The organism is Proteus sp. fly-1089 (genome assembly GCF_040138965.1).
GTDB lineage: Bacteria > Pseudomonadota > Gammaproteobacteria > Enterobacterales > Enterobacteriaceae > Proteus > Proteus vulgaris_B.
In genome coordinates this window covers 1-115,343 of record NZ_JBEETS010000008.1, presented here as the reverse complement: position 1 = coordinate 115,343, position 115,343 = coordinate 1, and the positions used below count along the sequence as shown (strand labels likewise).

Genomic DNA, 115,343 nt, shown 5'->3' with positions numbered 1-115,343 from the left:
TGCCTCTTTTTTCCTCTCTCCTTCTATTATTGCTTTATAATCTCTTATTAATTGAATAGATTACCTGTTAGGTATTATCTGAAATTTCGGCTTTATTTCATGTTAGCTGGTCAGTTGTTTTGTGGCATGAAATAATCTTACAAACTGTTATGAAAGGTACGTTGGTCAGATGGCAGAGAAAATGGATCTTCAAAAAAAAACACATCAGTCTTATCGTGTATTTTCTTTACCGTTAATCACGTTGCTTATTAGTACCACTCTATTTTCAGCCACTCCTGTTTTTGCCAATTCATTAACAGATAATCGCAATCAACTAAAAGATCTACAAACCACGATTGCGGAAAAAGAAAAACAAGTTCAAGAACAACAAAAACAACGAACTGCACTTCTTAATCAATTAAAAACACAAGAGACACAAATCTCTAATGCAGGTCGTTCAGTGCATGAAACTCAAAGTCGCTTACAAACTTTAGGTAAAGAGATCAAAACAATTACCGCGAATATTGCACGCCTACAAAAACAATATCATTCACAACAAGCGTTATTAGCCCGTCAAATGGACGCCGCTTATCGTCAGGGTAAACACCAAGGTATTGAACTCTTATTTCGTGGTGAAGAGGGTCAGCGTGAAGAGCGTATTTTGGCATATTACAGCTATATCAATGATGCACGAAAAGAGACAATGGCCGAACTGGCTCAAACATCAAAAGAACTGGAAGCGGAAAAAACCGCGCAGCAAGCAAAACAAAACGAACAAAAACAAGTCTTAACTAAACAGCAGCAAGAAAAACAAAAGCTTGATAACGCATTAGCGGCTCGACAAAAAACACTAACTCAACTTGAATCCACCTTAAAAGCGGATCAGAAAAACTTAGCCACTATGCGAGCTAACGAAGCCCAATTAAGAAATAAAATCGCACAAGCAGAGCGAGAAGCTAAAGCCCGCGCAGAGCGAGAGGCTCGAGAGGCTGCCCGCATTGCCGCTAAACAACGTGAAGCCCAACAGCGAGGTTCAACCTATAAACCAACGGCTGAAGAGCAATCATTGATGTCACGTACAGGTGGTTTAGGCAAACCCGCAGGACAAGCAATTTGGCCAATTAGAGGCTCTTTATTACACCGTTTTGGTGAATCTATTTCTGGCTCTGGTGAATTGCGTTGGAAAGGAATTGTTATACCTGCAGCCCAAGGCACTGAGGTAAAAGCGATTGCTGATGGTCGTGTATTACTTGCAGATTGGCTTCAAGGTTATGGTTTGGTTGTCGTGGTTGAACACGGAAAAGGTGATATGAGCCTTTACGGTTATAACCAAAGTGCTTTAGTAAATGTCGGTCAGCAAGTAAAAGCAGGCCAATCTATTGCTTTAGTCGGTAATAGTGGTGGACAAGAGCGTTCAGCACTCTATTTTGAAATTAGACGTCAAGGAAAAGCAGTGAACCCTGTCCCTTGGCTTGGGAGGTAGGTTTGAAATTACTTGGCACATTACAACGCAAGAGTGCTTTTTTACTTAGTTTAATGTTGCTAAGTCTGGTTGTGAGTACACCTGCATTTGCGGCCAAATTAGCCATTGTGATTGATGATTTTGGTTATCGTAAAAAAGAAGATAACCAAATTTTACAACTTCCAACTGCGGTTTCTATTGCCATTTTGCCTGACTCACCTCATGGTAAAGAAGTGGCGAATAAAGCCCATGCACAAGGGCGGGAAATTCTCATCCATATGCCCATGGCTCCTATCAGTAAACAGCCTTTAGAGCGTGATACCCTAAAACCGTCAATGGATCAGGCTGAAATTAATCGCATTATTCAACATGCTATTAATAATGTGCCTTACGCCGTCGGTATGAATAACCATATGGGCAGTGCAATGACATCAGATAGACAAGCGATGGATAGAGTCATTAAAGCGCTTAATCACTCAAACCTCTATTTTTTAGATAGCGTAACCATTGGTAATACACAAGCTGCTATTGCAGCTAAAGCCGCGGGTGTTCCCTCTTTGCGTCGTCATGTTTTTCTCGATAACGTGCAAACAGAAGCTGAGACTCGCCAACAACTTGCTCGTGCAATTGCTTTAGCGCGAAAAAATGGCTCAGCCATCGCTATTGGACACCCTCATCCTTCTACCGTCAGAGCATTGCAACAACAACTGCCTTTACTCCCAGCGGATATTCAACTAGTCGCACCAAGTAGTCTATTAAAACCACAAATAGAAAAACCAGCACAGCCCGAACCACCAAAAGTTGTACCACCTACAGAACAACCGCAAGAGCCAAAACCTGCCACATGGTTAAAACCCGCACAAGATGCGATTATTTCGATGAAGAAAAGTACGCTGATTAATACGTTATCCAATGGATTTGGCTCATCAGAAAAAAAGAATTTACCCAACCCACCTAATCCTAATTCAATGGGTGAAATTGAAAAGTAATGCAATAAAAAAGAGCCTTGAAAGGCTCTTTTTTGGCTTAATAAGCACTCATTACTGCCAATCTAAAATCACTTTACCTGATTGACCTGAACGCATGATATCAAAGCCTTTTTGGAATTCATCAATTGGGAATTGGTGGGTAATAATCGGAGAGAGATCAAGACCAGACTGGATAAGCGCGGCCATTTTGTACCACGTCTCAAACATTTCACGACCATAGATACCTTTAATAAACAGCCCCTTAAAGATAACTTGTCCCCAATCAATTGCCATATCCGAAGGTGGAATACCTAAAAGGGCAATACGGCCACCATGATTCATAGTGTTAAGCATAGTACGAAACGCTGGAGGTGCCCCAGACATCTCTAATCCCACATCAAAACCTTCTGTCATGCCTAATTCTTTCATAACATCGATTAGGTTTTCTTTGCTAACATTAACAGCTCGGGTAACACCCATTTTTTTCGCGAGATCAAGACGATATTCATTAACATCAGTGATCACCACATGGCGAGCACCTACATGTTTACAAATTGCAGCAGCCATAATTCCAATGGGGCCAGCGCCAGAAACCAGCACATCTTCACCCACTAAATCAAAAGATAATGCGGTATGTACAGCATTACCAAAAGGATCAAAAATAGCGGCTAATTCATCAGGAATGTTGTCTGGAATTTTAAACGCATTAAAAGCTGGAATAACCAGATATTCAGCGAAGCAGCCTGGACGGTTTACACCAACACCAATAGTATTACGGCATAAATGAGTGCGACCACCACGACAATTACGACAATGCCCACAAGTGATATGCCCTTCACCCGAGACACGATCACCAATATTAAAGCCTTTAACTTCTTGCCCTATCGCAACAATCTCACCGATATATTCATGGCCAACGACCATAGGCACAGGAATTGTTTTTTGTGACCACTCGTCCCAGTTATAAATATGAACATCAGTGCCACAAATCGCTGTTTTACGAATTTTGATCATCACATCGTTATGACCAAGTTCAGGTACTGGAACATCGGTCATCCAAATACCTTCTTGTGCTTTTAATTTTGACAATGCTTTCATATGGGAGCCTTATGCAATCACATTAAGTTGTTTACCAATTTTAATAAATGCTGCCACTGCCCGTTCAATTTGCTCTGGAGTATGTGCAGCCGACATTTGCGTACGTATACGTGCTTGCCCTTGTGGTACAACAGGATAGAAGAACCCTGTGACATAAATTCCTTCATCAAGTAAACGAGTTGCAAATTCTTGCGCTAATTTAGCTTCACCTAACATCACTGGAATAATCGCGTGATCGGCACCTGCCAATGTAAAACCTGCGGCACTCATTTTTTCACGGAAAAGTGAGGCATTGCGCCATAAACGATCACGAATTTCATCACCTGATTTCAACATCTCTAATACGGCAATAGAGGCTGAAACAATGGCAGGTGCTAATGAATTGGAGAATAAATAAGGGCGAGAACGTTGACGTAACCACTCGACCACTTCTTTACGAGCCGCTGTATAACCACCAGAGGCACCACCTAGCGCTTTACCTAAAGTGCCTGTGATAATGTCAACTCTCCCCATTACATCGCAATATTCATGAGTTCCCCGACCTTGCGCTCCCACAAAACCCACGGCATGAGAATCATCAACCATCACTAATGCACCAAATTCATCTGCTAAATCACAAATAGATTTGAGATTGGCGATCACGCCATCCATTGAAAACACACCATCAGTTGCGATCATGATATGGCGAGCATTATCTGCTTTGGCTTTTTCGAGTTGTATGCGCAGTTCTGCCATATCGTTATTGGCATAGCGATAGCGTTTGGCTTTGCATAAACGCACACCATCAATAATAGACGCATGGTTTAAGGCATCAGAAATAATGGCATCTTCTGGGCCCATTAGTGTTTCAAATAGTCCACCATTGGCATCAAAGCAAGATGAATACAAAATGGCATCTTCCATACCCAAAAATTCAGCAATTTTATTTTCTAATGTTTTATGTGAATCTTGAGTACCACAAATAAAACGGACAGATGCCATACCAAACCCGTGGCTATCCATACCTGCTTTTGCGGCTTCAATCAGCTTGGGATGATTTGCTAAACCTAGATAGTTGTTAGCACAGAAGTTAATAACATGGCTTCCGTCAGCAACGGCGATATCAGCACTTTGTGAAGAGGTGATGATGCGCTCATTTTTAAAGAGGCCATCTTGACGAGTTTGTTCGAGTTGTTGATTAATTTGTTGATAAAATGCGGGAGTAGACATACTTTCTCCTAAGACAGCAAGCTGAAAAGCGAAACATAAATATTTTGACTATAATATAGTCAGCTTTGTTTCTTATTCTATGCCTTTGTTCTATTAAAAACGACAAATGTAAATAAATAATGTTATTTATGTAATTAAGATCACTAATACACACTGCATTTTTTGAGAATTTCAGTCTGTTGTTCCGTGATGAATACTACCGTTAACGCTGTTCAGTGTTATTATAGACCTAGAGCTAATTTTAAGATTTTTATATGAAGGGGTAGCCACATGATTATCGTCACGGGCGGTGCAGGTTTTATCGGCAGCAATATTGTTAAAGCGTTAAATGATGAAGGTTATACCGATATTTTGGTTGTTGATAACCTCAAAGATGGCACCAAATTCGTTAATTTAGTTGATCTCAATATCACTGATTATATGGATAAGGAAGATTTTATTGCGAGTGTTGTTGCTGGTGATGATTTTGGTGATATCGATGCTGTTTTCCATGAAGGTGCTTGCTCTTCTACCACTGAGTGGGATGGCAAATATATGATGGATAACAACTATCAATATTCTAAAGAGCTACTTCATTTTTGTCTTGAGCGCCAAATTCCTTTCTTATATGCCTCTTCTGCTGCAACTTATGGCGGTCGCACTGATAATTTTATCGAAGAGAGAAAATATGAAGCACCTTTAAATGTCTACGGTTATTCAAAATTCTTATTTGATGAATATGTACGCCAGATTTTACCTGAAGCAGATTCGATGATTTGTGGCTTCCGTTATTTTAATGTTTATGGCCCACGTGAAGGTCATAAAGGCGGTATGGCAAGTGTCGCATTCCATTTAAATAACCAAGTCAATGCCGGTCAAAATCCCAAATTATTCGAAGGTAGTGAAACCTTCCAACGTGACTTTATTTATGTTGGCGATGTGGCAGCGGTTAATTTATGGTTCTGGCGTAATAATGTATCCGGTATTTTTAACTGTGGTACGGGTCGAGCTGAATCATTCCAAGCTGTTGCCGATGCCGTTATTGCTCATCATAAAGATAAAGATCTCTCTATTGAACATATTGAATTCCCTGAGAAATTGAAAGGTCGTTACCAAGCATTTACTCAAGCTGATCTAACAAATTTACGTAAAGCAGGTTATTCCGCACCTTTTAAAACAGTTGCCGAAGGTGTAGAGCTTTATATGCAATGGTTAAATCAAGGTAAGTAATCACTGTTTATGAAAATCTTTGTGGTAGGGCCGTCATGGGTCGGGGATATGATGATGTCCCAAAGTCTTTATCGTACATTGAAAGCATTACATCCGGCGGCAACCATTGATGTAATGGCACCTGCATGGTGTCGTCCATTACTCGAAAAAATGCCAGAAGTTGATAATGCAATCCCAATGCCATTAGGGCACGGTGCTTTAGCCATTGGTGAACGTCGTCGTTTAGGAAAACAATTAAGAGAGAATGGTTATACTCACGCTTATGTATTACCCAACTCGTTTAAGTCTGCATTAGTCCCTTTCTTTGCAGATATTCCTAAACGTACTGGATGGCGTGGGGAAATGCGTTATGGGTTATTAAATGATTTACGACCTTTAGACAAAGACGCATTTCCTTTAATGGTTGAACGCTACGTTGCGCTAGCTTATGACAAGCAAAAAGTCCAAAAAGCGACAGATTTACCTCAACCTCTGCTTTGGCCTAAGTTATCAGTAGCCGAGAGTGATATCTCTACCACATTGCATCAATTTTCATTATCTACTCAGCGTCCTGCTATTGGTTTTTGCCCAGGCGCTGAATTTGGCCCTGCTAAACGTTGGCCTCATTACCATTACGCAGCTTTAGCACAGAAACTGATTGAGCAAGGTTATCAAATCTTCTTATTTGGTTCTCAAAAAGATAAAGAAGCAGGCGAAGAGATAAAACAAACCTTAACGCCAGAAGCACGTGAAGCGTGTTTTAATCTTGCTGGCGAAACCAGTCTTGAACAGGCGGTTAATTTAATTGCCTCTTGTAAAGCAGTCGTCAGTAATGACTCTGGTTTAATGCACATTGCTGCTGCGTTAGAACGTCCGTTAGTAGCGCTTTATGGCCCAAGTAGCCCTGATTTTACGCCACCGTTATCACATAAAGCGCGCGTGATCCGTTTAATTACTGGTTATCACAAAGTACGTAAAGGGGATGCAGAACAAGGCTATCACCAAAGCTTAATTGATATTCAGCCAGAAAAAGTCTTTGCAGAGCTTGAAAATTTACTGTCAACGGAGCCATCAGCGTGAAGCGGGTATTAATCGTTAAAACCTCTTCTATGGGGGATGTTTTACATACGTTGCCTGCATTAACTGATGCAATAAATGTTTATCCTGATATTCGTTTTGATTGGGTAGTCGAAGAAGGTTTTGCACAGATCCCTAGCTGGCACCAAGCCGTTGATACGGTTATTCCTGTGGCGATACGCCGTTGGCGAAAAAACTGGTTTAGTGCGCCTATTCGCGCAGAGCGCGCACAATTTCGTCGCACTATTCAAGCTCATCATTATGATGCCGTTATTGATGCACAAGGATTACTGAAAAGTGCATTCTTAGTGACTCGATACGCCAAAGGAATAAAACATGGTTATTCCCGCCAATGTGCCCGTGAGCCATTAGCTAGCTTTTTTTACAACGTTCGCCATGACGTCAGTAAAAAAATGCATGCCGTTGAGCGAATTCGCCAGCTATTTGCACTAAGCTTAAATTATCCGATCCCACAATCTCAGGGTGATTATGGGATTGCACAGCATTTTCTCTCACTTCCATCCTTTGATGAACGCCCTTATTTGGTATTCTTGCATGCAACTACGCGTGATGAGAAACATTGGCCAGAATCCCATTGGAGAGAATTAATCGCCTTACTCGCAGATTCTGGAGTACGCATTAAATTGCCTTGGGGTGCAGAGCATGAACACCAACGAGCCATTCGCCTAGCAAAAGATTTTGACTACGTTGATGTGCTGCCAAAAATGTCGCTAGCCCAAGTGGCTCAGGTTATTGCTGGTGCTAAAAGTGTGGTGTCTGTCGATACCGGATTAAGCCATTTAACGGCCGCATTAGATAAACCCAATATCACCCTATTTGGCCCCACCGATCCCGGTTTAATCGGCGGTTATGGTAAAGCCCAAACGGCTATAAAAGCAGAAGGCGGGGATATTGGGGAGATAAGTGCACAACAAGTTATTAATATTCTCAATATTTAGCCTTATAAGCCCTAAAAGTTATTAGTCTTTTAGGGCTTTATTAACCGCACTAAAGACTTCATCAACCATAATAAGATCCATTGATGCTTGTATTCCCTCATCTGGGTTAGGTTTCTTATTGATAATGGTATGCAAATGAAGATCTTGATAAGGCCCTGTCCATTTAGGGTTTGCTGTCGCAAATAAACTTACTGTTGGGCGTTGTAGTGTGATCGCTAAATGCAGAGGCCCAGTATCTCCTGTGACTAATACATCCATTATTTTTATCTGACTTAGCAAATCAGGTAATGAAGTTTTGCCTACTAGGTTTTCAATATTGTGAAGATATTTTTCTGGCAATAATGCAAAAAAATCCTCGGGCAATTCTAATTCTCGAGGAGATCCTATTAATTTAATTTGTACTGATGGTTTACTATCAATAAGCTTTTGCGCTAATTCAACAAAATATTTTACTGGCCATCGACGCTCTTGCGTTGATGCTCCCATCTGAAAACCAACAATATTCCCTTCATTTTTGGTTAATGGTTTTATTTCACACGGAAGTTCCATTCTTGTATCAGTACTATCGATCCCTAAATAACGAATAAGATTAAGTTTACTCTGAATAACATGGCCTCCTGCTGGATAATGATCAGCAATAATCCATTTTTGAAACCATTTAGGAATAATATCTGATGTATTACGTAGTATATACTGACAACCTGCCATAACAGCAAATAACACATCATAAGGGAGATGAGAATGAAGAATAACCGCTAATTCGGGTTTATATTTTTTTGCCTGTAATGCAATAGGGAGTAGATTTCTAATTTTATTATCCCAATAAACCACACTGTCTATTTGGTCATAGTTTTCAACTAATAATCTATTTTTTTCGCTGGAAACCAATGTGATATGTGCATCAGGATAATGTGCACGAATAGCTCTTATCGCGGGAGTATTAAACATAAAATCCCCCAGTGCTGTCGTAGAAAAAATAAGAATACTATTAAATTGAATATCAGATGAAAATGCATCTGTTTTTTTCATCTTTCCTAAAAGTGGGTTATAAATATTTAGGAAGTTATGTACCCATTTTAATTTCTTTAACTTCATCTTATTTTGCCTGCATCTTACTTTGATAGTACTCAGCCAACGTCATTCCCTGCACTTTGTCTGACAAGAAACTAAATAACGTTTCTAAATCATTATATAGCCCTTCAATTTCCTGTTCAGTACGGAATGTAGGGCTACCACCCGGCATAAATTCAGATGAATGCAACATAAACTCAATATGAGAGTGGCCTTGAGCCAACGATTTTTCAGCAACATCAATCATCTGTTGGGCATTTCCGCCTTTAGGACGAAGCCAATTTACTGAAGGCGCTCGTTGCTTACCTCTTAACTTATCGTAGCCTTGCTTAACTTTATTCATTAAAGGCGAATGCTTATATTGAATACTCATTGGCACCTCTAGCAATGATGAATTACCCGACTTGGTAATATCTTCTAGATCCATAAAATAAGCATGGCTTGGAAAATGGGTGTAATTAGTGCCGCCCACTTGTGCTGGATCACCTTTTGTAAAACGCCAATCTACTTTAGGCGTGACAGAGCAATCGACTTGATAACCAAATTCAACCAAGAGTTGTGCATAAACCTCATTAAATGCCCAACGCCCCGCACGATGACTTAACATTTTTGTTTGTAGTTTATCTTCAAGTAAATCAGTCATTAATGCGATTTTATCTCGCATTTGCGCTTTGGGGTATTCAATTAAATAAGGCTGATAGCGTAAATCATCATCAGTTAAAGGTGTTAATGGTGGGCTATTCCAAGCATGTAAATGCATACCAATTTCACCCGTATTACGGGCAATAACATCACGAGCAAACTCAATATACGCCTCATCCATTACCATTTCATAATTTGTTAACCAAACAGGTTTAAAATGGAAACGTTCGCAAAGTTGCTGAAAACGAGGAAGAAAATGCGTATTTTGCGTGGTGATCTTACCCTCATTTTCCCAAAGATTATCGCCTTCAGTATCTAATGTGATAATAAATGCAGGTTTAGCCATTATATTCTTTACTCTTCATTTCAAAAAAATCCATCATATTTTTTATATATACATCGCCATAAAATGGCTCAATAGATTTTTTCATTTCACAAGGATTAGGTAGATTTAATCTTTCATTGACAACATCATTTAATATTTTCAAGAATGATGATTCATCATCAACTGGGAATAATTGCCCATTACTTCCATTAATAATATCAGAAGGTCCAGTTAAACAATCAGAGCTAATACAGTAAATTCCATAAGATTGAGCCTCAATTAAAACCATAGGAAGTCCTTCATGAGTTGATGTCAATAAACATGCAGTAACTTCTTTAATATGACTTAATACATAATCCCACGCATTACTTTGCCAACCATGAAAAATAACTTTTTTATCAATTTTTAACTTTTTTGCAAGTGAGAGTAAATCTGCTCTGTCTTCTCCATCTCCAACTAGATGTAACTCCCAGTTTCCTTCTAACTTGCTTAATGAACGAAACATAAATTCAAGGTTTTTACTTCCCTTGGATAATAACCGCCCAACATAGAGAAATTTTGTTCTACCTTGAGGACGAGGGATCGTTTTATCCGTTCTATCTACGGGATTGTAAACTACATTAATACGAGATTCAGGTACATTATTACTAAGTAAATATTTTTTATTACCTGAGCTAATCGGTATATGGTATTGCGTATTTAAAGTGTATATCGCTTTATATGCTATCCATAATGATGTATGTATCCAAGAAAACACTGGGATATGTCTCAGTGAGAACTTAGATGCTAAATTAGCGATATAACACCCTATAACATCTGATCCAATAATAACATCTGGTTTTTCTTTTCTTAAAATATTAGCTAATTTACATGAAAATAAAAATCTTCTTACTTTATGATTTCTAATTTTACAATTAATAAATCTTACATTTAAACTTTCATACCAATTTTCATTAATACAAATATCTCGTTCCTTCAAAAGGACAATAGATAATTCTACTTGAGGATAAAATTCTTTTAATAAATTATTTAATTTATTAAAAACAACCTCCATACCTCCTAAACCTTGCAACTCAATACCAACTATAGTTATTTTTTTTATTGACATAAATACTCACCTACAAGAATATCTAATTTAGATTTAATTAGATCTGTTGATATCTCACTGACTTTACTATCTATTTTGTCCTGAGTTATTTGAATTGCTTTTTGATTATTTGGTGACCACAAATAATTATTTGCATATTGGCCATGATAATCATTTCCATACAATGCAAGTGTAGGTTTATCAAAAGCCGTAGCAACATGAACAATAGATGTATCTGGTGTTATTACTAAATCAGCATATTTTATAATTGCTGATGCACTAATAAAGTCTCCAATAGGATTGCTCACAATATTTTCGAATTGAAGATTTTCTAGATCATTCTGTCGTCCAATAAAGATAATATTTACTTCATATTTTTTGAAATATGACATTATAAATAATAGCTGTTCTTTTGATATATCTCTTTTTTCAGATGCAGAAAATGGATTTATTACTACCGTTTTTTTATATGGTAGATCATTAATAAATTTTTTTATCTTATTTTCTATCACACTAGGGATCATAATCTCATATTTAAGTTCATCAAAAGGCACATTAAGAACATTAAGCATTTCCTTGTACCTTTCAATAACATGAGATTGATACTTATCATAATTTATATTTAAATTATATGTTTTAATGTTATTTTTATTAAAGCCGACAACATTTTTAGCATCAATTATTCTTATAAATAATAAATAAGATATTGGGAGTAACTCTCCCATATCAATAATTAAATCGTAACTTTCTTTCCTTAAACTGAGCGCTAATTTTATAATAGAAAAAAATTTTTCTTCATATGTGTAATTTTTATTATATAAATCAGAGTACTCAATAACACAAAAATTATTATTTCCAGAAACAATATCTACAGAATACCCATTGTTCTTTAGTTGTCTTAAAATTGATGTTGAAACAACCATGTCACCAATTTTATTATCATCTCTTAAAAAAAGTACTTTAGGATCTTTTTTTAAAGAAAAACTCTTACGATAAATAGAATCAATAAAAAATTTGGCAATAGCAAATTTCACCCTCTTAAAAAAATAATTTTTCTGTCTATTTAATCGCCTAAGCGTACTAAATTTTTTATTTCCCATTATTGGTGCACTCTAGTAACTATAAGTTCAACATACTGATCAATCACTTCATTAATATCAAATTTTTGGTACATCTCAGGTGTGATTTTAGGTGGGGTAAAATAAACCAATCGCATCTTTTCTGCTAACGATGTTACATTTAGATCTGCTTTATAATTAGCAAGCTCACCTTCCATAATCTCACCAATACCACCGGGACAATTGGTACTCGCAATCGGTGTATTACAAATCAAAGATTCAACCAACACATTGCCTAAACCTTCGCTATCAGAGCTTAAAATAACCGCTTTTGCATCATTAATAACAGCAAATGGATTTGCTAAAAAACCAATTAAACTTACTTTATTTTCTAAATTAAGCTCTGCTATTTTATTTTTAATTTTAGTTGTCACTTCAGAAGAGCCTTGTCCTGCAATAAATAATTTACAAGGCAAATCCGCTAACGCAAATGCTTCTAATAATCTGTCATGCCGTTTAACTTCATGAAAACGACCAATATGTAGTAAATAATCTTGCCCTTGATAAGAATTACTTTCTAACGCTAAATTTCTAATTTCTTGAATATCAAACGGATTATAAATTGTTTTTAATTGTTGTGGTGATACTCCCACATTTTCGATCAAATCCTGCCCAGCCGCATTGGAAACCGTAATAATATTTTTTCCTTGATATACTTTTTGGATCTTTTTTTGTTTTAACCAACGAGAAAAACCTGTTTTATTACCTAAATAAGATTGGGAAAATATGCCATGAATGCAATACCATGTATTTTTATCTGCCAGCTCTTTAGATAAAGCGACTATTCTATCTGTCTTATGCAAATTTGAAACAACAAGCGATGGAATACCTTTACGTGCAAATAGTGATTTCAACGTATTATCCATCGACTTTGCTCGACGTTTCAGTTCTGTTTGTCGATGAAATAATCCACGGTAACTGTCTGCATCAATCAATAACTCAATATTAGCAGGGATCGAATAATCACACTTTTCAGCTAAAGAGAGTAACGTAACGGTATAACCACGCTGGCTTAAACCATGACAGAGCCTGATAGTGACATTTTCAGCACCACCACCCGGTAATCCATCAATAATAAAAAGGATATGTTCCTTCATAAACTAAGAACCTTTTGGTAAAGCCCAATCAGTTGTTGAGATAAATGCTCTGGCGTATAAGGCAATATCTTGTTTCGGGCAGCTTTAGACATTCTATTATCAAGATTATCGGCAGAAATTGTTTTTATTGCACTTACCATTGCCGAAATATCTAGCGCATCAGTGACAAAACCATTAACACCTTGCTCAATAAATTCAGAGCCACCACAAGTATAACTAGTGATCACGGGTAAACCACATGCCATTGCCTCTAAAACAACATTAGGAAAAGGATCATATAAAGTGGGTAACAATAAACCATCTGCCATTTGATATAAAGGTAAGGTGTCTTTTTGCACACCTAGAAAATGAACGCGATCATGACTTTTTAATTGATGAGCAAATTGCTGATATTTTTTCTGCTCTTTATCTTGTCCAACTACAATCAAATGTGCACTTGTACAACTAATTGCTTCTATGGCCGCTTTTAAGCCTTTGCGCTCAAATCCAGAGCCCACATAAATAAAACATTTTGCTTCAACAGGAATATGGTATTGCTGGCGTAATTGTTCGCGATAAAGCGCAGTCGCAGGGAAAAATCGCTGATTATCAATCGCATTATAAATTACGCTAATGCGCTCACTTTCAATACCAAAATCTTCCATCACTTCACGCTTTACCATTTCTGAATTACAGATAACGCGTTTTAGTTCTGGTGAATGATACATCTCTTTTTCAGCTTTCATTACATAGCGGTGATAACAACTATTAAGCAATAATTGACTACGTAATGGGCTTAAAACGCGTGAACGTTGTAATAACCATCGGTGATGAACACCGTCTCCTGCACGATAAATATCGCATCCTGCAATACGTTCATGACTTTGAACTAAATCGAACTTTTCTTTTTGCCAACATTGTCTTGCTGCTTGAGCAAAGCCTTTTTCACGGCTAATTCGCCCCCATTTTATTGGGTTGACAATATGAATATGCCACTGAGGTTGTACTGCACCAATCCATGAACGCGTGATCACATTAAGTTGTACAGCTTGATTATCTAATGCCTCAAGCGCTCGAGAAACAAATCGTTCTGCTCCCCCATCAGGTCGGTATTTTTGACGCACTATAGCCAATCGGAATGAATTCATTTTAGTTGTCCCCTTACGGCATTCAGTACATCTTCGACAGGTATTAAACTGAGATAACGCGTTTGTGTGTTGGTATTGACATCATCAGGATCAGGGAGTTCACCATAATTGCCTGCCCATAACACTTCGCCAATATGTTCCCATGGCGACCAATGAAATAATTTTGATGGCCCAAAGAGTGCAATAAGAGGCGTTTTAAGTGCTGCCGCCATATGCATGGGAACAGAATCAACCCCAATAAATAAACGAGCATGATCAATTAACGCAGCAAGTTGAGGTAAAGAAAGTTGTCCTGATAATGAAACCACACTGTTTGAAGTACACCCTTTAATAATGGTCTCTACCATCTCTTTTTCACGAACATCAGGCCCTGATGTTAAAATAATTTGGTGTCCATCATGCTGTAAGGCATCGATTAATTCAGACCACTTATTTTCATCCCAACATTTAAAAAACCAACGAGATGTCGGTTGGATAACAATATAAGATGTGAATACACCTTGAGATTTTAGCTTATCAATAACGCACTGTTTATCTTGTTCACTGTATGCCATTGATACTTGATTATCTATTTTAGGTAGCTGTAATGGTTGCAAGAGCGCTAAATTTTGCTCCACAATATGTTGAGTATAAACAGAGTCTAAAGGGATCAAATGAGTAAAGCATTTTTTCCAAAAAGGGCTTTGACGTTTATAAATATCATATCCAACACGAATTTTAGCCCCCGTAAAACGCGTTATTAATGCACTATTCCATTGATCGGCTAAGTTTATAACAACATCATAGTGTCTCTTTCTTAATTCAGTGAACAATTGCCACTCATGACGTAACCTTGCCAGCTTCCCTTCATTTTTCCATGCTTTATCTAGTGCAAAGATATGGTGAATGGAGGAAAAACTCTCAATCATTGGCATGGTTTCTTTATTGATTAAAACATCCACTTCAGCATTTGGAAAGTTAGCTTTTAATGTATTAATAACAGGGGTAATCAATAAAGTATCACCATGATGTCGTAACTTAATAATAAGAACCCGTTGTATTAACTTCATTTTTTCACTCATAACATTCCAAATGTACTTGAATAACTAGCAATGTGATTTGATTATAAAAAAAATTCTATCAAGTTTCCTGAATAAAGCCTGTTAAAATTAATAAAAAAGCATTATACCGTGTTGTTTATCGCCACAACGTTTGTTTTTACACACTTTCTACTGCACAGTGTGATACTATAAGCGTTCGTCCAGATAAGTGAATTTGATAGCATGTTGTTGCGTTTATATCAGGTACTTCTTTACCTTATTCAACCTCTGATTTGGTTACGTCTTTTATTACGTAGCCGTAAAGCACCCGCCTACCGAAAACGGTGGGGAGAGCGCTATGGCTTTTGCAAAGGCAAAGTCGTGCCTCAAGGGATATTATTGCATTCTGTATCTGTGGGTGAGACTCTCGCCGCAGTGCCACTTGTTCGCGCCCTTCGCCATCACTATCCTGATTTACCTATAACAGTCACTACCATGACTCCAACAGGTTCAGAACGTGTACGTTCTGCATTTGGTGATGATGTTTACCATGTCTATCTTCCTTATGATTTACCAGGTTCAGTTAATCGTTTTCTTAAAACGGTCGATCCGAAATTGGTTATCATTATGGAAACAGAATTGTGGCCTAACCTAATTTCAAAACTGCATCAACGAAAGATCCCGTTGATTATTGCTAATGCACGTTTATCAGAACGCTCTGCCGCTGGTTATCAAAAATTAGGTAATTTTGTCAAAACGATGCTCCAAAAGATCACCTTAATCGCGGCTCAAAACCAAGAAGATGGTGAGCGCTTTATCGAATTAGGCCTTAAACGCTCACATTTGCATGTAACAGGCAGCCTGAAATTTGATATTTCTGTTACCCCTGAATTAGCTGCCAGAGCTGTTGCTTTACGTCGCCAATGGGCAGCTCACCGCCCTGTTTGGATAGCAACGAGCACGCATGAAGGTGAAGAGACCATTATTTTAGAGACACATAAAAAGCTTCTGACACAATTTCCACAACTTTTGTTAATTTTAGTGCCTCGACATCCTGAACGTTTTCCTAAAGCTGAGCAATTAACCCGCGAAGCAGGATTAAAGTACACATTACGTAGCACTGATGCTGTTCCCGATGCACAAACTCAAGTGGTTATTGGCGATACTATGGGCGAACTGATGTTGCTCTATGGTATTGCTGATTTAGCTTTTGTGGGAGGGAGTTTAGTCGAGCGAGGTGGTCATAACCCGTTAGAAGCAGCCGCTCACGCTATCCCTGTAATTATGGGGCCTCATACTTTTAATTTTAAAAATATCTGTGCCAAGCTTGATCAAGCTGAAGGGTTAATCACTGTCACGGACAGTCAATCAATGGCAACAGCGATCGCCTCACTGCTTAATGATGAAGACTATCGTCGTTATTATGGTCGTCATGCGGTTGAAGTACTTCATGAAAATCAAGGGGCATTACTGCGTTTACTCACCTTACTTTCCCCCTATCTTCCTCCCCGGAGTCACTAATGAGCCAGAGTAAGCGCCTTTCTGTGGTGATGATCAGTAAAAATGTCGCTGATGTCATTGGTGAATGCTTAGACTCTGTACAATGGGCGGATGAAATCATTGTGTTAGATTCGGGGAGTCAAGATGATACCTGCCGTATTGCAACAGAAAAAGGGGCAAAAGTCTTTGTAAACAGTGAGTGGCCAGGTTTTGGTAAACAGCGCCAATTAGCACAACAATATGCCACTGGTGATTATATTTTTATGATCGATAGTGACGAACGTGTCACTCCTGAGCTAAAAACCAGTATCCTCGCAATATTGCAACAACCTGAAGAAAATGTGGTTTATCACTGTGCTCGCCGTAATTTATTTATGGGGCGTTTTATGAAGCACAGTGGTTGGTATCCCGATAAAGTGACACGTTTATATGCTCGTGAACGTTATCAATATAACGATAATTTAGTTCATGAATCATTAGAAACCCAAGGTGCAACCGTTAAAACCTTACAAGGTGACCTCTTACATCTTACTTGCCGTGATCTCATGGAGTTTCAGCAAAAACAGCTAAAATATGCCACCGAATGGGCAAAAGAGCGTCACCAACAAGGTAAAAAAGCCAGTTTCAGCTCAATTTTAAGTCATACATTAGGAGCTTTTTTTAAGACGTGGTTGTTAAGAATGGGGTTTTTAGATGGAAAACAGGGTTTGATATTGGCATTTGTTAACGCACAGTATACCTTTAATAAATACGCCTCTTTATGGGAACTCAGCCAGAAGACTATCAATAATGAAAAATAAAGCTATCTACCCCGGAACATTCGATCCAATCACTTATGGCCATATTGATATTTTAACCCGTGCTGCGGGTATGTTTGATACGGTTTTATTAGCCATTGCTGATAGCGCCCGTAAAAATCCGATGTTTACCCTCGAAGAACGTGTTGATCTAGCCAAACAGGTAACGAGTCATTTACCTAATGTTGAAGTGGTTGGGTTTAGTGAACTAATGGCTAATTTTGCCAAACAACAACAAGCGACTATTTTAATTCGTGGTGTACGTAGCGTTTCTGACTTTGAATATGAATGGCAACTGGCCAATATGAACCGCCATTTTGCACCTGATCTTGATAGCGTATTTTTACTACCCTCTCAAAATCTTTCTTTTGTCTCTTCATCTTTAATTAAAGATGTGGCGCGCCATGACGGTGATGTCTCTACGTTTTTACCTGAAGTAGTCACCACCGCCATGCTAAAAAAACTCGGTAAAATTTAACTCTCATTTTCACCATGTTGGCAATGTCGGCAGAAAAAGGTGCTACGTTGCCCTTGCTTAATGCTTTCAATTGTATGTCCACAAATTAAACAAGGTTTATCTTTACGCCCATAAACAAATAGCTCTTGTGCAAAATAACCAGGTTTACCATCTGATTGTAAAAAGTCTTTTAGTGTTGTCCCACCTTGTTCGATAGAGCGTGTTAATACGCGTTTTATCGCAGTCACTAGTACCACACACTCTTCTAACGTTAAACTATTGGCTTTTCTATCTGGCATAATACCTGATGAAAATAGTGCCTCGTTAGCATAAATATTGCCGACACCCACAACTAATTTATTATCCATTAACCATGGTTTGATGGCTGTTTTTTTATTTTCTGACTGTTGATATAGATATTGTGCATTAAATTCATCAGAAAGGGGTTCAGGCCCTAAATGGGCTAATACTGAGCTGGTTGTTAAATCTTCACACCATAACCATGCACCAAAGCGTCGAGGATCGGTATAACGCAATACTTTGCCATCACGAAAAATCAAATCGATATGATCATGTTTTTCTTCAGGCTGTTCCTCTAATAAAATACGCACACTCCCTGACATCCCCAAATGGATAATGATCCATCCAGTATTCAGTTCTATGAGTAGATATTTAGCTCGTCGCTTAACACTTAAAATAGGCTCATCGAGTAAGGTTTTTATTTTTTCAGAAACGGGCCAACGTAATTTACTATTACGCACAATGGCATAGTGCAACACATTACCTACAAGATGAGGTTCAATGCCTCGGCGACTGGTTTCGACTTCTGGCAATTCAGGCACTGGTGACTCCATAATTATCAGATAAGAGATACAGCGATAACATCATTTTTATTGTATGATCAGCTTCCCTAAAAGCATAAAGGACGATAGCAGATTATTATGATGGTATTTAAAGATTGTAGTAAAAAATCCCTGTGGAACTTATCCATTATTGGGCTTTACATTATATTGATCTACTTACCAGATATCACTCGTTATAAAAATATTGTGATGGGGTTGATTGGTGCAACAGCACTGTGGTATCTGGTACGTGACTTTAAGACTATCTGTAAGATATTTAAAAATAATCTCGCTTTTTCACTCCTGTTTTTATTGCTCGCGATTGGTTATTCCATCGTAATTTCTGTTGAACCTAGCATCAGTATAAAAGAGATAAATAAGCCGATTTTAAATGGCTTACTGCTGTTTGCTGTGACCTTTCCGATTGTATTATATAAAGAAAAGCCTACCGATATAGCTAAAATGGTGATGGTTGCTTTTGCGATAGGGTTGCTGGTGATTATGGCTAAAGAATTAGTGCAGTATTATTTGGAGTATCAAAGAGGTATTTGGGCCTTCACGAAAAAAAGCCAGTTGATTCATAGAGAAATATCTTACACTCTTCTTTTTTTCTTTCCCACTATATTAGCGTTATGGGCTTTAAAAAAACAAAATTCCGTTATTAATTGGCTACTATTAGCTGTTGTTAGTTTAGCATTTATTTTTATAATGTTAGGTACATTAGCACGAGGTGCTTGGGTCACATTAGCGATTAGTACATTACTTATCTTAAGTATTAACCGTCAATGGTTGCTGCTGATAATAAGTGCGCTAACTTGCGCTTTATTGTTTATTGGTGCGATAAATTTACCGACAAATCCTGTTGTCAGCAAATTTCTTCAACAGAAATTAACTCAAATAAACAGTGGTCAACGTTTTGATAATGGTACCCAAGGCTCAGCATTAGATCTTATCTTTAAACAACCGATAAAAGGTTATGGCTACGGTAATCAGCTTTACCATAATATCTATAATGAGCATGTTAAAGAGCATCCTGAATGGATATTTAAAAAATCCGTAGGCCCCCATAATATCTTTCTCGCTTTTTGGTTTGCTGGCGGTATTTTAGGGTTATTTGGTATTCTCTATTTTTGCTCTTCAGTAATTGCTCAAGGTATCCAACTAATAAGAAAGAACTCAGGAATTATTCGCCAAGCAGCTTTAGTGTTATTGATGTCATTTTTAGGGGTATATGTACTACGAGGATTATTTGAAAATGCCTATATTAATCAAGTGGGTATTTTGGTGGGATTAATGTTGGCATTGCGTCATGCTTTACTCAATAATCAATCACGCCATCAGATAAACAACAATAGATTACTTAATTAACTTCTCTATTGTTTTTAGAATAGTCTCTGCCCGCTTATCCCAGTTGTAATAGTTTTCAACCAGAGAGCGGGCATGAGTTGTTTTTTCTTTAGTTCTCTGCGGGTTTTCTCTTAGTTGTATTATCTGTTTTGCAAAACTTTGTGCATCACCACTATCGGCAAAACTCACTGCTTTCTCATCCACAACATCACGAATTGAAGGAAAATCTGAAATGACCACCGGTTTTTCCATAGCCATATATTCAAATAACTTAAGTGGTGAAGTATAACGACTTCCAATGCTCGTTAACGTCAGCGGGAGTACACAGATATCATGCATAGCAATCGCTTCAAAGCGTTTTTTCGGATCAATAAACCCCAAGAAATTCACTTTATCTTTGACATCCATTTCTTGAGCTAATAAGGTTAATCCCCCAATCTGCTCCGGCGTTCCTCCTGCGATATTCAACCGTGCGTTATCAAGGTATTTCATTGCTCGCATCATGGTTGGAATACCTTTCCATTTATGCAAACTTCCCAAATAAAGCACTTCAGTAATGGGTTGATTTAATTTAGGAGGTACTATCTGATGATCTGCCACAGCATGTAAATCCACACCATCAGGAACCACTGTTATTGGTGTAGTAACTTGATACTGCGAAACAATATCATCTCTTAATAATGAAGTAAGAACAAAAACACCCGTAGCTTGGCTATAAACCAACTTTTCCATTTTTAATAGCTTATGATATTTGGCTCGATTCTTTTTTTTCTCAAATGAATGAGACTCTGCAAAAGATTGAGCAAAGATTTCATGGCTTTCAAAAAAGAGAGGAATGTCTGGGTAATTTTCACAGAGATAACAAGCTAGTTTTAAATTACGGGTAAACAACGCATCAACGTTATTTTGCTTTACCCAGCGAGTAATCTGTAATGAGAAAAGTTTTTGTGAATTAAACGGAAAATACCATTTACGGCGAATATCTCTTAAAGAAACTAAACTCGCATTAGGATGAATAGCACGCCCTAATATATCACTATCTCGATATTGTCCTTTAGGTGTCACTAAAGTGACATGTGCACCCGCTCTGGCAAAAGCATCGACATTTTGCAGTATTTGCAATGAAGCCACACGTAAGTCAGGAACCGGGTAAGGATCAAGATAGGCAATTTTCATAATTATGACGCCAGTGCCCGTAATAAACGTTGCGCAGAGTGTTGCCAAGTATAACGTGATTCAATGCGTAGACGAGCTTGCTCCCCCATGCTTTTGCCTCTATCCGGTAATGCACGAAGATGATTAATCGCTATCACAATTTCATCTGCACTACCTGGTGCGACAAGAAGCCCAGCGGTGCCTTCATTACCCACCACTTCAGGAATACCCCCGATATGGCTTGCAATGACAGGTTTTGCACACGCCATCGCTTCAGCAATCGTAATACCGAAGGCTTCATCTCCTGTACTCGGGAAAATACCTGCGTCACTTGATGCATAAAATTCAGGTAATACGTTATGTTCAACAGGTTGATGAAAAATAACTTGCTCTGCAATCCCTTTAGAAATTGCTTTCTTTTTTAATCGCTCAAGATCATCACCAGCACCGATAATCAGAAGTTTAACATCTTCACCTTTTAATTGCTCTATGGCATCAATTGCGACACTCAAACCTTTCCAACCTACTAGCCGTCCTGCAAAGGAGAGTAAAAAAGTAGACGCATTGATCCCTAATTGCTCACGCAGTGACGTGGTCATAGGCTTAAACTTTTCAATATCCACACCATTATAAATTACGTTTGGAAACTGCTTAAAATGATGTTGGATTTGCCAAGCATTAAAGTGACTGCACGCAACCCATGCTGAAATTTTTTTACCTAACCTGCGATCGCCTTTAAAAAAACTGGTTCCCCCACTCATATAACAAAAACGCGTTGAGGATGATTTAGGCATCATAGAGGGCCAAAAAAAATCAAAAGGCTTCGTTAAAATTACCCAATCAAAATGTTGGCTGATAACCTCTTTTTTAGCATGTCGTGCAAAAGTATAACGCTCAACAATACGACGAAAGCGCCCACCGAGATCAATCACTTTATCTCTGGGGGTATAAGGATAAGTGTGAACCTGTATTTGGCGTCCTGCCAGATTGTGTCGAATATCGCCATTGCCACCATAAAGATGAACTTCATGTCCAGCATCATGCAATTGCTTAGCCAGTTCCCAAACCGCTGTTTGGATCCCGCCATAAGACATGGTGATTGTGACATCAATTATACCGATCTTCATGGATTACTTTTTCACCTTCATTCCATCAATGATATTACGCACTGCATTCCACACTTCTTCAACTGATATTTCAGCCATATTGTCTTCGCGACGAGCATTTTCCAACGAGGTTGGGTGTTGGATAACCTGACAACAAGAATGTTGTAATGGCGCTAAATAGCACCCTGGGTGATAGCTATGGTATAACGCCACCATTGGGATATCTAAAGCCCCTGCTAAATGTGTAGGCCCTGTATCTACCCCTACATAAAGCGATAAATTTGCCATAATTGCCGCATTTTGTCGCATTGAAACTCGACCGGCTAAGGCTAAACAACGCTCTTCACCTATTCTTTTAGCTAAATCAATGGAGAGTTGTTCACTTTCCTTACTACCTAATAGCAAGAAATACGTACTCGCGTCATGGGTAATTATCTGCTTTGCTAATTGTAGAAAATTTTCCACCGGCCAATCTCTATAGGCTTTAGCCGGAAAACTCTGTAATTGAAAACCAATAATATTCTTATTAATTAATGAATTATCTTTTAAAAATTGTTGTGCAAAGCTCTTTTCTTCATCACTGATAAAGTAACGTAGCTGCCAACAACTCGGATAAATCCCTAACGCATTAATTAATAAGGCACGTTCTTTTTGTGCAACCATCGGCGATTTGGGACGTTCAACCCAAGTCACATCAGTTTGCTGTTGCGACTGATCAGAAAAAGTCACAGTATGGTGAGATTGACGACGGGCATAGCTCACCAACTCACTATCATTGCCATATACTAGTGCTAAATCATAAGGCTTATGAGGTAGCCAGCCAGTCCAAACCGCTCTTTTTTTAGAAAAATGCCTAATACAATCAATATCAGGATTATGCTCAAGAATGCATGCGCTACGTTTATGTGCAAGCACATGAATATGAGCATTAGGCCAACGCTGTTTTAATGCATGGATAACCGGTGTGATAAGTAATGTATCACCGAAACGGGCTATCGCTATAACCAATATATTATTTGGATCCATATGCTTTTTATTTGGCTTAAATGATACATTTACTTCTCAGACTATACACTAAAAAGTATTACAAATATTCATCAATAAGATGAATACACTAAGTTGATAATAGAGACTCTAAGTCATTCAAGGTGTATTTAGTACGAATAAGTACAATCAGCCATACGACAACTTAAAATATGACGAGTAGAGATAATCGTTTCACGACTTTATTATCAACATTAATCATACTGATTTATTTTTATCGTTAATTGCCTGAATAAAGATCCTTTCCATCTTATCTAGCATATTATCCAAGCCAAATCGTGAAACAGCATGTTCAAGTGCAGCTTTTCCCATCTGTTCACGTAATTGTTCTAAGCCCATTAATTTAGCTAAATGGCTTGTCAGTGCCTCTTGTTCTTGGGGCACCAATGTAAAACCCGTTTTACCATCAATAACAGCCTCGCTAATCGCTCCCACCGTTGTAGAAACAATAGGTAAACCACAGGCCATTGCTTGCATAATGCCTTGAGGCACACCTTCATTACCAAAAGAAGGTAATGCAAAGAGATCCATTGCATTTAAACAATCAGGCACATCATTACGATTACCTAAAAAGAAAATACTTTGCGCTAATCCCGCATTTTTGACCATTGGCTCTAAATTTTTACGCTGAGGTCCATCACCGACAAAAATTAATTGCCAATCGGGAAACTGCTGATGTAATGATTTCCATGCTTCGACTAAATATTTATGCCCTTTCCACACTCGCATTGTTGCCACTATTCCTAATGTTGGTTTATTAGGGATACCTATTTTCGCTCTAGCATGCTGTTTATCCTGTGGAAAAAAACGTTGTAAATCAATACCGGTAGGTACTGATGTCATTTTTTCTAATGGGAATTTATTGTGCTGATGTAATGTCTGACGTAGCTTTTCGCCTGTTGTCACGATATGCGTGCTAGATGAAAGATAGAGCCAGCGAGTAGGTAGTGAGCGTGAAACATCGGTAGAAACATGACGAGTACGCACAATCGGTGGTGTATGGCTTAATGTGGCACAAGAGGCTGCAACTAACCATGCATCGGTAGAACTATGAGTATTAATCACATCAAATTGGTGATGATGTATTTTCAGCCACTGACGAAGTGCTTTTAATGCAGAGACACGTTTTTTTTCAATCGGTAATGTAAAAACTTCAATACCATAATCAGGCGCAGCTTTGGCAATTTTAGAGGTCGGGCAACACACTAGCGCAACTTGGTGCCCTCTGCGGATCATACCTTGAGATTCCGTCAGTATACGAATTTCCTGACCACCCCACCCACAAGATGATTCTGTATGTAATATTGATAATACTGACTTGCTCATCCGCAATCCATTCACCTGATGATTCAAAAAGAGCCATAGTATAACTAAAGAGCAAAGGAAGATCACAATAGCTTTACTTTGTTATACTTAGCAGGCTTTAGATAACAAAAAACCCGACACAAAGGTCGGGTTTTTTAAGAAAACTAAAATTATTTAATTTTAGCTTCTTTATAAAGCACATGTTGACGAACAACTGGATCGAATTTTTTCATTTCCAGTTTTTCTGGCATAGTGCGTTTGTTCTTCGTAGTGGTATAGAAGTGACCTGTACCAGCAGAAGAAACGAGTTTAATTTTCTCGCGAATACCTTTAGCCATTTTTCAGCTCCTAGAACTTCTCACCACGGGCACGTAAATCTGCTAATACAGATTCGATGCCTTTCTTATCAATCACACGCATACCTTTAGCAGATACACGCAGAGTTACGAAACGTTTCTCAGACTCAACCCAGAAACGGTGAGAGTGCAGGTTTGGCAGAAAACGGCGTTTAGTCGCGTTTAATGCGTGAGAGCGGTTGTTTCCACTCACAGGACGCTTGCCGGTAACTTGGCAGACTCGGGACATGTCTATTCTCCAAAAATCTAATCAGCTCGAGCTTTAGTATCAGGTTTGACCGCCTCGTCAGGCTTTGGAGCCCATCTCAGCAACTTTTAACGATTGAAAAACTGTGTAAACACCTCAGAAAAAACTTGCTGAGATAGGCTCTTCTCGCCAAACCCAAGATCCTCAAAGGTGGCGTAGTATACGCCCAATGGCCTCAACGCTCAAGACCCGTACAAATAAAGATTGACAATAATTACAAAAATATTTGCTATAACCAGCCACGTTCAGCAAAAGAAACACAGTTATCATGCCCTATTACAAGGTGATCGAGTACATTTACACCCACTAATTGGCATGCAGCAAAAATTTTCTTAGTGATCTGTTTATCTGCAAGGCTAGGTTCACAAATACCTGAAGGATGATTATGGGCAAGAATAATCGATGTTGCATTCTTTTTTATTGATTGACGTACAATTTCTCTAGGATGAACTTCTACTCGATTAATAGTTCCTTTAAACATCTCTTCATAGGCAATTAATTGATTTTGATTATCAAGAAAAAGCACCACAAACACTTCTCTTTCTTGCCAATTAAGTAATTTTTTTAAGTAATATTTCGTTTCCTCTGAAGAAGATAACACATTTTTATACATAAATTGTGTAGTCGAAAAGCGTTGTGCCATCTCATTAATTGCCTGTAATTGGGTAAATTTACCCACACCAACACCTTTAAAACGGCCAAGTGTTTCATAATCGGCACTAATGACATGATATAAAGAGCCACATTCTTTAAGTAAAAAAGCGGCGAGCTCTAATACTGATTTTTCATAAGTTCCTGTACGTAAAAAAAGAGCAAGTAACTCAATATCGGTAAGCGACTCCACGCCATAAAGCAGTAACTTCTCTCTAGGTAAAAGTGCACTAACTGATTGATTTTCCATCCGTGGACTCCTTAATTAGCAAAATTGGGACATAAGTAACTTATTTTATTTCTTCACTTTAATTCTGCTATCTTGCTTTTTAAGCGCGCATCATAAAATGCCAATCATAAAACAACTGTTGTTTTATACAGTCAATTTACTATAAACTGCTTATATTGTATGAAAAAGACACATATCAAAATTATGCGAGATGACCCGCAAAAATTTAATCAATAAAACATGAAGTTACATAGAATTCCGAATTCACGGATACCTTGTGGTAAAATTGCGGACAATTATTTATGTACTTAGGCATTTCATCATGACTACACTTCACAACAAAAAGATTATTCTTGGTATTAGTGGTGGTATTGCGGCCTATAAAGCACCTGAACTTGTTCGCCGTTTACGTGATAAAGGTGCTATTGTCCGTGTTGTAATGACACCCGCGGCACATGCTTTTGTCACACCATTATCATTACAAGCGGTTTCTGGCTTTCCTGTAGCTGATGACCTACTTGATCCCGCTGCAGAAGCAGCAATGGGGCATATTGAATTAGGTAAATGGGCTGATTTAATTTTACTTGCACCTGCAACAGCTGATCTTATCGCCCGTTTACGTGCAGGCATGGCTAATGATTTACTCACCACACTCTGTTTAGCCAGTAGTGCGCCTATTGCCATTGCCCCAGCAATGAATCAGCAGATGTATCGAGCCGCTATTACACAAGAGAATTTATCCGGTTTAGAACAACGGGGTTGTTTAATTTGGGGGCCTGATTCAGGTAGCCAAGCGTGTGGTGATGTGGGTCCTGGGCGAATGCTAGATCCTTTAGAGCTCGTCACATTAGCTGAAAAACAACTTGCTATACAATCACAAGATTTTGTGGGTAAAAAAATCACCATCACCGCAGGGCCTACTCGTGAAGCGCTAGATCCGGTACGTTTTATCAGCAATCATAGCTCTGGAAAAATGGGCTTTGCAATTGCACAAGCGGCTGCATTAAGGGGCGCTGAAGTTACTCTTATCGCTGGCCCTGTCACATTACCGACACCCGCTTGTGTTAAACGTATCGATGTTGAAAGCGCACAAGAAATGTATGAACAAGTGATGATGCTAGCGCCTTCACAAGATATTTTTATTGGTTGTGCAGCCGTTGCAGATTATCGCGCTAAACTTATTGCGACTGAAAAAATTAAAAAACAAGGTGATGAAGTCACCATCACTATGGTAAAAAACCCCGATATTGTTGCCAGTGTCGGAAAAATGATTGAGCATCGTCCTTTTGTTGTTGGATTTGCAGCCGAAACCCAGAATGTGGAAGAATATGCCCGCAAAAAACGAGAACAGAAGCAGCTTGATTTAATCTGTGCTAATGATGTTTCATTAGAAAATCAAGGCTTTAACAGTGACAATAATGCATTACACCTTATTTGGGCTAATGGAGAAACGCGTTTACCACACAGTAGTAAAGCACAACTTAGCCATCGCCTACTCGACGAGATAGCCAAACACTATGATGAAAAAAATTGATGTTAAAATTCTTGATGCTCGTATTGGCCAAGAATATCCACTTCCTGCTTATGCCACAACAGGCTCTGCTGGTTTAGATTTACGTGCTTGCCTTGATGCACCATTGATACTTGAACCAGGGCAAACTGAATTATTACCGACAGGTCTCGCTGTACATATTGCCGATGAAGGCTTAGCAGCAATGGTGCTTCCTCGTTCAGGCTTGGGCCATAAACACGGTGTTGTATTAGGTAACTTAGTTGGACTGATTGATTCTGACTACCAAGGCCAATTGATGGTGTCAGTTTGGAATCGTGGGCAAAAAGCGTTCACCATCGAACCGGGCGAACGTATTGCTCAGATGGTTATCGTACCGGTCGTTCAAGCTGAATTTAATATTGTTGAAGATTTTACCGCAACGGAACGTGGTAGTGGCGGTTTTGGTCATTCCGGCCGCCAATAATAACGACGTCTTGCATTAATTATTTCAATGACGATATCACTCCCTTTGCACTAAAAATTCAAGTGCAAAGGTTTACTGATTTGTTTTGCTTTTAGCAGGGGCCTTATCAGTCATGGCAGAAGAAAAAGAAACTAAAAAGAAAAGAAATAGACGGGATGAAATCTTACAATCACTTGCTCAAATGTTGGAGTCAAGTGATGGTAGCCAGCGCATTACAACGGCAAAACTAGCTGCCACTGTTGGTGTATCTGAAGCAGCACTCTATCGACATTTCCCAAGTAAGACAAAAATGTTTGATAGCTTAATTGAATTTATCGAAGACAGCTTAGTTTCTCGTATTAATTTGATCTTAAAAGACGAAAAAGAAACGATAGCCAGAATTCGCTTAATTCTTATCTTGATCCTCGGTTTTGCTGAAAAAAACCCAGGACTGTCTCGTATTTTAACGGGCCATGCTTTGATGTTTGAGCAAGACAGATTACAAGGCCGCATAAATCAACTTTATGAGCGTATTGAAGTTCAGCTTCGACAAGTTATCAAAGAGCGTAAAATTCGTGAAGGTAGTGCTTTTTTACATGATGAAGCCTTACTTGCCTCACAACTACTCGCTTTTTGTGAAGGTATGTTAGCGCGTTTTGTACGTACTGAATTTCGTTATCAACCGACCCAAGAATTTGAAGCTCGCTGGCCATTAATATTGGCACAATTACAATGAAATGATGGACTCGTGATTTAACTCAAGAATTTGAAATTGACATATATGCCGTTTTTTTCTTATTTGTGTTAACATGCGTCCTCTGGTACATAAGTACCTCAATGTATTTATCAGGAATGGCATTTGCGCAGTTCCTACATTGTGGCATTAGCGGATCGCTTTGCCCCTGCTGTAAAAGTCCTTTTTATATTTCAATATCTGTGGTAGTTATCACAGAAGATTCATTGTACTACTCACCCCGCCCATTATTGGGCGAGGGCTTTTTTTTATCTATAATCAACCATTTATTTATCGTATTTTAACTTTATTAATTAACGCCATAGCGCTCACGATAAGCCTTAACTGCGGGTAAATGCTCAGATAGCGTTTCACTATCACTTAGGTAGTTAATTAAATCATCCAGAGTAATAATCGAATACACTCGGCATTGATAATCACGTGTTAACTCTTGTATTGCAGAAAGTTCTTCTCGCCCTTTTTCTTGTCTATCTAAGCTTAATAGCACAGCAGAAAGCGTTGCATCATGTTGTTTAATAATTTCCATTGATTCACGAATAGCAGTACCTGCTGTGATAACATCATCAACAATCACAACATTACCTTTTAAAGGACTTCCTACTAATGTTCCCCCTTCACCATGATCTTTCGCTTCCTTACGATTAAAGCAATAAGGAATATCAATATCATGATGTTCAACTAATGCGACTGCCGTTGTAGTTGCAATGGGGATACCCTTATAAGCAGGCCCAAACAATACGTCACAAGGCACATTATTATCTAATAATGTTTGCGCATAGAACTGCCCCAGTAAAGCCAAATCACGCCCCGTATTAAATAAACCGGCATTAAAAAAGTAAGGACTCACCCGTCCTGATTTCAGTGTAAATTCACCAAATTTCAGGACATTTTTTGCTAATGCTAGTTCGATAAAGCGGCGTTGGTAGGCTTTCATTTTTTTCTCCTCTCTACGTTACTTGATGACAAATTTTAGACATAAAAAAGGCGACTTCTCAGTCGCCTTTAAAAATAAAGTTTATTGCTTAAGCGCCTCTTTTTGCGCTTCAAATATCTTCTCTAGCCCCCCCTTTGCAAGGGCGAGTAAAGCAAGTAATTCTTCATGACTAAAGGGTGCGCCTTCTGCCGTGCCTTGAACTTCAATCATACGGCCATCATCGATCATCACCACATTCATATCTGTTTCTGCTGCAGAATCTTCAACATATTCAAGATCGCATAATGGTTCACCATCAACAATTCCCACAGAGACTGCGGCTACCATTGATTTTAGAGGGCTTTTTTTCAGCTTACCTTCTTCAACCATTTTATTTAATGCATCAACTAATGCTACGCAAGCACCAGAGATAGACGCAGTACGTGTACCACCATCAGCTTGAATAACATCACAATCAACAGTAATGGTATATTCACCCAATGCTTTTAAATCAACCGCTGCACGTAATGAACGAGCAATTAAACGCTGAATTTCCATAGTACGGCCGGTTTGTTTACCGCGAGCCGCTTCACGTGCATTACGGCTATTGGTTGCGCGAGGAAGCATGCCGTATTCTGCGGTCACCCATCCTTGCCCTTGTCCTTTAAGAAAACGAGGTACACCGTCTTCTACAGTGGCGTTACACAAGACTTTAGTATCACCAAACTCAACTAATACAGAACCTTCAGCATGTTTTGTATAATGGCGAGTAATGGTAATAGGACGTACTTGGTCTGCTTGTCTGTCTGCTGGACGCATGTGTTATCTCCGCTTTCTCTGACATATTGGGGGCGCATTATACGACCTAAAATGGCTTATGCCTATCCTTGTGTTGATGCCTAGGGTTATAATCGTATCATCTTTTACATTATTGAGACCCAATTATGATCCGTAGCATGACTGCTTTCGCACGCCGAGACATCAAAAAAGACTGGGGTAGCGCCGCATGGGAACTACGTTCCGTAAACCAACGTTACCTCGAAACTTATATTCGTTTACCTGAGCAATTACGTAGTTTAGAACCCGTTATTCGTGAACGTCTACGTAATCGCTTAACTCGCGGTAAAATTGAATGTAATTTACGATTTGATCTTAACGCTCGCTTTCAAGGTGAACTTAACCTTGATGAAAATCTCGCCAAACAACTAATTGTTTCTGCCAATTGGGTAAAAAGCCACAGCCATGAAGGCACTATCAGTCCTTTTGATATTCTACGTTGGCCTGGCGTTATCTCAGCCCAAGAGCAAGATTTAGATGCTATTGGTACAGAGCTTTTAGCGGAATTAGATTTGGCAATTGATGCCTTTATTGCAAGTCGTGAAGCCGAAGGACAAGCACTTAAAGAACTTATCGAGCAACGTTTAGATGCCGTCAGTGCAGAAGTGGTGAAAGTGAAAGCTCAAATGCCAGAAATCTTACTCTGGCAACGTGAGCGCTTAACCAGCAAATTAGAAGAAGCTCAAGTTCAAATTGATAATAATCGTTTAGAGCAAGAATTAGTGATGTTAGCGCAACGTTTAGATGTGGCGGAAGAGCTTGATAGATTAGAAGCCCATGTTAAAGAAACACGCAAAATTCTTGTGAAAAAAGAAGCGGTAGGCCGTCGCCTTGATTTTATGATGCAAGAGTTTAATCGTGAATCTAATACGTTAGCATCAAAATCAATTAATACAGAAGTCACCAATTCAGCCATTGAATTAAAAGTTTTAATTGAACAAATGCGCGAGCAGATCCAAAATATCGAGTAAGATTTCTTAGCTGTTTACAGCCCATCATTAAGCCAGCCGATACCTTGTATTTGCTGGCTTTTATCAAGAATAAAATTTAACATTCTCTTTAATAAATGAAAATCACTCACCCAACGCCTTTCTAATAAACCCTTTATTTTGATTAAGCATCTGTATCGCCTGCTTTGCATCTATGTTTGCGAGGATCATTAAAATTGCTGTTTTACAGTGGCGCTGACATTGTGATAACGCTTCTTCAGCAATCGCTCTTTCACACTCGGTTGCTTGCATCACAATACGAATTTGACGTTCAATCAATTTGGCATTGGTCGCTTCAACATCCACCATTAAATTACCAAATACCTTGCCAATCTTTATCATCGCACCTGTGGTTATCATATTTAAGATAAGTTTTTGTGCTGTACCCGCTTTCATACGCGATGATCCAGTTATCACTTCTGCACCCACAACCGGTGTAATAGCAATATCAGCAAGTTTGGCGATCGGGCTTTCAGGATTACAGCTAATTGCCCCTGTAATAGCACCCAGTGATTTTGCATACTGTAAAGCGCCCATCACATAAGGCGTTCTACCACTTGCCGCAATACCCACTAAAATATCTTGCTCATTAAAATTAAGTTGGCGTAAATCTTCTTCACCCAATTGTGCATTATCTTCTGCATTCTCTACTGCTTGTAAAATCGCTTTATGCCCACCCGCAATTAAACCAATCACCATTTCATGAGGAGTACCGTAGGTTGGCGGGCATTCACTGGCATCTAAAATCCCTAATCGCCCTGAAGTACCCGCACCACAATAAATAAGGCGACCGCCCTGTGTAAAGGCAACAGCAACTTTATCAACGAGTTGTGCAATTTCAGGTAGCACTTTTTCTATTGCAAGTGGCACTTTTTTATCTTCATTATTAATGACACTTAGCATATCCAATGTTGAAAGCGTATCGATATTCTCACTGTCATGATTCCTACTTTCAGTGACCAGATTGCTAAGATCAATAGCCATTTTGGCTCTCCCAATATTATTCATATGATTAAGTCGAAGAAATTAACTGCTTTTATACCATTATTATTGGTAAGATTTTCAAAATCATTACAAACGGTACTCTACATGACATTTATTAAATATATTTCGACGCTTATCAGCCTATTTACCCTTTTTTGCTCGTTTTCTTTACACGCTAATTTTGAAGAGCAAGATAAAAGAAAATTTGAAGATACTCGCAAAGAAGCACTAAACCATAATGCACAAGCTCAATATCAGTTAGCCGAAATGTATTCGATGGGAACAGGCGTAGAAAAAAACCTTCTTAATGCACAACTGTGGGCAAATGAAGCAATAAAAAATGATTATGCTGATGCCTACGCATTGCTTGCTGATATCTACTTATTTAATGCCGATCCTTATTTTAAAAATAATTATATCGAAGCAAAAAAATTAGCCACTCTCGCAGTAAATAAAGGAAGCATAAGAGGTAAAATAAGTTTAGCAACAGCTCTTATTGCGCCATTATCTGGAGAAACAGATCACAAAAAAGCGATTGTATTATTAGAAGAAGTCGCAGCGATTCATCAACCAGAACTTGTTTACGCTCCAATTTGGTTAGGACTTATCTATAGTGGTGTTGGCAATATGCCCGTAGATACGGAGAAAGCCAATATGTGGTTTGCGAAAGCTAACGAAATGACTTTTGAAGGATTTGCTCAAGCAATGGCTTCTTTTATGTTCTCTGGCCAATATCATATTATCCAGCCAAACAAACAAAAAGCTGATGAATTAATGAAACAAGCGTGTGAAGAAGCAAAAAAAGTTGGCAATGAGTTTTATTGCCAACCAACGTTTAATTAACCCAAATTAAATCTAATAAATAACCCTAACTCCAAAAGAGATGGTAAATATTACCATCTCTTTTCTACCCTATCTGTCATGCCTAACGTACTTTTACAGCGCCATACGGTATTCAATAACACCGGGTTTTTCTGCTACCCAGTTATATAAGCGCTGACCACGTAAATTAGTTTCCTGTGTATGCCAATATAAACGAGCACAACTACGCTGTTTTGCCTGTTGATGAACAAACTCAATAAGTTGCTTACCTACATGGCGGCCACGTGTATCTGGTGAAACAAATAAATCTTCTAAATAACAAAAATTACTTTCAGCCCATGTTGAGCGATGAAAAAGATAATGAACAAAACCCAATACCTTTTCACCTTCTATTGCTACGGCACAATAAACAGGTTCTTTTTCATCAAAAAAACGTGCCCATGTTTTTAATGTTATTTCTTCTGATAACTCAACTTTATAAAATGCTTGATAACTTAACCAATGCGGCAACCATTGAGCATAATGCTCTTGCTCAACAAACTGGATTGAAACAGTTATTGGTGTTGTACTCATCTCTTCACTTCCTTCTACTTTCATCAGTGCTATAAAAAAGTATCACCTGCCTTTAATCGTGGTCATGGTACGTTTAATTTTGGCTCTCAATAAGGTACACTTTTTGTGTTTTTATAGGGTCCACTTTATGAAACAGAAAAAAACAGCTTATTTTCCTAACCTTGTTTTAGAAGAAGGGCCTATAGGTTCTCAGGTTTATCACGCGATCAGAAAAGCCATTTTAGATGGGCGCTTAACATCAGGTAGCCGTCTACCATCAAGTCGCACATTAGCTGAAATGATGTCGATTTCTCGCAACTCTGTTATTGCAGGCTTTGAACGTTTAATTGATGAAGGCTATTTATTTACTCGCCGTGGTGCAGGAACTTTTGTTGCAAATACAATCCCGGATGCCATTATCTCAGATAAGTGGACCAAAACAATCCACCCTATTTCTTCATCACACATAAAAGATTCATTAGAAACGCTAAATCCCAATATGCAAAAAGCTCACGCTTTTTGGCAACAGTCACAACCAAATATTAATAGCAGTCCTACATTTCATGTCGGCGTTGGCTGTGTAGATCTTTTTCCTCATGAACTTTGGGGAAGGCTATTAGGACGGGTTTGGCGACAATCAAAAAAAATACTCGCAACATTCAATTCGCCAACAGGCTACACGCCATTAAAAGAGATGATATGCCAATATGTTCAATCAACTCGTGGGCTTTCTTGTCAGCCTGAGCAAATCATTATTGTAAATGGTACGCAGCAAGCTATAAATCTCACCACTAGAGTACTATTACAAGAGGGAGATACCATTTGGCTAGATGATCCTGGTTATGACAGTGCACGAGGTATCTTCACTTCTTATGGTATAAAGCCATATCCAATAAGTTCAGATATCGATGGAATGGATATTTCTCAAGGAATAGAGCAGTGTCCAGAAGCAAAACTTGTTTTTACAACTCCTTCTCATCAATTTCCCTTAGGCAATACACTCTCACTTTCACGTCGTATTGCATTATTAGAATGGGCATCATCCAATAATGTGTGGATCTTTGAAGATGACTATAACAGTGAGTTTCGCTATCACACTAAACCCATCCAATCTCTACAAGGGTTAGATAAATATCAGCGAGTTATCTATGCTGGAACATTTTCAAAAATGATGTATCCCGGGTTTCGTTTAGGTTTTTTAGTCGTACCTCAAGCTTTAATCGAAGCCTTTAAAGTCGCTAAATACTACACCGATTCACATTCAGGTTTTCTAGAACAAGCAACATTAGCGCTGTTTATGTCTCAAGGACATTACGCCCGCCATGTAAGAAGAATAAGAAAAGCCTGCTATGAACGCTATCAAGTGTTAACTAATGCGATAAAAACACATTTATCTCATGTTTTTCATGTTGAGCCCACAGATTCAGGCATCCATATTGTCTGCTGGTTAAAATTAGGTTATACAGAAGAATATGTTGTAAAAAAAGCGCGAAAAATAGGATTAGCCATACAGCCTTTGGCGCGTTACTGTATTCAAACATATCCAAAGAAAGGTGTTTTATTAGGGTATGCTGCTCATAATCCAAATGAAATTGAAAAGAGTATTATCTTGCTTGCTCAAACTTTATCTAAATAAATAGCATCTATTCTTATTTGTTATTTACAATATAAAAAGCGAGCAAGCCTTGCATTTACCCTATATTATTTTTAGGCGTGCAATAATAAACCCAAGCAGGGGGAACATTAAGCATGACTAATTTTTTTTCTAAATGAAAATAGCGAGATAATGTTTTTTCATATCGAGTGGTATATTGAAATAGCACAAAACAACCTCGTGTTTTTAATAACTCTTTATGCACTCGTTTTAAAATTCTTAAACCTGTTTTCTTTGGTATAGATAAAAAAGGTAACCCTGAAATAATCATATTATAATGACTGTTTAATTTCTCCGCTGACGCGGTATAAACCTTTAATCGATTATCATCGATTTTATCTAATTCTGTTGCAAAACTAGGTTCTATTTCAAAAACATCTAATGAGGAATTCACCGACATTCTTTTTAAAATTTGTTGGGTAATAACCCCTGTACCAGCACCTAACTCTGCAACTTGAATGTCCTGTTGCCAATTAAGTTTATCCAGCATTTCATAACATAACCAACGAGATGAAGGCGCGATAGTACCCATCGTGGTTGGTGAAATCACAAACCGTTTTAAATACGAGTAGTACGTAGATAATGGAATGACTGTTGATATATCCATTTCGCCTCCTAACGCCACTTAATAAGTGGTGAAATAAAATTCAAATAAAATGAAGAACCTTCATCATTATTTTTTATTTATGAAAATACATCATCTATTAAACAATAGCGTTTAGTATAAAGCTTGGAGTGACCTCTAAGTAAATACGTTTTTCTTATATATTACACTATTTTACATTTTTCTATTTTTACTCTATTTTCTTAAACAAGAATATATTTTTATTTATCAAAAAAAACAAAATAAGATATAACAGAATATTCTTACATTTTTATGGCGAGTCTATTTTCTTTTTTAACAACTCATTGATATTTGTTCGTTCTGTGGCTTTCTTTTGTTAACTCTACAAAGACTATAAGAAACACTTCTAATTCTTTGGTAAATAATCAATAAATTCACTTGCACCTATCTCTATATTTTGTCAGGTTAGTGTGAGGTCTCTCACTATTCCTACAGACAAAGACAGGGTAATTACAATGAAAAATGTTGGTTTTGTGGGCTGGCGTGGTATGGTCGGCTCCGTTTTAATGCAAAGAATGGTTGAAGAACGTGATTTTGATGGGATAAACCCTGTTTTCTTCACCACATCTCAATTAGGTGAAGCAGCACCTGCTTATGGTAATCACCGTAGCACTCTGCAAGATGCTTATGATATTGATACTCTAGCATCACTCGATATTATTATTAGTTGCCAAGGTGGTGACTATACCAATGAAATCTATCCAAAACTGCGCCAAGCTGGTTGGCAAGGTTACTGGATTGATGCCGCATCTGCGTTACGTATGAATGATGATGCAGTCATTATTCTCGATCCCGTCAACGGTCAACATATTCAAGACAGCTTAAACAAAGGCATTAAAGCTTTTGTTGGTGGTAACTGTACTGTTAGTTTAATGCTGATGTCATTAGGTGGTTTATTTACCAACAACTTAGTGGAGTGGGCAAGTGTCTCCACCTATCAAGCAGCTTCTGGGGCTGGTGCTCGTCATATGAGAGAGCTACTGTCACAAATGGGCTCTCTACATAATCAAGTAGTGAAAGAGCTTGAAAACCCAGCTTCAGCCATCTTAGATATTGAACGTAAAGTCACTAACTTTACGCGCAGTGGTACGATGCCAACTGAGCAATTTGGTGTTCCTCTAGCTGGTAGCTTGATCCCTTGGATTGATAAACAATTAGAAAATGGCCAAAGTCGAGAAGAGTGGAAAGGACAAGCAGAAACCAATAAGATTTTAAACACAGGTTCAAATATTATCCCTGTTGATGGTCTTTGCGTTCGTATTGGCGCATTACGTTGCCATAGCCAAGCATTTACTCTAAAACTGAAAAAAGATTTACCTGTTGCTGAAATTGAACAATTACTTGCTAGCCATAACGACTGGGTAAAAGTTATTCCCAATGATCGCGAATTAACGATACGCGAATTAACACCTGCGGCAGTAACCGGCACATTAAGCACACCTGTAGGGCGTATTCGTAAACTGAATATGGGTCCTGAATTTATTTCAGCTTTTACTGTCGGTGACCAATTGTTATGGGGTGCTGCTGAGCCTTTACGCCGTATGCTGAATATTTTGCGTTAATTACATCGTATTCATCCGAGCGTAAACAGTAATTATAAAAAAACCAGCTAAAATCAATAAATTAGCTGGTTTTATTTTACATGATGGAATGATATCTATTAGATATCAATATTTGCGGCTTTCAACGCATTTTCTTCGATAAAGGCACGACGAGGTTCAACCGCATCACCCATTAGCGTAGTAAATAGCTCATCCGTTGCAATCGCATCTTTAACGGTCACTTGCATCATACGACGTGTATCTGGGTTCATGGTGGTTTCCCATAATTGTTCTGGGTTCATTTCACCAAGACCTTTATAACGCTGTACAGCAAGGCCACGACGTGATTCTTTTGTTAGCCACTCCAGCGCTTCTTCAAAACTTGAAATCGCCTGACGACGCTCTCCACGCTCAATAAACGCTCCCTCTTCAATTAGGTTCCCAATAATGTCACCTAAATGGGTAATACGTTGATATTCACTACTGTGGATAAAGTCATAATCCAGTTTATAGTCTGTATCAATACCATAAGTACGGATACGCAACACTGGCTCAAATAAACGGTTTTCATCGTTTTGAGTGATGGTATAGCTATAAGTACTACTTTGCTCTTCCGCATTATTTAAACGGTTGACCAAACCACTCATCCACTCTTCAACTTTGGTTTTGTCAGATAAATCTTCTTCTGTGAGCGTTGAGTGATACACCAAGCTATTTAACATGCTCAGTGGATAAATACGCTCCATACGACGAATAATTTTATGTGCAGCATGGTAGTCAACAACCAGTTTTTCTAATTGCTCACCGTGCATTGCTGGTGCATGTTCACTGATATAAAGAGCTGCACCATCAAGTGCTATCGACATCAGGTATTCGTCCATCGCGTCATCATCTTTGATGTATTGCTCTTGTTTGCCTTTCTTCACTTTGTAAAGTGGTGGTTGAGCAATAAAGATATGACCACGTTCGATAATTTCTGGCATTTGACGATAGAAGAATGTCAGTAACAGAGTACGAATGTGAGAGCCATCGACGTCCGCATCCGTCATGATGATAATGCTGTGATAACGCAGTTTATCTGGGTTATATTCATCACGACCGATACCACAACCTAATGCTGTGATTAATGTTGCTACTTCTTGAGACGCCAGCATTTTATCAAAACGCGCTTTCTCAACGTTTAGGATTTTACCTTTTAACGGCAAGATAGCCTGCGTTTTACGGTTACGCCCTTGTTTTGCAGAGCCACCCGCAGAGTCCCCTTCCACTAAATACAGTTCAGAGAAAGCAGGATCACGTTCAGAACAGTCTGCTAATTTACCTGGTAAGCCACCTAAATCTAAAGCACCTTTACGACGTGTCATCTCGCGCGCTTTACGTGCAGCTTCACGAGCACGAGCAGCATCAATAATTTTACCAACAACGATTTTGGCGTCATTTGGGTTTTCTAACAGATATTCCACCAGCTTCTCGTTCATCAGCGTTTCTACCGCTGTTTTAACTTCAGAAGAAACCAGTTTGTCTTTTGTTTGTGATGAGAATTTAGGATCTGGGACTTTAACAGAAATAACCGCAATCAGACCTTCACGAGCATCATCACCCGTTGCACTGATTTTTGATTTCTTATTAAATCCTTCTTTATCCATATAGTTGTTTAACGTACGAGTCATTGCGGTACGGAAACCAACTAAGTGTGTACCACCATCACGTTGTGGAATATTGTTGGTAAAACAATACACATTCTCTTGGAAACCATCATTCCACAGCATCGCAACTTCAACACCAATGCCATCTTTTTCAGTGGAGAAATAGAATACATTTTGGTGAATTGGTGTTTTATTACGGCTTAAGTATTCAACGAATGCCTTAATACCACCTTCGTAGTGGAAATGATCTTCACGATTATCACGTTTATCAATTAAACGGATAGAAACGCCTGAATTTAAGAATGACAATTCACGAAGACGTTTTGCTAAAATTTCATACTGGAATTCAGTCTCACCTTTAAAGGTTTCAAGACTTGGCCAGAAGCGAACAAATGTTCCTGATTTTTCAGTATCACCAATCACTTTTAAGCGATCATCAGGTACACCATGACGATAAATTTGCTGATGGATTTTTCCATCGCGATGAATAGTCAGTTCGAGTTTTTCAGACAACGCATTAACAACAGAAACCCCTACACCATGAAGTCCACCAGAGACTTTATAGGAGTTATCATCGAATTTACCCCCAGCATGCAGAACCGTCATAATAACTTCTGCTGCTGAAACACCCTCTTCTTGGTGAATGCCGGTTGGAATTCCACGACCATCATCTCTAACAGAGACGGAGTTATCTGAATGGATAGTGACAATAATCTCATCACAGAAACCCGCGAGGGCTTCGTCGATTGCGTTGTCGACCACCTCGAAGACCATGTGATGCAGACCGGTTCCATCATCTGTATCCCCGATATACATCCCCGGGCGCTTACGCACCGCATCCAGCCCTTTTAATACTTTGATACTTGAGGAGTCATATGTATTCGACATCAACGTTTCTCGCTTTATTCCTATGGTTTAACCTCTATTTTGCCACGTTCTACGCTAAATAGCCTGCTATTTACATCTAGCATATCTTTCACTTGCCCTTGTGTTATCGCACTGACAAACACCTGAGCTTGCGTAGATTTTAGACGCTCGGCTAACAACTGACGCCGACTTGCATCTAATTCGGAAGCAAAATCATCGAGCAGATACAGGCATCTTTGCCCATTCTTACGAGTGAAATATTCACCTTGTGCCAGTCTCAAAGCACACATCAACAGCTTGAGCTGACCTCGTGATAACATATCTTCTACTGGCGTGCCGTTTGCTCTAATGCGTAGATCTGCCTTATGAGCACCAAGTGAGGTATAGGCTAACATTTTATCACGTTCAAATTGACGTGCTAGCAACTCACCATAATCAGTTTCTTTATCCCAGCCCCGCTGAAAACTGACTTTCAGCGAAAATTCAGGTAAAAACAGACGACACGTTTCTTCAATATCTTTAGCGATATCTTCGGTATATTGAGCTCGCCATTCACTTATCTGTTGTGTTAATAAGATAAGTTCTTTATCCCAAGGCATTAGCTGTCGATAAGACGTTGCTTGCCTTAGTGCTGCGTTACGTTGCTTTAAAACACGTTTTAAATCTGACCATGCAGCAAAAAATCGAGGTTCATTATGAAAACAACCCCAATCGATAAACGCGCGACGATATTTAGGCCCACCATTCAGTAAAGTAAAACCTTCTGGTGTAATTAATTGCATGGGTAATAATTTGGCTAATTCTGCAATTTTATGACCATCGCTTCCGTCAATGCGTACCGTACTATTACCTTCGCGATCTTTACTCAACCCAATCGCATAGCTACGGCTCTCTTCATTAAGCCCACTTAAACGCCCATGAAGAATAAATTCATTTTCATCATGTTGGATCACGCGATTTGCTTGAGAACTACGAAATGCTCGTCCATGTCCTAAGGTGTAAATCGCTTCAAGTATACTTGTTTTACCACTCCCGTTTGGTCCAACAAGAAAATTAAAGCCATCCGCTAATGGCAGATCCGCCTGTTCGATATTTCTAAAATGGCGGATCAATAAACGGGATAAAATCATGTTAGTGACTATTATAAACGCATTGGCATAACAACATAAGCAGCCGCAGAACTTGCCACATTTTCAACTTGAACACTTGAAACGGCATCAGTCAGTAACAGCTTAACTTCTTCACATTTCAAGGTATTCAATACATCAAGGAGATAGCTGACATTAAAGCCAATTTCCATTTCCTCACCTTGATACTGAACATCAACAATTTCTTCTGCTTCTTCTTGCTCAGGGTTGTTGGCTGTGATTTTTAATTGACCACTGGTGAGGTTAATACGCACACCGCGGAATTTCTCATTAGATAAAATCGCTGCCCGAGAAAATGCCTGCTTAAGAATATCACAACCTGCAATCACTGTTTTGGTTGGGTTTTTCGGTAATACGCGACGATAGTCAGGGAAACGACCATCAACCAACTTCGAGGTAAAAATAAAATCACCTACATGCGCGCGTATATTGTTGCTACCGATTTGCAGTTGCAGTGAACTTTCACCACCACCATCCAGTAGGCGCATTAATTCAATAACACCTTTACGAGGAACAATAACCGAGTGACCAGGTAAAGATTGTCCGATATCCATCGAACATACGGCTAAACGGTGCCCATCTGTTGCAACTGTGCGTAATTCTGTGTTTTCAGTTTCAAATAACATACCGTTGAGGTAATAACGCACATCTTGATGTGCCATTGAAAACTGCGTGGATTCAATAAGGCGTTTTAATGTTGCTTGTGGCAAGATAAATTCAACATCACTTTGCCAATCATCTAAGTTAGGAAAATCAGATGCGGGTAAAGTTGATAATGAAAAACGGCTACGACCTGAGCGCACTAAAAGGCGATCACCATCAAGTTCAACACTAATTTCTGCGCCTTCAGGTAACCCACGCCAAATATCAAAAAACTTACGCGCAGGAACAGTTGTGGCGCCAATTTCATGAGACTGACTGAGGTTAACTCTTGCCACCATCTCCATTTCAAGGTCAGTTCCTGTTAGTGATAAGGTGTTTTCAGTTACCTTAAGCAATAAGTTACCTAAAATAGGTAAGGTAGGACGACCACCTAAAGGGCCACTCACTTGTTGTAGCGGCTTAAGAAGCTGTTCACGTTCAATGATAAATTTCATAGCGCTAGGATGATAATGTTCTGATTAAGTTAGAAAAATCTTCTTTGATATCGTGACTTTCTTCACGCAATTGCTCTATTTTACGGCATGCATGAAGAACAGTTGTATGATCACGACCACCAAAGGCATCCCCGATTTCAGGCAAGCTGTGGTTTGTGAGTTCCTTTGCCAGCGCCATTGCCATTTGCCTCGGACGGGCAACCGATCGGGATCTCCGCTTCGACAGTAAATCGGCCACTTTAATTTTATAATATTCAGCAACTGTTTTTTGAATATTATCGATAGTGACTAATTTTTCTTGTAAAGCGAGTAAATCACGTAATGCTTCACGTACAAAGTCGATAGTAATCGCACGACCTGTAAAATTCGCGTTAGCAATCACTCGGTTTAATGCACCTTCAAGCTCACGGACGTTAGAACGAAGTCTTTTGGCAATAAAAAAGGCCACTTCGTCAGGTAACTGAATTTGGTTTTCATCCGCTTTTTTCATCAAAATCGCCACTCGGGTTTCAAGTTCTGGTGGTTCAATCGCCACCGTTAATCCCCAACCAAAGCGTGATTTTAATCTATCTTCAACACCGTTAATCTCTTTAGGATAACGGTCTGAGGTTAAGATAATTTGCTGATTACCTTCTAACAATGCGTTAAAGGTATGAAAAAATTCTTCTTGTGAACGCTCTTTATTGGCAAAAAATTGAATATCATCAATTAATAGTGCATCCACAGAACGGTAATAACGTTTAAAGTCTTCTATCGCATTATTTTGTAACGCTTTTACCATATCTTGTACGAAACGTTCAGAATGCATATAAACCACTTTTGCATTCGCTTTACGTTCCATAATGCTGTTACCCACTGCATGTAACAAGTGCGTTTTACCCAGCCCTGTTCCACCATATAAAAAAAGTGGGTTATAAGCACCACCAGGATTATCAGCAACTTGTCTTGCTGCGGCTCTCGCTAACTGGTTAGATTTACCTTCAACAAAGTTATCAAACTTATGTTTTGGGTTAACGTTAGAGCGATAATTCAGCTCAGGTAGTTGAGACGCAGGTTGGTTATCCCAGCTAGGCCGAACGGGCTGACTATACGTAGGTGCCGTATTTACTGTTGGGTGTACAACAGCTTTAGGAATACTTTCCGGTGTACGTGTCGATGCAGGTTTATTACCCACTTCAAAACGTAAAGAAGGGACTTCAGAGCCACAAAAATCCACCAATAACGCATTGATATTATTAATGTATTTTTCTCTTACCCAATCCAAAACAAAACGATTAGGTGCATACAGCGCCAGCGTATTATCGCTTAATTCTGCCTGCAAGGGACGTATCCACATACTAAATTCAGTGGCAGGTAACTCATCCTGCAATCGGGCAAGACAATGCTGCCAAAGCGAAAGTGACACGGCGGACTCCCCTAAAAAAACAAGACTAAAAAATAAACAGGAAAAATGCAGTTCTACAATGTAGCTAAACACAGCGTGCTTAAACACAAAGTGCACAACATCGTTCCTCTTCAATTCTTAATAAGGAACAACTCTTGGTGACAACGATTTATTTACATCGTGATTCACGATCGCAGACTGGCTATTCTGATCGTGACGGGGGATCATATCGCAAAATGAAACGAAGATCCTCTTTCTTTTGCACAGTTTTTATGGTTTTTATCCACAGGCTTGATGATTTGTGATAATTCACCAAATGAAATATGCAAAGGCGTTCTAGTGTACTTGAGTCGCCCTATAAATAGCAATTGGGGATAACTTTCTCTTTGTATAAATCTTCTCTTCTTATAGTAAGTGATCAAATATCTCTCACTTGATCCACCAAAGATCCTTGCGCTTTCACCATGAGTCCGTATAATCTTGCACCCTGCGTGCTTGTACCAACAAAGTCACTTATTAAGGCGCTCTTTTAGGTCGCTAATAAGCGTACTCGTTGCGCATAAGTCAGGATTGATTATCGGGTTTGCTAAAAAAGACGACAAAAATCGGTACTTAAAGCGTCATCTTGATTGACGCATTTGAGTGATTTTATTACAATCCCGCATCTTTCCATCATTGATGCTGCGATTGAAGTACTGGTTTGTTTATTTATTGCACGCCTGTCTGTCAACGCATTTGCTGAATCAGTAATTATATTAAGTAGGTAGAAATCGCCATGAAACGCACTTTTCAACCGTCTGTACTGAAGCGCAACCGTAACCACGGCTTCCGCGCTCGTATGGCCACTAAAAATGGTCGTCAGGTTCTGGCTCGCCGTCGTGCGAAAGGCCGCTCTCGTCTGACCGTTTCTTCGAAATAATAAAAGCTAACCATTCCGTGGTTAAGCTCGCTTTTCCAAGGGAGTTACGTTTGTTAACTCCCAAGCATTTCAATTTTGTTTTCCAGCAACCACAACGCGCGAGTTCACCAGAAGTTACTATTTTGGGTCGCCAGAATGAGCTGGGGCATCCCCGCATCGGTCTAACAATCGCAAAGAAAAACGTTAAACGTGCTCATGAGCGCAATCGTATTAAACGATTAGCCCGTGAATACTTTCGTTTACATCAGCATGAATTACCGCCGATGGATTTTGTGTTATTAGTAAGAAAAGGGGTTGCTGAACTTGATAACCACCAATTGACGGAAGTGTTGGGTAAATTATGGCGTCGTCATTGTCGCTTGGCTCAAAAGTCCTGATCTTGCTGATTAGGGGCTATCAACTGGGGATTAGTCCTCTGTTGGGGCCTCGTTGTCGTTTTAATCCTACGTGCTCTCATTATGGAATTGAGGCATTGCGCAGGTTTGGAATGATAAAAGGTAGTTGGTTAACAGTGAAACGCATATTAAAATGCCACCCTTTACACGAAGGTGGTGATGATCCTGTCCCACCTAGAAAAAACGACGATAACAGAGAAAATTAACGATGGATTCGCAACGCAATCTTCTATTCATCGCTTTGCTGTTCGTTTCTTTCCTGATCTGGCAGCAGTGGGAGGGTGATAAAGTTTCACAAAACACCACCACTACTACTCAGATCTCGCAACAAGCGGACATGCCAAGTAGTGATAGTCTTGCTGTAACTGGTAACAGCAATGAGCAGGCAAAATTGATTACCGTAAAAACTGATGTACTTGATCTTAGTATCAATACTCAAGGCGGTACAATCGATGAGGCTGATTTGTTAGCCTATCCCGCCGAGCTTAATTCACAGACACCTTTCCGTTTACTGGAAACTACACCTCAATTCCTGTATCAGGCTCAAAGCGGCTTAATTGGCCCAGATGGTCCAGATCAGAAATCTCGCCCAATTTATACTGCTGATAAAAATGAATTCGTACTTGGTGAAAATCAGGATGAATTACGTGTACCTATGACTTTTGTGAATGAAGAAGGCGTAAAATTCGTCAAAACCTTTGTTCTGAAAAAAGGTCAGTACGATATCGGTATTGAATACAAAATTGAGAATACAACAGATAAAACACTGACAATGAACTTCTACGGTCAGTTAAAACAATCTGTTAAATTGCCAGAAAGCCGTGATACGGGTAGCAGCAACTTTGCGCTACACACTTATCGTGGTGCGGCATATTCCTCAGATGAAACCAACTATAAAAAATATAGCTTTGGTGATATCGAAGATAAAAACTTATCTCTAACCACGAATAATGGTTGGGTTGCGATGTTACAACAATACTTCGCAACAGCATGGGTTCCTTCTAAAGATAGTCAGAACAATAACTTCTACTCAATTACTTTAGAAAATAAATCCATTGCTCTGATTGGTTATAAATCAGCACCTGTTACTATTGCACCAAATAGTACGGCTGACATCACCTCTACATTATGGGTTGGCCCTGAAATTCAGTCTGAAATGTCCGCTATCGCGCCACATTTAGACCTGTCTGTAGACTATGGTTGGTTATGGTTTATCTCTCAACCACTGTTTAAACTGTTGAAATTTCTTCACAGCTTTATCGGTAACTGGGGCTTCTCCATCATCATGATCACCTTTATCGTTCGTGGTATCATGTACCCGCTGACCAAAGCGCAGTACACCTCCATGGCGAAAATGCGTTTACTGCAACCAAAACTGGCTGCTCTGCGTGAACGTATTGGTGATGACAAACAACGTATGAGCCAAGAAATGATGGCGTTATACAAACAAGAGAAAGTGAACCCTCTGGGTGGTTGTTTACCACTAATTATCCAGATGCCAATCTTCCTTGCGTTGTATTACATGCTGATGGGCTCGGTTGAATTACGTCATGCTCCATTTATGTTATGGATCCAAGACTTGTCTGCACAAGACCCATACTACATCCTGCCATTATTAATGGGTGTAACTATGTTCATCATTCAGAAACTGTCTCCAACAGCAGTGACTGATCCGATGCAACAAAAAATCATGACCTTTATGCCGGTTGTGTTTACTGTATTCTTCCTGTGGTTCCCATCAGGTCTGGTTCTGTACTATATCGTCAGTAACTTAGTGACCATCATCCAGCAGCAGTTAATTTACCGCGGTCTGGAAAAACGTGGCTTACACAGCAGAGACAAAAAATAAGGTCACATGAGGAAAAACCTCTTCCTTGGTTACATTCAAAGGAAAGTGACATAAAATAGCGAAGGCGGTCTACAATGACCGCCTTCTGTTTTTTATATTTATATGATTATTCTGATTAAGCGAGTACACCATGCATAGCACTGATACTATCGTCGCTCAGGCCACACCTCCGGGAAGAGGCGGTGTTGGTATCCTACGCGTTTCTGGCCCGAAAGCTGCCCTTGTGGCGCAAACCGTTTTAGGTAAATTGCCTAAACCTCGTTATGCCGATTACCTGCCATTTCGCAATGATGACAACTCAGTACTTGATCAGGGTATCGCCCTTTTCTTCCCAAATCCGAACTCATTTACAGGTGAAGATGTTCTAGAACTACAAGGCCATGGTGGCCCCGTTATTCTAGATTTATTACTAAAACGTATTTTACAAATTCCCGGTGTGCGTATTGCAAATCCAGGGGAATTTTCTGAACGTGCATTTTTAAATGACAAACTCGATTTAGCACAAGCAGAAGCCATTGCTGATTTAATTGATGCCAGCTCAGAACAAGCGGCTCGTTCAGCAATTAATTCATTACAAGGTGCTTTTTCCTCTCATATTAACGAGATGGTAGAGTCATTAACTCACTTACGTATCTATGTTGAAGCGGCCATTGATTTCCCTGACGAAGAGATTGATTTTCTTTCTGACGGTATCATTGAAGGAAAACTTAATGCCGTTATTGCTGAATTAGATGATGTTCGTGCCCAAGCTCGCCAAGGTAGCTTGTTACGTGAAGGGATGAAAGTGGTGATCGCTGGTCGCCCGAATGCCGGTAAATCAAGCCTATTAAATGCATTAGCCGGTCGAGAAGCGGCGATTGTCACGGATATTGCCGGTACAACTCGTGATGTATTACGTGAGCATATTCATATTGATGGTATGCCATTGCATATTATCGATACAGCAGGCTTACGTGAAGCCAGTGATGAAGTAGAACGCATTGGTATTGAACGTGCTTGGAAAGAGATTGAGCAAGCAGACAGAGTGCTATTTATGGTTGATAGCACCACAACCGATGCAACAACACCTGAAGATATCTGGCCTGAGTTTATGGCTCGCTTACCAAATACCTTACCTGTTACTGTTATTCGTAACAAATCAGACTTAACAGGGGAAAATGTCGAGATCACAGCACAAGGTAACTACCCGATGATCCGCTTATCTGCCCGTGATGGTATGGGTATCGAGTTACTGCGCGATCACCTAAAAGAAGCGATGGGCTTTAATAGTAATACTGAAGGTGGTTTCTTGGCTCGTCGCCGTCATTTACAGGCATTAAATACCGCAGCAGAACATTTACAGCAAGGCCATGAGCAACTCGTTTATGCAAAATCAGGTGAGTTATTGGCAGAAGAGTTGAGGCTCGCTCAACAAGCATTAAGTGAGATCACTGGTGAATTTACTTCTGATGATTTATTAGGGCGCATTTTCTCAAGTTTCTGTATTGGGAAGTAACCACTAAATTTTACCTGCTATACCGTGTAATTTTAAATTTAACGGCTATAGCAGGTAAAATCAGATTTACACGCTATAACCGGTATATTAGATATTAACGCCTATAACCGGTAGTAGATGATGATTATAATTAACGCCTATCAACTCAGCGTACATCTAAAGGATGTCCGATTAACAAAAAAGCTTTCTCAAGGTAAAGTTGCCCAAAAAGTGGGAATTCGACAAGACACCGTGTCTAATTTTGAACTTAACCCTAATTCCACCAAGCTAGAAACCTTTTTCAAACTGCTCTCCGCACTCAATTTAGAAATGGAAATTCATCCTAAAGATGCTAAAAATAATTTAGCACACAAAAGTGAATGGAAAGAGGAGTGGTAAATGACGAGCCTTGATGTGTATATGAATGAATATTATGTGGGCATTTTTACCAAAAAAAGTTCAGGTGCGCATTCATTCCAATATGCTGAAGAGTTACTTATCTTTTTTTATTTTCTATATTATTTAATACTCTTTTTAATTAAACGATTAACAATAAATATCAAATAATGTATCTCATTATTTTCTATTTAATCATAGATTAAATAACGCAAACGTTTACTTTCTCTTCTTTATTTTTTTCTAATAAAAATAGATTTTAAATATCGCATAAATACGCATCTTAATTATGCTTTTTAATGATCTAAATATAGTAAATCAACTAATGATAATGCTAAACTTCGTTTTTAGTTAACTGGGTAAATATCCCCCTTATATTTAAGAGTCTATCGTGAGAACGCTTTACTTTACTGCACTGACAACAGGCATTCTTTCTGCCATTTGGGCATTTGTTGCTAATCAATTTGACTTATTAAGCTGGGCTGGCTTTTTAGGTTGTACCGCCTATTTTGCTTATCCTAAAGAGGGTATTAAAGGATTAGCCGTTACTATGGCAACCATTATGAGTGGTGTAATTTGGGCATTAGCGATTATTTATGGTAGCCAAGTCTTTAGTGATATATCTATTTTTGGGTATGCAGTAACAGGTGTTATTGCCTTTGTGATGTGTATTCAAGCTAAAAGTGCATTACTTGCTTATATCCCCGGCACATTTATTGGGGCATGTACAATATTTGCAGCACAAGGGGATTTAGCTCAAACCATCCCTTCATTAATCGTTGGTGTTTTATTTGGTTATTCGATGAAAATGAGTGGGCTTTGGGTTGCCAATAAATGGCCGAAAACAGCGTAATTTATTTATGCTAACACAAATCTAAAAGCGGTGTTTAGTCATGCTAAAGCCGCTTTTTTATCTCCTCAAAAGACATTATCTAAAATCAATCTAAGGTATATCCATAAGCGCTAATATTGATATTTTAAATTAATTTAATTAGAAGATAATTTATATTTAAAAAATCACATATTTGGCATTTAAAATGATAAAAATAAAGACATTTGTTATTAAAATTATAATTAACTAACAATATTTAATATTGTGTTTATTTTAAATTTCCGTCAAAAAATAAAGGGAGAAAAACACATTTAAAAGGAAATTAATTATGAGTGCAACACAATCAACAAACTACAATATTATCGTGATGTCAGACCCTCAGCCTTGGAGGCTAGACTTAGATAATAATGATCCTAATGATGATCAATCTCGTTGGGAATCAACGATAAAAAAAGTAAGGGATAGTATTCAATTATTACACCATGAAAAATCTTTTGTTTTTGGCATTATTAATGGTGATTTGACGGAGTTTGGTCGCCGTTATCAACGTGAAAGTTTTCGTTCTTTTTTTGCCCCTTCCCCCTTAGGGTTTATTACTTATGTTGGTCTTGGTAATCACGATTATCAAAATAACGTGGGTGATTGCTCCGAACCCAATAATTCTGATTTAAGTATGAATGCTTGTGCACGAGGCATGGTATTTGATATGCATTATCGTATTGAAGAATACCGTGGTTATTCGACTTCAGGTAATTTTAGATATGACAGTAGCGAATATTCAGGCAGTAAAGCGTATTCGTGGGAATATGGCGATATTCATTTTGTCCAATTACAAAATTATCCCACTTATCATGTCGTACTCGACCACTGGGCAGCATCAACCATTAATGTGACAGACTCTATTGATTGGTTAGAAAAAGATTTAATCCAAGCACGGAATCGCAATAAAACTATTATTTTAAACTTTCATGATGGTCACCAACATTTTCCTGAAAACTCCTCACAAGAAGAACTCTCATTCTTTAAATATATGCTTGAGCATTATGGCGTGAAAGCGGTTTTCGTCGGCCATACGCATTATGTTGGGCAAGATAACCGTTATGGTGGTAGTGAAATATTTGGTGATGTTCCCGTTTATAACAGTGGCGCTTTATTTAAAGGGGATTACTTATCTGTTGGAGTTAATGGCTCACAACTCTCTATTGCTGTTTATAACGGACTATCAGGACAACCTCAATTAATCGAACAATGGAACTAATTTTAAACAAGGAGCGTTTGTTATGTATTTAAACCCATTAAAAGTCGCCATTAGTCCTTCATCACTACCCGCAACACAGCCATTAATCTGTATCGACTACCAAGAACTCCAAGAAGGTATGTTGGATATGATTAACCGCAACAGTAATGTCTTACCCACCATTGTAGATAAATTCAATGAGCAAGATCCTTTAAATGCCCCCATGATTGTAGGGTAAACCGTCATCGGGCATATTATTGGCTTAATCCCTGTTGTCGGTGGTGCATTATCAAAAATCACCTCCGCGCTCTTTGGTTTGGTGAATAAAAATATGAAAGATAGTTCGTTAGCTAATCATCCAGTAACAAATAACAAAGCCTATTTTCGTACTTATCAGCTTGAATTAGACTATTTATTCATACGTGAAAACGAATCCAATCTTTATTTTTATTTACACTTTTCTAAACCTGATACGGTATTAGCGGATATTACTGTGCTGTTTTAGCCATCAATTCTAATAAAAACACCTAAGTCAAAATCACACTTAGGTGTTTTCGTTAGCTCATTAATTTAATTGAAAATCTAATGCAACAATTAAAGGGTTCAATAGGCTTTCGGGTTTAGGGCCAATGGGTTTTACGCGTTTAACCGCCGCAATGGCCGCATTATCAAGAGAAGAAATACCTGAAGTACTTTCTATCTCAACCCTTGAAATTGTACCTTCTGATGTTAGTGAAAAACTCACCACTACCTGGCCTTCATGCTGCATGCGACGAGCTTGTGATGGATAACGTTTATGGCGCTCTATCTCTCGACGCAGTGAACTAATATAGTGATTATCAGATTCACCTTGCCCTATTCCTTTCTCACTTAACGCATGACTCCTTCCCGCTAATGAGCTTGCCGTATGTTGCGTTAAGCTTTCTGCCGAGGCTTCTGAAGCCGTTTGCGCTATTTGGCTTTCTACATCACGCTGTTTTATTGGCTCTACTTTTTCTTGTATCACCTGTTTTTTTACTGGTGTAATTGGTTTTATAGGTATGGGCTTTTCCCTTATTTTTTCAGGTGGTTTTTTTTGTACCTCAACAAACGCCCCTTTTTCTGAACTCGGTAAAACAATAGCGCTCTCTTGAGGCTCAATTTTTTCAATAGGCTCAGGCACCACTGTAGATTGCTGGGGGGGTGAAAATACCACTTGATAAACAGATAATGTATTCTCTTGTTGCTGATGAATATGGTGTGCACTTTCTGTCATAGAAAGTGAACGTAACACCCAACTTAATATGGCGATATAAACTAACGATATACCTATTAACCAGTAATAAATATTAAGCGGATGCCTGACAGAAAGTGCCAACATAAATAAAAGCTCCTTACTCTCTTTTAATTAAAATTGTGCAGTCACACCTAATCGGAACGTTCTTCCGGGTGCAGGCATACCTGATCGCGTTAGTGGATCAATATAATATTCGTTTAATAAATTACTGCCCGTTATTTCAAACGATAAATTAGGGCTATATTGATAGTTAATATAAGCATCAACGGTAAAGACTTTTGCCCAACGCATCGGGTTATTATTTTGACCGTACATTTCTCTTGGTAATTTTTCTTTTAGCCATTTTTCATCTTTATTTTCTACTTCTGATGAATAGAGCCAACGGCTACCTATTTCTAATTTATTATCTAACCAACGAGTTCCTAAATGTAAATTAACCGAATATTTAGGCTGAATAGAAGTACGTAAAAAACCTCCCGGATAACCGCCCGTCATACACTCTTTAATACCCAAGAAACCAAAGGGATCATAGTGACTAAAAGCATTTTTATCGCATACCTTATTTTTATGACTATAAACAAGCGCGGTATCCATAAAAATAAAACCGTTATCAAAGCGCGCTTGAACTTCTAGCCCCTCTAATATTTGCTTTTCAAATTGCCTAATTTGCCAATTCGCATCTCTATCAAACACATTTTCGATATTGGTATAAAAATAATTTATTTTAATATCGGCATGGCGCTCGACATTAAGCCAATCGGTCAAATCAAACACAACCCCAAACTCTGTACTTTTCGCACGCTCGGGTTTTAATTTAAAACCATAATAACGGGCTTTAGAGCCTGAAAACCCGCTAGTATCTTCAAATAAATTAGGTAATCGTAGCTGCTCAGTATAACGCCCATAAAAACGCAATATATCACTGGCATACACCGTTGCAGACACGAGTGGTGAAAATGCCCCATGCTGATAGCTGGGTTCAGATTCAAAATTATCTTTATCATCATCAAGATAAATAGAAATTGGTTTTGTCACGCCCATTTCATATTTATTAACTAATTTACCTGTAATAGGATCGGGCACTTTTTCATTGATATCAGCATAACCACTTAAGAACATATTGTTACTTTTAGATAATTCGCCATTTTCGTCATAAAGTATGACGGTATGTTCCGTGACCATAAGGCGTTTTTGAGACGATTTTATGTTGAGATTTCCTTGTTCATCATGAAGAAAGTCATCTTGCATCATATCAATCTGAATTCTTCTAACTTCATTACTATTAATAATCTTTTCTTTTATTTCAGGTGATAATTTTTCATATTCAGGATAAATAAATTTAGACTGTTGAAACTCTCGCACTTTTTTATATATTTCTGGATAACGTCGATAATTTTTAATCTCTTCAGGTAACGTTTCTACATCTATCCGATTAATGGCTCGATATAATATATACTCCTCCGCGGTTAGTGTACGTCGATAAGGAAGAATAAAACCTCTTATTGGCGGTGATTTTTCATAACCTTTTACGTTATTACGCCGCTTATTATTTAAAAAAGTATCTGTTAAATGATAATAATGATATTTCCCACCCGCGGTAATGGCTAACCAAGACAGTGGCTTCCAATCTGTGGAAAGAGCTAAATTAATTTCATGACGTTGCCCTGCTCGCCCAGCGGTAACAAAATCAAAACCTGTAGGTAATTCCAATTCATCACTATCTAATTTCTCAAATTGATAATAACTGGAAAATGCAATAGAAAATTGCGGTGATAATTTAAATATCGAGGATATATCAATACCATAACGATTATTCTCTTGATAAAGAGAAGAAGTATCAATAAACCCAGTTTCATAACTGAGATTCCATTGTGTATTTCTACTAGAAAACGAGTCAACTTGTTTTGGCTCCCTTGGTTTTCCTCCTCGCGTATTAGTATGACCCGTAGTTAAATTGCCCCATAACCGTAACAGTAAATCTGTTTTTTTATCTTCGGGTTTATATTGATAGGTTAATATGCCTGCTTGTTGTGTAATATTCCCCAGAGGCCACTGGTTGACTAAATTTTTATCATAACGAACCCAACTTAAACGTGATGGCATAATATCGCCAAACAATAAGTCAGTGTATCGATAGTTAATCGAAAAACGGTGCGTTGATTCAGGAAATAATGTTCCTTTGACTAAAAGAGATCGACTACGATTAGAGGTATTCGGTACTTCATTATTTGGGCGATAAATATGAGCAATAAAAGGTAAATAAGGATCAAAGTTTTTTGTCCCATCTCTGACATGAACCGATTCTAATAAGTCTTCATTATCCTCACTATATTTTTTGGCATTCCTTTTTCTCGCAGTGCATAAGCAAATAGTAAATTAAACTTTTCTTCTTCAAAACCTAACCCAAGACGAAATGAATAATCTTTAAAGTTTTCTAATTTGCTTTTTTGAGGGGTTATTTCTAAAGCAGGATCAATAATGTAAGCATGTTGCTGGTAAAACGTTGGATAATAGCGGTAATCTTCAATCATATTTGTATAAACTTCTTTATACCGTGTTGCGTTATTACTGATATCTCCTTTAAAATTAATCCCAAAAGAATCACCAATAGGGACAATATCTCGGATATCTAAGGTTTTTACTGCAATACCACCACCAATACCTGTTTTCATATCAGGGGTTAATGAAGGGCCTTTTTCAATATAGATACTGCTAATCAGATTAGAATCAATATAGTTACGATTAGAAGCACCACTGTAACCACGATACACAGTAATTGCCTGCTCTGTGCCATCCACCGTAACAGGAATTCGCCCTTGCCCTTGAATACCCCGAATATTCGGATCAAGCGCCCCACCATTACGCGCTTCACCACTGTAAACACCAATGGCACTTTTGAGTAAATCAGCAGGAGAGACACCTTGATAACGCTCTAATAGCTCTTTGCCTAAATAAACATTAGAGACGTCTTTCTCATAAACTTGTGAATAACCTTCGGTATCTTTTTCTTTATTATCAGAAATCTGAATATGACCAAGATCGGTTTTATCTTCTTTGGCTTGCAGATAAAAGCAAGGAGAAATTAGCGATAGAGAAACGAAGATTGAAACAATTTTCCGCTTTCTAAAAAGCATTACATGCATTGTTTTACCTATTCAATTAATAAAGGAAGTAACTTATTTAATTAAAATTGTTTTTCTAATTTAAATAATACTTCATGTTGCTGATATTGATATAACCAATCCACATTGCTTAATCTTCGGGTATAACGGAATTCTATTACAGGGTAAAACCCTAAAATAACATTTGATTTATTTTTAATATTGGTTGTGAAAATAAAGCTATTATCTTTTCTTCTCTTTTTTAATAAAGGATTATAATTATTAAAATATTTAAATTGATACTGTAAAAAAAAAGAGATATTCCAACTTACTGACAATGGATAATAAACGCCTATTTTTATACCATACAGCTGATAATTTAATAAAGTGTTTTTTTTACGATCCAACTGATAATTTAATTGATTAACTAACTGCATTCTATTATTAAAATAATAGTTATGGTTAGCATTATAACTAAGTTGATGAGAATTTAAATTATTTAAAACTTTTTGATATTTTTTTATTTTATAATCAAAACTTAAATTAATAGTTTGCTTTTTATTAATTAAATAAGAAAATTGTGTTTCACTTCCCCATGATTGATATTCATATTGAGCTTGTGATTTTTTTATTTCGTAATAAGGTGTCATTGACCATTGATATTGATTTTTTTGATAGCGATAACCCAGTTGTGTATATAACGCAAGAAAATTAGCGTTACGGTAAGAGTGATAATCAATATATCGTACATAAGTATAAGAAGAGAAAGTATGGTAAGAATAAATAATAAACGGTTGATAAAAAGAAAAATAATGAGCAAAACCTGTTGATGCAATGGGTTTGACACCTCTTAGCGTAATTTTTCTTTGAGTAGATTGAGAGACAATTTGTTCTGCTAAGTAAGGTGCTTGATTAATATTATCATCATAAAAAAAGCTAAATTGATAGAAACGCTGACCTTGAAAATAAGAGGCTAACTTAACCCTATAAAATTCAATAGATTTGGAAATATTTTTAGGTAAATCAACAATATTACTTAATTGATTGAGTTGCTGTTGTGCTTTTTTATATTCTCTCAAATAAAAATAAAGCTGAATTAATCCTGTTTGCGCTGGGATAAAATCAGCTTTTTGTTTAAGTTGTTGCTGATAATAAAATTCTGCGTTTAAAAAGTCCCCCTTTGCTTGAGCTAAAAGCGCATTAGCGTAATCAATTAAGAGTGTTTCATGTAAAGGTAATAGTTGATAATCCAGTAGTAGTTCTTCAGCCTTTTTCCACTGCTGTTGCTGTAAAGCACTATAAAGTTGTTGCCCTATTTGGGCAACGTGATGCTGAGGTGAAGAATAGGAGAATAAAACGGAATTATTTTCTTTGGCGCTTAGTTTTAATGGAATGAATAACACACTGATAATAAAAAATAATTCCATTCGTTTTTGATAATAACACATGGTATATCCTTATAATAAAAATCGACCTATTCCTTAAGGTAGATTTATTTTTGATAAAAAAAAACAGATAACCCTATACCTGATTATCTGTTGCTAACATTTAGCATAATGACCACTAATACCACTTCTAAAGAATTAACCGATTGTATTACCAAACAAATTTATAATATTATTTTTGAAAAAATTAAGAAGCATCCGTGCTTGCTGTCGTTTCTTCATTTCCACTGCTATCTTTCGTACCACCGAAACCAATATCTTTTGTATGGTCTGAACTGAACACGACAATACCCGCTAATACATCTGCGCTTTCACCAAAGAAGGCACCTTCAACAACCCCTGATGTTGTGCCCTCTTTGGCATCCGCAGAAAACGTCACTTGGTTATTGGCGGTATAAAGATTTCCACCTTCTAACTGAACTGTACGTTGACTATTCGCCAATGAACCTTCAATTTTCTTTTGTGAAAAATTAACATCAAACGTACCTGAAAGTAGATTACTACCACTGTATTGGCTAATACCTGTTACCGTATAAGTCGCGCTGTCTGTCGGTAGTGTGGTTGTGACATCTTTACCGACATAATAGGTTTGATGTGTCGCATCTGTTGCTGATGTTGTTTTTGCCCAGTCACCATAATAAACATTCGCGTCCGTCACTTTTGCAAAGTGAAAAACGCCCATATTACTGTGGCTTGCAGGGGAGTTAGCATTAGGTTGAATAGTATAAATTCCATTACTGTCTGCTCCACCACTCATCATGGGTGATGTTAACGAAGCAAAGCTAAGTTTTGCACCATTTCCAATACTTTTGATCCCAACACCAGGTTCTCCACCGGCTGATTGATGAGAACCTCGATTCACTGCATCACTTGCACCTACAACCATCGTTGTTAAAACACCACTTTGATTAGAGTGAATTTCAGCTTGTACCGCATGTGTACCCATTAATACGAATAACGCATAAGTTATTTTATTCAGTTTTTTCATAATAATTTCCATATTATTCATGTGAGGATGTGGTTACTTATTATAAATAAAATAATAAGTAACCACTTACAGAGGTATTTATATTTTTATCTTTCCAACTTCACTTGCGAATATAAAGCTTGCTGTGTTGTCGGTGAACTATATTAAATAAATCTCTTTTATTGTAAATAACTCTTTTTAATAACAATGATTTTAATTAGCCTTATTTATGTCATGGAGATATATTTAATATTATGTTTTAATTTAACTTTTTATTAAAACACATTAAAATGTCATTATTATTCCATGTTGTTTTTTGTGAACAATCTCGCAATTAATTAAATTACTTTGTTATAAAACTAATTAATATTTATTAGGTGTTTTATATTTACCATAAGCAATACATTGAGAATGTAATCATTAATTAAATTAAAAAATTTTTTCATTTATTTTAATTTATTTATTTCCTCAGGAATTATTTTTATAAAGACATCACGATCTTTATTTTGAATATTATTATTCCAAATAACACCTATTTCCCATTGTGTGTACAAACCAGACAGTGGCAACAAAGTGACTTTTTGTTTGTCACAAATAAGTTCTGCATTTTTAGGTACTAATGCCATTCCTAATCCCGCGGCAACTAACGCCAGCTGTGTTTGAATATCTTGTGATTGTTGTAATACACGAGGCTTTATTTGATGATGCTTTAAAAAGGCATGGATTTGTTGATATAGTTTTTTTCCTTTCTCAGGAGCCAACTGAATAAGCCCAAGCGTATTAAAGTAGTGTAATGGATCATCATCAGCCTCTAACACCATAATAGTTTGCGTGGGAATTGCTAACATCAATCGCTCTTGTACTAATGGAATGCCTTTTAGTGGCTCAGAAATAGGCAAACGTGAAAAAGCTAAATCCAATTCACCTAAAAGTACTTTATCTTCCATTATATTAGAGGGCATATCATCAATATGAACCGTAATATCTGGATAATCTTGCTTAAATTTAGCCAATAAAGGGGTGATAAAGCTTAATGATGACAAGCCAAACCCAGCATAAAGCTCGATCTTTTGAGGCTCAATTAATTGGCGAGCCTGTTTTTCTAAAAGACGAACTTCTCTTAATACTGATTGACATTGATTGAGTAAATATTGCCCTTCTAGGGTAAGTTTTGCACCTTGGCGCCCACGTTGAAAAAGAGTAATACCCAATTGAGATTCTAATGTTTTTATTTGTTTAGTGAGTGCAGGCTGACTAATACAAAGCTTTAATGATGCTTCACCAAAATGTTCAGTTTCAGCCAGTACAGCAAATGCGTTCAATAAACGAGTGTCCATGATTAATCATTAATCCTACATAGTTTTTACTTTTATTATCCTATCATAAAATAAATAAATAAAATTAATAACCAAGACCAACAACCTGATAAATAAAATATTCTAGCTTTCTTTGAGATTATTCCCTCACTATAAAAACGTATTTTTTGCTCCAGCTACAATTCCTTATTTTTTCTTTTAGATAACCATTTAGAATCGATAAGCGTTACAGCAAGAAATAACCCAGTTCTACATCTCTTTTTCACGGAATGGATACCTTATTTTCTGGCATCATAATGGCAATAAAGGAGTATTTATGTTTGCTAAGTTCCTATTTATAATTCTTTCATTATTAGGATCCTCTTTTTCCTGTTTTGCAGGAAATGGACTGGTGGACAGAACATGGAATGCCACAGGGCTTGATACACAAAGCTATCGACAAGCATTAAGACAACCTACGGCAAGCTCTCGATATACTCTTTTTAATATCACACCAGATATGCCTGTTCCTGGTGGTACAAACCCCTCTGATCATCAAGGTATTCGTTATATTGCAATGAAATATGGCCCTTATGGTCAACCTGAACACTATAAAACCTACCAAATTATGTTTTCTCATTATTCAAATAGCAGTACAAAAAAAATTCGCTATTTAGGTGAACTATATACCGTTGTCGGTGATATCTATTTAATCGATCCTTTTGCAACAACCAATGAATGGCAACGCGGGCGTAGCCAAATCGTTGAAGAATATTATGAAATATTAGATGCTCACGGAAATAGAACTGGCAAAGGATTACGCTTTAATAACTGGGACAAACCTATTCATATAACTAAATGGTCATCAAATTAATATAATCTTAATCAATATTCTATTTTGTTAATTCTCTCTTAATGTCGTTATTCTTTCTTTTATTAAAATAGAGACTTTAAATATTAACTCACGTTAATACATTCTAAATTTATATAAATAAAAAATATAAAAAAATCAATAACTGACATTATTCTCTTAATTTACATTTAATTATTTCTCTATATAGAAGTTTAATTCAAAGAAAAGTTATTTTTTATTTTACTTATCTATTTCAAATAACCGTTAGCTTATGAAAATCATAGAATATTATTTCAAACAGTTTAGAACTATCGCATTGCCAGATCGTGTGTATTTAAAAAATAAGTTTATTCGTAACTTAGGTTATCAACCAAATTTTAAAATACCAACATCACTAAATGAAAAAATCAATGCACGCATGCTATTCGATAGAAATCCAATTTATACGCGCTTAGCAGATAAGATTAGAGTGAGAGACTATGTGATAGATAAAATAGGCCCATCTTATCTTGTTCCTATTATTAAAATTTATTCACACCCTGATGAAATAGATATTTCTCAACTTCCTTCACGCTTTGTATTGAAATGCAATCATGACAGTGGAAGCACAGTGATATGCCTTGATAAATCAACCTTTGATTTTGAAAAAGCAAAGAAAAAACTTCATTTTCATTTAAAGCGTAACCTCTATCCGGTCACTCGTGAATGGCATTATAAAAATATCAAAGCTCAAATCATCTGTGAAGAATATATTGATTTATTTGATACAAAAAATCCAATGATACCAACAACTTGTCGTCTTCACTGTTTTAATGGTCAGCCTCATTATGCCGAGATTGATATCTCTGACACCAAAGGAAATGAGTATATAAATGTGTATGACACAAATTGGCAGTTACAACCCATCACATTAGAAGATCCCAACACACCAGAACCTGTTGAAAAACCTACTCAATTTGAAAACATGTTGCAATTAGCCGCTAAAATGGCAAATGGCTTTAATTATTGCCGAGTTGATTTTTTAATGTCTGAAAATAAGCTCATCTTTAGCGAAATGACCTTTACCCCAAATGCAGGACGTATTCCCATCAAACCTAAAGAGTGGGACTACAAATTAGGGGCATTGTGGTCATAAATAAAGTGAAAGATCAAATAGGTGTAATGCAAGAATATATAGTTATTACACCTATTTTAATGTGTTTCATGTTCATTAGTCAGTTAGTCGTTGTGGATGAGTAAACACCGTTGCTCTTCCGCGACGACAAAAGCCCACCAGCGTCACATTATATTTATTCGCAACTTCGACCGCTAAAGAGGTTGCCGCAGAAACAGCAAATAAAATTTCCGCACCACACATCGCGGCTTTTTGTACCATTTCATAGCTTGCTCGGCTTGAAACTAATACCGCACCTTCACTCCACTGCTCTTGTGCTTTCATACCTAAAAGCTTATCCAATGCAACGTGACGACCAACATCTTCACAGCCACCTTGCATTTCACCCTCTGGTGATAACCAAACAGCCGCATGAGTACAGCCAGTTAATTCACCAATTTCTTGAACGGTTGTCATCTGCTCTAAGGCTTTATCAAGATTTGAAAGTGAAAATGTTTGTGTAAAAGGTAACGGTGTAATAGGTCGGAAAATCTCTTCAAGTTGTTCTGTCCCACAAATCCCACAGCCTGTACGCCCAGTCATATTGCGACGACGTTCTTTTAAGCCCATAAAACGGCGGCTTGATAATTCAACTTGAACTTCAATGCCTCCGTGACAACTTTCCACAATTTCGATACTGCGAATTTCATTAGAAGACTCTATAATGCCTTCGGATAAAGAAAATCCGACAGCAAACAACTCTAAATTTTTAGGGCTTGCCATCATAACAACGTGAGAAATTCCGTTGTACACTAATGCAACAGGAACTTCGAGTGCAATATAATCGTCTTCTTGTCTGTTAAGAGATCCTTTGTGTTGCACAATTGTTTGATCTACGCCAATGATTACACGTTTAGTTAACAATTTTGTCGATTTTGTTTCATCCATAAGATGAATTCCTAAATTTATTAATACATAATAACAATACGGGTAAAACGATTTTACACTACCTATCAGGCAATGAACCTGATCCTATTAAGGATAATAGGAATAAAAAAACAATCAGCTCCATTTTCGTGAAGAAAATCAGAGTCAGTAAAAGCAATGTATGATGAGGAGAGACCCCATGCAGGTCAGCAGAAGACAGTTCTTTAAGATCTGTGCTGGCGGTATGGCAGGTACTACAGCGGCGGCGCTCGGTTTTGCACCAGCAGTTGCGCTAGCAGGCTCGCGTCAGTATAAATTACTGAGAGCCCGCGAAACCCGCAATACCTGTACGTACTGTTCTGTCGGTTGTGGACTATTAATGTATAGTCTGGGCGATGGCGCGAAAAACGCAAAAGAAACAATATTCCATATTGAAGGTGACTCAGACCATCCAGTAAACCGCGGTGCATTATGCCCTAAAGGTGCTGGTCTTGTGGATTTCATCCACAGTGAAGGTCGCTTAAAACACCCAGAATACCGTGCACCCGGCTCGGATAAATGGGTAAAACTTTCATGGGAAGAAACATTTGATCGTATTGCGCGCTTAATCAAAAAAGACCGCGATGCCAACTTCCAGAAACTCAATAAAGAGGGTGTCGAAGTCAACCGTTGGTTAACAACCGGTATGCTTTGCGCCTCTGCAGCAAGCAATGAAACTGGGTTTTTAACTCAGAAATTCTCAAGAGCTCTTGGGATGCTAGCTGTCGATAACCAAGCGCGTGTCTGACACGGACCAACGGTAGCAAGTCTTGCTCCAACATTTGGTCGCGGTGCGATGACCAACCACTGGGTTGATATGAAAAACGCCAACCTTATCGTCGTTATGGGCGGTAATGCGGCAGAAGCACACCCTGTGGGATTCCGCTGGGCGATGGAAGCTAAAATCCATAATAACGCCAAGCTCATTGTTATTGATCCTCGCTTCACCCGTACTGCGGCTGTTGCGGATTTCTATACGCCTATCCGTTCTGGTACTGATATTACGTTCTTATCGGGCGTTATCTTATATCTGCTCGAAAATAAGAAATATCAAAAAGAATACGTTGAGGCTTATACCAATGCTAGCTTGATTGTCCGTGAAGACTATCACTTTGATGATGGTTTATTCAGCGGATATGATGCAGAAAAACGTCAATATGATAAAACCACTTGGAACTACGAGATGGATGAAAATGGTTTCGCAAAACGCGACACCACATTACAACATCCTCGTTGTGTCTGGAATCTGTTAAAAGAACACGTTAGCCGTTACACGCCTGATGTGGTTACTCAGATTTGTGGTACACCAAAAGAAGATTTCTTAAAAGTCTGTGAATATATTGCTGAAACAGCAGCGAAAGATAAAACAGCATCTTTCCTATATGCATTAGGCTGGACTCAACATACTGTTGGTGCTCAAAATATTCGTACCATGGCAATGATCCAATTACTGTTAGGTAATATGGGTATGGCTGGTGGCGGTGTTAACGCACTACGTGGTCACTCCAATATTCAAGGCTTAACTGACCTCGGTCTATTATCTCAAAGCTTACCAGGCTATATGACTCTGCCTTCTGAAAAGCAGACTTCATTAGAAACCTACTTAGCTGCGAATACGCCAAAAGCGACGGTACCAGGACAAGTTAACTACTGGGGTAATTATCCTAAATTCTTCGTCAGTATGATGAAGACATTCTATGGTGATAATGCTCAACGCGATAATGATTGGGGCTTCTCACTGTTACCTAAGTGGGACAAACCTTACGACGTTCTACAATACTTCGAGATGATGGATAAAGGTGAAGTCAACGGCTATATCTGCCAAGGCTTTAACCCAGTTGCCTCATTCCCGAATAAGAACAAGGTTATTCGTTCATTATCAAAACTGAAATTCCTTATCACAATGGATCCGCTAAATACTGAAACTTCGTGTTTCTGGCAGAACCACGGTGAAGAGAATGACGTTAAAACAGAAGATATTCAAACTGAAGTCTTCCGTTTACCAACAACCTGTTTCGCAGAAGAAGACGGCTCTATCGTTAACTCTGGTCGCTGGTTACAGTGGCACTGGAAAGGGGGAGATGCCCCTGGTATTGCTATCCCTGATGCTGAGATTTTATCAGGTATTTTCCATCGTTTACGCCAACTCTATAGAGAAGAAGGCGGTGCGATGCCAGAGCAGGTGTTGAATATGACTTGGGATTACTTTGATCCTGATAATCCAACATCCGCAGAAGTTGCACAAGAAAGTAATGGTAGAGCATTAGTCGATTTAAAAGATGCTGATGGCAATATCATTCTGAAAAAAGGTCAACTGCTTAGCTCGTTCGCTCAGTTACGTGATGATGGTACCACAGCAAGTGGCTGTTGGATCTTCGCTGGTAGCTGGACAGAGAAAGGCAACCAAATGGCTAACCGTGATAACTCCGATCCATCAGGATTGGGTAATACATTAGGTTGGGCATGGGCATGGCCTCTTAACCGTCGCATTATTTATAACCGAGCATCGGCAGACCCACAAGGTCAACCATGGGATCCTAAACGTAAGTTAATCGAATGGGATGGTAGCAAATGGACAGGTATTGATGTACCTGACTATAGCAACGCTGCACCAGGTTCTGATGTTGGTCCATTTATTATGCAGCCGGAAGGTATGGGACGCCTGTTTGCTATCGATAAGATGGCAGAAGGTCCATTCCCTGAGCACTATGAGCCAATTGAAACACCATTGGGTACTAATCCACTGCATCCAAATGTGGTTTCAAACCCAGCAGCGCGTATTTTTAAAGATGACTGGAAAGATATGGGTAAAGCAGAAGATTTCCCATATGTCGGTACAACTTATCGTCTGACAGAACATTTCCACTTCTGGACTAAACACGCGCGCTTGAATGCGATTATTCAGCCACAACAATTTATTGAAATTGGTGAGCGTTTAGCCGCAGAAAAAGGCATTGTTCAAGGCGATACCGTAAAAGTCAGCTCAAAACGTGGTTATATCAAAGCCAAAGCTGTGGTGACTAAGCGTATTAGAACCCTTGATGTGGATGGACGCAAAGTAGATACCATTGGTATTCCTATCCACTGGGGCTTTGAAGGTGTTGCAGTCAAAGGCTTTATTGCTAATACGTTAACGCCATTTGTTGGTGATGCAAATACACAAACGCCTGAATTTAAAGCGTTCCTTGTTAATGTGGAAAAGGTGTAAGGAGATAAATTATGTCACTGCAATCCCAAGACATTATTCGTCGCTCTGCCACCAATTCTCTTACTCCCGCACCTCATGTGCGGGATTACAAGGAAGAAGTGGCAAAACTTATCGACGTAACGACCTGTATCGGCTGTAAAGCCTGTCAGGTGGCTTGTTCTGAGTGGAACGATATTCGCGATAAAATTGGCACTAACGTTGGTGTTTACGATAACCCAACTGACTTAACGGCAAAATCATGGACAGTGATGCGCTTCTCTGAAGTTGAAGAGAATGGCAAGCTGGAATGGTTGATCCGTAAAGACGGTTGTATGCACTGTGCTGACCCGGGCTGTTTAAAAGCATGCCCAGCAGAAGGTGCCATCATTCAATACGCTAATGGTATTGTTGATTTCCAATCAGAACACTGTATTGGTTGTGGTTATTGTATTGCTGGTTGTCCTTTTGACGTGCCTCGCATTAATGAAGAAGATAACCGTGCTTACAAATGTACGTTATGTGTTGACCGTGTTGAAGTCGGCCAAGAGCCTGCATGTGTGAAAACGTGCCCAACAGGCGCGATTCATTTTGGCTCGAAAGAAGCCATGATCAATCTTGCAAGCGAACGCGTTTCAGAACTGCAAACTCGTGGTTACGACAATGCTGGTCTTTACGATCCACAAGGTGTGGGTGGTACACACGTGATGTATGTTCTCCATCATGCTGACAAACCAAACCTGTATCATGGTTTACCAGAAAACCCAGAAATTAGCTCAACGGTTAAATTCTGGAAAGGTATCTGGAAACCATTAGCCGCAGTTGGTTTTGCCGCAACCTTCGCGGGTGCAATTTTCCATTATTTAGGTGTCGGTCCAAATCGTACAACTGAAGAAGATGAAGAAGAAGCGCTCAAAGAGATGGAAGCATCTTCTAAAACACAGACCTCTGTGAATAAGGAGGAGCAGAAATGATGAAGAAGAAAGGCGATAAAATTCTTCGCCATACCGCTTCTGAGCGTATTAACCATTGGTTAGTAGTGATTGTATTTCTGTTTACTGCTATCAGCGGATTGGGTTTCTTCTTCCCATCTCTGAACTGGTTCATGAATATTTTAGGTACACCAGAACTGTCGCGTTTGTTACACCCATTCGTGGGTAGCGTGATGGCGTTCCTCTTTCTCTTTATGTTCTTCAGATATCTGAAGCACAACTTTATTGATAAAGATGACTTAGTCTGGGCTAAAAATATTCATAAAGTACTGCAAAATGAAGAAGCTGGCGATATTGGCCACTACAACTTAGGTCAGAAGGGTATTTACTGGACATTAAGTATCAGCCTGATCTTACTAACAGTCAGTGGTGTTATCATTTGGCGTCCTTATTTCGCAGAATATTTCTCGATCCCAGTGATTCGAATTGCCTTATTAGTTCACTCATTATCAGCAATCTTACTGATAATCACCGTATTTGTTCATGCTTATGCGGCGTTCTGGGTGAAAGGTTCAATTCGTAGCATGATTGAAGGCTGGGTAACTCGTGGTTGGGCTAAAAAGCACCACCCTCGTTGGTATCGTGAAATTCTCGAAGAAGAGAAAAAAGAAGCCGAAAAGCAGTCACAGAAATAATGACCTAAAGTGTATTTCTGAACAAACGGAGGCTTGTGAGCCTCCGTTTTTTATTCAATTTACGTCTGATTTTAAGGCGTAAAAAAACAATAAAATCACGCTATTATTACCCACTGTCATGGCTTCGTGTCTGTATTTGATTTATTCTGAAGCCAAACCCTGTGGGTATTCACTATAAAATTTAAGATAATAGGAAGATAGAACGTTATGAGTATTCGCATCGTTCCTAAAGAGCAATTAGGTAAAGAACAATCAGAAAAAGGTATTAGTTTCATTCCACCAGTATTATTCCCTAATCTGAAAAACCTTTATCAACGTCGTGCTGAACGTTTTCAATCACTTGCAAAAGATAATCCTTTTGCAAACTACCTTGAATTTGCAGCTGAAATTGCTAAAGCTCAAGAAAAAGCACTCCATGACAATCCATTAATCATTGATCTTGCACCACTTCTCACACAGCAAGCAGGTGTTGCACCTTTAGATAAAAAAACATTCAAACGTAGTAAACATTGGCATGCTTTATTAGCCTCGATTATTGCTGAATTACGTCCGGTTGTACCTGAAAGTGTCACTATCACATTAGAAAACCTGTCTAAAGCTTCTGAAACTGAATTAGAAGAGATGGCGACAGCATTACTTAATGATGAGTATTCAAAAGTACCTGCGGATAAATCGGTCTTTATTTGGTCTGCATTATCCCTTTATTGGGCACAATTGGCCTCTAATATTCCAGGTAAAGCAAAAACAGAATATGGTGAAAATCGCCAATTCTGTCCTGTTTGTAACAGTATGCCAGTTACAAGCATGGTACAAATCGGAACAACACAAGGCTTACGCTATTTACATTGTAATTTATGTGAAACCGAGTGGCATGTTGTGCGTATTAAATGCACCAACTGTGAGTTAACGGGTAAACTAAATTACTGGTCATTAGACAGTGAAAATGCTCCGGTTAAAGCAGAAAGCTGTGGTGATTGTGGAAGCTATCTGAAAATTTTATATCAAGAAAAAGATGCCAATGTTGATGCTGTCGCTGATGATTTAGCGTCTATTGTTCTTGATGCAAAAATGGAAGAAGAAGGATTTGCTCGTAGTAGCATTAACCCATTCCTGTTCCCAAATGAATAATAATTAGGTACTAGTATGACAAATGATACGCGCTCACTTTACAGCCAGCTACCGTCTATTGATAAGTTGCTGCATCAAGAAGAAATTCAGATTTTAGTTGCTTCTTATGGTCAGACATTTATTACTGAGCATTTACGAAAGTTACAAGAAGAAGCGCGTATCATTATTCGCCAAGATAATGGCCTACCTACATGGTATAACCAGTGGGCGAATGAATTACAAAATCGCATTACATTACAACAAAAATCGTTAATTAAACCTGTTTTCAATTTAACAGGAACGGTTTTACACACCAATTTAGGTCGAGCATTAATGGCTGAATCGGCTATCGAAGCCGTTAGCCAAGTTATGCGCTCTCCTGCAACCTTAGAATATTCTCTCGATGGTGCCTCAAGAGGACACCGTGATCGCGCTATCGCAGACTTGTTATGTGAATTAACGGGGGCTGAAGATGCCTGTATTGTTAATAACAATGCAGCCGCTGTTTTATTGATGCTTGCAACCGTAGCACCAAATAAAGAAGTCGTGGTTTCTCGTGGTGAATTAGTGGAAATTGGTGGTGCTTTTCGTATCCCCGATGTGATGACACAAGCAGGTTGCACACTTAAAGAAGTGGGTACAACAAACCGCACTCATCTTAAAGATTATCGTAACGCCATTAATGAAAATACGGGATTGCTGATGAAAGTTCATACCAGCAATTACGCTATTCAAGGTTTTACCGCAGAAGTTCATGGTGAAGAATTAGCGGCTTTAGGTAAAGAGATGAATTTACCTACTGCTATCGATTTAGGCAGCGGTTCAATGACTAACTTAGCTGCTTTAGGTTTACCTTCAGAGCCCATGCCTCAAGATTATCTACAACAAGGTATCGATCTTGTTACCTTCTCTGGTGATAAATTATTAGGTGGCCCTCAGGCGGGAATAATCTTAGGTAAAAAAACATGGATTGAAGCTATTCAGCGCCACCCTTTAAAGCGTGCATTACGTGTTGATAAAATGACATTAGCAGCATTAGGCGCCACATTGCGCCTTTATCAGCAACCAGAAAAAATGGTAGTTGAAATTCCGACATTACGTTTGTTAACTAGGACACAAACAGAAATTCATGACATGGCGCAACGGTTATTGCCTCATTTTCAGGCATATTATGGGGAAAATTACCATATCACGATATCCTCATGTGCGTCTCAAATAGGCAGTGGTTCGTTACCTATTGAAAGTTTACCGAGTGCAGCGCTTACCTTTGAAGCAAAAGATGGAAAAGGTAGCCAGTTAGATACATTAGCCGCACTTTGGCGTAATTTAGAAAAGCCCATTATCGGTCGAATTACTGATGGTCGCCTGTGGCTTGATCTGCGCTGCCTTGAGGATGAAAATGCATTAACACAGGCACTTTTACTATGATTTTTGCGACAGCAGGTCACGTAGACCACGGAAAAACCACACTTATACAAGCCATCACTGGGGTAGATACAACCCATTTACCCGAAGAGAAAAAACGAGGTATGACCATAGATTTAGGTTATGCCTATTGGCGTCAAGATGACGGAACGTCTATCGGTTTTGTCGATGTGCCCGGTCATGAAAAATTTCTTTCTAACATGCTTGCTGGTGTTGGTGGGATCTCTCATGCACTGTTAATTGTGGCTTGTGACGATGGTGTTATGGCTCAAACCATTGAACATATTTCTATTTTACGTCTTGCTGGTTGCCCTCAAGTTACCGTAATTCTGACTAAAGCAGATCGTGTTACGCCTGAACGAATTGAAGAAGTTCGATCACAAATAATTGATGTATTGGCCAATTTAAGCTGGCAACAACCTGTTATTTTTGTCACCTCAGCACCTTCTAATGAAGGGATACCCGCGCTTCGTGACTATCTTGTTAATCTTCATCAACAAGAGCAACAACACCCTCAATGGCATAAACGCTTTCGCTTAGCGATAGACCGCGTTTTTAGTATTAAAGGGGCTGGGTTAGTAGTTACGGGTACTGCCCTCGCTGGGCAAATAGCCATTGGTGATACTTTTTGGCTAACAGGTGCTGATAAACCAGTAAGGATCAGAGCGTTACACGCACAAAATCAACCTGTAGAAAGTGCTGGAGCCGGTCATCGTATTGCCATTAATATCACTGGAGATGTCAGTAAAGATAGTGTCTCTCGTGGCGATTGGTTGCTCTCTCAAGAACCTAACTATCAAGCTCATAAAGTCTTAGTCAGTTTAATCGCTGATGAACCTTTAAAGCATTGGCAGCCTGTACATATTCATCATGGTACTCGCCATATTACAGGCCGTGTTGCGCTCTTAAATAATACTAACGAAACACCTCAATTAGCTGAACTTATTCTTGATGAACCACTTTGGCTGGTGGATAACGACAGACTTATTTTACGTGATATTAGTGCTCAACGTACATTAGCCGCAGCGAAAGTCTTACATTTGCATTCGCCACGTAGAGGTAAACGACAAAGTGAGTTCTTAGCTTGGCTACATCAACTTGATAATGCTGATAGTGTTAGTGCCAATTTAGCGTTATGTTTACCAAAAGGTGAATTATCTCTAAATCAGTTTGCTTGGGCTCAGCAATTAACTGAAAGTGCACTCACTCAGCTACTAAAAACATTTGACCTAATTAACGTTGCTGGCGTTATTCTTTCTAAAGAAAATGCTGATAATGCAAAACAAAAATTACTCAATACACTTGAGGAATATCACCAACAACATAATGATCAAATGGGAGTCGGACGTTCACGTTTAAAACGAATGGCGCTACCAACTTATCATGATGAGTTGGTTTATCACCTAATTGATCAATTACGAAAAGAGGGTGCTATTAGCCAAAGTCGGGGCTGGCTTCATCTCCCAACCCATGGCCTTGCTTTTTCGCCAGAACAAGAGTCGTTATGGCGATATGCTAAAGTCTATTTTGAGCAATCTGAACCTTGGTGGGTACGTGATCTTGCAAATGAAATGAAAAAGGATGAAAAAGAAATTCGTTCATTATTACGCAAGGCCGCACAGTTAGGTTTAATTATCCCAATTATTGCTGATCGCTACTATACCCATGCATCTATAGAGAAATTTGCCTCCATTATTGTGAAATATAATGAGAGTAATGGCAGTGTCACCGCAGCGGATTTTCGTGATGAATTATCTGTAGGACGTAAATTAGCAGTACAAATCCTAGAATATTTTGACCGTACAGGTTTTACACGGCGCAAAAAAGATCTTCATATTTTACGAGACAAAGGGCTATTCTAAATAAAGAATATAATTAGACTGAATCATCTATTCAGTCTAATTAATATTATCACCTACAATAGTAGTAAAATTTAAATCCTATTCTTTATGGCTATACTCGGAAGAGATATGAAAAAACTATTAGGAAGTGCTTACCTTGCACTTATTCTTATTGGCTCTCTGTTTATTGTTTTTGAAAAAACGAGTCTTATTTATACAGCCCTACTCTCTGTGAGTGCTTATTTTATTCTTTTTTCTCTTTTCTTTATTTTATCAGGACGTGTTTTATTTTCGATCATTACAACTGGTACACTTTTCCTGATCACTAAGTTTATTAACCAACTTAAAGTCCATTATTACAAAGAGACATTAATGTTCTCTGATTTTGATTTAGCCTTTGACAGTTCAAATTTAGGGACATTAGGACATTATTGGGAAGCCGGTGTGGCATTGGTTGCAATGCTAATATGGCTTCTTATTAATATGTTGATTGCTTGGCGTTTTTCCAAAAAATCACGCCTAACATTACGTGTAAGTAGCTTACTGCTAATGGTTGTTGGTGTCATTACCATCCATTTTACTGTTGAAAAGTGGCAAGTTGAATGGGAAGGTACATTACCTGGTGGCCGAGGTACCGTTACTAATTTGATTATGTCCGGTTACCAAACTACATATCACCCCCCTTATTTTAAAGAAAGTGCTGACTATTTCCTTGAAAAAGCAAATAAAACGGCATTACCTGAGACACAAACTGAAATAAAGCCCGATATCATCATTTTATTACAAGAATCGACGGTTAATCCCTCCATTTATCAATTTGATAAAGATCTCGCATTACCTGATTTATTTATGTTCCAAAAAGATGAAGGTGTGAGTGCTCAAAGCCCTTTACGAGTACAAACCTTTGGTGGTGGTACTTGGCTTTCTGAGTTTTCCATCTTAACAGGATTAAATACTGACGATTTTGGTGCCCGTAAGAACTCGGTATTCTATTTTGTTGTCGATAATCTGAATGAAAGTTTATTTCGCCAACTCAAAGCTGAAGGCTATTACACGGTTTTACTCACCCCATTTAATCGCAGTGCTTATCATGCTGGTTATGCTTATGAGCAAATGGGAGTTGATGAAATTATCCAACCTCAAGAGTTAGGTTATCCTGGACATTTGGAAGAAAATCTTTGGAAAATATCAACACAAGATATGCTAGGTTATATCGAAGAAGTTCTTAAAAAACGAACAGATAAGCCTTTGTTTATATTTTCATTAACGATGTACGAGCATGGCCCTTATGATGAATCTCATACTGATGACTATCAAATTACAGGTCAAACAAAAAGCAGTAATGCGCCGGGTAAATTTAGCCACTATATGGAAAAAATAATTACCAGTGATCCGGCAATTAAAGATTTTTCCAATTTTGTCGCCCAAAGAGAAAAACCGACAATGTTTCTTTATTTTGGTGATCATCAACCTAATATTGAGTTAAATAATTACCAGTCACCATTTACTAACCCCGCACATATCACTCAATTCACATTGAGAGACAACCTAACGCAAGGTGCATCACTTTCAACGGGTGAGTTAACTGATATTAGCTTCTTAGGTGGCATGATACTGGAGCGCGCACGTTTACCATTATCACCTTTCTATAAAGCCAATATTCAAATGCGACACTTATGTGAAGGTAAATTAAATGACTGTGAAGACGAAAAATTAATTAATAGTTATAAAAATTATATTTACGACAAATTGAAAGTTGCAGGTGTCGCTGATGATTAATTTTTGTCACTTAAATAATGGATGATCGGGATTATAAATCTGATTAATATCAACGAAAAAGAGGCTAGTTATCTAGCCTCTTTTTTTATCTTAAAACTGATTATCCAAAATATTGGATACTATTATTTACGTGTTGCAACAATCACACTAGATGCTTTCACTAATGCTAAAACATCACTGCCTTTTGCCAATTTCATTTCTTGTAAGCTTTCATTTGTAATAACCGCAGTCAGCTCTAAGCCTTTTGCTGTTTCTAAATGCACCGTTGAATTTACAGCGCCTTGTGCGATTTGAGTCACTTTTCCTGCAAACTGATTACGTGCAGAAAAATTCAAACCACAATCAGGTAGCGCTAAAACAACCCATGGTGCTTTAATAATGGCGATTGCCTCACCATCTTTTTTGATCTTTAAACTATCACAGCTCTCTTTAGTGATAATTGTGGCCAGTTTTTCACCATGCGCTAACGATAAAATAACTTCGCTATTAACGGCACCTTCAATAATATCAATAACTTTACCAACTAACTGATTGCGTGCTGAAACTTTCATTTATCCACCTCTATTATTGATGAGAAATTATATAAATAACACTATCAAGTCATTGAGGTAATTTTATCATAAATGCCATTAAATAAATTATTCTTAGATCATAGTTTAAAGTTTATTTATTATTTAAAAACATAATGTTATAAATAAATAGAAATAGCAAAAATAAATAACGACCTCGCAAATTAATAGAAATAAATTCAGCAAGTTATATCTTTTTTATTTTTATCCTTATTGTCATAAACAAAATAGATAACTTAATTAACCTGTTAGCTAAAGGTAATTTAAGCTATCTATAATCTTAATTAAAAAGACTTATTGCCCATTCTGAGCAAATGTCGCTAATAAATGTAAAGCGGAAGAGTAATAATCCGTATCTTTACTTAACTCAACATCTTCAATAGGGGTTTTCATTGTTAAATCCCTCACCGCCATCATACCTGGTGTGAGGTTATATTCCGCACGCTCTTGAGCATCAATACTGACCCAAGCAGGGGTTTTATAACGATCAAATTGCTGCCAATACTGCACAAAGGGTTGTAATGCTAATTCATCATGTGCCCAAGCTAAATAAAGCGGAATACGTATTGCATCAAAGCTAAATCGTGCGGGCCATTTTTCACTAGGCTCTATCTTTCCATCAGGATATAAACTCACCCAGTCTGAGGGTAATTGATATTCACCAAAACGCATATTTCTTAGCAAGGATTGGCTATCATTAATTAACGCTTTCCAACGAACATCATTACTTGTACGGTAAAAATCTTTCCATGCTGGAAAAATAAAATAAGATGGATTAATAATAATTTCTTCCGGTGTTTTAAAACCATTAATACCCGGTAGTAATACGGTATAGTTTTTTGTTTTAACTAAGGTATGCTCTAAAATAGCATGCTGAATAGAATCGGAGGCTGAAAGATAACTTTCATCATTCCATTTTTCACCCGCTTTTAATAATGCCCACGCAATTAAAATATCACCGTCAGTTGCATTATTAGGATCAGGGGTATGTTCATTGTTTTCAGGCTCATAACGCCATTTAAACAACCCTAAATCACCTCGATAAAGAGAGGTCGCTGTCCAACGCCACAGCTTATTGAATGTCTCACGATCATCACTCATTACCGCCATCAGCATCCCATAGCCTTGACCTTCTGAGTGCGAGATATTGTTATTGGCACTGTCTATAACACGCCCGTCATCCTTAATATAGCGCTCTTTAAACTGCTGCCATCCGGTTTGAGTGTCTGCTGCCTGTATTGAGGGAGAAACCATAAGCAACAAACCTAAAATAAAAAAGGTAAAAAATAGATAATTACAACGAGATAAGTGCCCAAAAGACATTGCCTTTCTCTCCTGCTATTGCCGACCGTTATCTTATTTCGGTCGGCACATTGCATGTTATTTCAAGGTAACTCAAAAGATAGCAACTATCTTTTGTTCTTCATTAATTTCGTCTTCTTCTATGACTTCTGTTTTGGGTAACAATGTTTTTTCACAAAAATCCTGCATCCAAGAAGCGAATTCTTCTTTTAAAACGGAATTATGTAAACCATATTCAACAAAGGCTTTCATATATCCCAGCTTATTACCACAGTCATGAGATTTACCCACTAAGGTATAAGCTTCAGCCGTTTCTTTTTTCAATAATAAATCAATCGCATCAGTTAACTGAATTTCACCACCAACGCCTGCTGGTAAACCATCCAATAATTCCCAAATAGCTGAAGAGAAAACATAACGACCTACTACAGAAAGATTAGATGGTGCATCTTCTGGATTTGGTTTTTCCACGATACGACGAATAGGTGCCCAATTACCTTGAGGACAGAAAACGCCTTCACAATCTACAACACCATATTGTTGCACTTGGCTCATTGGTACTGGTTCAACCATAATTTGGCTACGTTCAGTTTTTTCAAAACGTTTGATCATTGCTGATAAATTATCATGTTTAGGATCACAATAGTGTGCATTCAATAAAACATCTGGCAGTAAAACAATAAATGGATTATCGCCTATTACAGGACGCGCACAGCAAATAGCGTGACCCAAACCTAATGCATGACCTTGACGAATTTGTACAATTTTGACATTTTCAGGGCAAATTGAACGTACTTCTTCTAATAATTTATTTTTAATACGCTGTTCAAGCATATTTTCTAATTCAAAGCTGGTATCAAAATGATCCGCAATTGAATTTTTAGAAGAGTGAGTGACTAAAATAATTTCCTCAACACCAGCCTGAGCACACTCTTCAACAATATATTGAATTAAAGGGCGGTCAACGATAGGCAGCATTTCTTTAGGAATTGATTTCGTTGCAGGTAACATACGAGTACCTAATCCAGCAACAGGGATAACAGCTTTCATCATAATAAAATCCTCTAATAGATATTTATCTAAAATTAATATTTAGTATTATTTTAAATTACACTTATATTTCATTATAAAAACCAGATACATTTAAAACATATAGTTACCTCTCTTTAATTAAAAAGAGATAATATTATTTCTTATATCTTTATTTAAAAATTTTCTATTTAAAACCCAGAATAAAATCCGTATTTATTACCACCCATTTCTTTTATGGAATAAAGTGTTTCATCTGCAGATTTTAATAATTCAGATAATGTTTTTCCGTCTTTAGGATATTCTGCAATACCTAAGCTAATAGAAGGCGTTAACATATAGTCTGAATTAATATTTATTGGCTTTCCCATTGATTTCCAAAGTGATTCTATTATTTCTAATAGAATCACTGAACAAGAACGTAATCCTTTAGGGAAAAGCACAGCAAACTCATCACCGCCAAGTCGGCCACAATAAACTTCGCTGTTTTCTAATTGTGATAATCGCTTTGATATTTCACACAATACTTTATCACCGGCATGATGCCCAAATTGATCATTAATTGCTTTAAATTTGTCACAATCAATAATACCAAGACAAAATGAAGATGGGTGTGAAATATTTAATCGCTCATTTTCAATTTTTTCAACAATACTTAATCGATTTGATATTCCGGTTAATGAGTCGATATAGCTTTTACTAAATAACTCATTTCTTAACTCTACTTTATCAGTAATATCCAAACTAATAAACACATAATGAGAAATTAAATTATCTTTATCAAATACAGGAATAATACTAATATCTTCCCATACTTCTTGTTGAGATTCATTATTTCTCTTTGCTTCTAATCGATAAACACCTTTATTATCATTATTACCGTTTACACAATAATTGATTTGATTCTTATCAATTAAATAAAATAAGTTGTATTTTTTATCTTTTACATTTTCAAAATGAACGTTATTAAATTCACAATATTTTTCATTAGCATAAACTATAGTGCCATTAATATCAGTTACTAACATCATAAAAACATTATTAGTAAACTGCTTTATTAATAAGCATTTAGAATTATCATCATTAAATATCATTTCATTCATTTTTGACCTCCGATGCTCATCAATAAAGCATATATATTATTATTCAGCTGATGAATTATGTGCATAGCGAAAAATAAAGACATCTTTAGCATCAGTAGATTGACGATGTACTTGCATTTTTGCATTACCGCCTTGATGAGCTAACCACCCCTCATATAACCCCTCTAATACACCAGCACTTGCAACACGCCACTGAACGTCATCTTGGCTTTGCGTAAAATGAGGCCATGCACAGTGCACTAATAAAAGCTCACTCATTGCAGGAGATATGGTGACAAAACCCCATTTGAATAACGTTAATACGCGATTAATATGTGATTCAAGTAATTGAATATTTTCACTTTCTGGTAAAGGGTAGCGTAAGGCAATATCTTTACCAATATTTCTTAATTTACTTTCGGCGGTTGAAATATCATTGTCATTTAATACTTGAAAAAATAATAATTGAGTTAGATCTTGCCAGCCGCTTTCAAAAGGTAATTGTAAGATATCACTGTCATGCTTATTCATTGTTTGTTTCCTTAATTATTTAGACAGAAAGTCTGGAGTATATTTTAGGTGTAACCACATATTATCTTCAGCATAATCACCGGATGTATCATGCGATAAGCTGACACCTAACTCGGTTTCTTTGTTTAAATAATATTTCGCGTCTAAACCTAATCTGTAAGTAATATTTGTTTCGTCTTTTTCTTCATAACGAGATTTAATTCGAGGATCGCTCGCGTTATGTTTATTTAAGGCGTCTTGCATATAACTATGTGTTGGAAAATAATCACTGCCTTTTTGTTTGTAACTTTGTATACCTATCGCGCCATTTAAGGACACCTCACCTTTTTCAAAACGACGGGTATAAGCAACAGGTAATGAGACAGAAATATAATCTTGTGGACTAAAGTAACCACCATGCCCTAATGAGAAGTTATTTTGGTTATTTCTAAAGTTCATATAATCAACATGCACACCGGCTTTCACTTCTTGTTGGTCATCTTTATAGAACTTAGCGTAAGACCCCATCCATGCTTTCACTTCATCATTACTCGCAACACTTTTACCTTCATAGTTATAAAAACCGCCCCCGACATAAGCACCAACTTTGCCATCATCCCAAGCATATTGAGCTTTGGCACCATTACGTGTTACACGACCCCAGCTTTCACCCGTCATAGGATCGGTGCGTCCCATATAAGAAAGTAGACTATCTTTGATGGCTCTGCGCTCTGCAGTCAGTGTTAATTGCCCATTTTGGCCAATTTTAGGTGAATATGTGAGACCACCGACAACCGTTGCCGTATCTTTGCCTAATGGTGTTGAGCCAACATCAAAGCTGACATCCTTGTCAGATAAACGCAGCCCTAATTCAACACCAGAAGCACGTTGGCTACCGGCTTCGTCGGCATTAATTTTGTTTTTCTCGTCATGATTATCGCTATTCTTAGCAAAGCGTTCAGCATGTTGAAGCTGTCCTGTACCAAAGCGATTTGCTCTCTCACCAGAAACTGAGCCACTCGTCATAGAAACTGGAGTTACATTAAATTCCCAGCGGAACTCTTCTCCTGGAACACTTGAAATACTGATTGGTGCAGAAATTTCAGTGACATTAGATAATCCTTTATCACCATTACGATGGCGCACAGCAACACCGCCTTGTACCCACGGTGAAACTTTTTCTTCTAATTCACGGATAGAACGTTGAACAGATGCCATCTCTTTACGTTCATAGATAGAACCTGCTATGGCTGTATTATCGCTCTCTAATGCGCGTAATTGACCCGCAGATGTATTCAATACACGATCATCATTGTTTTGCCATTGTGCACTGCGTAACAAGGTTAAAGCTTTACGGTTTTCACCGTTTAATTGCGCTATTTGCGCTGCTTGTAATAAATAAGCAGGTTGTGAAGAAGACGGAATTTGTTGCAATAGCTGCTGTGCTTTTCGGCCATCTTGTTGCGCTAATGCAACTTCTATTTGAGCTTGGATTAATTTTGTATCTTTTCCTTGCTCTTTTTCCAAATAAGAGAGAATTTTATCCGACTGTTCAGGCATAGATTGCGCTAAATAAACACGGCTTAATGCCATTAATAAATCAGGATCATTAGGGGATGATTTTAACGCGACAACCAATGTGTCATAAGCCGCTTTAATTTCACCTTTTTCACGTAAGTTATCAGCTTGCGCAACTTTGGTAGCTACCTCTAAGCGTTTCTTCTCAACAATTGGTGTTTCTTGTTGCAATGCCGGATCATTAATCACGCTAGATGCTTGTGTATAACGACCTAATTCATTGAGAACATTGATATGACCTGCATAGTTACCTACAGATCCTTTAGTGCCTTTGGCTATATCATTTTCAACTAACTGCAACGCTTCATCGTTTAATCCACTGCTTACCAATCGTTCCGCTAATTCACCTACATCATTTGGATAATCAGCAACTTGGTTAATTAAAGGACGTAAGGTATTACGTACAGCAACTAGATTACCAGCTTGGCGATAATGCTCTGCTTGCGCAAGTTGACGATGAAAACGAGCGCGCTGTAATAACTCTTTTTCAGCTTCTGTCTGTTGGTTATGACTACTTAGCAAATTAAAAACTTTATCCCACTCTTTTTGCTCAACATAAAATAGAGAAGCGACATAATCCGTGTCTCTTGTTTTACGATTTTGCAATTGTGAAATAATATTTTTTGCGCCAGTACTATCACCATCAGCAGCCATTAAACGAGCTAAATCAAGATAAACCCAGTTATTTTGTGGATTTTTACGTTGTGCTTGTGTCAGCAATTGTCTTGCTTGAACACGATTACCATTTTCTAACGCTTTTTGTGCTTCACGACGTAATGTCTCTGAAGGATCTGTATTTGCGGTAAGTTTTTGACGTAAAGAGGCTGATTGTTGAGCCAGTAATTGCTCTGCTTTCGTATTTTGTCCTTCCTGAACCAATAAATAGTAGTAAGCTGAAATGACTTTTTCATTACGACTATTTTGTTGATAAAGACTGGCTAATAATTGGTGCGCAGCAGGTAAATTACCTTGTTTACGTAATAAATCAGCTTGTAGCAAATTAGCGGATAATCCTTTCTCACCTGATGCGCCCGTTAAAGGGGCTAATTTATCAAGTGCCTGTTGAATATTTCCTTGTTTAGCACGTTGTTGCGCATCACGTAGTTGTGCATAGAAACCAGCATCTTCCGCTTGTTGCTTCCATTTACTGCCCTGCTCGCCACCTGATTTTGCTGCTTGATTTAATAAGCGCTGACCTGTTGCTAAATCACCCGAACGTAATGCGGTATAACCTAACCCTGCTAATGCTTGCGCATCATTATTATCTGCTGCTAATGCTTGTTTAAAATAACCTTCAGCTTCTTTCAATTTGCCTTTATTTAAAGCGGTATAACCAGCTTGACGTGCATTACCTTGAATAGCACCTTGGTAATGCTCTGCAACTGCTTTATCATTCGGATTTGCTTGTAAATAGGTTTTATATAACACCTCATCATCAGGGCGGACATTCAGCCATAACAGTGCTTGGCGAAGGCCTTTTTTTGCTGACTCATCGCCTGAAACATTACCTAAAATTGTTATCCCTTCACGACGAGTTTCTTCGTTATAAGTTAGCGTCAGCCCTAACGCTCTTTGTGTTTCTTTATTATCAGGCATTAATGCAGCTCGTTGTTTTAGCCCTGAAATGGCTTGTGGCAACATTGCAGGCACACCAGCCATAGTCTGATAATATTCTAATGCCAGTGTTTCTGGTGGCTCACTACTAACAAATAAACGTTGATACGCTTTTATCGCTTCTTCATGCTGCCCTTTCTTTGCCAATTCCCTGGCATAACCTAATTGTTGATCACTAAATTGTGATGATCGGATGTTCTTTAATCCTTCAATACGCGGATCTTGCGGTGCGACTTGTGCAAGTTTTTCCCGCCAATAGGTCGCTTGCTTTTCATTCCCTTGCTGTGCTGTAAAGAACGCCATTAAATATAAAGCGTCTTGGTTATTACTTTCCATAATCAACACTTTTTGCAGTGCTTCTACTGCACGCGTATCATGCGCTCTACCGTGCCAATAATTAGCTTGTTCAATAAGAGAGCTTACAATATTTGGATCAGTAGCTGTTGTATTTACATCATTCGCCGTGGCTTGTACTTGGCTTGAAGCGCCTAAAATACAACCTGCATAAATAACTTTAACGATGATGTTAAGTGCGTGGTTTTTCATCCCATATACTCCTATTTACCTGAACGATGCTGTGATATCTGATGTAAACGACGAGTTGAACGACGTTGTAACCAGTAATAAGTCACTAAGCCCGTCAACGCACAAAAACCAACAGCTAAAAGACCAAGCAAATACACATGCCTAGAGCTATACCAAAGAAATTGTTGTAATAAAGGTAAGTCACCTTGAGAGAAGTGTTCGCCTAAATGGAAACTTCTTACTGTGTCTTTACCACTAATCAGAGTGATGTCGCCTTTAATGGCTGCATTTATTTCAGCTAAATTTAAATCGTTGATAATGGTCTTTATCGAATCATTACCTTTAGCAGTTACTAATACGACAACTCTATCGCTCGCCCAAGGTGAGATAAAACTCACCATGCCACGCCAATTGTTCACGGAAGAGAGATAATTAGCTGCATCACCACTTTGAGATAAATAATCACCCGCAATCCAGCCTTTCGCTTTTTCAAGCAATGACTGTGACTTGATCTCGATATTTTTATTTAAAAAAGAGAATGCCTGTTGTGAAAAACGAGCGGGTAAAAAACCGTCACTGCTTAATGAGCCAATTGCTAATATATCTTGTTGAGAAAGGTTATTTTTCTCTAGCGCTTTAGCCCCTAAGAAAACAGAAGTATGAGAAACCGGTGTGCCCGTGGAATAACCTGATCTCGCCATTAAATTGACTAAGGTATAAAGCTCTTCTGTTGTCGGATTTTCAGGTAATAGCAGTGTGGTTTGTGAAAAATCAGCACGGCGACTAAATGGGAATGAAGCCCCTGAAAAATACGCCAAGTTCGGCATTCTTGAATAGTGCCAAGTATTTTTAAATTGTAGCGTTGATTGCGGATCAATTTGGCTAATCAAGCTACTACCATCCGTTAAAATACAAGGAGAATCATCCGGCTCACGTAAATCAAAATAAAACTGCAATTGATTTTGACTATAAATTTGACGAGGGTTTAAATAGAGGGTGCTATTTTGCTGTTCACTCTCCATACCTAACCATTGTCTTAACATGCCTAAAGGCTCTGAACGTGCTGGATATAGCGCACCTAAGAATTGATTATTCAAAGAAGCAATCAATGAAGAACGACGGCTATTGAGCTTATCTGAATGAGGGAAAACATATTTCAATTCTAAAGGTAACGCATCACCATCCCACCAAAAAAGATCGGGTGAGACACGAAATGAAAACTGATTCGGCGCATGGTTAATACCTTGACGCGAGAAATCATCGCTACCATTAGCAATTTGACCCAATGTGACCGGTTTATTGGTATTCAACCAACGTGGTGCATCGTAATCATTTCGCACAGCCAATGTTTGAGAAGGCACAACTAAGTGATCGTTTTGTGGCAATTTACCGTTATTTAGCGCCCATACTGCTTGGCGTAATGATTTCTCATTATCACCACTGATCAGTAATAATTTGAAAACTGGATCAACGGGGTTATCAACAATCGTTAATTGCCCACTATTTCCTGAAGGTAAAGTAATACCTGCAATAGTTTGTCCTGAGTAACCAACTAAAATACCGTCACTTTCAGGTAATTGGTTCATTAGAACTGGTAAATCAACTTGCTTAATATCATGACTAAAACTACCAAACCATGATGCTGCAATCGCTGCTGTTGTTACCTCTGCATCGTCAGGTTTATCAGACAATATGATAGGTAACGAGGTCGCTGTCATTCTGTCGGGATCAAAGAACGGTAGGGGCAATCGTTCCAGACTGTACCCGCCATTAATCCAGCGACCTCGATAATCTAATGATGAATCAGGTGAAATAACGAGACTAAGCCCTTCAGCTAATGGTGGTGTGCATTGATTTTCATCTAATGCATCACGACTTGCTAAACGGAAACTTAGATTATTCACATTCGTCAACATCATTTCGGGGATTTCTAAAACATACTCATGCTCTTGCCCACCTTCTTCTAACGGCAGAAATCCCATAGGTTGACCATTTAACATTAAATGAAGTGTTTGATCTGATTGAACTAATCCTTGAGATGCTTTCACTTTCATTGTTAGTGTGGCGCTATCAATAAATAAATCATTCGCCATATTAAAAGTCACACCAGAAAGTAGTCTTCTTCCTGATAATACGATAGGCGATGGGTTTCCCATCTGTGCCAACGTTAATTGCTCTTCGATATTACGAGCTTCTGATAATGCTACATCTCCCATTTGGATAGGATTATTGGCATTTTGTTGCACTGGTGATTGAGTATAAGAAGTTGGGTCAGGCAAAATTTCACCGCCGAGTTCTAACATACCTGTCGCAGCTTGAGATAAGTTAATACTCGCAATCGCCATAGCAGTCAGGCTTAGCATTAATGTCAGTTTCTTTTTCATGCTTAGTCATCTCCGTTAATAGATTGCACAGAGAGTGAAGTTTTTGCTTTGGTTCTTGTTGCCACTGGTTTTACTTTTTGACGACGACCAAAGAACAATTCAAAAATACAACGCGTAATACCTGCCAATTCTTTAAAAGGTTTATCTTTGTAATCCGTTTGATGGATCCATGCATCTGCACGACCAAAGATAATGCGCACTAATTTACGGCGAACATTTAAATTGATAGGTAAGAATTCAAGGCGTAATTGATTGTTTTCTAAACTAACCATTTCAGCAGGAACTGAAACCTCATCACGTTGAACATTTAAAGTGATTGATGTGACATTGCGTTGGCGTAGTTCCGCCATTTTATTCACTGCGATACGAACTCCACCCATTGAAATATCTTCAGTGGTAGTACTTAATTCCGCACCATCATCAAAATGCAATGTAATAGGAAGAGAGGCTTTAATTCGAGTATGTTTACGAATTTGGCGAGTCTCTTTACCGACAGCAATCGATGCAAGAATGATAAATAAGCTGTAAGTTGCCCAAGTCAGGTTTAAAACAATAACCAGGGGATCAATACCTTGGAAATCGTTTAATAAATAACGAATAACGACCCATGAAATACCTGTGATTAAAAGGAGAGCAGTAATAATCAAAGGGCGTACAGTGAGGTAATCCATATAGCTTTTATCTAGTAAATCACCTTTATCTGTTACGTTGAATTTACCTAATTTTGGTGAAACTAAGCTGAGTAGCGTAGGTAAAACCAAGCTAAAAGCCATAACAGTTTCATAAATTTCACCCCAGAAAGAATAACGATATTTACCGATATTTTTTGAGTTTACATAAACCGACATGATTAAATGTGGCAATGCATAGGCGAATATCATGCTGGCAGATGAAGCAATAATATTGAGGTTAAATAACATAAACAGTAACGGCGCAGTCAAAAAGATAATGCGAGGCAAACCGTACTGAAAATGGAGCATGGCATTGAGATAACATAGGCGCTGAGGAAATGTTAAACCACAGCCTAACATTGGATTATCAACGCGGAATATTTGTGTCATTCCTCTCGCCCAACGAATACGTTGGTTAACATGTAATGCTAAACGTTCTGTTGCAAGACCTGCGGCTAAAGGAATATCAATAAATGCAGAGTTCCAACCTAGACGCTGTAATTTCAGTGCTGTGTGGGCATCTTCTGTTACTGTTTCAACGGCAATACCACCGATTTCTTCAAGCGCACTACGACGCATAACCGCACATGAGCCACAGAAGAATGTCGCATTCCAGTTGTCATTACCACGCTGTACTGGGCCATAGAAAAGTGCGCCTTCATGTGGTGCATCTTTAGCTGCACTTAAATTACGTTCAAATGGATCTGAAGAATAAAAATAGTGTGGTGTTTGAATAAGCGCTAATTTAGGATCTTCAAGGAAGCTACCGACCGTTGCTTGCAAGAAAATACGTGTTGAAATATGGTCACAATCGAAAACGCAAATTAGTTCACCATCAGTTAATCCCATTGCGTGATTTAAATTACCTGCTTTGGCATGATCATGAACTTCACGTTCAATATAAGTTACGCCCACGTCACCAGCGAATTGTTTAAACTCTTCACGACTACCATCATCTAGGATATACACTTTCATTTTATCTTGAGGGTAATCGATAGCCTGTGCGGCTAAAACCGTATCACGTACCACATCTAAGCTTTCATTATATGTTGGTATATAAATATCAACGGTTGGCCATTGAGAAATATCTTTAGGTAAAGGAGCTATTTTTCTATTTAATGGCCATGATGTTTGGAAATATCCTAAGACCAAAATAATCCAAGAATAAATCTCAGCCATAAATAAGCCACTACCTAAAACAGCTTCAATAGTTGTATTAAAATTAAGGGTATTCGTTGCACGCCAGTAAAGATAACGTGTTGACATCAACAACGATATAAAAACCATTGTTAACAATCGTTTTTTTGATTTTTTAAAGCCGATAACAAATAACAACAATATATTGATAATACCGAATATATATTGTTGTTCGGCACTCATTGGCATAACAATAAGTGAAAACATTGTTATCAATAAGAAAGCCGTAATTAATGTTTTAAATATTTTATTCATAAACCCATACCTTTGTCATCGCCATAGATCTTTTCTTAAGACAAAGGTTGCCCGTCGATATAAATAGATATCGAAAAGAAATAAACCTAGCTTAAAAAATAAAATAACAATGGCTAAAAATTGACACCAGTCAATATTATTTATTTATACAAAGAGTGTTACTTACTTGAATTAAACAGAGGCAATAAATGACAATATATCTTTTAATGATATATTTTCATGTGCATGAACTCTATCTGTTTCTTTGCTATCAAATATTTTATTATCTGCTAACAAATTTTTCTTACTCTTAATTAAATTGTCTTTCTTTGCTTTAACAACTAAAGCATCCTGGTGATAAGAAGGAGTTGGCGAAACAGTAATAGGTTGTTTTAGTTCGTTTTTCACAGAAAGTGAAGTTTCTGAAAACGTATTATTACTTAAATTACTAATTTTATTATTATCTTTATTACTTATAATTATTGGTTCTATTTTATTATCAACATCTTGTGTTACAGAGGAAGAAAACTCTTGAAAAGCAAAAGCATCCTCCTGAAACTTATCTTTTAAATTACTTATATCATCATACATAGTGTGGCCCCTTTAATAACAGCACTTAAAATCTTGTTCAATAAATTGATGCTCATACAAAATAAGAGTGTGTGATCCTTAGAGATAAAATTAAAATAAGTTTAAATATATATTAAATCCACATTTAAACTCTTATTAAACTATCAATTAATGAACATCAGCTATGTAGGGTAAATTAATCTTATAAATACTGACTTTTTTAATTTCAAATAAACACCATCTAATTTAGAGCAATGATTATTTAATTTAAATTGTATAATTATTTCAATCAAAAATACAACATCAAAAAAAGCGTAAAAATTTAAGCTTTACTCATTTTCACTTCCAAAAAATTGGTATTTTTACTTAATTTAGTATTTATTGTTATCATCAAAAATAGCGTCTTTTTTACCCAAAAGAACACGATTAAAAACCAGATAATAACTAGTATTAACTAATAACAATTTGTATAAATTTTATAAAAATAAAATTCTAAAATAATCATTAAGTAATATTATTTACTCTAAAAACTAAAGAACCTTTCAAGATCAAATTAAAAAAATCTTCATATTTTAATTAAATTTATTCTCTAAAAAAGAGCAGAAAAAATGTTAAATATTATTAATACATATTGATCATTATCAAAAATGATTTCTTTTTTACACTCAAAAGGTGAATTTATTGCTTTTTATCATATTAAGATGGGCTATTTTTATTGAAAAAAAATTAAATACATCAGAGTTGATTAAGTTTTAGAAAAAACACCCTAGTAAAATAGACAAAAATAGATTATCTAACTATGAGTATTATCACTATTTACTTATAGTAAATACTACTAAGAATAACCTGTATTTCAGGATAATTAACTTGAGTTATATTTTATACCTAAAACAATATTGTTAATTTAGCTTAACAAACCAACAAGCGTGATTTAGTTCAAATTATAAATGTAACAATGAAAAAACACGTCACAATAAACCCAACCAATTGAATTTTATATTAAATAAGTAAATTAATAGTTATATATACCGATAATTAGTATAAATACTAATAATTATATTTTTTTATATTAAAAATACTTAATCAACTACATCTTTATACTAATAAGATGATGTCGTTTTGAGACAATCTTTTTATGTAATCATATAAAATAATATACTTTTTAGATGTTTTCTTTTAAGAACAATCCTACGGGTTTGAGTTCTATTTTTTTTATCATTTGATAGAAACCAATCAAAATAAGACATTTAATTATATCAATATGATCAAATAGCGGAATCGCTTCACCTACTCACAGAATCACAAAAAGGCACTCTATCCTTCTTTACTTCTATGCTATCTTTATTAAATAAACAAAAAGCCTTCGTGATAATGGAAAGAAAATGGATTTAGAACAATTAAAGAAAGATTTCCGTACAGGTAAGAAAATAAAATTTGTTTACTTTTGGGGACACAGAAGTAAAACAAATGAAGTAACAAAAAGTTGCTTTAGCCAATGGTATCCAGCACCTTTTATCTTAGATGATGTTCGTTATATCAGTGCTGAACACTATATGATGGCTGAGAAAGCAAAGCTTTTTAATGATATAGAAATACGAGAGCGTATTATTGCAACATCAAATCCAGGTACAGCTAAAGCACTTGGTCGAGAAGTAAAAGGATTTAGCCAAGAAATTTGGGAACAACAACGCATGGATATCGTTATTCGAGCCAATATCGCCAAATTTTCTCAAAATAAAGCATTGGGTACTTTTTTAATTTCCACAGGCAATCGTGTGCTTGTGGAAGCAAGCCCCGTTGATAAGATATGGGGAGTAGGTTTAAGTGAACAAGACAAAGAGATCAGTAATCCCCTTTTATGGAATGGATTAAATTTATTAGGGTTTGCTCTAATGAAAGTACGTAGTGTTTTAATGGAAGGCAGTCATCAATAGGTAAAAAAAACTCAACTGTCACCAATCACTGTTATTTTTTACCTAGTGTATATAAACAGTAGAGATAACTTAAATATTGACTGAAATAGAAATGGCACGGTAGCAACAATCTTGTTGTTACTATAAATAATATTTACAGAATAATTAAGAGACTGATATGTATTATGGTTTTGATATGGGCGGCACAAAAATTGAGCTTGCCGTTTTTGATAAAGATCTGACTCAAGTATGGCAAAAACGTGTTCCTACACCTAAAAATGACTATCAGGCATTATTGAATGTTTTTAAGGAACTAACTTTAGAAGCTGACAACGAATTAGGATGCAAAGGAAAAATCGGCGTAGGTGTGCCAGGCATTGTAAATGCAAAAGAAGGAACAGTGTTTACCACCAATGTTCCAGCTGCCAAATACAAACCTATGGTTCATGATCTTGCACATATACTCAATAGGCCCGTTAAAGTTGAAAATGATGCCAACTGTTTTGCCTTATCCGAAGCGTGGGATCCTGAATTTCGTCATCATCCTTCCGTACTTGGCCTTATTTTAGGTACAGGAGTCGGTGGTGGTTTTGTTGTTGATGGTAAAGTGCTTTCTGGAAAAAATGGCATTGCTGGTGAAATTGGCCATATGAATTTAAATGTTGATGCAGATAATGTCATAGGCGATACGATGCCAAAAATTATCTGTGGTTGTGGTAAAAAAGCGTGTTTTGAAACTTATTTATCAGGCCGAGGCTTTGAACGTATGTATAAAGCTTTCAATCATGCACCACAAAGAGCTGTTGATATCGTTGAGCAATATTATGCTGGGGATAAGAAAACAGAAGAACACGTTGATCGTTATATGAAAGTACTTGCGATTTACCTTAGTAATATTCTGACTGTACTTGATCCACATTTGATTGTTATTGGTGGTGGATTATCACAATTTAATGCACTGTATGACCAATTTCCTGAATATCTTTCACACTGTGTCTATGGAAATGCGCAAATTCCAGCAATAGAAAAAGCGCGTCACGGTGATGCAGGTGGCGCCCGTGGAGCTGCTTGCCTTAATTTATTAGACTGATAAACAAAAAAGAGCCTTTCTTCTTTTATTAAAGGCTCTTCTATCAAAACGATTTTATCTACGTCACTCTGTATTAAGGCTATGGTTATGGATAAGATTTGGTTTAAAAAAAGATTAACCTTTCTTGGTGGATTAACTATCACATTAATCCTACTTCAATTAATTGGCTCTCTATTGCCGATTTCACTTCTTCAATGGGGAATTATTCCAAGAACAGGAGAAGGATTAATTGGTATATTTATCGCCCCTTTTGTACATGGCTCTTGGTCTCACCTTTTTAGTAATCTACTTCCTCTTCTTATTCTTAGTTTTTTATCCATGACACAATCTTTACGAGAATATGTTTTATCAAGCTTATTTATTATTATCGTAAGTGGTTTGTTGGTTTGGATTTTTGGGCGAAGTGCTATTCATGTGGGCGCAAGTGGCTGGATCTTTGGATTATGGTCTTTATTGATTGCTCACGCTTTTACTCGACGTAAAATTATCGATATTGTCATTGCCCTTTTTATTTTATTTTATTATGGATCAATGGCCTATGGTTTAATTCCGGGTCAATTAGGTGTATCGACTGAATCACATATTGCAGGTGTAGTTGCAGGATTATTTTATGCATGGTGTGCAAGAAAATTAGTACGACGAAAAAGCCAAGTAATAGAAGTGGCTAAATAGCCACTTCTTTATAAAGCGGTTACTTGTGACCAATTGGCAATATTGTTCTGCCATACATCTCATTTAATACTTCAGCCATTGCTAGGTAAAAAGCACTGGCGCCACAAATAATACCTTCAAAGCCGGCAATTTTTAAAATTAATGCATTACCAGTGATATTTCCTATTGCCAGTAGAGCAAATAAAATTGTCAGGCTTAAAAAAACAAACTGTAATGCTCTATTGGCTTTTAATGTGCCAATAAACATGAAAAAGGTAAATATTCCCCATAATGCTAAAAAGACACCTAAAAAGACAGGGGTTGTGGATTCGCTCAAGCCCATTACGGGTAATAACCAAATTCCCACTAATGTTATCCAAAAGAAACCATAAGAGGTAAATGCGGTTGCGCCAAAAGTATTACCTTTTTTGAACTCAAAAATACCAGCAATAACTTGTGCGATCCCACCATAAAAAATTCCCATACTCATAATGACAGAGACAACAGGGAAAAAACCGGCATTATGTATGTTCAACAAAATCGTTGTCATACCAAAACCCATTAAACCTAATGGACCCGGATTGGCAATGCGTTCGTTAGTCATAAAACCTAAAACCTCTAAAAATAATAGGGGAAAATTAAAAAAAATTTGAAGGCGCTGGATAATAAGAGGTAATACGTCTAAAAACAATGATCCCGAAGGGTATATTTTTGAATAATCGCCAGCACTGAGACTAAGGGTAAATAACCAGTTGATTTAACTTAGAGAAAAGAAGTATTTAGTGATAGATGCTTATATCAATAAAAAACACAAAGAGAAATAAAGACCTATAATTTAAAGGTAATATCAATCAGTTGATATATTAATACTGATATTTACCTTAATATGCGGTTTTATACATGAAAATGAAATAAAATCTCACACAATAATTAGTTGTATTATTAATCTATAAGAGAGCTTGTTATGAAAAAAATTCTAGTTTTATTAATTGGTAGTACGTTAGCGTTTGCATCTCAAGCAAATACAACACACCAAGGTGGTTTTCAAGGTTCTATTCAAGCACCAACTCAACAAGGTGGATTTAAAGGCCCTTCTATTAGTGAAACCACGGTTGCTAAAGCAAAAGATCTTTCTGATGACACGTGGGTTATCTTAACGGGTAAAATCACAAAAAAAATTGGTGATGAGCTATATGTTTTTGAAGATAGCACCGGCGGTATCAATGTAGATATTGATAATAAAAGATGGCGCGGACAAACAGTCACCCCAGATAATACCGTCAGAATTGAAGGTAAAGTAGATAAAGAGTGGACAAGTACTGAGATCGATGTAAAACAAATTACAATTATTAAATAATTAATATCAAATAATTTGTATCTAAAGCCAGCCTATATATCTTATTAAAAAAGCCAATTATTTGAATAAATTGGCTTTTTTTGTTTTTATTTTTCATCTTTCAAATTTAATCAATAAAATTGTATACCTTATACAAATTTATCCGCTTTAACCTCAAGCTAAGTTTAGGTTTATGCTTACTACCAGTTAAAGCACAATCACTCTTCGCAAGAGGTGATTTAACTAATGAAATACCCTCATAATCGTTTACATCCTAACTCTATGTTTACCCTGTTTTCTCCATTTTTAGCCTGCTATGCAGGCTTTTTTCTTTTTATATCAACTAATATACCTAAAAATATTAAGAAAAGAATAAACGTAGTGTTATTTATATCTTTGTTTTATATAAATATTCTTTTACAAAACTCTACGTGTTTATACCTTTATTAAATTGACCTTCCTGTAGGGGGAAAGATTATTGTCTCATCTATCAATTTAATGAAAGGAATGAACAATGAAAAAGTTATTACTGCCTTCTATTATTGCAATCTCTGCTTTTACAAGTACAGCTTATGCTTCTAATCATAATGTTGTGGAAGTTTATAAAACAGAGAGTTGTGGATGCTGTACTTTATGGGCTGATGGTGTGAAAGAGGCCGGCTTTAATGTCAAAGTGAATATTGTTTCAGAAACTCAATTAATGGAAAAATATCAACAAGCAGGCGTGCCAAATAATTTATTAAGTTGCCACTTAGCAACTTACCAAGGTAAGGACTTAATTGGACATATTCCTGTCGATAGTTTAAAAAATATCGACTTAGTAGATAAATCTAAATCTGGTATTGCGGTTGCAGGTATGCCAGCAGGAAGTTTAGGTATGTATGCAGGTGATTACAAAGAACCTTACCAAGTTATCGCCTTTGATAAGTCAGGTACACAATCTTTGTTTAAGTCTTACAACTAACTGTAATGTTGTTTTATAAGAACAAAAAACCCAATTAGACTGTTATGCCTAACTGGGTTTTAAACGATAACGTAATTAACGTATGACTTATTCAACCGTTACTGATTTTGCCAAGTTACGAGGTTGGTCTACGTCGGTGCCTTTAATTAAAGCAACATGATAAGACAATAACTGCAATGGTACGGTATAGAAAATTGGCGCAATAAGCTCTTCAACGTGAGGCAGAGAAATTAACTTCATTGTTTCATTTTCTTCAAAGCCTGCATCTTGATCAGCAAATACATACAGTAAACCACCACGTGCTCGTACTTCTTCGATATTAGATTTCAATTTTTCTAATAATTCATTATTTGGCGCAATAATGATAACGGGCATATCCGCATCAATTAATGCTAATGGGCCGTGTTTTAATTCACCAGCAGCATATGCCTCAGCATGAATATAAGAGATCTCTTTTAGCTTTAATGCACCTTCTACCGCAATCGGGTATTGGTCGCCACGACCTAAGAATAAAGCATGGCTTTTTTCCGAAAAATCTTCAGCTAAGGCTTCAATTACTTTATCTTTCGACAACATGCTTTCAATACGGCTTGGTAATGCATGTAATGCAGTTGAAACGTCGTGCTCTAATGTTGCAACACCTTTAATACGTCCCATATATGCCACCAGCATTAATAGAACTGTTAACTGTGTTGTGAACGCTTTAGTTGATGCAACACCAATTTCAGCACCCGCTTTAGTCATTAAAACAAATTCAGATTCACGCACTAAAGAAGAGCCAGCAACGTTACAAATCGCCAGCGATGATAAATATCCTAACTCTTTAGATAAACGTAGCGCAGCTAACGTATCAGCGGTTTCACCCGATTGGGATAAAGTGATCAATAAGCTATTACGGCGAGTTGCCGGTTTACGATAGCGATATTCTGATGCTATTTCGACATCACAAGGAATACCTGCTAGAGACTCAAACCAGTAGCGAGAAACCATACCCGCATTATAAGACGTTCCACAAGCTACAATTTGAATGTGTTCAACTTTAGATAAGATCTCTTCAGCTTTAGGGCCTAGCTCACTCAGATCAATCGAATCTGATTTTAAACGGCCTTCAAGGGTGTTTTTAATCGCTAGAGGCTGTTCGTAGATCTCTTTTTGCATATAGTGGCGATAAACACCTTTATCACCTGCATCATATTGAACGTTAGATTCAATCGTATCACGATTAACTTCTTCGCCATTCACATCAAAAATATGGACATGACGACGTGTGATTTCAACAATATCGCCTTCTTCAAGGTAGATAAAGCGACGAGTCACTGGCAATAATGCTAATTGGTCAGAAGCAAGGAAGTTTTCGCCCACACCAAGACCTACCACCAGCGGGCTACCAGAACGTGCAGCGACTAATAATTCTGGTGTGCGACTATCCATAATTACAGTGCCATAAGCGCCACGTAATTGAGGAATAACACGCTGTACGACTTCACGTAATGTGCCACCTTGGCGCTGTTCCCAGTTTACCAAGTGAGCAATAACTTCGGTATCTGTTTGAGAGGCAAACTGATACCCTTTTTTAATTAATTCTGCTTTCAGTTCTTGGTAGTTTTCGATAATACCATTGTGTACCACAGCAATAGTGCCAGATACATGGGGATGGGCGTTATCTTCACAAGGTTCACCATGTGTTGCCCAACGAGTATGAGCAATACCTGTGCCACCAATTACTTGTGTTTTTTCCGCTTCATCAGCCAACATTTGTACTTTGCCAGCCTCACGCAAACGTGTCATTTTGCAGTCATTATCAACAACAGCTAACCCCGCAGAGTCATATCCACGGTATTCTAAACGACGCAAGCCTTCAATTAAGATTTCAGCGATATCGCGTTGTGCAACTGCACCTACTATTCCACACATTGTGTTATTCCTAAAACTGTGCGTTTATTCGCACTTGGATGTCTTATACCTGATTGGTTTGTTCCCCAAGCCATTGTAGAAAGCGGGGATATTTTTTGTTTTTAGAATAATAGCGTACAAGAAAAGGGCGCTAATAAAATATACGCCCTTCTCTTAAAATTATTGTTTTTTCTTCACTGGACGTTTCCATCCACTGATATGAGTTTGCTTAACTCGACTGATCACTAATTCGTTTTCATTCACGTTTTTAGTGAGTGTTGTTCCTGCACCAATGGTAGCACCATTAGCAACAGTAACTGGCGCCACTAATTGGGTATCTGAACCAATAAATACATCATCACCAATAATAGTTTTGAATTTATTCGCGCCATCGTAGTTACAAGTGATAGTACCTGCACCGATATTAACGTTAGCCCCCACTTCTGTATCGCCTAAGTAAGTCAGATGACCTGCTTTAGATCCAACTCCTAAGCTGGCTTTTTTCATCTCAACAAAATTACCAACATGAGCTTTATCTGCTAATTCACTGCCTGGACGAAGACGTGCAAATGGCCCAACCGTACACTCTTGTGCTAAGTTTGCATCCTCGATCACCGTATATGGACTAATAATAGAATTATCACCAATTACACAGTTTTTTAGAACACAACCTGTACCAATTTCAACGTTATTTCCCAACGTCACATTGCCTTCAATGATAACGTTGGTATCAATCACCACATCTTTACCATGAGTTAATGTTCCACGTAAATCAAAGCGCGCAGGATCAAGCAACATAACGCCTTCTAATAATAAACGCTCAGCTTGTTCTGTTTGGTAAATACGCTCTAATGTCGCTAGTTGTAAGCGATTATTCACCCCTTCCATTTCACTATGGCGACGAGGATGAGCCGTTTCAATTTTACGACCTTCTTTATGTGCTAACGCGATAATGTCAGTAATGTAATACTCTTTTTGTGCATTGTTATTATCGAGCTTACCTAACCAACGTTTTAAATCACCACCATTAGCTACTAAAATACCCGTGTTGATTTCATTAATTTTGAGTTGCTCTTCAGACGCGTCTTTTTGTTCGATAATGCCAGTAACTTCGCCATTTTCACGAACAATACGACCATAACCGGTTGGGTTATCTAAAATAACCGTTAATAAACCAATACCGCCTTCTGGTTTGACTTCAATTAAACGTTCTAACGTTTCTTTGGTTATAAGAGGAACATCACCATAAAGCATCAGGATGTCTTCATCATCAGCAAAGAAAGGCGCGGCTTGTTGCATTGCATGACCGGTTCCTAGTTGCTCTGCTTGTAGTACCCAATTAACAGGTTGTGAACCTAATTTTTCTTTCATGAGTTCACCACCATGCCCATAGACAAGGTGTGTTTGTTGAGCACCTAATGATTTTGCAGTATCAATCACATGTTGAACCATGGATTTACCCGCTAGTTTATGAAGAACTTTAGGTAACTGTGAATACATGCGGGTGCCTTTTCCCGCAGCAAGAATAACAACGCTTTTAGCTGAATTAGACATAATTAACCCGATAACTCCCGTAAAGAATGGCAAGTAAACCTGTTTATGCCAAATAATACTACATATTTCGTCACACAAAATATTTCATGACGCAAAAAAGCCAGTTAGCTAAGAACCAACTGGCTTTTTTATTCATAGACTGCCTATTTACATCAACGTCGAGTCAATTCGATTACACGTAATTTCGCAATCGCTTTGGCTAATTCTGCTGATGCTTGAGCATAATCAACGTCACCATGAGAGGATTGAATGTGTTCTTCAGCTTTACGCTTAGATTCCAACGCTTTCGCTTCATCCAAATCACGACCACGGATAGCTGTATCTGCCAGTACAATGACGCCAGTCGGCTGAACTTCGAGAATACCACCTGAAAGGTAGATAACCTCTTCTTCGCCCGATGTTTTTACGACACGTACCATGCCCGGTTTTATGGCAGTTAATAACGGGGTATGCTGCGGATAAATCCCGAGCTCACCTTCGCTACCAGTTACCTGAATTCGTTTGACTTCGCCGTCATATAACTGCTTTTCAGCGCTGACAACTTTCAGGTGGAACGATGTATCGGCCATATCAACCTCCCGTCAGCCGTATTAAAGCTTCTTAGCTTTTTCTACTGCTTCTTCGATAGTACCAACCATGTAGAACGCCTGCTCTGGCAGGTGGTCATAATCACCGTTCAGAATGCCTTTAAAGCCACGGATAGTGTCTTTCAGGGAAACGAACTTACCTGGTGATCCGGTAAATACTTCAGCAACGAAGAATGGCTGAGACAGGAAGCGCTGGATCTTACGCGCACGCGCAACAACCAGTTTATCTTCTTCTGACAGTTCATCCATACCTAAGATAGCAATGATGTCTTTCAGTTCCTGATAACGTTGCAGGATAGACTGAACACCACGAGCGACATCATAGTGCTCTTGGCCAACTACCAGTGGGTCTAACTGACGACTGGTAGAGTCCAGTGGGTCAACCGCAGGGTAGATACCTAGTGAAGCAATTTGACGGCTCAGTACCACTGTCGCATCTAAGTGAGCAAACGTTGTTGCTGGTGATGGGTCAGTTAAGTCATCCGCAGGTACGTATACAGCCTGTACAGAGGTGATTGAACCTGTTTTGGTTGAAGTGATACGTTCTTGCAGAACACCCATCTCTTCAGCCAATGTTGGCTGGTAACCTACCGCTGATGGCATACGACCTAACAGTGCAGATACTTCTGTACCGGCCAAGGTGTAACGATAGATGTTATCGACGAATAACAGTACGTCACGGCCTTCATCACGGAATTTTTCAGCCATAGTCAGACCAGTCAGTGCTACACGCAGACGGTTTCCAGGTGGCTCATTCATCTGACCATACACTAACGATACTTTGTCAAGAACGTTAGAATCTGTCATTTCATGATAGAAGTCGTTACCCTCACGAGTACGCTCACCAACACCAGCAAATACAGAGTAACCTGAGTGCTCGATCGCGATATTACGGATCAATTCCATCATGTTAACTGTTTTACCAACACCCGCACCACCGAACAGACCTACTTTACCACCTTTAGCAAATGGACAGATTAAGTCCATTACTTTGATACCGGTTTCAAGCAGTTCTTGTGAGTTTGATAACTCTTCGTAGGTAGGTGCTTCACGGTGGATAGACCAACGTTCTTCTGTTGCAATATCACCTTTCATATCAATAGGTGTACCCAGAACGTTCATGATACGTCCTAGTGTTGCTTTACCTACTGGTACTTCAATTGGGTGGCCTAAGTTTTCAACTTTTAAGCCACGGCTTAAACCGTCTGATGTACCCATTGCGATACAACGAACGATACCACCGCCTAACTGTTGCTGAACTTCCAGCACCAGTTTTTCTTTACCATTCATAACCTCAAGAGCGTCGTATACTTTAGGGACGCTATCCTGAGGGAATTCGGCGTCCACTACGGCGCCGATTACCTGGACAATCTTTCCAGTAGCCATCTTGAATCCTCTACGTAATTCGTAAACCTAGCTGTTATACCGCGGCTGCACCAGACACAATTTCTGTAAGTTCCTGAGTAATGCTTGCTTGACGTGCTTTGTTGTACACCAATTGCAGCTCTTTAATCAGGTTACCACCGTTATCTGTAGCGGCTTTCATCGCGACCATTCGGGCGGCCTGCTCACTCGCTAAGTTCTCTACGACGCTCTGGTAAACCTGCGATTCGATATAACGACGCAGTAAAGTATCCAGTAACGCCTTAGGATCAGGTTCGTACAGATAATCCCAAGATTTTTCTTTCAGCTCTTCATCATCACCTGGTGGTAATGGTAAAACCTGAAGAATTTTAGGCTCTTGAGCCATGGTATTGATGAACTTATTTGCCACCACATACAGTTTATCTAAACGACCTTCGTCATAAGCCTGCAACATGATATTCACTGGACCGATAAGGTCTGACAGTTTTGGATCATCGCCCATGCCGGTTACTTGACCAACAACATTTCCGCCCACAGAGCCGAAGAATGAAGCGGCTTTAGAACCCACTAGAGCTAAATCTACCTGTACACCTTTTTCAGACCACTCTTTCATGTCTGCCAGCAGTTTTTTGAACAAGTTAATGTTCAAACCACCACACAAACCACGGTCGGTCGAAACAACCAGGTACCCGACACGTTTAACTTCACGCTCTTCGAGGTATGGATGTTTGTATTCCAGATTCCCTAACGCAAGGTGACCAATCACACTGCGCATGGTTTCTGCATAAGGACGGCTGGCTGCCATGCGTTCCTGCGTTTTACGCATTTTCGACGCGGCGACCATCTCCATCGCTTTAGTGATCTTCTGTGTGTTTTGCACACTGGCGATCTTCGAACGTATCTCTTTTGCGCCGGCCATTTCTGCTTCTCCTCATGAACCAGACGGCCTAATGTTTAACTATTAGGCCGAATAGTTATTACCAGGACTGAGTCGCTTTGAAGTTTTCTAGCACGCCTTTCAGCTTCGCTTCGATTTCTTCGTTATAAGTACCAGTCTGGTTGATTTCTTTCAATAAATCAGCATGTTCACGAGAGGCATAAGCTAATAAAGCCGCTTCAAATGGCACAACTTTTGAAATTTCAACATCTTCCAGATAACCACGTTCTGCAGCATACAGTGCTAAAGACTGTTGTGCGACAGACATTGGTTCGTACTGTTTCTGTTTCAGCAATTCAGTCACTTTCTGACCGTGGTTCAATTGTTTACGGGTAGCATCATCCAGATCAGAAGCGAACTGTGAGAATGCTGCCAGCTCACGATACTGCGCAAGTGCAGTACGGATACCACCAGAAAGTTTCTTCATAATCTTAGTCTGAGCTGCACCACCTACACGAGATACGGAGATCCCTGGGTTAACAGCTGGACGGATACCTGCGTTAAACAGGTTAGATTCTAAGAAGATCTGACCATCGGTAATAGAGATTACGTTCGTAGGAACGAATGCAGAAACGTCCCCTGCTTGCGTTTCGATAATTGGTAACGCAGTCAGAGAGCCGGTTTTACCTTTAACTTCACCATTAGTGAATGCTTCTACGTACTCAGCATTAACGCGAGCAGCACGCTCAAGTAAACGGGAGTGCAGATAGAAAACGTCACCTGGATATGCTTCACGTCCTGGTGGACGACGAAGTAACAGTGAAATTTGACGGTATGCGACAGCCTGTTTAGACAGGTCATCATAAATAATCAGGGCATCTTCACCACGGTCACGGAAGTATTCACCCATTGCACAACCTGAATAAGGAGCTAGGTATTGCAGAGCTGCTGATTCTGATGCAGAAGCAACAACAACAATGGTGTTTTCTAACGCGCCATGTTCTTCTAATTTACGAACAACGTTCGAAATAGTAGAGGCTTTCTGACCGATAGCGACATAAATACATTTAATGCCAGAGTCACGTTGGTTGATGATCGCATCGACAGCCAGAGCAGTTTTACCTGTTTGACGGTCACCGATGATCAACTCACGCTGACCACGACCGATTGGGATCATGGCATCGACGGATTTGTAACCTGTTTGTACAGGCTGATCAACTGATTGACGGTCGATAACACCAGGAGCAATCATCTCAACAGGTGAGAATCCATCATGCTCTACAGCGCCTTTACCATCAATCGGCTCACCCAGTGTGTTTACCACACGGCCAAGCAGACCACGCCCTACAGGTACTTCCAGAATACGACCTGTACATTTAACTTTCATGCCTTCTGCTAAGTCAGCATAAGGACCCATCACAACCGCACCAACAGAGTCGCGCTCTAAGTTCAGTGCGATAGCGAAACGGTTACCCGGCAGTGCGATCATCTCACCCTGCATAACTTCGGCTAAACCGTGGATACGAATGATACCGTCACTGACGGAAACAATCGTACCTTCATTGTGAGCTTCACTCACTACATTGAACTGAGCAATGCGCTGCTTGATCAGTTCGCTGATTTCAGTGGAATTCAGTTGCATATGCTCCAGTCCCCTTAAGACTGCAAGACGTCAGTTAATCGCTCTAAACGGCCACGAATACTGCCATCGATGACGAGGTCACCGGCGCGTATAATCATGCCTGCGATAACAGACTTATCAATTTTGCAATTCAGCTTCACTTTGCGTGATAGACGATTTTCCATCGCTGCAGAAATGTTAGCTAGCTGCTGTTTAGTTAGCTCAATGGCAGAAGTTACTTCAACGTCAACCGTTGACTCTAGTACTGCGCGCAATTGAATAAATTGGCTCAATACTTCAGGCAACGTTGATAAACGGCCATTCTCAGCCATAACACGAATTAAATTCTGAGCATGTTCATCTAATTGATCGCCACAAAGGTCAGCGAAGATGTTAGCCAGTTTTTCTGATGCTAAAGAACCAGAAAGTAATTCGGTTACCTGCTCATTGCGTGCTACTTCAGCGGTGAACGCCAGCATAACCTGCCATTTATCGACAGCCTGGTTTTCCACAGCAAAGTCAAAAGCTGCTTTGGCGTAGGGGCGAGCTACAGTTGCTATTTCAGACATGCCCCTCCCTCCTTACAGTTCAGCGACCAGTTTATCAACGATGTCGCTATTAGCAGCTTCATCCACGGAACGTTCAATAATTTTCTCGGCACCTGCGATAGCCAGCATTGCGACTTGTTTACGGAGTTCTTCACGAGCACGTTTACGCTCTGCATCCAGTTCGGATTGAGCTTGTGCAACGATCTTACTACGTTCTTGCTCTGCTTCTGCTTTAGCTTCTTCAATCATTTGAGTGCGTTGTTTATTCGCTGATTCAATGATTGCTTGTGCTTCTGCTTTTGCTTTCGCTAGCTGATCGCCTGCATCGGCTTTCGCTAAATCTAAGTCCTTTTTAGCTCGTTCTGCAGATGATAAACCGTCAGCAATTTCTTTTTGACGTTTTTCAATGGCCGCCATGATTGGTGGCCATACGAATTTCATGCAGAACAAAACAAACAGGACAAATGCGACGGCCTGGCCGAGGATTGTTGCATTTAAATTCACAGCACAATACCTCTTTCTTGGTTATAAACTAACTTGATGCTTTTACTGCTCATTACCATCATTAGGCAACAGCAAACATCACGTAAAGGCCCAGACCCACAGCAATCATTGGGATGGCATCAACCAGACCCATAACGATAAAGAACTGTGTACGCAGAAGAGGGATCAGATCAGGCTGACGAGCAGCACCTTCTAAAAATTTGCCTCCGAGGATTCCGATACCGATTGCAGCACCGATTGCAGCTAAACCCATCATAATAGCGGCAGCCATGTACAGCAGATCCATACTCAGGTTTTCCATGACAGTCTCCAGTTTGTTTCAGTTATTTCTTCAAAGAGTTAATAATTAATGTTCTTCAGATGCCATCGACAGATAAACAATCGTTAGAACCATGAAAATAAAGGCTTGTAACGTAATAATCAGTATGTGGAATATCGCCCAAGGAAGGCTTAATAACCACTGTGACCACCACGGTAACAGACCAGCAATAAGAATAAAGATCAGTTCACCTGCATACATGTTACCAAACAGTCGAAGACCGAGTGAAACAGGTTTTGATAGCAGGCTTACCCCTTCCAAGATTAAGTTGATAGGAATAAAAATTGGGTGATTAAAAGGCTGTAAAGTCAGCTCTTTAGTAAACCCTTTTATACCTTTCATCTTAATGCTATAGAAAAGGATCAGGATAAATACACCAATTGCCATCGAAAGAGTAATACTCACGTCCGCAGTCGGAACGATGCGTAACGCTGGTAACCCTAAGATGTGTTCACCGATATAAGGGATGAAGTCGATTGGTAATAAATCCAGGGCATTCATTAACAGCACCCAAACGAACACAGTCAATGCCAAAGGTGCAATGACCTTGCTCTTTCCGTGATACATATCACGAACGCTGCTATCAACGAAACCGATGATCATTTCTACTGCAGTCTGGAATTTTCCCGGTACGCCACTGGTTGCTCTTACTGCTACTTTTCTAAACAGCCATAGGAATAATGCTCCCATTAATACTGAAAAGAAAAGTGAGTCAATATTTAACACCCAGAATGATGGCGCATTTTCAGCATGGGGATTGACCAACTCGAAAGTACGTAGGTCCAACTGAAGGTTATTCAGGTGGTGACCTATGTAGTCTCTAGTGGTTAATGCTTCTCCTGATGCAGACATGATGCCAATTACCCTTTTGTTGTTAAAAACGCTAACCGTTAATGACGGCTGGTGCAACGACCTGCATAACAAGCACCGCTAAGTAGGTCATGACCAGTGGTGCAAATGCCGCTTTAAACACTCCTAAAGCAACAATCAGCAAGGCTATTGATAATATAACCTTCAACCCTTCACTGAAAGCAAAAAGCCAGTTTATGCGAACTGGAGCTTCTTCTTCGTTGACTTTTTGTAAGCGCATTAACAAAAGAAAAGCAATATTGGGTAACCAACATGCCATTCCGCCCAAAAAAGCCGAAAAACTCCAGTCTGTACTCTTTAAGTAGAAACCCGCACTGAGAATAACAAAAGTCATAAACTGCAAAAATAACAGTTTCAGTGCAACTTTCCCGTTGTAGAGGGAGACAGACATGACGTTTGTATTCTCCAGACTAGCTATCGTAAAAGGTATTACTGAATGATGTATCAAACTGTCTTTGCTATAAAGTGTCAAGTGACAAAAACGAGCAAATTATACGGGGCGTGGCAATGAATTCAATCAATAAGTAGCGAAAAAGTGAAGATTAATTTAAATTTCTTACCAAGGTTCCATTTATGAAAAATGATTAAGGACAAAAAGAGTAAAAATAATAGAGCCGAATAAAATAAATAGCGTGATACACATCACAAATATAAAAGTATAAATAAAGCTTATTTCATAAAATATATAACTAAGTTAACAATTAACTGCCCTTTTATGAACAATTTAGTGTCAATTGGAAAAAAATTGACCCATTTTCAATTAAATAAATTCAATTTTTTTATAATGCACAGAATTATTAATTTATTTTGGAAATAAAATAAGAAAAACTCAGACTACAAAGCGAATTAACTTAAAAGATAATAAAATGTTAATTTATTGTTTTATTAAAGTGAATTTTAATGTTTCCTATTATTCCCCATAAAACAAATGGCGATAACATTGTAAATGTTATCGCCAGAGCACAAAAAATGAAAAAAAGGTCAATAAGACAGGTAATTTTTGATTAAATAATCACCAAATGTCTTTGTTCATTCAATTCAGGAATGGATAAGCTGATCACTTTTTTAGGTGCTTTTAATCCATTATCAGCAAGTTCATCCAACTCTTCTTGATGAATTTGACCTTTTAATGCGTAAAAATACCCTTGTTCTTCAGCCACCAAATGAGAACACCAAGAAAGCATGTCTTTCATAGATGCAAATGCACGACTGATAACACCATCAAAAGGTTTCTCAGGTTGGTATTCTTCAACACGATATTGAACAGGCTCGATGTTATTAAGCCCTAATTCATGTTGAACTTGCTTCATAAAGCGAACTCGCTTGCCTAAGCTATCCAATAAGACAAAGTGATGATCGGGGCGCATTATAGCCAAAGGAATACCTGGTAATCCGGGCCCTGTACCAACATCAATGAATCTTTCACCTTCAAGGTATTGGCTAACCACAATACTATCCAATATATGGCGGATTAGCATTTGCTGTGGATCTCTCACTGAGGTCAAGTTATACGCTTTATTCCACTTATCAAGCATCATCACATAACCCGTTAGCTTTTCAGCTTGAATATCTGTTAGCTCAATATTGGCTTGCTTAGCCAGCTTTTTTAGCCGATTAAGTAAGTCACTCATGATGCACTCCTGCGTAATAAGCCTTGTTTTTTTAACCATACTAATAAAATGGAGATAGCCGCGGGTGTTACACCTGAGATCCTTGATGCTTGACCGATAGATGTCGGTTTATGATCGTTAAGCTTGGCAATAACTTCGTTAGATAATCCACTCACTTGCTTGTAATCGAGATCAATCGGTAATGCCGCGTTTTCATTACGCTGTTTCTTTTCGATCTCTTCTTGTTGACGATTAATGTAACCTTCGTATTTAACTTGGATCTCAACTTGCTCTGCTGCTTGTGGTTTTGAATCGTCAATACCAGGCGCAAAACGAGCTATTTTTTTCAGTATCTCGTACGTCATTTCAGGACGACGTAATAGATCTTCACCATTAGCTTCTTTAGATAATGGAGTATTTAGTAATTCATTGATTTCAGAAAGATTATCTGCTTGAGGATGAACCCAAATATTTCTTAAACGTTGACGTTCTTTTTCAACAAGTTCTACTTTTTCACTAAATTGAGCCCAGCGATTATCATCAACCATGCCTAATTCACGAGCTATTTCTGTCAGGCGTAAATCTGCATTATCTTCACGTAACATCAAACGATATTCCGCACGAGACGTAAACATGCGGTATGGCTCTTTTGTACCTAAAGTACAAAGATCATCAACTAATACACCAATGTAAGCTTGATCACGACGTGGGAACCAACCTTCTTGATCATAGGCATAACGTGCCGCATTAAGCCCTGCAAGCATACCTTGAGCAGCAGCTTCTTCATAACCGGTTGTACCGTTAATTTGGCCCGCAAAAAATAACCCGTTGATAAATTTGCTTTCTAGAGTCTGTTTTAGATCTCTTGGATCGAAGAAGTCATATTCAATGGCATAACCTGGTCTAATGATCTTCGCGTTTTCCATACCTTTCATGGAATTTACAATTTGCATTTGAACATCAAAAGGTAAACTTGTTGAAATACCATTTGGGTAAATCTCGTTACTGGTTAAGCCTTCTGGCTCTAAAAAGATCTGATGTGAATTACGATCAGCAAATCGCATCACCTTATCTTCAATAGATGGGCAATAACGAGGCCCTATTCCTTCGATGACCCCTGCATACATTGGGCTACGATCGAGGTTATTACGGATAACGTCGTGGGTTTTTTCGTTAGTATATGTGATATGGCAAGGCATTTGCTCTGGGTGCTGATCCACATTACCTAAAAACGAGAAAACAGGCATAGGTGTATCGCCTAGTTGAACAGCCAATTGGCTAAAATCAATAGTTCTAGCATCTATACGAGGTGGTGTTCCTGTTTTTAAGCGACCAACACGTAAAGGTAATTCGCGTAATCGGTGTGATAGTGAAACTGAAGGAGGATCTCCTGCACGACCACCACTGTAGTTTTCTAAGCCAATATGAATTTTTCCATCAAGGAAAGTTCCTACAGTTAAAACTACTGATTTAGCACGGAATTTTAATCCCATACGAGTAACTGCACCCGTTACTTGGTCATTTTCAACAATCAGATCTTCTACTGGTTGTTGGAAGATCATCAAATTAGGTTGATTTTCAAGTGTGGTACGAACAGCTTGGCGGTAAAGAACACGGTCTGCTTGTGCTCTTGTTGCTCTTACAGCAGGTCCCTTACTTGCGTTAAGGGTTCTAAATTGAATACCGGCATGGTCAATGGCAGTTGCCATTAATCCACCCATGGCATCGATCTCTTTTACCAGATGCCCTTTACCAATCCCACCAATAGCTGGGTTACAAGACATTTGGCCCAAAGTATCAATATTGTGGGTCAGTAATAGGGTTTGACGCCCCATACGAGCTGCAGCCATAGCGGCTTCTGTACCGGCGTGACCACCACCGATGACAATGACGTCAAAGTGTTCTGGATAAAACATGTGTGAACCTTAAATGTTACGAATGCTGAATGTGTTGCATTGGGAAAACGAATTCTACTCAACTTTTTGACAGATACAAGCGAGCTGATCCGCAGGTAATTATTTAAAGATCTTTTTATTTAAAGATCTCTTTATTAGATCTTTTATTAAGGAAGCGATCCTCTGTGGATAAGTGGATTTTCTATTTAAAGATCATAAAAGTGTAAAGGATCATATACTGTGAATGATCCGTGATCTATCTGCTGATAAGTTGGGATCAAAATGACGAGTTATACACAGGTCATTTATTGATAGAGGCTTATACAATGGATAACTACGGGTTAACCCCTGCTTTTAAGCAGAGTTATCCACATCTGTTTGCTGTTTTTTTGTTCAATTTAAAGTAAATTTTTCCAAGAAGCTATCCATTCTTCAGCTGGATCTTCCGGAATGTCATATTTTTGAATATCAATTTCGAGGCGATCACCAAGGCGAGTAGCGCCTTTTTCTATTAATTTTTGATCTAATGTTCTGATCGCACCACAGAAAGTGTCATATTCACTACTTCCTATGCCGATCGCACCAAAAGAGACATTGCTTAGATCAATAGAGTCCGCCGAAATCTCATCAGCAAAAGGCTGTAGGTTGTCAGGAATATCTCCTGCACCATGCGTGGAAGTAACCACCAGCCAGATCCCTTCATTAGGAAGATCATTAAGTGAAGGGCCATGGTGTAAATCTGTCTCAAAACCTTCTTCAGATAAGATCTCTGCAAGGTGTTCTGCAACATATTCAGCACTACCCATGGTACTGCCACTAATTAGAGTGACTTTTTTCATTAATGATCTCCTTATGTTCAAGACGCGCTATTGTACGCTGTGAATCACTTGGGATCTACCTGTGGATAATGTGGTTATAAAAAAAAATAAGAATTAACCCTTATGGCTTGATCGTCCTTATTATGGGGTTTTGCAGTGAGATCAATGTTTCTGTTGATTGAATTTCATCAATTGTCTGAATTTTGTTGATAAGTACGTCTTGTAGTGCTTCTATGCTTTTACACATTACCTTAATAAAAATGCTGTATTGTCCTGTTGTGTAGTACACCTCTACGACTTCATCTAACTTATCTAACTTATCTAATGCTGTATGGTAGTCTTTTGCACTCTTTAAAATGATGCCAATAAAGCAACAGACATCAAAACCTAATTGCTTTGCACTGATATCAACACGTGTTCCCGTAATAATTCCCGCTTGCTTCATTTTCTCTACTCGGACATGGATTGTGCCCGGGCTTACTTCGAATTTTTTGGCTAATTCAGCGTAAGGTGTTCTTGCATTGGCCATTAATGCGTGAAGTATGTCACGATCGAGATTATCGATCTGATAAATATTGTCCATAAACTCCTCCTGTTTTTAACGATAATACATTTTTATAGCGCTATTTTTAACGATTTAAAACAAGCAAGGCTATTTTTAATGAAGTATATTGAATTTAGTACCTGTTTTGTTGCTTAATCTATATCAGCGAAACACGACATCACCACTAGGGATATAAAAATGGAAAAATCATTCATCCAGACTCAACAGCAAATTAGCTTTGTTAAATCATATTTTTCTCGTCTGCTGGAAAAAGAATTAGGACTGATTGAAGTTCAAGGACCGATCTTAAGTCGCCTTGGTGATGGAACTCAAGATAACTTATCTGGGCATGAGAAGGCGGTACAAGTTAAAGTCAAATCTTTACCAGATTCTACCTTTGAAGTTGTCCATTCATTAGCAAAATGGAAACGTAAAACATTAGGTCGTTTTGGATTTAGTTCTGGTCAGGGTCTTTATACACATATGAAAGCGTTGCGACCAGACGAAGATCGCTTAACTCAGATCCACTCTGTCTATGTTGATCAGTGGGACTGGGAAAAAGTGATGGAAGCTAAGGATCGTACTGTTCCTTACCTTAAGCAGACAGTGGGTAAAATTTATCAGGCAATAAAAGAAACTGAAAAAGCCGTCAGCGAAGAATTTGGTCTGGTACCGTTCCTGCCAGATCAAATTCAATTTATCCACACTGAAGAGTTATTGCGCCGTTATCCTGACCTTGATGCTAAAGGCCGTGAAAAAGCGATAGCAAAAGAATATGGCGCCGTTTTCTTAATTGGTATTGGTGGAAAACTTTCAAGTGGCGAATCTCATGATGTCAGAGCACCTGATTATGATGACTGGACGACACCAAACGAAGATGGATTTGAAGGTTTAAACGGTGACATTTTAGTCTGGAACCCAGTATTACAAGATGCATTTGAGTTGTCATCAATGGGTATCCGTGTCGATCCTGAAACATTAATGCGTCAGTTAACATTAACCGATGATACTAAGCGCCTAGAGCTTGATTGGCACAAAGCATTAATGCATGGCGATATGCCACAAACTATTGGGGGGGGTATTGGCCAATCACGTTTAGTAATGCTACTTCTGCAAAAAGAGCATATTGGTCAAGTACAGTGCGGTGTGTGGGAAAAAGACACCCGTTTAGCTTTCGCTGATATGTTGTAATTATTGGCGCCAGCGTCGAAGTAAGCGACTTTTTAATCCAGTATCAAAACGCCATATATGGTCAAAGATTTTCATGATACTGGGTTTACCGTAATTGGATAGAGTAACCGCATGGAAGCGATTGTGCTGTTGCTGTTGGCTTTTTTTGATTTTGTTGATTAGGTTTTCGGGTAACCTTTGGGCGACAAAGTCAGAAATAACAACAGCATCAGCATCTTTCCATGCTGGGCTATTTAGTTTTTCTGCAACATCATCCAAACATGTACTTAAATCCGTACCCCCTCTAAATGATTGATTTAAAAATTTGATAAGCTCTTGTAGACCGTTAGATGAGGATAACTGGTAATGAACCGTTTCCGTTGAAAATAACATCACATGACACGAGCGATTGTCTGCAAGTGCTATTTTCATTAATGCTAATCCAAAAGCTTTTGCGCACTGTTCATTAAAACCTCCCATTGAACCTGATGTATCAATACACACTATAAAAGGCCCTCTAGGTCTTTCTTCATCGTGATGATGAGTTATTGGACGCAAGACAGTACGCTCTTGCCAATTATCACCTTGTAATCGGTAAGTATTAAGTTGTTTTTCCACCAGCTTTCTATAAAACTCATACTCAATTTCATTAATACCTAACAAGGCGAGCTCAGCGGGAAGTAAGCGTAAGATATCATCACTGAGTCCTATTCCGTTGACTTGCTCCGGTGTCGTATCAGGTGCTTTTTCAACAATAGTGACAGGTTCAAAAATAACACTCTCTTCAGGAAGAGATTTGGCTGTTTTGCTACGACCTAGCAAACTTGCGAGTTTGTGTAATTCAGGTTGTTGATTGAGAAAATCGCTATAACGCTGAATAATTTTCTCATCAAAAGGGGTTTTTGTTAAAACACCTTTACTCATATCCCATAAACGCCCTGCTGCACGCTCATTTTCTGAGAATGTATTACTTAGGCTTCCACTTAGCGCTAAGCGTTCCTGAAGCTCAGCAAGAAGTTGCTCTTGTTCTTGATCAAATAAGGCTTTGTGTAATGCCGTGACTTGAAAAATTAAACTTATCCGCCAGTGTTGGATAAACAAAGCTTGCTGAGCAGGAGAAAACGGTTTGTTCGTTTTGATAAGCTGAGAAGCTTCTTCGATAAAAGAGGAATCTAATTTATTTAATTCAGCAAGGATGTGTTCAACTTGCTGATTAAATATCGCATTACCTAATGACAGCGTTTGTTGGTAAAGAGCAAATTCATCAGCAATCATAGTAGGCACTAATGTCTCTTTAACTCTTTGTTGTAGGCTTTTTTTCCATTGATGGATATCTTTAAGTAATGCTTTCTTTAATCTCGGGTGCTTTTCAAAAAAAACAGCTAATTGAGGAGAGGCTAATATAGCAATAATAACTTCTTCGATAAGTTGCCCTTCATTTATAGCTAAAAGCATATCTAATGTTGAAAGTGTCAGCATAATCTCATCACTTTATTTGGCTTTTTAATTGCGACAATTTTTCATTAAGCTGAACAAAACTTTGTTCTATGGAAATAAGCCAATCATTATCAATAAATAAATTTGGTTGATGATGATTAAATTTTTCCTGCTCACCATAAATTTCTTGAGCCAGATCTTTTAATTTATCTTGCCACTCTTTGTTATTATCAATTAAGGGTGTAGGTGCTGTTTCTTTTTGTTGGTAAAGAGAGGTTGTGCGTCGGCTTACATCTAAAATTTCTAATACACCATCTTGACGAATTTGTGCATTAATTGATTGAGGGAAGCCAATACCATTTAAACGCGCTAATAACTCATCCCCTTTTGCCAAGAAGTTTTCTAATGATTTTTGCTCGATAGTAATAAAGTTAACTTGAATACTGTGTATATGCAGTGGGATATGTAAAAACAGTGTGTATTTATCTGCCCGTATTTTTTCTGGCAGATTAAAATGAACATTACGGCCAAACATTCCACTTTGTTTTTCAAAACGAAAAGCTTGCTGATCTTGTTTACTTCTCGTTGATTGCATCCACTCAGCCCACAACTCCTCTGTTTTTCTGATCAATTCTAGCTGGTGGTAAGCTTGTTCTGTTAAAAGACTGTGTAACAGTTTATCTAATAACGCAAATGATGCTTGATCGTGCCAAAGACAATCTTTTAATAAAATAAGATCTAATGGAGAAATAACACTGCGACCATTGAAGAATGCGCTGGCTTGTAAAAGACGAACTGCTTTTTTCCAACGTCTATCAGAAACATAAGGAGCCGCATCACTTTTATCTAAAGACTCGCGAAGTTGATAAATTAAATCGAATAAATGGTCATCTAATGTGATTTTTTCTAATTCTGATTGCCAGCGTGAAAATTCTTCTGTAGTAATTTGAAGATGAGCCGGAATATGAAAAGAGCCAACTTCTTTATTAATGAGTAAAGCACGAAAGTTTTTCTTATCTTGTACTTTTGTTAGCCAAATACGGATAAGCATTCGGTCATAAAGCGCTTCAAGGCTGCTATCTGAATCAGGTAATTCATTCGAGGCTGAAACTAATAAGCGCATTGGGATGCTGACTTCAGTTTCCCCATTTCTAAATTTACGCTCATTTATTGCTGTTAATAACGTATTTAGAATAGCAGGTCCTGCTTTCCATATTTCATCAAGAAAGACCACTTCGGCATCGGGTAAATAGCCATCAACTAAACGTTGGTATTTACCTTCATCTTTTAAGGCTTGAATAGATAAAGGGCCAAAAATTTCTTCAGGAGTGGAAAAACGTGTCATTAAATATTCAAACGCTTTTGCCTCTTTAAATGCTTCTTTCATCCTTCTTGCTATTAAGCTTTTAGCAATTCCTGGAGGACCAAGTAAAAAAACACTTTCACCACTCAGTGCCGCAAGTAAACAAAGACGGATTGCAGACTGTCGTTCATAAAGCCCAGTCTCAAGGTATTGGCTAAGTTGTGAAATCCGTTCTGCTAGCTGCATAAACACTCCTAATAGTGGGTACTTATTTTCATTATTCCCCGAAAATATCAGAAAAGGATTGCTGACATATAGTCAAACATTCTATTAGCACACAATTTGTTTATAACAAAAATCGATTCAGCTTCCTACTGCTTATTTTTGGTTCTTTTTTGTTTTTCTAGCGAAACGTTTCGATAGTGATCACGTTTTTTCATTAATGTTGCTGAGATGATCGGTTTAAAATATTGCATGTTATTTATTCAGTGCATTTAGAATTTATTATTGAGAGTAAGGAAAAATCATGGAAGCGAAGAAACTTGTGATTTTAGGTAGTGTTAATGCTGATCATATTCTTAATGTTGCCCATTTTCCGCTTCCTGGTGAAACCATTTCAGGTAATCAATTTCAAATGGTATTCGGCGGTAAAGGAGCTAATCAAGCAGTAGCTGCTGGGCGTTGTGGTGCGAATATTTCATTTTTAGCTTGTTTGGGAAATGATGATATTGGTCAAAAAGCTAAGGCTCAATTAATTACTGATAACATTAAAACTCATAGTATTGAGTTAATTGATGATGAAGCAACAGGCGTTGCCCTGATTTTTGTTAATCAGCATGGTGAAAATGTTATTGGTATTCATGCTGGAGCTAATGGTCGGTTAGATCCGCATTATGTGCAACGTCATAGCCGTATTATAAAAGAAGCCGATGCACTATTAATGCAATTAGAGTCACCGCTTGATTCGGTATTGAAGGCGGCTGAAATGGCGAAACAAGAAAATGTGCAGGTAATATTAAATCCAGCGCCTGCTCAAGCACTACCTGATGAATTACTGTCACTGGTTGATGTTATTACACCAAATGAAACAGAAACTGAATATTTGACTGGAATTAAAGTCATTGATGATAAGAGTGCACAGCAAGCCGCTGAGGTTTTGCATAATAAAGGCATTAAAACAGTTCTTATTACATTAGGTAGTCGTGGTGTTTGGGTTAGCGAGCAAAATAATAAAGGATGTATTGTTCCTGCTTTTAAAGTGAAAGCAGTAGATACTATTGCTGCTGGTGATACTTTTAATGGTGCTTTAATAACAGCCTTATTGGAAGGGCAGCCTATGATGTCAGCCATAACATTTGCTCATGCAGCTGCTGCAATTGCCGTGACTCGTTCTGGTGCTCAGCCTTCTGTACCTTGGCGTCATGAAGTAGATGCTTTTTTGTCTGCATCATTATCATGATCTTCTCTATATAAAGAAGAAATAAAAAGAGAGCTTAAGCTCTCTTTTCTCTTTTAATCTGAATAAAGTAATTAGTTATTTTTCTTTTTATTCGTTAGGTTATCGCCATCATGTTTATCGAGGAGTAAAAATACGAAGGAGGACAGTAATGTAATAATACCTACCGTAATAAAAGTATAGTGGAAGTTATCAATAGTAGTGCCAACGTTTTCAGTATCAAAATATCCTAAGATAGACGCACTGACAGCAATACCAAAACTAATAGCCAGCTGTTGAGTAACAGCTAAAACACTATTTCCTGAACTTGCATTATTATCTGTTAAGTCAGCCAATGAAATTGTATTCATCGATGTAAATTGTATCGACATTACCACACCTAATAAAAAGAGTGGGATAACAAGATAGTAAATAGACATGTCTGGAGATTGAAGTGAAAATTGAGTAATCATCAAACCAATAATAATAGTGATAGCAAAGAGTGTTCGGCGATAGCTAAATTTTACTAAGATCTTTGTGACAAATGATTTTGCTAAAATAGAGCCCAGAGCCATTGGTGCTAGCATCATACCGGAAACAATTGCAGGGTAGCCAAAGCCAACTTGTAACATAAGTGGCATTAAAAAAGGAATACAGCCAGTTCCTAGCCTTGTTGCAATGTTACCTGCAATTCCTACAGAGAAGGTCCGTGTTTTAAAAATATTTAATGGGATCAGAGGCTGCTGGTGGCGTCTTGCATGATTAATATATAAACCAAGTAGAGAAAAACCACCTAAAATAACGGCTATAGGAATATAGCGAGAGATATTTTTATCACCAAAAAGATCAAGACTAACTGAAAGCATCACTAAACCAAAGCCAAAGAAAATAAAACCCAGTAAATCGAATTTACGTTTTGGCATAATAAAATTAGGCATATGCTTTATCGCATAGAAAATACCTAATAGGCCAATAGGGATATTTATTATAAATATCCAATGCCAAGAGGCATAAGTAACTAAAACCCCCCCTAAAAGAGGCCCTACTATGGGGCCTACCAATCCAGGCATAGTAACAAAATTTAGAATGGGCAATAATTCACTACGTGGATAGGCTCTTAATAAAGCAAGGCGTGCAACTGGCATCATCATTGCTCCACCGATTCCTTGTATAATTCGTGAAATAACAAGAAAAGAGAGGTTCGGAGAAAGTGCACATAATAAAGAGCCAGCAGAAAATAAAGAAACCGCAATAATAAAAATTTGGCGAGTTCCAAATCTGTCAGCTAGCCACCCACTAACGGGAATTAATAATGCCACAGTTAATGTGTAGCTAATAACAGCCGATTGCATGGCGAGAGGTGAGTGATTAAGACTCTTGGCTATATCAGGTAATGCCGTATTAAGAATGGTTGCATCGAGAGCCTGCATAAAAAAAGCCATTGCAGCTATCCAAGGCAACCCAGACATATTTTTGGCGGATTTCAACATGAAGCATATACCGTCTTTGTTCTATATTTTGATTATCGCTTCATTATAAACAGAAAACCTTCAATTTTTGTATTAAAACTATTCAATCACTCGTTAATAAGATTAAACAGAGGTCGCGTGCTTTATTTCCATCACCATCAATAATAGCTTGAACAATTTGGTTATGTGTTTCTGGCTGAACAGTTTCATTCCCCACAATAAGGTCGAAATACTTTTTATAAGCAGAAAGGAACAACGAACCAAAAGAAGCAAAAAATGGATTACCACTTGCTTGGTAAATAAGGTAGTGAAATTGTGTATCAATATCTAACCAATGTTGTCTGTCAAAATTCTCATCAAGTAACTGCATTTCTTTACCAAATAAAGAAAGAGACTGTTTTTGACTTTCGGTTGCATTAAAGGCGGCTAGATAACAGGCTTGTGGCTCTATGGCTAAACGAACATGGTGGAAGTAGTGACTGACTTTATTAAATTCACCACTGTCTATCCACCAATTAAGAAGATCATTATCTAACAAGTTCCAATTCTGCATTGGCGTTACTCGAGTGCCTATTCTTGGGCGAGGTAAAAGCATCCCTTTTGCTGCAAGCATTTTTATTGCTTCTCGAATAACGGTTCTACTGACAGAGAGTAATTCTGCTAATTCTATTTCTCCTGGTAACAAAGATTCAGGTTCGTAATGGCCAGAAAGAATTTGTTTACCCAATTTTTCAGCAACAATATAAGAAAGGTTTTTTTGAGAGGCTGAACGTTGTTCGCTAAATTGCATAATAAAGGTTACCTATACCATAATTTATCTTCTATCTTACGTGAGTCAGCCGGAGAAAGCTGTTTGGATTTTATGCTATCAGCATAAAAATAGAGCGTTTTTCTTTATTTTGTTGAAAAAAAAAGCGAACAGAAAAAAAATTGAAATAAACACTTGCGCTAATCCGAGATCTCCCTATAATGCGCATCCACTGACCGGCGATGAGCAAACAACTAGCCACGCAG

The 115,343-nt window shown here is 38.1% G+C and carries 104 protein-coding genes; 42 read left to right on the top strand and 62 right to left on the bottom strand.

Going from position 1 to position 115,343, the window contains the following annotated elements; all coding sequences use genetic code 11:
- The first annotated feature begins 169 nt into the window (after positions 1–169).
- Positions 170–1,462 (top strand): murein hydrolase activator EnvC, encoded by a 1,293-nt coding sequence (gene envC / locus ABN080_RS15990; protein WP_197269697.1) that lies wholly within the window; start codon positions 170–172, stop codon positions 1,460–1,462.
- A 2-nt stretch (positions 1,463–1,464) separates the two neighbouring features.
- Entirely contained in the window at positions 1,465–2,430 is a 966-nt protein-coding gene (locus ABN080_RS15985; RefSeq protein ID WP_349439600.1) for a divergent polysaccharide deacetylase family protein, read from the top strand.
- Between the two features lie 51 nt (positions 2,431–2,481).
- Here ABN080_RS15985 and tdh read toward each other — a convergent pair whose 3' ends face one another.
- A complete protein-coding gene (gene tdh, locus ABN080_RS15980) occupies positions 2,482–3,507 on the bottom strand; it encodes an L-threonine 3-dehydrogenase (protein ID WP_023583402.1) in 1,026 nt (341 codons plus the stop codon).
- 9 nt (positions 3,508–3,516) lie between these two features.
- On the bottom strand, positions 3,517–4,716 hold the full coding sequence (gene kbl / locus ABN080_RS15975; protein ID WP_349441503.1) for a glycine C-acetyltransferase: 1,200 nt from the start codon (positions 4,714–4,716) through the stop codon (positions 3,517–3,519).
- 270 nt (positions 4,717–4,986) lie between these two features.
- Here kbl and rfaD point away from each other — a divergent pair, with 270 nt between their 5' ends.
- Genes rfaD through rfaC form a run of 3 tightly spaced genes read left to right on the top strand, consistent with a single transcriptional unit; the run spans position 4,987 to position 7,940 of the window.
- The gene (gene rfaD, locus ABN080_RS15970; RefSeq protein ID WP_072070447.1) at positions 4,987–5,925 is read left to right on the top strand and encodes an ADP-glyceromanno-heptose 6-epimerase; all 939 of its coding nucleotides are present in this window, start codon (positions 4,987–4,989) and stop codon (positions 5,923–5,925) included.
- A 9-nt stretch (positions 5,926–5,934) separates the two neighbouring features.
- Positions 5,935–6,984: an ADP-heptose--LPS heptosyltransferase RfaF gene (gene rfaF / locus ABN080_RS15965; RefSeq protein WP_349441502.1), complete on the top strand. Its 1,050-nt coding sequence runs from the start codon at positions 5,935–5,937 to the stop codon at positions 6,982–6,984.
- A complete protein-coding gene (rfaC, locus tag ABN080_RS15960) occupies positions 6,981–7,940 on the top strand; it encodes a lipopolysaccharide heptosyltransferase RfaC (RefSeq protein WP_349441501.1) in 960 nt (319 codons plus the stop codon). The genes rfaF and rfaC overlap by 4 nt, the downstream gene beginning before the upstream one ends.
- A 21-nt stretch (positions 7,941–7,961) precedes the next feature.
- On the opposite strand, the gene ABN080_RS15955 is transcribed toward rfaC, so the two are convergent.
- The 7 genes from ABN080_RS15955 to rfaQ are packed head-to-tail and all read right to left on the bottom strand — an operon-like array spanning position 7,962 to position 15,468.
- Positions 7,962–9,035, bottom strand: a complete 1,074-nt coding sequence (locus ABN080_RS15955; RefSeq protein WP_349441499.1) for a glycosyltransferase family 9 protein — start codon at positions 9,033–9,035, stop codon at positions 7,962–7,964.
- Between the two features lies 1 nt (position 9,036).
- Positions 9,037–9,999, bottom strand: coding sequence for a polysaccharide deacetylase family protein (locus ABN080_RS15950; protein WP_349441498.1), 963 nt, complete (start codon positions 9,997–9,999; stop codon positions 9,037–9,039).
- Positions 9,992–11,086, bottom strand: a complete 1,095-nt coding sequence (locus tag ABN080_RS15945) for a glycosyltransferase (RefSeq protein ID WP_349441497.1) — start codon at positions 11,084–11,086, stop codon at positions 9,992–9,994. The genes ABN080_RS15950 and ABN080_RS15945 overlap by 8 nt, the downstream gene beginning before the upstream one ends.
- Positions 11,077–12,165 (bottom strand): glycosyltransferase family 9 protein, encoded by a 1,089-nt coding sequence (locus ABN080_RS15940; protein ID WP_196554634.1) that lies wholly within the window; start codon positions 12,163–12,165, stop codon positions 11,077–11,079. The genes ABN080_RS15945 and ABN080_RS15940 overlap by 10 nt, the downstream gene beginning before the upstream one ends.
- The gene (locus ABN080_RS15935; protein ID WP_349441496.1) at positions 12,165–13,280 is read right to left on the bottom strand and encodes a glycosyltransferase; all 1,116 of its coding nucleotides are present in this window, start codon (positions 13,278–13,280) and stop codon (positions 12,165–12,167) included. Before ABN080_RS15935 ends, ABN080_RS15940 begins: the two co-directional genes overlap by 1 nt.
- Positions 13,277–14,407: a glycosyltransferase family 4 protein gene (locus ABN080_RS15930; RefSeq protein WP_349441495.1), complete on the bottom strand. Its 1,131-nt coding sequence runs from the start codon at positions 14,405–14,407 to the stop codon at positions 13,277–13,279. The genes ABN080_RS15935 and ABN080_RS15930 overlap by 4 nt, the downstream gene beginning before the upstream one ends.
- On the bottom strand, positions 14,404–15,468 hold the full coding sequence (gene rfaQ, locus ABN080_RS15925) for a putative lipopolysaccharide heptosyltransferase III (protein WP_197269706.1): 1,065 nt from the start codon (positions 15,466–15,468) through the stop codon (positions 14,404–14,406). The genes ABN080_RS15930 and rfaQ overlap by 4 nt, the downstream gene beginning before the upstream one ends.
- Positions 15,469–15,669: 201 nt before the next feature.
- Between rfaQ and waaA the strand changes: the two genes are divergently transcribed.
- From waaA to coaD, 3 genes are read left to right on the top strand one after another with little or no spacing between them, the layout of a single operon-like run.
- Complete coding sequence (gene waaA, locus ABN080_RS15920; RefSeq protein ID WP_072070455.1) at positions 15,670–16,947, top strand: lipid IV(A) 3-deoxy-D-manno-octulosonic acid transferase; 1,278 nt, start codon at positions 15,670–15,672, stop codon at positions 16,945–16,947.
- Positions 16,947–17,726, top strand: a complete 780-nt coding sequence (locus tag ABN080_RS15915) for a glycosyltransferase family 2 protein (RefSeq protein WP_072070456.1) — start codon at positions 16,947–16,949, stop codon at positions 17,724–17,726. The genes waaA and ABN080_RS15915 overlap by 1 nt, the downstream gene beginning before the upstream one ends.
- Positions 17,716–18,201 carry a pantetheine-phosphate adenylyltransferase gene (gene coaD / locus ABN080_RS15910; RefSeq protein ID WP_115351308.1) on the top strand — a complete coding sequence of 162 codons (486 nt, stop codon included), beginning with the start codon at positions 17,716–17,718 and terminating at the stop codon, positions 18,199–18,201. Before ABN080_RS15915 ends, coaD begins: the two co-directional genes overlap by 11 nt.
- On the opposite strand, the gene mutM is transcribed toward coaD, so the two are convergent.
- The gene (gene mutM / locus ABN080_RS15905) at positions 18,198–19,022 is read right to left on the bottom strand and encodes a bifunctional DNA-formamidopyrimidine glycosylase/DNA-(apurinic or apyrimidinic site) lyase (protein WP_349441494.1); all 825 of its coding nucleotides are present in this window, start codon (positions 19,020–19,022) and stop codon (positions 18,198–18,200) included. The two genes, coaD and mutM, sit on opposite strands and share 4 nt — an antisense overlap.
- Positions 19,023–19,121: 99 nt before the next feature.
- On the opposite strand from mutM, the gene rfaL reads away from it, so the two are divergent.
- Complete coding sequence (gene rfaL / locus ABN080_RS15900) at positions 19,122–20,390, top strand: O-antigen ligase RfaL (RefSeq protein WP_349441493.1); 1,269 nt, start codon at positions 19,122–19,124, stop codon at positions 20,388–20,390.
- Here rfaL and ABN080_RS15895 read toward each other — a convergent pair.
- From ABN080_RS15895 to radC, 7 genes are all read right to left on the bottom strand, one after another.
- Positions 20,379–21,548, bottom strand: a complete 1,170-nt coding sequence (locus ABN080_RS15895; protein WP_349441524.1) for a glycosyltransferase family 4 protein — start codon at positions 21,546–21,548, stop codon at positions 20,379–20,381. The two genes, rfaL and ABN080_RS15895, sit on opposite strands and share 12 nt — an antisense overlap.
- A complete protein-coding gene (locus ABN080_RS15890) occupies positions 21,548–22,651 on the bottom strand; it encodes a glycosyltransferase family 4 protein (RefSeq protein WP_196554641.1) in 1,104 nt (367 codons plus the stop codon). The genes ABN080_RS15895 and ABN080_RS15890 overlap by 1 nt, the downstream gene beginning before the upstream one ends.
- 3 nt (positions 22,652–22,654) lie before the next feature.
- Positions 22,655–23,656 (bottom strand): glycosyltransferase family 9 protein, encoded by a 1,002-nt coding sequence (locus ABN080_RS15885; RefSeq protein WP_197269709.1) that lies wholly within the window; start codon positions 23,654–23,656, stop codon positions 22,655–22,657.
- A gap of 216 nt (positions 23,657–23,872) precedes the next feature.
- Positions 23,873–25,000, bottom strand: a complete 1,128-nt coding sequence (locus ABN080_RS15880) for a glycosyltransferase family 4 protein (RefSeq protein WP_349441492.1) — start codon at positions 24,998–25,000, stop codon at positions 23,873–23,875.
- Positions 25,001–25,149: 149 nt separating this feature from the next.
- Positions 25,150–25,317, bottom strand: coding sequence for a 50S ribosomal protein L33 (gene rpmG, locus ABN080_RS15875; RefSeq protein WP_006534250.1), 168 nt, complete (start codon positions 25,315–25,317; stop codon positions 25,150–25,152).
- 10 nt (positions 25,318–25,327) lie between these two features.
- The gene (gene rpmB, locus ABN080_RS15870; RefSeq protein WP_036914542.1) at positions 25,328–25,564 is read right to left on the bottom strand and encodes a 50S ribosomal protein L28; all 237 of its coding nucleotides are present in this window, start codon (positions 25,562–25,564) and stop codon (positions 25,328–25,330) included.
- 247 nt (positions 25,565–25,811) lie between these two features.
- Complete coding sequence (gene radC / locus ABN080_RS15865) at positions 25,812–26,483, bottom strand: RadC family protein (RefSeq protein WP_349441491.1); 672 nt, start codon at positions 26,481–26,483, stop codon at positions 25,812–25,814.
- Between the two features lie 301 nt (positions 26,484–26,784).
- Here radC and coaBC point away from each other — a divergent pair, with 301 nt between their 5' ends.
- From coaBC to slmA, 3 genes are all read left to right on the top strand, one after another.
- Entirely contained in the window at positions 26,785–27,996 is a 1,212-nt protein-coding gene (gene coaBC, locus ABN080_RS15860; protein WP_349441490.1) for a bifunctional phosphopantothenoylcysteine decarboxylase/phosphopantothenate--cysteine ligase CoaBC, read from the top strand.
- Complete coding sequence (gene dut / locus ABN080_RS15855) at positions 27,980–28,438, top strand: dUTP diphosphatase (protein ID WP_349441489.1); 459 nt, start codon at positions 27,980–27,982, stop codon at positions 28,436–28,438. Before coaBC ends, dut begins: the two co-directional genes overlap by 17 nt.
- 112 nt (positions 28,439–28,550) lie before the next feature.
- Complete coding sequence (slmA, locus tag ABN080_RS15850) at positions 28,551–29,153, top strand: nucleoid occlusion factor SlmA (protein WP_072070467.1); 603 nt, start codon at positions 28,551–28,553, stop codon at positions 29,151–29,153.
- A gap of 307 nt (positions 29,154–29,460) precedes the next feature.
- On the opposite strand, the gene pyrE is transcribed toward slmA, so the two are convergent.
- Together pyrE and rph are read right to left on the bottom strand one after the other, a co-directional pair.
- On the bottom strand, positions 29,461–30,105 hold the full coding sequence (gene pyrE, locus ABN080_RS15845; RefSeq protein ID WP_196554645.1) for an orotate phosphoribosyltransferase: 645 nt from the start codon (positions 30,103–30,105) through the stop codon (positions 29,461–29,463).
- A gap of 81 nt (positions 30,106–30,186) precedes the next feature.
- The gene (gene rph, locus ABN080_RS15840; RefSeq protein ID WP_072070469.1) at positions 30,187–30,903 is read right to left on the bottom strand and encodes a ribonuclease PH; all 717 of its coding nucleotides are present in this window, start codon (positions 30,901–30,903) and stop codon (positions 30,187–30,189) included.
- A 125-nt stretch (positions 30,904–31,028) separates the two neighbouring features.
- On the opposite strand from rph, the gene ABN080_RS15835 reads away from it, so the two are divergent.
- Positions 31,029–31,892 (top strand): YicC/YloC family endoribonuclease, encoded by an 864-nt coding sequence (locus ABN080_RS15835; RefSeq protein ID WP_115351316.1) that lies wholly within the window; start codon positions 31,029–31,031, stop codon positions 31,890–31,892.
- Positions 31,893–31,994: 102 nt separating this feature from the next.
- Here ABN080_RS15835 and murQ read toward each other — a convergent pair whose 3' ends face one another.
- Entirely contained in the window at positions 31,995–32,894 is a 900-nt protein-coding gene (murQ, locus tag ABN080_RS15830) for an N-acetylmuramic acid 6-phosphate etherase (protein ID WP_349441488.1), read from the bottom strand.
- A gap of 105 nt (positions 32,895–32,999) precedes the next feature.
- On the opposite strand from murQ, the gene ABN080_RS15825 reads away from it, so the two are divergent.
- Positions 33,000–33,737, top strand: coding sequence for a tetratricopeptide repeat protein (locus ABN080_RS15825; RefSeq protein WP_349441487.1), 738 nt, complete (start codon positions 33,000–33,002; stop codon positions 33,735–33,737).
- 93 nt (positions 33,738–33,830) lie between these two features.
- Here the strand turns inward: ABN080_RS15825 and ABN080_RS15820 are convergent, their stop codons facing one another.
- Complete coding sequence (locus tag ABN080_RS15820) at positions 33,831–34,289, bottom strand: GNAT family N-acetyltransferase (RefSeq protein ID WP_349441486.1); 459 nt, start codon at positions 34,287–34,289, stop codon at positions 33,831–33,833.
- 127 nt (positions 34,290–34,416) lie between these two features.
- On the opposite strand from ABN080_RS15820, the gene pdxR reads away from it, so the two are divergent.
- Positions 34,417–35,904 carry a MocR-like pyridoxine biosynthesis transcription factor PdxR gene (gene pdxR, locus ABN080_RS15815; protein WP_349441485.1) on the top strand — a complete coding sequence of 496 codons (1,488 nt, stop codon included), beginning with the start codon at positions 34,417–34,419 and terminating at the stop codon, positions 35,902–35,904.
- Positions 35,905–35,959: 55 nt separating this feature from the next.
- Here pdxR and ABN080_RS15810 read toward each other — a convergent pair whose 3' ends face one another.
- Positions 35,960–36,529: a class I SAM-dependent methyltransferase gene (locus tag ABN080_RS15810; protein WP_072070476.1), complete on the bottom strand. Its 570-nt coding sequence runs from the start codon at positions 36,527–36,529 to the stop codon at positions 35,960–35,962.
- Between the two features lie 473 nt (positions 36,530–37,002).
- Between ABN080_RS15810 and asd the strand changes: the two genes are divergently transcribed.
- A complete protein-coding gene (gene asd / locus ABN080_RS15805; protein WP_115351322.1) occupies positions 37,003–38,109 on the top strand; it encodes an aspartate-semialdehyde dehydrogenase in 1,107 nt (368 codons plus the stop codon).
- A gap of 98 nt (positions 38,110–38,207) precedes the next feature.
- Here asd and gyrB read toward each other — a convergent pair whose 3' ends face one another.
- The 4 genes from gyrB to dnaA are packed head-to-tail and all read right to left on the bottom strand — an operon-like array spanning position 38,208 to position 44,251.
- The gene (gene gyrB, locus ABN080_RS15800) at positions 38,208–40,622 is read right to left on the bottom strand and encodes a DNA topoisomerase (ATP-hydrolyzing) subunit B (RefSeq protein WP_196554649.1); all 2,415 of its coding nucleotides are present in this window, start codon (positions 40,620–40,622) and stop codon (positions 38,208–38,210) included.
- Between the two features lie 20 nt (positions 40,623–40,642).
- Positions 40,643–41,731 carry a DNA replication/repair protein RecF gene (recF, locus tag ABN080_RS15795; RefSeq protein WP_196554650.1) on the bottom strand — a complete coding sequence of 363 codons (1,089 nt, stop codon included), beginning with the start codon at positions 41,729–41,731 and terminating at the stop codon, positions 40,643–40,645.
- A gap of 11 nt (positions 41,732–41,742) precedes the next feature.
- Positions 41,743–42,846 (bottom strand): DNA polymerase III subunit beta, encoded by a 1,104-nt coding sequence (gene dnaN / locus ABN080_RS15790; RefSeq protein WP_072070480.1) that lies wholly within the window; start codon positions 42,844–42,846, stop codon positions 41,743–41,745.
- A 4-nt stretch (positions 42,847–42,850) separates the two neighbouring features.
- A complete protein-coding gene (gene dnaA / locus ABN080_RS15785) occupies positions 42,851–44,251 on the bottom strand; it encodes a chromosomal replication initiator protein DnaA (RefSeq protein WP_349441484.1) in 1,401 nt (466 codons plus the stop codon).
- Between the two features lie 754 nt (positions 44,252–45,005).
- Between dnaA and rpmH the strand changes: the two genes are divergently transcribed.
- From rpmH to ABN080_RS15735, 10 genes are all read left to right on the top strand, one after another.
- A complete protein-coding gene (rpmH, locus tag ABN080_RS15780; protein ID WP_036933424.1) occupies positions 45,006–45,149 on the top strand; it encodes a 50S ribosomal protein L34 in 144 nt (47 codons plus the stop codon).
- A gap of 17 nt (positions 45,150–45,166) precedes the next feature.
- Complete coding sequence (gene rnpA / locus ABN080_RS15775) at positions 45,167–45,526, top strand: ribonuclease P protein component (protein WP_071788569.1); 360 nt, start codon at positions 45,167–45,169, stop codon at positions 45,524–45,526.
- Complete coding sequence (gene yidD, locus ABN080_RS15770) at positions 45,490–45,750, top strand: membrane protein insertion efficiency factor YidD (RefSeq protein ID WP_072070482.1); 261 nt, start codon at positions 45,490–45,492, stop codon at positions 45,748–45,750. The genes rnpA and yidD overlap by 37 nt, the downstream gene beginning before the upstream one ends.
- Positions 45,751–45,752: 2 nt before the next feature.
- On the top strand, positions 45,753–47,393 hold the full coding sequence (gene yidC / locus ABN080_RS15765) for a membrane protein insertase YidC (protein WP_196554651.1): 1,641 nt from the start codon (positions 45,753–45,755) through the stop codon (positions 47,391–47,393).
- Positions 47,394–47,523: 130 nt separating this feature from the next.
- Positions 47,524–48,888 (top strand): tRNA uridine-5-carboxymethylaminomethyl(34) synthesis GTPase MnmE, encoded by a 1,365-nt coding sequence (mnmE, locus tag ABN080_RS15760; protein ID WP_023583363.1) that lies wholly within the window; start codon positions 47,524–47,526, stop codon positions 48,886–48,888.
- Between the two features lie 120 nt (positions 48,889–49,008).
- Positions 49,009–49,266, top strand: coding sequence for a helix-turn-helix domain-containing protein (locus ABN080_RS15755; RefSeq protein ID WP_072070485.1), 258 nt, complete (start codon positions 49,009–49,011; stop codon positions 49,264–49,266).
- 388 nt (positions 49,267–49,654) lie between these two features.
- A complete protein-coding gene (locus tag ABN080_RS15750; protein WP_109373355.1) occupies positions 49,655–50,116 on the top strand; it encodes a DUF1097 domain-containing protein in 462 nt (153 codons plus the stop codon).
- Positions 50,117–50,423: 307 nt separating this feature from the next.
- Positions 50,424–51,353: a metallophosphoesterase gene (locus ABN080_RS15745; RefSeq protein ID WP_349439577.1), complete on the top strand. Its 930-nt coding sequence runs from the start codon at positions 50,424–50,426 to the stop codon at positions 51,351–51,353.
- Between the two features lie 22 nt (positions 51,354–51,375).
- Positions 51,376–51,570: a hypothetical protein gene (locus ABN080_RS15740; protein WP_349439576.1), complete on the top strand. Its 195-nt coding sequence runs from the start codon at positions 51,376–51,378 to the stop codon at positions 51,568–51,570.
- A gap of 93 nt (positions 51,571–51,663) precedes the next feature.
- Positions 51,664–51,837 (top strand): hypothetical protein, encoded by a 174-nt coding sequence (locus tag ABN080_RS15735; protein WP_349439574.1) that lies wholly within the window; start codon positions 51,664–51,666, stop codon positions 51,835–51,837.
- Positions 51,838–51,897: 60 nt separating this feature from the next.
- Here the strand turns inward: ABN080_RS15735 and ABN080_RS15730 are convergent, their stop codons facing one another.
- The 6 genes from ABN080_RS15730 to ABN080_RS15705 form a co-directional block, all read right to left on the bottom strand.
- The gene (locus ABN080_RS15730) at positions 51,898–52,692 is read right to left on the bottom strand and encodes a TonB family protein (RefSeq protein WP_349439573.1); all 795 of its coding nucleotides are present in this window, start codon (positions 52,690–52,692) and stop codon (positions 51,898–51,900) included.
- Between the two features lie 27 nt (positions 52,693–52,719).
- Entirely contained in the window at positions 52,720–54,711 is a 1,992-nt protein-coding gene (locus tag ABN080_RS15725) for a TonB-dependent receptor (RefSeq protein WP_349441483.1), read from the bottom strand.
- Positions 54,712–54,911: 200 nt separating this feature from the next.
- On the bottom strand, positions 54,912–55,751 hold the full coding sequence (locus ABN080_RS15720) for a TonB-dependent receptor plug domain-containing protein (RefSeq protein WP_349441482.1): 840 nt from the start codon (positions 55,749–55,751) through the stop codon (positions 54,912–54,914).
- Positions 55,752–55,792: 41 nt separating this feature from the next.
- On the bottom strand, positions 55,793–57,136 hold the full coding sequence (locus ABN080_RS15715) for a surface lipoprotein assembly modifier (RefSeq protein WP_349441481.1): 1,344 nt from the start codon (positions 57,134–57,136) through the stop codon (positions 55,793–55,795).
- 205 nt (positions 57,137–57,341) lie between these two features.
- Positions 57,342–58,142 (bottom strand): Slam-dependent surface lipoprotein, encoded by an 801-nt coding sequence (locus tag ABN080_RS15710; protein ID WP_349441480.1) that lies wholly within the window; start codon positions 58,140–58,142, stop codon positions 57,342–57,344.
- Positions 58,143–58,567: 425 nt separating this feature from the next.
- Positions 58,568–59,458 carry a LysR family transcriptional regulator gene (locus tag ABN080_RS15705; protein WP_340894458.1) on the bottom strand — a complete coding sequence of 297 codons (891 nt, stop codon included), beginning with the start codon at positions 59,456–59,458 and terminating at the stop codon, positions 58,568–58,570.
- 295 nt (positions 59,459–59,753) lie between these two features.
- Between ABN080_RS15705 and umoA the strand changes: the two genes are divergently transcribed.
- On the top strand, positions 59,754–60,290 hold the full coding sequence (gene umoA / locus ABN080_RS15700; protein WP_115351331.1) for a UmoA family flagellar biogenesis regulator: 537 nt from the start codon (positions 59,754–59,756) through the stop codon (positions 60,288–60,290).
- 250 nt (positions 60,291–60,540) lie between these two features.
- Positions 60,541–61,404, top strand: a complete 864-nt coding sequence (locus ABN080_RS15695; RefSeq protein WP_196554657.1) for an ATP-grasp fold amidoligase family protein — start codon at positions 60,541–60,543, stop codon at positions 61,402–61,404.
- A gap of 75 nt (positions 61,405–61,479) precedes the next feature.
- Here the strand turns inward: ABN080_RS15695 and fdhD are convergent, their stop codons facing one another.
- Positions 61,480–62,310: a formate dehydrogenase accessory sulfurtransferase FdhD gene (fdhD, locus tag ABN080_RS15690; protein ID WP_072070493.1), complete on the bottom strand. Its 831-nt coding sequence runs from the start codon at positions 62,308–62,310 to the stop codon at positions 61,480–61,482.
- A gap of 178 nt (positions 62,311–62,488) precedes the next feature.
- Between fdhD and fdnG the strand changes: the two genes are divergently transcribed.
- From fdnG to ABN080_RS15655, 7 genes are all read left to right on the top strand, one after another.
- The gene (fdnG, locus tag ABN080_RS15685; protein WP_349441479.1) at positions 62,489–65,536 is read left to right on the top strand and encodes a formate dehydrogenase-N subunit alpha; all 3,048 of its coding nucleotides are present in this window, start codon (positions 62,489–62,491) and stop codon (positions 65,534–65,536) included.
- An 11-nt stretch (positions 65,537–65,547) separates the two neighbouring features.
- A complete protein-coding gene (fdxH, locus tag ABN080_RS15680; RefSeq protein ID WP_036933457.1) occupies positions 65,548–66,486 on the top strand; it encodes a formate dehydrogenase subunit beta in 939 nt (312 codons plus the stop codon).
- Entirely contained in the window at positions 66,483–67,139 is a 657-nt protein-coding gene (fdoI, locus tag ABN080_RS15675; RefSeq protein ID WP_072070496.1) for a formate dehydrogenase cytochrome b556 subunit, read from the top strand. Before fdxH ends, fdoI begins: the two co-directional genes overlap by 4 nt.
- Before the next feature lie 207 nt (positions 67,140–67,346).
- The gene (fdhE, locus tag ABN080_RS15670) at positions 67,347–68,267 is read left to right on the top strand and encodes a formate dehydrogenase accessory protein FdhE (RefSeq protein WP_196554660.1); all 921 of its coding nucleotides are present in this window, start codon (positions 67,347–67,349) and stop codon (positions 68,265–68,267) included.
- Positions 68,268–68,282: 15 nt separating this feature from the next.
- Positions 68,283–69,674: an L-seryl-tRNA(Sec) selenium transferase gene (selA, locus tag ABN080_RS15665; RefSeq protein WP_349441478.1), complete on the top strand. Its 1,392-nt coding sequence runs from the start codon at positions 68,283–68,285 to the stop codon at positions 69,672–69,674.
- Positions 69,671–71,533: a selenocysteine-specific translation elongation factor gene (selB, locus tag ABN080_RS15660; RefSeq protein WP_349441477.1), complete on the top strand. Its 1,863-nt coding sequence runs from the start codon at positions 69,671–69,673 to the stop codon at positions 71,531–71,533. Before selA ends, selB begins: the two co-directional genes overlap by 4 nt.
- A gap of 108 nt (positions 71,534–71,641) precedes the next feature.
- On the top strand, positions 71,642–73,291 hold the full coding sequence (locus ABN080_RS15655) for an LTA synthase family protein (protein ID WP_349441476.1): 1,650 nt from the start codon (positions 71,642–71,644) through the stop codon (positions 73,289–73,291).
- Positions 73,292–73,413: 122 nt separating this feature from the next.
- On the opposite strand, the gene ABN080_RS15650 is transcribed toward ABN080_RS15655, so the two are convergent.
- The 9 genes from ABN080_RS15650 to ABN080_RS15610 form a co-directional block, all read right to left on the bottom strand.
- On the bottom strand, positions 73,414–73,842 hold the full coding sequence (locus tag ABN080_RS15650) for a TOBE domain-containing protein (protein ID WP_227336217.1): 429 nt from the start codon (positions 73,840–73,842) through the stop codon (positions 73,414–73,416).
- Between the two features lie 312 nt (positions 73,843–74,154).
- On the bottom strand, positions 74,155–75,183 hold the full coding sequence (locus tag ABN080_RS15645) for a family 8 glycosyl hydrolase (RefSeq protein WP_349441475.1): 1,029 nt from the start codon (positions 75,181–75,183) through the stop codon (positions 74,155–74,157).
- 72 nt (positions 75,184–75,255) lie between these two features.
- Positions 75,256–76,215 carry a UTP--glucose-1-phosphate uridylyltransferase GalU gene (galU, locus tag ABN080_RS15640; protein WP_072070503.1) on the bottom strand — a complete coding sequence of 320 codons (960 nt, stop codon included), beginning with the start codon at positions 76,213–76,215 and terminating at the stop codon, positions 75,256–75,258.
- Positions 76,216–76,382: 167 nt separating this feature from the next.
- Positions 76,383–77,294 carry a diguanylate cyclase gene (locus ABN080_RS15635; protein ID WP_349441474.1) on the bottom strand — a complete coding sequence of 304 codons (912 nt, stop codon included), beginning with the start codon at positions 77,292–77,294 and terminating at the stop codon, positions 76,383–76,385.
- A 39-nt stretch (positions 77,295–77,333) separates the two neighbouring features.
- The gene (bcsD, locus tag ABN080_RS15630) at positions 77,334–77,804 is read right to left on the bottom strand and encodes a cellulose biosynthesis protein BcsD (protein WP_349441473.1); all 471 of its coding nucleotides are present in this window, start codon (positions 77,802–77,804) and stop codon (positions 77,334–77,336) included.
- 15 nt (positions 77,805–77,819) lie between these two features.
- Complete coding sequence (locus tag ABN080_RS15625; protein WP_349441472.1) at positions 77,820–81,521, bottom strand: cellulose biosynthesis protein BcsC; 3,702 nt, start codon at positions 81,519–81,521, stop codon at positions 77,820–77,822.
- 11 nt (positions 81,522–81,532) lie between these two features.
- Positions 81,533–83,884 carry a cellulose biosynthesis cyclic di-GMP-binding regulatory protein BcsB gene (gene bcsB / locus ABN080_RS15620; RefSeq protein WP_349441471.1) on the bottom strand — a complete coding sequence of 784 codons (2,352 nt, stop codon included), beginning with the start codon at positions 83,882–83,884 and terminating at the stop codon, positions 81,533–81,535.
- A gap of 2 nt (positions 83,885–83,886) precedes the next feature.
- Positions 83,887–86,007, bottom strand: coding sequence for a UDP-forming cellulose synthase catalytic subunit (bcsA, locus tag ABN080_RS15615; RefSeq protein ID WP_349441470.1), 2,121 nt, complete (start codon positions 86,005–86,007; stop codon positions 83,887–83,889).
- 171 nt (positions 86,008–86,178) lie between these two features.
- Positions 86,179–86,577, bottom strand: a complete 399-nt coding sequence (locus ABN080_RS15610) for a hypothetical protein (RefSeq protein WP_072070509.1) — start codon at positions 86,575–86,577, stop codon at positions 86,179–86,181.
- A gap of 1,361 nt (positions 86,578–87,938) precedes the next feature.
- On the opposite strand from ABN080_RS15610, the gene ybiA reads away from it, so the two are divergent.
- The 3 genes from ybiA (at position 87,939) to ABN080_RS15595 (ending at position 90,231) form a co-directional block, all read left to right on the top strand.
- Complete coding sequence (gene ybiA / locus ABN080_RS15605) at positions 87,939–88,490, top strand: riboflavin biosynthesis intermediates N-glycosidase (RefSeq protein WP_349441469.1); 552 nt, start codon at positions 87,939–87,941, stop codon at positions 88,488–88,490.
- A gap of 157 nt (positions 88,491–88,647) precedes the next feature.
- Positions 88,648–89,559, top strand: coding sequence for an N-acetylglucosamine kinase (gene nagK, locus ABN080_RS15600; RefSeq protein WP_349441468.1), 912 nt, complete (start codon positions 88,648–88,650; stop codon positions 89,557–89,559).
- 87 nt (positions 89,560–89,646) lie between these two features.
- A complete protein-coding gene (locus tag ABN080_RS15595; protein WP_349441467.1) occupies positions 89,647–90,231 on the top strand; it encodes a rhomboid family intramembrane serine protease in 585 nt (194 codons plus the stop codon).
- A 19-nt stretch (positions 90,232–90,250) separates the two neighbouring features.
- Here the strand turns inward: ABN080_RS15595 and satP are convergent, their stop codons facing one another.
- The gene (gene satP / locus ABN080_RS15590) at positions 90,251–90,814 is read right to left on the bottom strand and encodes an acetate uptake transporter (protein ID WP_349441466.1); all 564 of its coding nucleotides are present in this window, start codon (positions 90,812–90,814) and stop codon (positions 90,251–90,253) included.
- A gap of 345 nt (positions 90,815–91,159) precedes the next feature.
- Between satP and ABN080_RS15585 the strand changes: the two genes are divergently transcribed.
- On the top strand, positions 91,160–91,567 hold the full coding sequence (locus tag ABN080_RS15585) for a YgiW/YdeI family stress tolerance OB fold protein (protein ID WP_241254101.1): 408 nt from the start codon (positions 91,160–91,162) through the stop codon (positions 91,565–91,567).
- Between the two features lie 493 nt (positions 91,568–92,060).
- On the top strand, positions 92,061–92,510 hold the full coding sequence (locus ABN080_RS15580; RefSeq protein ID WP_072070514.1) for a DUF411 domain-containing protein: 450 nt from the start codon (positions 92,061–92,063) through the stop codon (positions 92,508–92,510).
- Between the two features lie 87 nt (positions 92,511–92,597).
- Here the strand turns inward: ABN080_RS15580 and glmS are convergent, their stop codons facing one another.
- The 15 genes from glmS to asnC all read right to left on the bottom strand — a co-directional run bounded on the left by glmS (position 92,598) and on the right by asnC (position 107,554).
- Complete coding sequence (glmS, locus tag ABN080_RS15575) at positions 92,598–94,424, bottom strand: glutamine--fructose-6-phosphate transaminase (isomerizing) (protein WP_164526885.1); 1,827 nt, start codon at positions 94,422–94,424, stop codon at positions 92,598–92,600.
- A gap of 159 nt (positions 94,425–94,583) precedes the next feature.
- Complete coding sequence (gene glmU / locus ABN080_RS15570; protein ID WP_349441465.1) at positions 94,584–95,957, bottom strand: bifunctional UDP-N-acetylglucosamine diphosphorylase/glucosamine-1-phosphate N-acetyltransferase GlmU; 1,374 nt, start codon at positions 95,955–95,957, stop codon at positions 94,584–94,586.
- 152 nt (positions 95,958–96,109) lie between these two features.
- Complete coding sequence (locus tag ABN080_RS15565) at positions 96,110–96,526, bottom strand: F0F1 ATP synthase subunit epsilon (protein WP_006534340.1); 417 nt, start codon at positions 96,524–96,526, stop codon at positions 96,110–96,112.
- Positions 96,527–96,547: 21 nt separating this feature from the next.
- Positions 96,548–97,930 (bottom strand): F0F1 ATP synthase subunit beta, encoded by a 1,383-nt coding sequence (atpD, locus tag ABN080_RS15560; RefSeq protein ID WP_023583323.1) that lies wholly within the window; start codon positions 97,928–97,930, stop codon positions 96,548–96,550.
- 34 nt (positions 97,931–97,964) lie between these two features.
- On the bottom strand, positions 97,965–98,828 hold the full coding sequence (atpG, locus tag ABN080_RS15555) for a F0F1 ATP synthase subunit gamma (RefSeq protein WP_036933511.1): 864 nt from the start codon (positions 98,826–98,828) through the stop codon (positions 97,965–97,967).
- Positions 98,829–98,886: 58 nt separating this feature from the next.
- A complete protein-coding gene (gene atpA, locus ABN080_RS15550) occupies positions 98,887–100,428 on the bottom strand; it encodes a F0F1 ATP synthase subunit alpha (RefSeq protein WP_109410108.1) in 1,542 nt (513 codons plus the stop codon).
- Positions 100,429–100,442: 14 nt separating this feature from the next.
- Positions 100,443–100,976 (bottom strand): F0F1 ATP synthase subunit delta, encoded by a 534-nt coding sequence (gene atpH, locus ABN080_RS15545; protein WP_072071086.1) that lies wholly within the window; start codon positions 100,974–100,976, stop codon positions 100,443–100,445.
- 12 nt (positions 100,977–100,988) lie between these two features.
- Positions 100,989–101,459 (bottom strand): F0F1 ATP synthase subunit B, encoded by a 471-nt coding sequence (gene atpF, locus ABN080_RS15540; protein ID WP_072071087.1) that lies wholly within the window; start codon positions 101,457–101,459, stop codon positions 100,989–100,991.
- A gap of 61 nt (positions 101,460–101,520) precedes the next feature.
- Positions 101,521–101,760: a F0F1 ATP synthase subunit C gene (gene atpE / locus ABN080_RS15535; protein ID WP_004246596.1), complete on the bottom strand. Its 240-nt coding sequence runs from the start codon at positions 101,758–101,760 to the stop codon at positions 101,521–101,523.
- 45 nt (positions 101,761–101,805) lie between these two features.
- Positions 101,806–102,630, bottom strand: coding sequence for a F0F1 ATP synthase subunit A (gene atpB / locus ABN080_RS15530; RefSeq protein WP_023583322.1), 825 nt, complete (start codon positions 102,628–102,630; stop codon positions 101,806–101,808).
- Between the two features lie 31 nt (positions 102,631–102,661).
- Positions 102,662–103,039, bottom strand: coding sequence for a F0F1 ATP synthase subunit I (atpI, locus tag ABN080_RS15525; protein WP_115351345.1), 378 nt, complete (start codon positions 103,037–103,039; stop codon positions 102,662–102,664).
- Positions 103,040–103,652: 613 nt separating this feature from the next.
- The gene (rsmG, locus tag ABN080_RS15520) at positions 103,653–104,279 is read right to left on the bottom strand and encodes a 16S rRNA (guanine(527)-N(7))-methyltransferase RsmG (RefSeq protein ID WP_349441464.1); all 627 of its coding nucleotides are present in this window, start codon (positions 104,277–104,279) and stop codon (positions 103,653–103,655) included.
- Positions 104,276–106,174: a tRNA uridine-5-carboxymethylaminomethyl(34) synthesis enzyme MnmG gene (gene mnmG, locus ABN080_RS15515; RefSeq protein WP_072071091.1), complete on the bottom strand. Its 1,899-nt coding sequence runs from the start codon at positions 106,172–106,174 to the stop codon at positions 104,276–104,278. The genes rsmG and mnmG overlap by 4 nt, the downstream gene beginning before the upstream one ends.
- 377 nt (positions 106,175–106,551) lie before the next feature.
- Positions 106,552–106,992: an FMN-binding protein MioC gene (mioC, locus tag ABN080_RS15510; protein ID WP_006534353.1), complete on the bottom strand. Its 441-nt coding sequence runs from the start codon at positions 106,990–106,992 to the stop codon at positions 106,552–106,554.
- A 100-nt stretch (positions 106,993–107,092) separates the two neighbouring features.
- Positions 107,093–107,554 carry a transcriptional regulator AsnC gene (asnC, locus tag ABN080_RS15505; protein WP_069367404.1) on the bottom strand — a complete coding sequence of 154 codons (462 nt, stop codon included), beginning with the start codon at positions 107,552–107,554 and terminating at the stop codon, positions 107,093–107,095.
- Between the two features lie 159 nt (positions 107,555–107,713).
- Between asnC and asnA the strand changes: the two genes are divergently transcribed.
- Complete coding sequence (gene asnA, locus ABN080_RS15500) at positions 107,714–108,706, top strand: aspartate--ammonia ligase (protein ID WP_109399003.1); 993 nt, start codon at positions 107,714–107,716, stop codon at positions 108,704–108,706.
- Here asnA and viaA read toward each other — a convergent pair whose 3' ends face one another.
- Positions 108,707–110,164, bottom strand: coding sequence for an ATPase RavA stimulator ViaA (gene viaA, locus ABN080_RS15495; protein WP_349441463.1), 1,458 nt, complete (start codon positions 110,162–110,164; stop codon positions 108,707–108,709). It lies immediately after the preceding gene.
- Positions 110,165–110,171: 7 nt separating this feature from the next.
- Complete coding sequence (ravA, locus tag ABN080_RS15490) at positions 110,172–111,671, bottom strand: ATPase RavA (protein ID WP_340894395.1); 1,500 nt, start codon at positions 111,669–111,671, stop codon at positions 110,172–110,174.
- A gap of 280 nt (positions 111,672–111,951) precedes the next feature.
- Between ravA and rbsK the strand changes: the two genes are divergently transcribed.
- On the top strand, positions 111,952–112,884 hold the full coding sequence (rbsK, locus tag ABN080_RS15485) for a ribokinase (RefSeq protein WP_197269730.1): 933 nt from the start codon (positions 111,952–111,954) through the stop codon (positions 112,882–112,884).
- 71 nt (positions 112,885–112,955) lie between these two features.
- On the opposite strand, the gene mdtD is transcribed toward rbsK, so the two are convergent.
- Complete coding sequence (mdtD, locus tag ABN080_RS15480; protein ID WP_072071097.1) at positions 112,956–114,350, bottom strand: multidrug transporter subunit MdtD; 1,395 nt, start codon at positions 114,348–114,350, stop codon at positions 112,956–112,958.
- Between the two features lie 82 nt (positions 114,351–114,432).
- Positions 114,433–115,119: a FadR/GntR family transcriptional regulator gene (locus ABN080_RS15475; RefSeq protein ID WP_072071098.1), complete on the bottom strand. Its 687-nt coding sequence runs from the start codon at positions 115,117–115,119 to the stop codon at positions 114,433–114,435.
- Positions 115,120–115,343 lie beyond the last annotated feature (224 nt).

What these genes read in the sequence shown, in the direction of transcription:
- envC (WP_197269697.1), top strand. Translation starts at nt 170, where the DNA reads ATGGCAGAGAAAATGGATCTTCAAAAAAAAACACATCAGTCTTATCGT.
- tdh (WP_023583402.1), bottom strand. Translation starts at nt 3,507, where the DNA reads ATGAAAGCATTGTCAAAATTAAAAGCACAAGAAGGTATTTGGATGACC.
- kbl (WP_349441503.1), bottom strand. Translation starts at nt 4,716, where the DNA reads ATGTCTACTCCCGCATTTTATCAACAAATTAATCAACAACTCGAACAA.
- rfaD (WP_072070447.1), top strand. Translation starts at nt 4,987, where the DNA reads ATGATTATCGTCACGGGCGGTGCAGGTTTTATCGGCAGCAATATTGTT.
- rfaF (WP_349441502.1), top strand. Translation starts at nt 5,935, where the DNA reads ATGAAAATCTTTGTGGTAGGGCCGTCATGGGTCGGGGATATGATGATG.
- ABN080_RS15955 (WP_349441499.1), bottom strand. Translation starts at nt 9,035, where the DNA reads ATGAAGTTAAAGAAATTAAAATGGGTACATAACTTCCTAAATATTTAT.
- ABN080_RS15950 (WP_349441498.1), bottom strand. Translation starts at nt 9,999, where the DNA reads ATGGCTAAACCTGCATTTATTATCACATTAGATACTGAAGGCGATAAT.
- ABN080_RS15945 (WP_349441497.1), bottom strand. Translation starts at nt 11,086, where the DNA reads ATGTCAATAAAAAAAATAACTATAGTTGGTATTGAGTTGCAAGGTTTA.
- ABN080_RS15940 (WP_196554634.1), bottom strand. Translation starts at nt 12,165, where the DNA reads ATGGGAAATAAAAAATTTAGTACGCTTAGGCGATTAAATAGACAGAAA.
- ABN080_RS15935 (WP_349441496.1), bottom strand. Translation starts at nt 13,280, where the DNA reads ATGAAGGAACATATCCTTTTTATTATTGATGGATTACCGGGTGGTGGT.
- ABN080_RS15930 (WP_349441495.1), bottom strand. Translation starts at nt 14,407, where the DNA reads ATGAATTCATTCCGATTGGCTATAGTGCGTCAAAAATACCGACCTGAT.
- rfaQ (WP_197269706.1), bottom strand. Translation starts at nt 15,468, where the DNA reads ATGAGTGAAAAAATGAAGTTAATACAACGGGTTCTTATTATTAAGTTA.
- waaA (WP_072070455.1), top strand. Translation starts at nt 15,670, where the DNA reads ATGTTGTTGCGTTTATATCAGGTACTTCTTTACCTTATTCAACCTCTG.
- ABN080_RS15915 (WP_072070456.1), top strand. Translation starts at nt 16,947, where the DNA reads ATGAGCCAGAGTAAGCGCCTTTCTGTGGTGATGATCAGTAAAAATGTC.
- coaD (WP_115351308.1), top strand. Translation starts at nt 17,716, where the DNA reads ATGAAAAATAAAGCTATCTACCCCGGAACATTCGATCCAATCACTTAT.
- rfaL (WP_349441493.1), top strand. Translation starts at nt 19,122, where the DNA reads ATGATGGTATTTAAAGATTGTAGTAAAAAATCCCTGTGGAACTTATCC.
- ABN080_RS15890 (WP_196554641.1), bottom strand. Translation starts at nt 22,651, where the DNA reads ATGAAGATCGGTATAATTGATGTCACAATCACCATGTCTTATGGCGGG.
- ABN080_RS15885 (WP_197269709.1), bottom strand. Translation starts at nt 23,656, where the DNA reads ATGGATCCAAATAATATATTGGTTATAGCGATAGCCCGTTTCGGTGAT.
- ABN080_RS15880 (WP_349441492.1), bottom strand. Translation starts at nt 25,000, where the DNA reads ATGAGCAAGTCAGTATTATCAATATTACATACAGAATCATCTTGTGGG.
- rpmG (WP_006534250.1), bottom strand. Translation starts at nt 25,317, where the DNA reads ATGGCTAAAGGTATTCGCGAGAAAATTAAACTCGTTTCTTCTGCTGGT.
- rpmB (WP_036914542.1), bottom strand. Translation starts at nt 25,564, where the DNA reads ATGTCCCGAGTCTGCCAAGTTACCGGCAAGCGTCCTGTGAGTGGAAAC.
- radC (WP_349441491.1), bottom strand. Translation starts at nt 26,483, where the DNA reads ATGGAAAATCAATCAGTTAGTGCACTTTTACCTAGAGAGAAGTTACTG.
- coaBC (WP_349441490.1), top strand. Translation starts at nt 26,785, where the DNA reads ATGACTACACTTCACAACAAAAAGATTATTCTTGGTATTAGTGGTGGT.
- dut (WP_349441489.1), top strand. Translation starts at nt 27,980, where the DNA reads ATGATGAAAAAAATTGATGTTAAAATTCTTGATGCTCGTATTGGCCAA.
- slmA (WP_072070467.1), top strand. Translation starts at nt 28,551, where the DNA reads ATGGCAGAAGAAAAAGAAACTAAAAAGAAAAGAAATAGACGGGATGAA.
- pyrE (WP_196554645.1), bottom strand. Translation starts at nt 30,105, where the DNA reads ATGAAAGCCTACCAACGCCGCTTTATCGAACTAGCATTAGCAAAAAAT.
- rph (WP_072070469.1), bottom strand. Translation starts at nt 30,903, where the DNA reads ATGCGTCCAGCAGACAGACAAGCAGACCAAGTACGTCCTATTACCATT.
- ABN080_RS15835 (WP_115351316.1), top strand. Translation starts at nt 31,029, where the DNA reads ATGATCCGTAGCATGACTGCTTTCGCACGCCGAGACATCAAAAAAGAC.
- murQ (WP_349441488.1), bottom strand. Translation starts at nt 32,894, where the DNA reads ATGGCTATTGATCTTAGCAATCTGGTCACTGAAAGTAGGAATCATGAC.
- ABN080_RS15825 (WP_349441487.1), top strand. Translation starts at nt 33,000, where the DNA reads ATGACATTTATTAAATATATTTCGACGCTTATCAGCCTATTTACCCTT.
- ABN080_RS15820 (WP_349441486.1), bottom strand. Translation starts at nt 34,289, where the DNA reads ATGAGTACAACACCAATAACTGTTTCAATCCAGTTTGTTGAGCAAGAG.
- pdxR (WP_349441485.1), top strand. Translation starts at nt 34,417, where the DNA reads ATGAAACAGAAAAAAACAGCTTATTTTCCTAACCTTGTTTTAGAAGAA.
- ABN080_RS15810 (WP_072070476.1), bottom strand. Translation starts at nt 36,529, where the DNA reads ATGGATATATCAACAGTCATTCCATTATCTACGTACTACTCGTATTTA.
- asd (WP_115351322.1), top strand. Translation starts at nt 37,003, where the DNA reads ATGAAAAATGTTGGTTTTGTGGGCTGGCGTGGTATGGTCGGCTCCGTT.
- gyrB (WP_196554649.1), bottom strand. Translation starts at nt 40,622, where the DNA reads ATGTCGAATACATATGACTCCTCAAGTATCAAAGTATTAAAAGGGCTG.
- recF (WP_196554650.1), bottom strand. Translation starts at nt 41,731, where the DNA reads ATGATTTTATCCCGTTTATTGATCCGCCATTTTAGAAATATCGAACAG.
- dnaN (WP_072070480.1), bottom strand. Translation starts at nt 42,846, where the DNA reads ATGAAATTTATCATTGAACGTGAACAGCTTCTTAAGCCGCTACAACAA.
- rpmH (WP_036933424.1), top strand. Translation starts at nt 45,006, where the DNA reads ATGAAACGCACTTTTCAACCGTCTGTACTGAAGCGCAACCGTAACCAC.
- yidD (WP_072070482.1), top strand. Translation starts at nt 45,490, where the DNA reads ATGGCGTCGTCATTGTCGCTTGGCTCAAAAGTCCTGATCTTGCTGATT.
- yidC (WP_196554651.1), top strand. Translation starts at nt 45,753, where the DNA reads ATGGATTCGCAACGCAATCTTCTATTCATCGCTTTGCTGTTCGTTTCT.
- mnmE (WP_023583363.1), top strand. Translation starts at nt 47,524, where the DNA reads ATGCATAGCACTGATACTATCGTCGCTCAGGCCACACCTCCGGGAAGA.
- ABN080_RS15755 (WP_072070485.1), top strand. Translation starts at nt 49,009, where the DNA reads ATGATTATAATTAACGCCTATCAACTCAGCGTACATCTAAAGGATGTC.
- ABN080_RS15745 (WP_349439577.1), top strand. Translation starts at nt 50,424, where the DNA reads ATGAGTGCAACACAATCAACAAACTACAATATTATCGTGATGTCAGAC.
- ABN080_RS15740 (WP_349439576.1), top strand. Translation starts at nt 51,376, where the DNA reads ATGTATTTAAACCCATTAAAAGTCGCCATTAGTCCTTCATCACTACCC.
- ABN080_RS15735 (WP_349439574.1), top strand. Translation starts at nt 51,664, where the DNA reads ATGAAAGATAGTTCGTTAGCTAATCATCCAGTAACAAATAACAAAGCC.
- ABN080_RS15730 (WP_349439573.1), bottom strand. Translation starts at nt 52,692, where the DNA reads ATGTTGGCACTTTCTGTCAGGCATCCGCTTAATATTTATTACTGGTTA.
- ABN080_RS15725 (WP_349441483.1), bottom strand. Translation starts at nt 54,711, where the DNA reads ATGCCATCACGTTTAAGTTGGGTTCGTTATGATAAAAATTTAGTCAAC.
- ABN080_RS15720 (WP_349441482.1), bottom strand. Translation starts at nt 55,751, where the DNA reads ATGCATGTAATGCTTTTTAGAAAGCGGAAAATTGTTTCAATCTTCGTT.
- ABN080_RS15715 (WP_349441481.1), bottom strand. Translation starts at nt 57,136, where the DNA reads ATGGAATTATTTTTTATTATCAGTGTGTTATTCATTCCATTAAAACTA.
- ABN080_RS15710 (WP_349441480.1), bottom strand. Translation starts at nt 58,142, where the DNA reads ATGAAAAAACTGAATAAAATAACTTATGCGTTATTCGTATTAATGGGT.
- ABN080_RS15705 (WP_340894458.1), bottom strand. Translation starts at nt 59,458, where the DNA reads ATGGACACTCGTTTATTGAACGCATTTGCTGTACTGGCTGAAACTGAA.
- umoA (WP_115351331.1), top strand. Translation starts at nt 59,754, where the DNA reads ATGTTTGCTAAGTTCCTATTTATAATTCTTTCATTATTAGGATCCTCT.
- ABN080_RS15695 (WP_196554657.1), top strand. Translation starts at nt 60,541, where the DNA reads ATGAAAATCATAGAATATTATTTCAAACAGTTTAGAACTATCGCATTG.
- fdhD (WP_072070493.1), bottom strand. Translation starts at nt 62,310, where the DNA reads ATGGATGAAACAAAATCGACAAAATTGTTAACTAAACGTGTAATCATT.
- fdxH (WP_036933457.1), top strand. Translation starts at nt 65,548, where the DNA reads ATGTCACTGCAATCCCAAGACATTATTCGTCGCTCTGCCACCAATTCT.
- fdoI (WP_072070496.1), top strand. Translation starts at nt 66,483, where the DNA reads ATGATGAAGAAGAAAGGCGATAAAATTCTTCGCCATACCGCTTCTGAG.
- fdhE (WP_196554660.1), top strand. Translation starts at nt 67,347, where the DNA reads ATGAGTATTCGCATCGTTCCTAAAGAGCAATTAGGTAAAGAACAATCA.
- selA (WP_349441478.1), top strand. Translation starts at nt 68,283, where the DNA reads ATGACAAATGATACGCGCTCACTTTACAGCCAGCTACCGTCTATTGAT.
- selB (WP_349441477.1), top strand. Translation starts at nt 69,671, where the DNA reads ATGATTTTTGCGACAGCAGGTCACGTAGACCACGGAAAAACCACACTT.
- ABN080_RS15655 (WP_349441476.1), top strand. Translation starts at nt 71,642, where the DNA reads ATGAAAAAACTATTAGGAAGTGCTTACCTTGCACTTATTCTTATTGGC.
- ABN080_RS15650 (WP_227336217.1), bottom strand. Translation starts at nt 73,842, where the DNA reads ATGAAAGTTTCAGCACGCAATCAGTTAGTTGGTAAAGTTATTGATATT.
- ABN080_RS15645 (WP_349441475.1), bottom strand. Translation starts at nt 75,183, where the DNA reads ATGTCTTTTGGGCACTTATCTCGTTGTAATTATCTATTTTTTACCTTT.
- galU (WP_072070503.1), bottom strand. Translation starts at nt 76,215, where the DNA reads ATGATGAAAGCTGTTATCCCTGTTGCTGGATTAGGTACTCGTATGTTA.
- ABN080_RS15635 (WP_349441474.1), bottom strand. Translation starts at nt 77,294, where the DNA reads ATGAATGAAATGATATTTAATGATGATAATTCTAAATGCTTATTAATA.
- bcsD (WP_349441473.1), bottom strand. Translation starts at nt 77,804, where the DNA reads ATGAATAAGCATGACAGTGATATCTTACAATTACCTTTTGAAAGCGGC.
- ABN080_RS15625 (WP_349441472.1), bottom strand. Translation starts at nt 81,521, where the DNA reads ATGAAAAACCACGCACTTAACATCATCGTTAAAGTTATTTATGCAGGT.
- bcsB (WP_349441471.1), bottom strand. Translation starts at nt 83,884, where the DNA reads ATGAAAAAGAAACTGACATTAATGCTAAGCCTGACTGCTATGGCGATT.
- bcsA (WP_349441470.1), bottom strand. Translation starts at nt 86,007, where the DNA reads ATGAATAAAATATTTAAAACATTAATTACGGCTTTCTTATTGATAACA.
- ABN080_RS15610 (WP_072070509.1), bottom strand. Translation starts at nt 86,577, where the DNA reads ATGTATGATGATATAAGTAATTTAAAAGATAAGTTTCAGGAGGATGCT.
- ybiA (WP_349441469.1), top strand. Translation starts at nt 87,939, where the DNA reads ATGGATTTAGAACAATTAAAGAAAGATTTCCGTACAGGTAAGAAAATA.
- nagK (WP_349441468.1), top strand. Translation starts at nt 88,648, where the DNA reads ATGTATTATGGTTTTGATATGGGCGGCACAAAAATTGAGCTTGCCGTT.
- ABN080_RS15595 (WP_349441467.1), top strand. Translation starts at nt 89,647, where the DNA reads ATGGATAAGATTTGGTTTAAAAAAAGATTAACCTTTCTTGGTGGATTA.
- satP (WP_349441466.1), bottom strand. Translation starts at nt 90,814, where the DNA reads ATGACTAACGAACGCATTGCCAATCCGGGTCCATTAGGTTTAATGGGT.
- ABN080_RS15580 (WP_072070514.1), top strand. Translation starts at nt 92,061, where the DNA reads ATGAAAAAGTTATTACTGCCTTCTATTATTGCAATCTCTGCTTTTACA.
- glmS (WP_164526885.1), bottom strand. Translation starts at nt 94,424, where the DNA reads ATGTGTGGAATAGTAGGTGCAGTTGCACAACGCGATATCGCTGAAATC.
- glmU (WP_349441465.1), bottom strand. Translation starts at nt 95,957, where the DNA reads ATGTCTAATTCAGCTAAAAGCGTTGTTATTCTTGCTGCGGGAAAAGGC.
- ABN080_RS15565 (WP_006534340.1), bottom strand. Translation starts at nt 96,526, where the DNA reads ATGGCCGATACATCGTTCCACCTGAAAGTTGTCAGCGCTGAAAAGCAG.
- atpD (WP_023583323.1), bottom strand. Translation starts at nt 97,930, where the DNA reads ATGGCTACTGGAAAGATTGTCCAGGTAATCGGCGCCGTAGTGGACGCC.
- atpG (WP_036933511.1), bottom strand. Translation starts at nt 98,828, where the DNA reads ATGGCCGGCGCAAAAGAGATACGTTCGAAGATCGCCAGTGTGCAAAAC.
- atpA (WP_109410108.1), bottom strand. Translation starts at nt 100,428, where the DNA reads ATGCAACTGAATTCCACTGAAATCAGCGAACTGATCAAGCAGCGCATT.
- atpH (WP_072071086.1), bottom strand. Translation starts at nt 100,976, where the DNA reads ATGTCTGAAATAGCAACTGTAGCTCGCCCCTACGCCAAAGCAGCTTTT.
- atpE (WP_004246596.1), bottom strand. Translation starts at nt 101,760, where the DNA reads ATGGAAAACCTGAGTATGGATCTGCTGTACATGGCTGCCGCTATTATG.
- atpB (WP_023583322.1), bottom strand. Translation starts at nt 102,630, where the DNA reads ATGTCTGCATCAGGAGAAGCATTAACCACTAGAGACTACATAGGTCAC.
- atpI (WP_115351345.1), bottom strand. Translation starts at nt 103,039, where the DNA reads ATGTCTGTCTCCCTCTACAACGGGAAAGTTGCACTGAAACTGTTATTT.
- rsmG (WP_349441464.1), bottom strand. Translation starts at nt 104,279, where the DNA reads ATGAGTGACTTACTTAATCGGCTAAAAAAGCTGGCTAAGCAAGCCAAT.
- mnmG (WP_072071091.1), bottom strand. Translation starts at nt 106,174, where the DNA reads ATGTTTTATCCAGAACACTTTGACGTCATTGTCATCGGTGGTGGTCAC.
- mioC (WP_006534353.1), bottom strand. Translation starts at nt 106,992, where the DNA reads ATGAAAAAAGTCACTCTAATTAGTGGCAGTACCATGGGTAGTGCTGAA.
- asnC (WP_069367404.1), bottom strand. Translation starts at nt 107,554, where the DNA reads ATGGACAATATTTATCAGATCGATAATCTCGATCGTGACATACTTCAC.
- asnA (WP_109399003.1), top strand. Translation starts at nt 107,714, where the DNA reads ATGGAAAAATCATTCATCCAGACTCAACAGCAAATTAGCTTTGTTAAA.
- viaA (WP_349441463.1), bottom strand. Translation starts at nt 110,164, where the DNA reads ATGCTGACACTTTCAACATTAGATATGCTTTTAGCTATAAATGAAGGG.
- ravA (WP_340894395.1), bottom strand. Translation starts at nt 111,671, where the DNA reads ATGCAGCTAGCAGAACGGATTTCACAACTTAGCCAATACCTTGAGACT.
- rbsK (WP_197269730.1), top strand. Translation starts at nt 111,952, where the DNA reads ATGGAAGCGAAGAAACTTGTGATTTTAGGTAGTGTTAATGCTGATCAT.
- mdtD (WP_072071097.1), bottom strand. Translation starts at nt 114,350, where the DNA reads ATGTTGAAATCCGCCAAAAATATGTCTGGGTTGCCTTGGATAGCTGCA.
- ABN080_RS15475 (WP_072071098.1), bottom strand. Translation starts at nt 115,119, where the DNA reads ATGCAATTTAGCGAACAACGTTCAGCCTCTCAAAAAAACCTTTCTTAT.